94 protein-coding genes and 2 riboswitches (2 of these 96 only partly in view) are annotated in these 115343 nt (G+C 68.3%); of the genes, 39 read left to right on the top strand and 55 right to left on the bottom strand.

Annotated elements, in window-relative coordinates:
- On the top strand, window positions 1–61 hold the 3' portion of the coding sequence (locus BC102111_RS11630; protein WP_009377308.1) for an HIT domain-containing protein. The gene continues 281 nt to the left of window position 1, outside the view; 61 of the gene's 342 nt are visible here — the last part of the coding sequence; its start codon lies beyond the left edge, outside the window; its stop codon occupies window positions 59–61.
- Between the two features lie 151 nt (window positions 62–212).
- Here the strand turns inward: BC102111_RS11630 and BC102111_RS11625 are convergent, their stop codons facing one another.
- Window positions 213–1268, bottom strand: a complete 1056-nt coding sequence (locus BC102111_RS11625) for an LCP family protein (RefSeq protein ID WP_009377310.1) — start codon at window positions 1266–1268, stop codon at window positions 213–215.
- Window positions 1269–1677: 409 nt separating this feature from the next.
- On the opposite strand from BC102111_RS11625, the gene BC102111_RS11620 reads away from it, so the two are divergent.
- Window positions 1678–2916: an MFS transporter gene (locus BC102111_RS11620; protein WP_101624399.1), complete on the top strand. Its 1239-nt coding sequence runs from the start codon at window positions 1678–1680 to the stop codon at window positions 2914–2916.
- A 181-nt stretch (window positions 2917–3097) separates the two neighbouring features.
- On the opposite strand, the gene BC102111_RS11615 is transcribed toward BC102111_RS11620, so the two are convergent.
- From BC102111_RS11615 to mhpA, 8 genes are all read right to left on the bottom strand, one after another.
- Complete coding sequence (locus tag BC102111_RS11615) at window positions 3098–3778, bottom strand: response regulator (protein ID WP_101624398.1); 681 nt, start codon at window positions 3776–3778, stop codon at window positions 3098–3100.
- On the bottom strand, window positions 3775–6693 hold the full coding sequence (locus BC102111_RS11610; protein ID WP_101624397.1) for a DUF4118 domain-containing protein: 2919 nt from the start codon (window positions 6691–6693) through the stop codon (window positions 3775–3777). The genes BC102111_RS11615 and BC102111_RS11610 overlap by 4 nt, the downstream gene beginning before the upstream one ends.
- Window positions 6693–7286, bottom strand: a complete 594-nt coding sequence (gene kdpC / locus BC102111_RS11605; protein WP_101624396.1) for a potassium-transporting ATPase subunit KdpC — start codon at window positions 7284–7286, stop codon at window positions 6693–6695. Before kdpC ends, BC102111_RS11610 begins: the two co-directional genes overlap by 1 nt.
- 121 nt (window positions 7287–7407) lie before the next feature.
- Window positions 7408–9570 (bottom strand): potassium-transporting ATPase subunit KdpB, encoded by a 2163-nt coding sequence (gene kdpB, locus BC102111_RS11600; protein ID WP_009377319.1) that lies wholly within the window; start codon window positions 9568–9570, stop codon window positions 7408–7410.
- 1 nt (window position 9571) lies between these two features.
- Entirely contained in the window at window positions 9572–11242 is a 1671-nt protein-coding gene (gene kdpA, locus BC102111_RS11595) for a potassium-transporting ATPase subunit KdpA (RefSeq protein ID WP_009377321.1), read from the bottom strand.
- On the bottom strand, window positions 11239–11460 hold the full coding sequence (locus BC102111_RS11590; protein ID WP_009377323.1) for a hypothetical protein: 222 nt from the start codon (window positions 11458–11460) through the stop codon (window positions 11239–11241). The genes kdpA and BC102111_RS11590 overlap by 4 nt, the downstream gene beginning before the upstream one ends.
- 294 nt (window positions 11461–11754) lie before the next feature.
- A complete protein-coding gene (locus BC102111_RS11585) occupies window positions 11755–12885 on the bottom strand; it encodes an alpha/beta hydrolase (protein WP_131248592.1) in 1131 nt (376 codons plus the stop codon).
- Window positions 12882–14651: a bifunctional 3-(3-hydroxy-phenyl)propionate/3-hydroxycinnamic acid hydroxylase MhpA gene (mhpA, locus tag BC102111_RS11580; RefSeq protein WP_082834973.1), complete on the bottom strand. Its 1770-nt coding sequence runs from the start codon at window positions 14649–14651 to the stop codon at window positions 12882–12884. The genes BC102111_RS11585 and mhpA overlap by 4 nt, the downstream gene beginning before the upstream one ends.
- A 151-nt stretch (window positions 14652–14802) precedes the next feature.
- Here mhpA and BC102111_RS11575 point away from each other — a divergent pair, with 151 nt between their 5' ends.
- Window positions 14803–15744, top strand: coding sequence for an AraC family transcriptional regulator (locus BC102111_RS11575; protein ID WP_082834972.1), 942 nt, complete (start codon window positions 14803–14805; stop codon window positions 15742–15744).
- 36 nt (window positions 15745–15780) lie between these two features.
- On the opposite strand, the gene BC102111_RS11570 is transcribed toward BC102111_RS11575, so the two are convergent.
- On the bottom strand, window positions 15781–17538 hold the full coding sequence (locus BC102111_RS11570; protein WP_063250407.1) for an FAD-binding protein: 1758 nt from the start codon (window positions 17536–17538) through the stop codon (window positions 15781–15783).
- 77 nt (window positions 17539–17615) lie between these two features.
- Between BC102111_RS11570 and BC102111_RS11565 the strand changes: the two genes are divergently transcribed.
- The 4 genes from BC102111_RS11565 (at window position 17616) to BC102111_RS11550 (ending at window position 21350) form a co-directional block, all read left to right on the top strand.
- Window positions 17616–18602, top strand: a complete 987-nt coding sequence (locus BC102111_RS11565; protein WP_063250406.1) for a LysR family transcriptional regulator — start codon at window positions 17616–17618, stop codon at window positions 18600–18602.
- A 129-nt stretch (window positions 18603–18731) separates the two neighbouring features.
- Window positions 18732–19268 carry a hypothetical protein gene (locus BC102111_RS11560; protein WP_063250405.1) on the top strand — a complete coding sequence of 179 codons (537 nt, stop codon included), beginning with the start codon at window positions 18732–18734 and terminating at the stop codon, window positions 19266–19268.
- 70 nt (window positions 19269–19338) lie between these two features.
- Window positions 19339–20703 (top strand): sensor histidine kinase, encoded by a 1365-nt coding sequence (locus BC102111_RS11555; protein WP_180960629.1) that lies wholly within the window; start codon window positions 19339–19341, stop codon window positions 20701–20703.
- Window positions 20700–21350 carry a response regulator gene (locus BC102111_RS11550; protein ID WP_063250403.1) on the top strand — a complete coding sequence of 217 codons (651 nt, stop codon included), beginning with the start codon at window positions 20700–20702 and terminating at the stop codon, window positions 21348–21350. Before BC102111_RS11555 ends, BC102111_RS11550 begins: the two co-directional genes overlap by 4 nt.
- A 30-nt stretch (window positions 21351–21380) precedes the next feature.
- On the opposite strand, the gene BC102111_RS11545 is transcribed toward BC102111_RS11550, so the two are convergent.
- The 4 genes from BC102111_RS11545 to BC102111_RS11530 are packed head-to-tail and all read right to left on the bottom strand — an operon-like array spanning window position 21381 to window position 25873.
- Complete coding sequence (locus BC102111_RS11545) at window positions 21381–22316, bottom strand: galactosyltransferase-related protein (protein WP_095375105.1); 936 nt, start codon at window positions 22314–22316, stop codon at window positions 21381–21383.
- Window positions 22306–23406, bottom strand: a complete 1101-nt coding sequence (locus tag BC102111_RS11540; protein ID WP_063250401.1) for a glycosyltransferase — start codon at window positions 23404–23406, stop codon at window positions 22306–22308. Before BC102111_RS11540 ends, BC102111_RS11545 begins: the two co-directional genes overlap by 11 nt.
- Window positions 23403–24611: a glycosyltransferase gene (locus BC102111_RS11535; RefSeq protein ID WP_063250400.1), complete on the bottom strand. Its 1209-nt coding sequence runs from the start codon at window positions 24609–24611 to the stop codon at window positions 23403–23405. Before BC102111_RS11535 ends, BC102111_RS11540 begins: the two co-directional genes overlap by 4 nt.
- Window positions 24608–25873 (bottom strand): glycosyltransferase, encoded by a 1266-nt coding sequence (locus BC102111_RS11530; protein WP_063250399.1) that lies wholly within the window; start codon window positions 25871–25873, stop codon window positions 24608–24610. Before BC102111_RS11530 ends, BC102111_RS11535 begins: the two co-directional genes overlap by 4 nt.
- A 326-nt stretch (window positions 25874–26199) precedes the next feature.
- Between BC102111_RS11530 and BC102111_RS11525 the strand changes: the two genes are divergently transcribed.
- Window positions 26200–26925 carry a GOLPH3/VPS74 family protein gene (locus BC102111_RS11525; RefSeq protein ID WP_101624394.1) on the top strand — a complete coding sequence of 242 codons (726 nt, stop codon included), beginning with the start codon at window positions 26200–26202 and terminating at the stop codon, window positions 26923–26925.
- A 342-nt stretch (window positions 26926–27267) separates the two neighbouring features.
- Here BC102111_RS11525 and BC102111_RS11520 read toward each other — a convergent pair whose 3' ends face one another.
- Window positions 27268–27909, bottom strand: a complete 642-nt coding sequence (locus tag BC102111_RS11520) for a copper resistance CopC family protein (RefSeq protein WP_009377337.1) — start codon at window positions 27907–27909, stop codon at window positions 27268–27270.
- An 85-nt stretch (window positions 27910–27994) separates the two neighbouring features.
- Window positions 27995–28567, bottom strand: coding sequence for a low molecular weight protein-tyrosine-phosphatase (locus BC102111_RS11515; RefSeq protein ID WP_101624393.1), 573 nt, complete (start codon window positions 28565–28567; stop codon window positions 27995–27997).
- A 52-nt stretch (window positions 28568–28619) separates the two neighbouring features.
- On the opposite strand from BC102111_RS11515, the gene BC102111_RS11510 reads away from it, so the two are divergent.
- Complete coding sequence (locus tag BC102111_RS11510; protein WP_180960628.1) at window positions 28620–30617, top strand: M13 family metallopeptidase; 1998 nt, start codon at window positions 28620–28622, stop codon at window positions 30615–30617.
- A 91-nt stretch (window positions 30618–30708) separates the two neighbouring features.
- On the opposite strand, the gene BC102111_RS11505 is transcribed toward BC102111_RS11510, so the two are convergent.
- Window positions 30709–32187: a DUF1684 domain-containing protein gene (locus BC102111_RS11505; RefSeq protein WP_232252550.1), complete on the bottom strand. Its 1479-nt coding sequence runs from the start codon at window positions 32185–32187 to the stop codon at window positions 30709–30711.
- A 104-nt stretch (window positions 32188–32291) separates the two neighbouring features.
- Here BC102111_RS11505 and BC102111_RS11500 point away from each other — a divergent pair, with 104 nt between their 5' ends.
- Together BC102111_RS11500 and thiC are read left to right on the top strand one after the other, a co-directional pair.
- Complete coding sequence (locus BC102111_RS11500) at window positions 32292–33599, top strand: M18 family aminopeptidase (protein ID WP_101624390.1); 1308 nt, start codon at window positions 32292–32294, stop codon at window positions 33597–33599.
- Between the two features lie 291 nt (window positions 33600–33890).
- A riboswitch (TPP riboswitch) is annotated at window positions 33891–34001 on the top strand.
- On the top strand, window positions 33998–35788 hold the full coding sequence (thiC, locus tag BC102111_RS11495) for a phosphomethylpyrimidine synthase ThiC (RefSeq protein ID WP_101624389.1): 1791 nt from the start codon (window positions 33998–34000) through the stop codon (window positions 35786–35788). It overlaps the preceding riboswitch by 4 nt.
- A gap of 40 nt (window positions 35789–35828) precedes the next feature.
- On the opposite strand, the gene BC102111_RS11490 is transcribed toward thiC, so the two are convergent.
- Complete coding sequence (locus tag BC102111_RS11490; protein ID WP_009377359.1) at window positions 35829–36821, bottom strand: TAXI family TRAP transporter solute-binding subunit; 993 nt, start codon at window positions 36819–36821, stop codon at window positions 35829–35831.
- A 145-nt stretch (window positions 36822–36966) separates the two neighbouring features.
- Window positions 36967–39105 (bottom strand): TRAP transporter permease, encoded by a 2139-nt coding sequence (locus BC102111_RS11485; protein WP_101624388.1) that lies wholly within the window; start codon window positions 39103–39105, stop codon window positions 36967–36969.
- Window positions 39106–39526: 421 nt separating this feature from the next.
- On the opposite strand from BC102111_RS11485, the gene BC102111_RS11480 reads away from it, so the two are divergent.
- Both BC102111_RS11480 and BC102111_RS11475 read left to right on the top strand, forming a co-directional pair.
- On the top strand, window positions 39527–41173 hold the full coding sequence (locus tag BC102111_RS11480; protein ID WP_101624387.1) for an NAD-dependent epimerase/dehydratase family protein: 1647 nt from the start codon (window positions 39527–39529) through the stop codon (window positions 41171–41173).
- Window positions 41174–41267: 94 nt separating this feature from the next.
- Window positions 41268–42092, top strand: coding sequence for an amidohydrolase family protein (locus BC102111_RS11475; protein WP_101624386.1), 825 nt, complete (start codon window positions 41268–41270; stop codon window positions 42090–42092).
- 195 nt (window positions 42093–42287) lie between these two features.
- Here BC102111_RS11475 and BC102111_RS11470 read toward each other — a convergent pair whose 3' ends face one another.
- The 4 genes from BC102111_RS11470 to BC102111_RS11455 all read right to left on the bottom strand — a co-directional run bounded on the left by BC102111_RS11470 (window position 42288) and on the right by BC102111_RS11455 (window position 45864).
- Window positions 42288–43106, bottom strand: coding sequence for an ABC transporter permease (locus BC102111_RS11470; RefSeq protein ID WP_232252549.1), 819 nt, complete (start codon window positions 43104–43106; stop codon window positions 42288–42290).
- 2 nt (window positions 43107–43108) lie between these two features.
- Window positions 43109–44137 carry an ATP-binding cassette domain-containing protein gene (locus BC102111_RS11465; RefSeq protein ID WP_101624384.1) on the bottom strand — a complete coding sequence of 343 codons (1029 nt, stop codon included), beginning with the start codon at window positions 44135–44137 and terminating at the stop codon, window positions 43109–43111.
- Window positions 44138–44521: 384 nt separating this feature from the next.
- Window positions 44522–45364: a DUF4097 family beta strand repeat-containing protein gene (locus BC102111_RS11460; protein ID WP_180960627.1), complete on the bottom strand. Its 843-nt coding sequence runs from the start codon at window positions 45362–45364 to the stop codon at window positions 44522–44524.
- Complete coding sequence (locus BC102111_RS11455) at window positions 45361–45864, bottom strand: toxin-antitoxin system HicB family antitoxin (RefSeq protein ID WP_101624382.1); 504 nt, start codon at window positions 45862–45864, stop codon at window positions 45361–45363. Before BC102111_RS11455 ends, BC102111_RS11460 begins: the two co-directional genes overlap by 4 nt.
- A gap of 109 nt (window positions 45865–45973) precedes the next feature.
- On the opposite strand from BC102111_RS11455, the gene BC102111_RS11450 reads away from it, so the two are divergent.
- The 6 genes from BC102111_RS11450 to BC102111_RS11425 all read left to right on the top strand — a co-directional run bounded on the left by BC102111_RS11450 (window position 45974) and on the right by BC102111_RS11425 (window position 53082).
- Entirely contained in the window at window positions 45974–47671 is a 1698-nt protein-coding gene (locus BC102111_RS11450) for an ABC-ATPase domain-containing protein (RefSeq protein ID WP_101624381.1), read from the top strand.
- Window positions 47672–47843: 172 nt separating this feature from the next.
- Window positions 47844–49016, top strand: coding sequence for a PheS-related mystery ligase SrmL (gene srmL, locus BC102111_RS11445; RefSeq protein WP_101624380.1), 1173 nt, complete (start codon window positions 47844–47846; stop codon window positions 49014–49016).
- Window positions 49017–49650: 634 nt separating this feature from the next.
- Complete coding sequence (locus tag BC102111_RS17555; protein ID WP_146001419.1) at window positions 49651–50211, top strand: hypothetical protein; 561 nt, start codon at window positions 49651–49653, stop codon at window positions 50209–50211.
- Window positions 50208–51137 carry a hypothetical protein gene (locus BC102111_RS11435; protein ID WP_101624378.1) on the top strand — a complete coding sequence of 310 codons (930 nt, stop codon included), beginning with the start codon at window positions 50208–50210 and terminating at the stop codon, window positions 51135–51137. Before BC102111_RS17555 ends, BC102111_RS11435 begins: the two co-directional genes overlap by 4 nt.
- A complete protein-coding gene (locus BC102111_RS11430) occupies window positions 51128–52411 on the top strand; it encodes a hypothetical protein (RefSeq protein ID WP_101624377.1) in 1284 nt (427 codons plus the stop codon). Before BC102111_RS11435 ends, BC102111_RS11430 begins: the two co-directional genes overlap by 10 nt.
- On the top strand, window positions 52408–53082 hold the full coding sequence (locus tag BC102111_RS11425; protein ID WP_101624376.1) for an ABC transporter ATP-binding protein: 675 nt from the start codon (window positions 52408–52410) through the stop codon (window positions 53080–53082). Before BC102111_RS11430 ends, BC102111_RS11425 begins: the two co-directional genes overlap by 4 nt.
- Window positions 53083–53276: 194 nt before the next feature.
- Here the strand turns inward: BC102111_RS11425 and BC102111_RS11420 are convergent, their stop codons facing one another.
- Window positions 53277–55664: a thioredoxin domain-containing protein gene (locus BC102111_RS11420; protein ID WP_101624375.1), complete on the bottom strand. Its 2388-nt coding sequence runs from the start codon at window positions 55662–55664 to the stop codon at window positions 53277–53279.
- A 190-nt stretch (window positions 55665–55854) separates the two neighbouring features.
- Between BC102111_RS11420 and BC102111_RS11415 the strand changes: the two genes are divergently transcribed.
- Entirely contained in the window at window positions 55855–56325 is a 471-nt protein-coding gene (locus tag BC102111_RS11415) for a pyridoxamine 5'-phosphate oxidase family protein (RefSeq protein ID WP_101624374.1), read from the top strand.
- Between the two features lie 7 nt (window positions 56326–56332).
- Here BC102111_RS11415 and BC102111_RS11410 read toward each other — a convergent pair whose 3' ends face one another.
- Window positions 56333–57148: a glycerophosphodiester phosphodiesterase gene (locus BC102111_RS11410; protein WP_101624373.1), complete on the bottom strand. Its 816-nt coding sequence runs from the start codon at window positions 57146–57148 to the stop codon at window positions 56333–56335.
- A 199-nt stretch (window positions 57149–57347) separates the two neighbouring features.
- Complete coding sequence (locus BC102111_RS11405) at window positions 57348–58055, bottom strand: hypothetical protein (RefSeq protein WP_101624372.1); 708 nt, start codon at window positions 58053–58055, stop codon at window positions 57348–57350.
- Window positions 58056–58347: 292 nt separating this feature from the next.
- Here BC102111_RS11405 and BC102111_RS11400 point away from each other — a divergent pair, with 292 nt between their 5' ends.
- Window positions 58348–59835, top strand: a complete 1488-nt coding sequence (locus tag BC102111_RS11400; RefSeq protein WP_101624485.1) for an alanine/glycine:cation symporter family protein — start codon at window positions 58348–58350, stop codon at window positions 59833–59835.
- A 192-nt stretch (window positions 59836–60027) separates the two neighbouring features.
- On the opposite strand, the gene BC102111_RS11395 is transcribed toward BC102111_RS11400, so the two are convergent.
- The 12 genes from BC102111_RS11395 to BC102111_RS11340 form a co-directional block, all read right to left on the bottom strand.
- Window positions 60028–60429, bottom strand: a complete 402-nt coding sequence (locus tag BC102111_RS11395; protein ID WP_101624371.1) for an ectoine synthase — start codon at window positions 60427–60429, stop codon at window positions 60028–60030.
- A gap of 51 nt (window positions 60430–60480) precedes the next feature.
- Window positions 60481–61794 carry a diaminobutyrate--2-oxoglutarate transaminase gene (gene ectB, locus BC102111_RS11390; protein ID WP_101624370.1) on the bottom strand — a complete coding sequence of 438 codons (1314 nt, stop codon included), beginning with the start codon at window positions 61792–61794 and terminating at the stop codon, window positions 60481–60483.
- Between the two features lie 155 nt (window positions 61795–61949).
- Entirely contained in the window at window positions 61950–62444 is a 495-nt protein-coding gene (gene ectA / locus BC102111_RS11385; protein WP_308297886.1) for a diaminobutyrate acetyltransferase, read from the bottom strand.
- A gap of 427 nt (window positions 62445–62871) precedes the next feature.
- Window positions 62872–64410, bottom strand: a complete 1539-nt coding sequence (locus BC102111_RS11380) for an L-serine ammonia-lyase (RefSeq protein ID WP_095375119.1) — start codon at window positions 64408–64410, stop codon at window positions 62872–62874.
- A 183-nt stretch (window positions 64411–64593) separates the two neighbouring features.
- On the bottom strand, window positions 64594–64992 hold the full coding sequence (gcvH, locus tag BC102111_RS11375; RefSeq protein ID WP_009377400.1) for a glycine cleavage system protein GcvH: 399 nt from the start codon (window positions 64990–64992) through the stop codon (window positions 64594–64596).
- A gap of 92 nt (window positions 64993–65084) precedes the next feature.
- Complete coding sequence (gcvT, locus tag BC102111_RS11370) at window positions 65085–66290, bottom strand: glycine cleavage system aminomethyltransferase GcvT (RefSeq protein ID WP_101624368.1); 1206 nt, start codon at window positions 66288–66290, stop codon at window positions 65085–65087.
- Window positions 66290–69244: an aminomethyl-transferring glycine dehydrogenase gene (gene gcvP, locus BC102111_RS11365; RefSeq protein ID WP_101624367.1), complete on the bottom strand. Its 2955-nt coding sequence runs from the start codon at window positions 69242–69244 to the stop codon at window positions 66290–66292. Before gcvP ends, gcvT begins: the two co-directional genes overlap by 1 nt.
- Window positions 69245–69370: 126 nt before the next feature.
- Window positions 69371–69510: riboswitch (glycine riboswitch) on the bottom strand.
- Window positions 69511–69662: 152 nt separating this feature from the next.
- The gene (locus BC102111_RS11360; RefSeq protein ID WP_232252548.1) at window positions 69663–70985 is read right to left on the bottom strand and encodes an MFS transporter; all 1323 of its coding nucleotides are present in this window, start codon (window positions 70983–70985) and stop codon (window positions 69663–69665) included.
- A 262-nt stretch (window positions 70986–71247) separates the two neighbouring features.
- The gene (locus tag BC102111_RS11355; protein ID WP_063250454.1) at window positions 71248–72330 is read right to left on the bottom strand and encodes a phosphotransferase family protein; all 1083 of its coding nucleotides are present in this window, start codon (window positions 72328–72330) and stop codon (window positions 71248–71250) included.
- Window positions 72327–73640 carry an acyl-CoA dehydrogenase family protein gene (locus BC102111_RS11350; protein ID WP_063250453.1) on the bottom strand — a complete coding sequence of 438 codons (1314 nt, stop codon included), beginning with the start codon at window positions 73638–73640 and terminating at the stop codon, window positions 72327–72329. The genes BC102111_RS11355 and BC102111_RS11350 overlap by 4 nt, the downstream gene beginning before the upstream one ends.
- On the bottom strand, window positions 73637–74416 hold the full coding sequence (locus BC102111_RS11345; protein ID WP_095375121.1) for an SDR family oxidoreductase: 780 nt from the start codon (window positions 74414–74416) through the stop codon (window positions 73637–73639). The genes BC102111_RS11350 and BC102111_RS11345 overlap by 4 nt, the downstream gene beginning before the upstream one ends.
- Window positions 74413–76251, bottom strand: a complete 1839-nt coding sequence (locus BC102111_RS11340) for a class I adenylate-forming enzyme family protein (RefSeq protein ID WP_223289981.1) — start codon at window positions 76249–76251, stop codon at window positions 74413–74415. The genes BC102111_RS11345 and BC102111_RS11340 overlap by 4 nt, the downstream gene beginning before the upstream one ends.
- Before the next feature lie 439 nt (window positions 76252–76690).
- Between BC102111_RS11340 and BC102111_RS11335 the strand changes: the two genes are divergently transcribed.
- Window positions 76691–77338, top strand: coding sequence for a TetR/AcrR family transcriptional regulator (locus tag BC102111_RS11335; RefSeq protein WP_063250450.1), 648 nt, complete (start codon window positions 76691–76693; stop codon window positions 77336–77338).
- Window positions 77335–77820, top strand: a complete 486-nt coding sequence (locus BC102111_RS11330) for a DUF1990 domain-containing protein (protein WP_063250449.1) — start codon at window positions 77335–77337, stop codon at window positions 77818–77820. The genes BC102111_RS11335 and BC102111_RS11330 overlap by 4 nt, the downstream gene beginning before the upstream one ends.
- 295 nt (window positions 77821–78115) lie before the next feature.
- Here the strand turns inward: BC102111_RS11330 and BC102111_RS11325 are convergent, their stop codons facing one another.
- Window positions 78116–79975, bottom strand: coding sequence for an amidohydrolase (locus BC102111_RS11325; RefSeq protein WP_101624365.1), 1860 nt, complete (start codon window positions 79973–79975; stop codon window positions 78116–78118).
- Window positions 79976–80161: 186 nt separating this feature from the next.
- Here BC102111_RS11325 and BC102111_RS11320 point away from each other — a divergent pair, with 186 nt between their 5' ends.
- Window positions 80162–81094 carry a CPBP family intramembrane glutamic endopeptidase gene (locus BC102111_RS11320; protein WP_180960626.1) on the top strand — a complete coding sequence of 311 codons (933 nt, stop codon included), beginning with the start codon at window positions 80162–80164 and terminating at the stop codon, window positions 81092–81094.
- Window positions 81095–81103: 9 nt separating this feature from the next.
- Window positions 81104–81604 (top strand): hypothetical protein, encoded by a 501-nt coding sequence (locus BC102111_RS11315; protein ID WP_101624363.1) that lies wholly within the window; start codon window positions 81104–81106, stop codon window positions 81602–81604.
- 362 nt (window positions 81605–81966) lie between these two features.
- On the opposite strand, the gene BC102111_RS11310 is transcribed toward BC102111_RS11315, so the two are convergent.
- The 6 genes from BC102111_RS11310 to BC102111_RS11285 all read right to left on the bottom strand — a co-directional run bounded on the left by BC102111_RS11310 (window position 81967) and on the right by BC102111_RS11285 (window position 87710).
- Window positions 81967–82722, bottom strand: coding sequence for an iron ABC transporter ATP-binding protein (locus BC102111_RS11310; RefSeq protein ID WP_063250445.1), 756 nt, complete (start codon window positions 82720–82722; stop codon window positions 81967–81969).
- Window positions 82719–83804 (bottom strand): iron chelate uptake ABC transporter family permease subunit, encoded by a 1086-nt coding sequence (locus BC102111_RS11305; protein ID WP_180960625.1) that lies wholly within the window; start codon window positions 83802–83804, stop codon window positions 82719–82721. Before BC102111_RS11305 ends, BC102111_RS11310 begins: the two co-directional genes overlap by 4 nt.
- A 1-nt stretch (window position 83805) precedes the next feature.
- Window positions 83806–84888, bottom strand: coding sequence for an ABC transporter permease (locus BC102111_RS11300; RefSeq protein WP_197907829.1), 1083 nt, complete (start codon window positions 84886–84888; stop codon window positions 83806–83808).
- Window positions 84889–84972: 84 nt separating this feature from the next.
- Entirely contained in the window at window positions 84973–85962 is a 990-nt protein-coding gene (locus BC102111_RS11295) for a siderophore ABC transporter substrate-binding protein (RefSeq protein WP_095375126.1), read from the bottom strand.
- Between the two features lie 172 nt (window positions 85963–86134).
- Window positions 86135–87121, bottom strand: coding sequence for an inositol monophosphatase family protein (locus BC102111_RS11290; protein WP_095375127.1), 987 nt, complete (start codon window positions 87119–87121; stop codon window positions 86135–86137).
- Between the two features lie 394 nt (window positions 87122–87515).
- Window positions 87516–87710, bottom strand: coding sequence for a hypothetical protein (locus tag BC102111_RS11285; RefSeq protein WP_009377453.1), 195 nt, complete (start codon window positions 87708–87710; stop codon window positions 87516–87518).
- Window positions 87711–88063: 353 nt separating this feature from the next.
- Between BC102111_RS11285 and BC102111_RS11280 the strand changes: the two genes are divergently transcribed.
- Entirely contained in the window at window positions 88064–90958 is a 2895-nt protein-coding gene (locus BC102111_RS11280; RefSeq protein ID WP_101624362.1) for an FAD-binding and (Fe-S)-binding domain-containing protein, read from the top strand.
- Window positions 90959–90961: 3 nt separating this feature from the next.
- On the opposite strand, the gene BC102111_RS11275 is transcribed toward BC102111_RS11280, so the two are convergent.
- Window positions 90962–91351, bottom strand: a complete 390-nt coding sequence (locus tag BC102111_RS11275; RefSeq protein ID WP_009377457.1) for a universal stress protein — start codon at window positions 91349–91351, stop codon at window positions 90962–90964.
- A gap of 43 nt (window positions 91352–91394) precedes the next feature.
- Window positions 91395–92363 (bottom strand): helix-turn-helix transcriptional regulator, encoded by a 969-nt coding sequence (locus tag BC102111_RS11270; RefSeq protein WP_101624361.1) that lies wholly within the window; start codon window positions 92361–92363, stop codon window positions 91395–91397.
- A gap of 134 nt (window positions 92364–92497) precedes the next feature.
- Here BC102111_RS11270 and BC102111_RS11265 point away from each other — a divergent pair, with 134 nt between their 5' ends.
- A complete protein-coding gene (locus tag BC102111_RS11265) occupies window positions 92498–93085 on the top strand; it encodes a DinB family protein (RefSeq protein ID WP_101624360.1) in 588 nt (195 codons plus the stop codon).
- 172 nt (window positions 93086–93257) lie between these two features.
- On the opposite strand, the gene BC102111_RS11260 is transcribed toward BC102111_RS11265, so the two are convergent.
- Together BC102111_RS11260 and aceA are read right to left on the bottom strand one after the other, a co-directional pair.
- Window positions 93258–94862 (bottom strand): malate synthase, encoded by a 1605-nt coding sequence (locus tag BC102111_RS11260; RefSeq protein WP_082834980.1) that lies wholly within the window; start codon window positions 94860–94862, stop codon window positions 93258–93260.
- A 203-nt stretch (window positions 94863–95065) separates the two neighbouring features.
- Window positions 95066–96355, bottom strand: a complete 1290-nt coding sequence (aceA, locus tag BC102111_RS11255) for an isocitrate lyase (protein ID WP_009377464.1) — start codon at window positions 96353–96355, stop codon at window positions 95066–95068.
- Between the two features lie 177 nt (window positions 96356–96532).
- Between aceA and BC102111_RS11250 the strand changes: the two genes are divergently transcribed.
- Entirely contained in the window at window positions 96533–97984 is a 1452-nt protein-coding gene (locus tag BC102111_RS11250) for a helix-turn-helix transcriptional regulator (protein ID WP_040341569.1), read from the top strand.
- 438 nt (window positions 97985–98422) lie between these two features.
- Here BC102111_RS11250 and BC102111_RS11240 read toward each other — a convergent pair whose 3' ends face one another.
- The gene (locus BC102111_RS11240; protein ID WP_227007181.1) at window positions 98423–99913 is read right to left on the bottom strand and encodes an FAD-dependent oxidoreductase; all 1491 of its coding nucleotides are present in this window, start codon (window positions 99911–99913) and stop codon (window positions 98423–98425) included.
- Between the two features lie 36 nt (window positions 99914–99949).
- On the opposite strand from BC102111_RS11240, the gene BC102111_RS11235 reads away from it, so the two are divergent.
- The 4 genes from BC102111_RS11235 to BC102111_RS11215 all read left to right on the top strand — a co-directional run bounded on the left by BC102111_RS11235 (window position 99950) and on the right by BC102111_RS11215 (window position 103878).
- On the top strand, window positions 99950–101317 hold the full coding sequence (locus BC102111_RS11235) for a site-specific DNA-methyltransferase (protein ID WP_063250436.1): 1368 nt from the start codon (window positions 99950–99952) through the stop codon (window positions 101315–101317).
- A 238-nt stretch (window positions 101318–101555) separates the two neighbouring features.
- A complete protein-coding gene (locus tag BC102111_RS18215) occupies window positions 101556–101840 on the top strand; it encodes an FmdB family zinc ribbon protein (protein WP_063250435.1) in 285 nt (94 codons plus the stop codon).
- A 155-nt stretch (window positions 101841–101995) separates the two neighbouring features.
- Complete coding sequence (fmdA, locus tag BC102111_RS11220; RefSeq protein WP_009377480.1) at window positions 101996–103246, top strand: formamidase; 1251 nt, start codon at window positions 101996–101998, stop codon at window positions 103244–103246.
- Between the two features lie 335 nt (window positions 103247–103581).
- On the top strand, window positions 103582–103878 hold the full coding sequence (locus tag BC102111_RS11215) for an antibiotic biosynthesis monooxygenase family protein (protein ID WP_009377486.1): 297 nt from the start codon (window positions 103582–103584) through the stop codon (window positions 103876–103878).
- 114 nt (window positions 103879–103992) lie between these two features.
- On the opposite strand, the gene BC102111_RS11210 is transcribed toward BC102111_RS11215, so the two are convergent.
- The gene (locus BC102111_RS11210) at window positions 103993–104568 is read right to left on the bottom strand and encodes a TetR/AcrR family transcriptional regulator (RefSeq protein ID WP_095375133.1); all 576 of its coding nucleotides are present in this window, start codon (window positions 104566–104568) and stop codon (window positions 103993–103995) included.
- Window positions 104569–104680: 112 nt separating this feature from the next.
- Here BC102111_RS11210 and BC102111_RS11205 point away from each other — a divergent pair, with 112 nt between their 5' ends.
- Window positions 104681–105655 carry an ABC transporter ATP-binding protein gene (locus tag BC102111_RS11205; protein WP_232252547.1) on the top strand — a complete coding sequence of 325 codons (975 nt, stop codon included), beginning with the start codon at window positions 104681–104683 and terminating at the stop codon, window positions 105653–105655.
- The gene (locus tag BC102111_RS11200; protein ID WP_101624358.1) at window positions 105656–106489 is read left to right on the top strand and encodes a hypothetical protein; all 834 of its coding nucleotides are present in this window, start codon (window positions 105656–105658) and stop codon (window positions 106487–106489) included.
- Window positions 106490–106546: 57 nt separating this feature from the next.
- On the opposite strand, the gene BC102111_RS11195 is transcribed toward BC102111_RS11200, so the two are convergent.
- Window positions 106547–107281 (bottom strand): potassium channel family protein, encoded by a 735-nt coding sequence (locus BC102111_RS11195; protein ID WP_009377494.1) that lies wholly within the window; start codon window positions 107279–107281, stop codon window positions 106547–106549.
- A gap of 46 nt (window positions 107282–107327) precedes the next feature.
- Entirely contained in the window at window positions 107328–108629 is a 1302-nt protein-coding gene (locus BC102111_RS11190; protein ID WP_232252546.1) for a TrkH family potassium uptake protein, read from the bottom strand.
- Window positions 108630–108822: 193 nt separating this feature from the next.
- Here BC102111_RS11190 and BC102111_RS11185 point away from each other — a divergent pair, with 193 nt between their 5' ends.
- Together BC102111_RS11185 and BC102111_RS11180 are read left to right on the top strand one after the other, a co-directional pair.
- Window positions 108823–110280 (top strand): APC family permease, encoded by a 1458-nt coding sequence (locus BC102111_RS11185; RefSeq protein ID WP_095375137.1) that lies wholly within the window; start codon window positions 108823–108825, stop codon window positions 110278–110280.
- Window positions 110281–110410: 130 nt separating this feature from the next.
- Window positions 110411–111130 (top strand): class I SAM-dependent methyltransferase, encoded by a 720-nt coding sequence (locus BC102111_RS11180; protein ID WP_232252545.1) that lies wholly within the window; start codon window positions 110411–110413, stop codon window positions 111128–111130.
- A gap of 225 nt (window positions 111131–111355) precedes the next feature.
- Here the strand turns inward: BC102111_RS11180 and BC102111_RS11175 are convergent, their stop codons facing one another.
- A complete protein-coding gene (locus BC102111_RS11175) occupies window positions 111356–112576 on the bottom strand; it encodes a glycine cleavage T C-terminal barrel domain-containing protein (RefSeq protein ID WP_101624356.1) in 1221 nt (406 codons plus the stop codon).
- 256 nt (window positions 112577–112832) lie between these two features.
- On the opposite strand from BC102111_RS11175, the gene BC102111_RS11170 reads away from it, so the two are divergent.
- The 3 genes from BC102111_RS11170 to BC102111_RS11160 all read left to right on the top strand — a co-directional run bounded on the left by BC102111_RS11170 (window position 112833) and on the right by BC102111_RS11160 (window position 115242).
- Window positions 112833–113693 carry a methylenetetrahydrofolate reductase gene (locus BC102111_RS11170; protein ID WP_095375140.1) on the top strand — a complete coding sequence of 287 codons (861 nt, stop codon included), beginning with the start codon at window positions 112833–112835 and terminating at the stop codon, window positions 113691–113693.
- A gap of 165 nt (window positions 113694–113858) precedes the next feature.
- The gene (locus BC102111_RS11165; protein WP_095375141.1) at window positions 113859–114320 is read left to right on the top strand and encodes a carboxymuconolactone decarboxylase family protein; all 462 of its coding nucleotides are present in this window, start codon (window positions 113859–113861) and stop codon (window positions 114318–114320) included.
- Window positions 114321–114351: 31 nt separating this feature from the next.
- Window positions 114352–115242, top strand: coding sequence for a sigma-70 family RNA polymerase sigma factor (locus BC102111_RS11160; protein ID WP_373270482.1), 891 nt, complete (start codon window positions 114352–114354; stop codon window positions 115240–115242).
- Between the two features lie 7 nt (window positions 115243–115249).
- Here BC102111_RS11160 and BC102111_RS11155 read toward each other — a convergent pair whose 3' ends face one another.
- Window positions 115250–115343, bottom strand: partial view of an IclR family transcriptional regulator gene (locus tag BC102111_RS11155; RefSeq protein ID WP_101624355.1) — the 3' portion only. Its footprint extends 656 nt past the window's final position; only the last 94 of its 750 coding nucleotides appear in the window; the start codon falls outside the window, past its right edge; its stop codon occupies window positions 115250–115252.

Genomic DNA, 115343 nt, shown 5'->3' with positions numbered 1-115343 from the left:
GATCACGCACCCGCACCTTCATCTCCTCGGTGGACGGTCGCTGTCCGATCAGCTCGGCTGAAGGTTGTTGCGGCACCGGGAAGCTGAGCGGAGGCCTGCGGCACACAGCAGAACCCCGCTGCCAGGATCACCCGGAACGGGGTTCAGCTGTCACTGCGCGTCGACGGCCAGGACGGGACCGCCTCGGCGAGGGGCCGTCGGAACCGAAATGATCAGAGGTGCGCTTCGGGCGCAGACTTGACGTACTCGTCGACGGTGTCGTTCTTGAACGCGTCCTGGAGCTTCTTCAGCTCGTCCTGGTCGACGTTGACGATCGACTGACCGTCGGCCGAACGGCCGACGCCGGCGGTCGGGGACGTGAAGAACTCGATGTCGCCGGGGCGGACGTCGCGCATCGCGAACGCGGTCGAGGAGATGTACTGGGCGTTGAGACCGGAGTCGACGTACATGTACGGGGCGAACTCGGTGACCATCTCCTGGATCTTCGCCGGATTCGACAGGGTGTCGGCGGAGATGAGCTCATTGATAAGGCCCTTGATGAACGCCTGCTGATTGCGGGCGCGCTGGAAGTCGCCGTCCTTGAAGCTCTTGCGCTCGCGCACGAAGGTGAGCGCCTCGTCGCCGTTGAGGAGGTTCTCGCCCTTCTCGAACGTGTACCCGTTCTGGGTGAACGCCTGTTCGGAGTTGACCCGGACCCCGCCGAGGCTGTCGGTGAGTCCCTTGAAGCCCTCGAAGTCGATGATGGCGACGTGGTCGATGGGGGTGCCGATGAAGTCAGAGACCGTCTTCACGGCCAACGGCAGTCCGCCGTAGGACAGTGCCGCGTTGATCTTCGCCTTGCCCTGGCCTTCGATGTCGACCCAGCTGTCGCGCGGGATCGACATGATCTGGACGTTCGACCCGTTCTCAGGCAGGTGCATGACGAGGATCGAGTCCGAGCGCAGGCCGCGCGAGGAGTTGACGTCGACGTCCTTCATCGGCTCGTCGGAGCCGAGGAGGAGGATGTTCGTTCCGCCCTCCTCATTCTTCGCCTCGGGGCGCTGCGAACCGAAGACCTGCTCATCGCTGAGCTGATTGGCATTGTCGTCGAAGGACCGACCGACGTTCCACAGGTAGACACCGACACCGAGGACGCCGAGGACGACGACGACGAGGACGCCGACGAGGACCTTGCGCCACACGCGCTTCTTCTTCCGTCGCGGTCGCCGGGATTCCTCACTGTCGTTGTCGTTGGTGAAGATGTCATCGAACGGGTTGTTGTCCGTCATCGGCGCTCCGGATCTGGGTTCGGGGCGGCGCAGGGGCCGGCAGAGGAGAGTGGGCAATCCCGCTCATTGTATAGGGGTCCGATGACGTCCCGATGACCCACTCTGCCGATTCGCGTGGCCTGTCGAACCCCTGATGGCAGGGCTGCTTGCCGGGTCGGGAGCCGGTTGCGGCGGGGGCCGTCAGGCGTCCTGGAGGGACGGGTCGGCAAGGGGCGATGCCGGTCGGAGGACCACCTCGGCGAGGGGATGACCACCCACGACGACGGACACGGATTCCGCATCGAGAACAGGAGGATCCAACGGAAGAGGACGGAACGGCGACGGATCCCGGTCAGATCACAGGGTGAGATGCCACTCAACCTGCGGGATCCGCGGTTGCGAGCCGTAAGGGCGGAGATAGACTCGTCTGATGTTCACAAACTATCGGGAAATTCTGTCGCTTCCCGGTGCTCTCAAGTTCTCCTTGGCAGGTCTTGTCGCACGGATGCCGATCGCCGTCCTCGGACTCGGGATCGTCCTCTTCATCCAAGGCGTCACCGGTTCGTACGGCCTGGCAGGCATCGTCGCCGCCGTGTACATGATCGTCCAAGCCCTTGCAGGTCCCGGGATTGCGCGCCTCGTCGACCGTCGCGGCCAGGCGAAGGTCATGGTGCCCATCGTCATCACGCACCTCATCGCGCTCACCCTCCTCATCGTCTCCGTCTACCTCGACTGGTGGGTCGGTCTCACCTTCGTCTTCGCCGGCATCGGCGGCGCCACCGTCGGCTCCGTCGGATCGCTCGTGCGGTCTCGCTGGTCGCACCTCGTGAACTCGCCGAACCAGCTGCAGACGGCGTTCTCCTGGGAATCCGTCGCCGACGAGCTGCTCTTCGTCTCCGGACCGGTGCTCGCCACGGTGCTCGCGACCGCCGTGTGGCCGCCCGCGGGCATCATCCTCTCGATGATCTCCGCCGGTGTGGGATCCGCACTGCTCTACATCCAGAAGTCGACCGAACCGCCGCCGATCGAACGGTCCACCGAGGCGAAGGGCCACGTCTTCTCCAACCCGGGGATCTTCACGATCATCATCGTCAACGTCTTCCTCGGCGTGAACTTCGGCGCCATCGACGTCATCGCCGTCGCGTTCTCCGACGAGCAGGGCGTGAAGTCGCTCGCCGGCTTCCTCCTCAGCGCGTTCGCGCTCGGATCCCTCATCTCCGGTGCCATCTACGGGGCGAGGAACTGGAACTCCGCGACCCACCACCGTTTCGGGGTGACGGTCTCGCTGCTCGCGATCGGCACGTGCACGATGCTGCTCGCCCGCGACATGTTCACCTTCGGCCTCATCCTCTTCATCGTCGGCTTCACGATCGCCCCGAGCCTCGTCGGCGCGAACTCCGTCATCCAGCAGCTCGCCCCGCCGAGGCGGCTGACCGAAGCCTTCGCGTGGCTGGGCACCTCGCTCGGCTTCGGCGTCGCGTTCGGGTCGGCGATCGCCGGCAACCTCATCGACCACTACGGGGCGCACACTGCGATGCTCCTGCCCGCAGGCTGTGCGGTGCTCGGGGCGATCCTCGCGCTCTCGCTGCTCAAGCTGCTCAACCCGTCGCGGTCGAGCCACGAAGTCCGCATCGAGAAGGACCGCCGCAGGGCCCGCGTCGAGGAGTGAGGGGCGCCGGGCGGGTTGGGAGACCGGCCTGGCGATTTGCTGGTCACTGCGCCGAGGTGGCGTGACAATCACTGGTCACTGCGCCGAGGTGGCGCGGCCGAAATCAGCCCAGCCGCCTCGGCGGAGTGACCAGCAAATCAAGGGGTGCCTAGGTGGAGCGACCAGCAAATCGCTTCGTGCCCTACGGGGTGAAGCGGTAGCCGATGCCCATCTGCGTGTGGAGGTACTGCGGGCGCGCCGGATCGGCCTCGAGCTTCGAGCGCAGCTGCGACATGTAGACGCGCAGATAGTTCCGCTCCTTGCCGAACTCCGAGCCCCACACTTCGGTGAGGAGGGTCTGCGCCTCGACGAGCGCGCCCTTGTGCTTGACGAAGACCTCGAGCATCTTCCACTCGATCGGCGTGAGATGGACCGGCGCGCCCTCGACCTCGAGCAGGTGCGCGGCGAGGTCGACGACGACGCGCCCGTCCGCGGTGCGCACGACCCCTGATTCCCCCGTCCGGCCCGTCCGCCTCTCGATCGCCCGCAGCCTCGCGAGCACTTCGCCGAGCGAGAACGGCTTCGTCACATAGTCGTCCGCCCCGGCGTCGAGGGCGGCGATCTTCCCGTGCGAATCGTGCCGGGCCGAGACGACGACGATCGGCACCTCGCTCCACCGCCGCACCTGGGAGATGAGCTCGATCCCGTCGACATCGGGCAGTCCGAGATCGAGGAGGATGACATCGACCTCGGACTCGCTGAGCACCTCGTTCATCCGCCGTCCGCTGCCGGCGACGACGACATCGTGCCCCTTCGCCTGGAGGCCGATGCCCACAGCCGTGGCGATATCGGCATCGTCTTCGACGATGAGCACCCGCTTCATCGGCGGCCCTCCCCTGCCTGCAGTCGGTCATCCTCGGTCGTCGTCGCCACGTCGTCGGTCGCTTTCTCGCCGACGTCTGCCCTCACCGAGTCATCGTCGCCCGCCGAGGCGGTTCCCGCGGCGGCGCCGATGAGTTCGTCGTCCTCGCCGCCGGGCTCGTCCGCCGAGGCGGTTCCCGCGGCGGCGCCGATGAATTCGTCGTCCTCGCCGCCGGGTTCGTCCGCCGAGGTTGCGTCATCGTCCTTCCTGCAGCGCGGGAACGTGAGCACCGCGGTGAAGCCGCCTCCCGGCGTGTGCTCGGCGGACAGGTCGATGCCCATCGCCCGGCACAGGCCGAGCGCGACGGCCATGCCGAGTCCCAGGCCCTTCGCGTTCGACTCATCGAGCCGGGTGAACGGGGTGAAGATCGTCTCGAGTGCATCATCGCTCACGCCCGGTCCGGAATCGGCGATGCGGAGGTAGACGGCCTCGGCACCGGTCGAGGCGTCGATCGTCAGCGGTGCCCCGTCGCCGTACTTGAGTGAGTTCTCGACGATGTTGACGAGCACCCGCTCGAGGAGCCCGAAGTCGACGTCGACCCACGCGTCGGGGTCGATGTCGACGGTGATCTCGGGACCATAACCGTCTGCGGCACCCCGGCCCGACACAGTGCGCGAACTCGACCGGTCCGCGTTCCCGACCGACGCGGCCGCGCCACCAGCAGGCCCGACCACAGCCTCGGCCGCAGCACCCTCGGCGTCCCCACCGTCACCCCGCTCGCCCGCAGTCACGGTGCGGACGTTCTCGGCCCCCACCTCGGCGAGGGCGGAGACAACGAGATCGGACACGGGGACCGGGGACGTCGAGATCGTCACCGCACCGGACTGGATCCGGCTCATGTCGAGGAGGTTGTCGATGAGCTTCTCGAGCCGCAGGGCGCCGTTCTCGATGGTCGTGAGCATGAGGCGCTCATCGGCGTCCGAGAGCTCGATCCCGTCGAGCATGAGCGTCGACGTCGCCGCCTTGATCGCCCCGAGCGGGGTCCGCAGGTCGTGCGAGACCGCGGTGAGCAGAGCCGTGCGCACGGCGTTGCCGGCGCTGAGCTCGCGGGCCTGCGACCGGGTCGCGGCGAGCTCGGACTCCGTGAGCACCCGCAGCAGACGCCCCGCGTAGGCGTCGAGGATCCGCTGTTCGCCGGCGCTGAGCGGCTGACCCTTGAGGAGCAGGGCGGTGTCGTCGTCGAGGTCGAAGGTCTCGGTCGCCTCGGCCCGGGTGGTCACCGGCTCCCCCGCCGAGGCGGTCACCGCCCACTCCCCTGCCTCGTCCTTGCTCAGCACGGCGACACCGTCGAGGACGAAGGTCGTGAGGATGCTCTCGACCATCGACTCGGGGCTGTCGCCTTCGGCGATCATCGACCGGGCGAGCTCGCTGAGCACCGACCCCTCGTGTTCGGCGGCCTGGGCCTGCCGGCTGCGGCGCGCGGCAAGATCGACGACGGTGGCGACTGCGACGGCCACGGCGATGAAGATCGCGAGCGCGAGGATGTTCTCGAACTCGGCGATCGTGAATGACCCGACGGGATGGGTGAAGAACCAGTTGATGAGGGCGGTGCCGAGCACGGCTGTCATCACCGCCGGCCACAGCCCGCCGATGAGGGCGACGATGACGACGACGGTGATGTAGCTGAGGAAGTTGATGCTCAGCGACACCGCTCCCGGTCCGAGGGCGATGAAGAGGACGGTGAGTGCGAGTGGGGCGAGCGCGCCGATGACCCAGCCCAGTATCCGGCGCAGCTTCGAAATCGCACTGCCCGGCCGGGTCTCCCGGCGGGGCCGCCACACGCGCGCGGCTTGGGAGTGGGTGACCATGTGGACGTCGATGTCCGCGGCGGAGGCGATGACGCGGTTCGCGACCCCGGGGCTGAAGATCCGGCCGTACCAGGGGGTGCGGGAGACGCCGAGGACGATCTGGGAGGCGTTGACGGTGCGGGCGAATTCGACGAGCGCAGTGGCGACGTCGTCGCCGACGACGGTGTGCCACGTCGCGTTGTTCGCCTCGGCGAGCTCGCGGGCGCGCATGAGGTCAGGGGCGGTGGCCGAGCGGGTGCCGTCGGGTTCGACGACGTGGACGACGAGGAGTTCCCGGCCGGCCACCCGTCCGGCGATGCGCAGGCCGCGGCGGATGAGCGTGATCGACTCGGCGCCCCCGGTGACGGCGACGATGATCCGGTCGCGGGCGGCCCACGTGTCGCGGATCCCCTTGGCATCCCGGTACTCCTCGAGGCCTTCGTCGACCCGGTCCGCGAGCCAGAGGAGGGCGAGTTCGCGCAGGGCGGTGAGGTTGCCGAGCCGGAAGTAGTTCGACATCGCCGCATCGACCTTCGCCGCGGCGTAGATGTTGCCCTCGGACAGGCGGGCGCGCAGGGCGACCGGGGAGATGTCGACGAGTTCGACCTCGTCGGCGGTGCGGAGGAACGGGTCGGGGACGCGTTCGTGCTGGACGCGGCCGATGATCGAGCCGACGACGTCGCCCAAGGATTCGAGGTGCTGGATATTGATCGTCGTGAACACGTCGATCCCGGCAGTGAGGATCGCCGCGACGTCCTCCCACCGCTTCTCCCGGTCCCCGGAGCCGGGCACGTTCGTGTGGGCGAGTTCGTCGATGACGACGAGCTCGGGCGCTCGGGTGAGCACCGCCTCGGCGTCGAGTTCCTCGAAGGTCCGCCCCTGGTAGGGCACCTGGGCGCGCGGCAGGGTCTCGAACCCCTGCGCGAGTGCCGCGGTGTGGGCGCGGCCGTGGTCCTCGACGATGCCGACGACGACGTCGCGGCCGGCGCTCTTGGCCCCAGCGGCGGCTTCGAGCATCGCCACGGTCTTGCCGACTCCGGGTGCGTACCCGAGGAAGACCGTGAGCTTCCCCCGCCGAGGTGAGCCCATCAGTTCTCGGGATCCGCGACGTCGACGGCGGTGCCGGGGGTGTTCTGCAGGTCGTTGTTGAGCGTGACGACGTTGACCCGAGGTTCGCCGATGAAGCCGAGGATCGGCTGCTTCGTGTTCCTCTCGACCATCGTCGTCACTTCCTCCCTGCTCAGTCCCGTCTCCCGGGCGACCCGATCGATCTGCAGTCGAGCATACTCAGGACTGATTTCCGGATCGAGACCCGACGCCGAGGCGGTCACCGCATCCGCGGGAATCCTCGCCGGATCGACGTCCTCCCGCTCGGCGATCTCGGTGCGGCGGGCGGTGATCGCCGCGACGAGTTCGGGGTTGGTCGCGGCAAGGTTCGACGCGCCCGAGGCGAGTCCGTCGTAGTCGCCGGCCGAGGGGCGCGGGTAGAACCAGTCGTCGCCGGTGACCGGCTGCGCCATGAGGGCGGAGCCGACGACCTTGCCGTCGGCGTTGCGGATCGTCGAGTCCTGGGTGGGCACGACCCGGGCGATGAGGACCATCGTCAGCGGGTAGGCGAGGCCGAGGAGGAGGGTGAAGACGAGGAGGGCTTTGAGCCCGGTGAGGGCCTGGCGGATGAGCATGGTCTGTCCTGTCTGAGTGAGGTGGGCGGAGGGCCGAGGGGCCCGGAGTGGGTGATGGGCCCGGGAGGGGCGCCGCGGCGACGTGAGACCCGGCCGCCGCGGACGGGGTTGTGGTGGCCGGTCAGAGGAACGGGCTGATGACGAGGTCGATGAGTTTGATCCCGATGAAGGGGACGATGAGCCCGCCGAGTCCGAAGATGAGCAGGTTGCGCCGCAGCAGGCTCGCCGCGCTCGTCGTGGCGAACCGCACCCCGCGCAGGGCGACGGGGATGAGGGCGACGATGATGAGGGCGTTGAAGATCACCGCGGAGAGGATCGCCGACTCCGGACTGTGCAGGCCCATGATGTTGAGCGCGCCGAGTCCGGGGAACGCGAGGAGGAACATCGCGGGCACGATCGCGAAGTACTTCGCGACGTCGTTGGCGATCGAGAACGTCGTCAGCGCCCCTCGGGTGATGAGCAGCTGCTTGCCGATGGCGACGATGTCGATGAGCTTCGTCGGATCCGAATCGAGGTCGACGAGGTTGCCGGCCTCCTTCGCCGCCGAGGTGCCGGTGTTCATCGCGACCCCGACGTCGGCCTGCGCGAGCGCGGGCGCATCGTTCGTCCCGTCACCGGTCATCGCGACCATCCGGCCCCCGGCCTGCTCGGACTTGATGAGGGCGAGCTTGTCCTCCGGGGTCGCCTCGGCGAGGTAATCATCGACCCCGGCCTCCCGGGCGATCGAGCGGGCCGTGAGCTCGTTGTCGCCGGTGATCATCACCGTGCGGATGCCCATCTCCCGCAGCTGGGCGAAGCGATCGGCCATGCCCGGCTTGACGATGTCGCGGAGGTCGATGACCCCAAGCACCCGGGCGGAGGAGTCCTCGATCGCCTCGGCGACGAGGAGGGCGGTGCCTCCACCGGTGTTGATGCGCTCGACCTCGGCGCTCGCCTCGGCGGGGATGTCGGCACCCCGGTCGATCGCCCACGCGATGACCTCACGGGCCGCCCCCTTGACGATCATGCGCGACCCGACTCCCTTCTCACCGGGAAGGATGATGCCGGAGAGGCGGGTGCGGGCGGAGAACGGGATGAACTCGGCGGTCGGGAAGGCCTCGAGACCTGCGGCGTCGATGCGGAAGTCGCCTTCGGCCAGGGCGACGACGGACCGGCCCTCCGGGGTCTCGTCGGCGAGTGAGGACAGGCGGGCCGCCTCGGCGATCTCCTCATCGGTCGTCCCACCGAGGGCGACGAAGTCGGTGGCCTGGCGGTCGCCCATCGTGATCGTCCCGGTCTTGTCGAGCAGGAGCGTCGAGACGTCGCCGGCGGCCTCGACGGCGCGCCCGGACTTCGCAAGGACGTTCGCGGCGACGAGCCGGTCCATGCCGGCGATGCCGATCGCCGAGAGCAGCGCGCCGATCGTCGTCGGGATGAGGCAGACGAGGAGGGCGATGAGGACGGTGAGGGACTGCGGGGCGCCGGAGAACGCCGCGATCGGGGCGAGGGTGGCGACGACGAGGATGAAGATGAGGGTGAGGACGGAGAGGAAGACGCCGAGGGCGACCTCGTTCGGGGTCTTCTGGCGGCTCGCGCCTTCGACCATCGCGATCATCTTGTCGAGGAAGGATTCGCCGGGGCTCGCGGTGATCGAGACCGTGATCTCGTCGGAGAGGACCTTCGTCCCTCCGGTCACGGCACACCGGTCGCCGCCGGCCTCGCGGATGACCGGGGCGGACTCACCGGTGATCGCCGATTCGTCGACGGTGGCTGCGCCCTCGATGACGTCGCCGTCGCCGGGGATGACCTCACCGGCGGTGACGAGGACGCGGTCCCCGGCGCGCAGCTGGGAGGCGGGGACGGTCTCCCGCTGCCCCTTGTCGAGGATCCGGGTCGCGTTCGCCGTCACCCGGGTCGCCCGCAGGGAGTCGGCCTGCGCTTTGCCGCGGCCCTCGGCGAGCGCCTCGGCGGTGTTGGCGAAGACGCAGGTGAGGAACAGCCAGATGCTGATCGCCCACGTGAACGGGGTGGGGCCGGTGATCGCGAGGACGAGGGTGACGACCGCGCCGATCTCGACGAGGAACATCACCGGGTTGCGCCACGCGACCCTGGGGTCGAACTTCTTCAGCCCGAGGAGCACGGCCTGGGTGAGCGCCGTAACCGTGATCGAGTGGCCGGTGCTCGTCGGCCGGTCGGTGGGTTCGGGTCGGTGTCCTGTGCCGGACGGCGTCGTCGGAGTGTCCTCGACGAGGCGGGAGGGCGTCGGGCTGCTGGTGAGCTTGGAGGCCTTGGTGTCGGTGCGCATATCAGAGGAGTCCTTCGTTGATCGGGCCGAGGGCGAGGACGGGCAGGAACGTCAGGGCGCTGACGATGAGTCCGGTGCCGACGGTGACCCCGACGAACAGGGGTCGGTGGGTGGGCAGGGTGCCTGGGGTCGCCTCGGTGGAGGGTTGGGCGGCGAACGCACCGGCGAGCGCAAGGACCGCACAGATCGGACCGAACCGGCCGATGAGCATCGCGAGTCCCAGGGCAGTGTTGAAGAACGGGGTGTTCGCGTTGAGTCCGGCGAACGCGGATCCGTTGTTGTTCGCCGCCGAGGTGAACGCGTAGAGGATCTCGGACAGACCGTGGGGGCTGTCGGCATTGAGGATCGAGTCCGCGGCGTTCGGCCACATCGTCGCGACCGCGGTGCCGGTGAGCACGAGGGTCGGGGTGATGAGGATGACGGCGGAGGCGAGCGTGATCTCCGTGCGTCCGATCTTCTTGCCGAGGAACTCCGGTGTCCGGCCGACCATGAGGCCGCAGATGAAGACGGCGAGGACGGCGACGACGAGCATGCCGTAGAGGCCGGAGCCGACGCCGCCGGGGGCGATCTCGCCGAGCATCATATTGAGCATGAGGACGCCGCCGCCGAGGCCGGAGTAGTTCGAGTGGAACGAGTCGACAGCACCCGTCGAGGTCAGGGTCGTCGAGACGGCGAAGAACGCGGAGGTGATGACGCCGAAGCGGGTCTCCCTGCCTTCCATCGCGGCTCCGGCCGCATCGGTGGCCGGCGTGGACAGCGTCGTCTCGGTGAGGATGACGGCGACGAGGGAGAGGACGAAGAACGAGGCCATCGCGCCGAGGATCGCCCATCCGTGCCTGCGGCTGCCGACCATGACGCCGAAGGTGCGCGGCAGGGCGGAGGGGATGAGGAGGATGAGGAAGATGTTGGCGAGGTTGATGAGCGGGCTCGGTGCCGAGAGCGGGTGGGCGGAGTTCGCGTTGAAGAAGCCGCCGCCGTTCGTGCCGAGGTGCTTGATGACCTCCTGGCTCGCGTTCGGTCCGCCCGGGATCGTCTGCGTCACCTGTGATCCGCCGGCCACGGTCTGGACGACCTGGTCCGGGGTGAGATTCTCGATGACGCCGAAGCCGATGTAGATGAGTGCGAAGACCACCGAGACCGGCAGGAGGATGCGGAGGACGGTGCGGGTGAGGTCGACCCAGAAGTTGCCGATGAAGAGCGAGCGCTGCCGCATGACCCCGCGGATGAGGGCGACGGCGACGGCGATGCCGACGGCGGCGGAGACGAAGTTCTGCACGGCGAGGCCGGCCATCTGGACGAGGTAGCCCATCGTCGCCTCACCGGAGTACGACTGCCAGTTCGTGTTCGTGACGAACGAGACCGCCGTGTTGAACGCCTGATCGGCGGTGACGGCGGGCTTGCCGTTGGACAGGGGCAGGAACTCCTGGAGCCGCATGAGGCCGTAGAGGAGAAGGATCGAGACGAGGGAGAACCCGAGGACGGAGAGGAAGTAGGTCTTCCACCGCTGCTCGGATGAGGAATCGACGCCGGTGAGACGGTAGAAGAGCCGCTCGGCCTTCGTGTCCTTCGTCGAGAGGAAGACGCCTGCCATGTAGTTGCCGAAGGGCACATGGACGGCGGCGAGGACGGCGAGGACGAGGAGGATCTGCGTGATGCCGGTGAACCAGGTCATGCGCGTGCCTCCCCGCTCGAATCGGGGGTGGTGGGGGTGCCGGGGGTGCTGCCGGTGGTTCCGGGCGTCGTGCCGGGGGTGCTGCTCGGGTCGGTGATGCGCGCGGTCGTCGCGCTCTCAGCGGTGACCTTCTCGAAAACCTTCGCCAGGGCGGCAAGCCCGGCGACTGTCGCAACAGCGAGCAGCAGGTAGAGGAGATCGGCGAAAGGAGCGTCCATACGGTGTGGCCTCGTTCTTCTCGTGCGGGTGGGTCAGTGCACGACGGCGCGGTGCGCCGCTGTGCGGTACTCCCCCATCACACACGTCTCCCGAGGTCACGGACCCGGATCCTAACGCGGTCTTAACACCTCCTAACGCACTTTTGACACCCCGCCGAGGCGGTCGCCCCCACAGCAGCCCATTCAGTGGTCACTCCCCCGAGGCGGTCGGATTCGGTGGTCACTCCCCCGAGGTCGGGGACGCGATTTCGGCCCGTTCGCCTCGGCGCAGTGACCACCGAATCGGGGCCAAGCTCACTCGTCACCGGAAACGGGCTGGACGAGGCGGTCGGCCAGCCAGTCGGCGACGACGTCGGTGCGTTCGTCGCTGTCGTTGTAGATCGTGTGATCGCCACCGGGCCACTCGACGAGCAGCGCATCGTCGCAGGCGTCGAGGAAAGGCGTCTGGTCATCCTTCTCGACAATGGGGTCAGCCCCGCCGTGGACGACGAGGAGAGACCCGGCGATCGTCTGCGACCTGGGGTCGACCGCGAGACGGGCGAAATTCGCCTCGAGGGCAGCTTCATCGTCGCTGCCGAGCATCGCCGCCGCCTGCTCCCGGAAGGTTCGGAACGGCAGGAGGCGCGGCATCGCAAATCCCCCGTTGACGACGGTCGCCGTGATTCGATGGTCGGCTGCTGCGGTGAGTGCGGCGAAGGTCCCGCCGAGGCTGTTGCCCCAGATCCCGATGGGTGCACCCGCGAGGTCGGGGTGGGTGTCGAGGACGTCGACGAAGCGGCTGAACGCGGCCGGGACATCGCCGTCGAGGTGGATGCCGGAGACGAGACGGCTCTCCCCCTGCCCCGGGCCCTCGGCCATGAGGGTGGCGATGCCGCGGGCGGCGAGCGCGTCGCTCATCCGGTAGTACGTCGCACCCCAGCCGCTCTGCCCGCCGAAGACGATGACGCTCGCCAGCGGGTCGACGGGCGTGCGCAGCCACCCGACGAGCGCCCCATCGCCGAAGCTCGCTTCGACGCGGCTGAGTCCCGATCCGGGGATCTCCGTGATCGCGGTGAGCGCGGCACGGGCCTGGGCATAGAGTCCGCGCTTGCGGCGGCCGTCGGGCACCGGCATCTGCGCGAAGAGGAAGTCCGCCGCGGCAGCCCGGTAGGCACGGATCGCGGTGAGGTCGTTCCCCCGTGCCGACGCTTCGCGACCTCGGTCGAGCTGCACCTCGCCGAGGTGCTCGAGAGTCTCGTCCCACCCGGCCCCCTCATCGGTGGCCGCCCGCAGTCGGAGGACATCGCCGTAGAGGACGCCGCCGTCGAGGAGTCTCTGGACCGGCATCGCCCTCCAGTGGGCGTCGAGCTCCGCGTGCGGATCGGTCTGCGCGTCAGGCTCGGCGACAACGTACGGCTTCCTGCCCTTCAACAGTTCTCCCGTCATGCCGACACCACTGTCGCCTCTGCCCCGGCGGTCTCAGAGTTCTGAGCACGTGGGGTTGGCACGCGCGGAGTCTGCGCACCCAGGGCCTGTTCACGCCAGGCCCGCGCGCCCCGCAGCTGACCGAGCAGTTCATCGACGAGGCCGGGCACCTCGGCCATCGACCCCGTGCCGAACACGACGAAGTCGGGCCGGGCGACATACGCCTCGGCGCCGATCGCGGCGAAATAGTCGCGGTACGTGCCGTTGTCATCGGTGACGGACCACGGATTTCCCGGCCGTGTCGAGACGATGTCCACGCCTACCTCGGCGAGGCGATCGAACTGCGCCTGCGACAGCACGGATGCGGGATCACCCGAGGTGACAAGGTTGATCCGGTTGCCGATGATGTCGTCGAAGAGCCCTGTCCGCCGGTCCTTCGTGATGACTCCCTGAGGGGAAAGCGTGCCGGCGAACGGCTGCTCACCGGGCGCGAGATACCCGGCGTCGATCGTCGGGAACGGCGGCGGTGGGGGCGCGGTTCCAGTGCGGAACGCCTCGTCGCGGGCCTTCGCCGCATCGACGTCGCGGAGGTTGGCGATCTCACCGAGGGCGACACTGGTGGCCTGGATGACGGCGACGTGGGGGCGGCGTTCGGCTTCGTACGTGTCAAGGAAGGCGTCGTCGGCGAAACCGCGGAGGACAAGGTCGAGCTTCCACGCGAGGGTGAGTCCGTCGCGCATGCCCGAGCACGCGCCCTGCCCCATGTAGGGCGGCATGGTGTGGGCGGCGTCGCCGATGAGGAACGCCCGCCCCTCGCGCCACCGCTGCGCGGTCCGGGCGGAGAAGACGTAGACGATCTGGCGGAGGATGCGCACGTCGTCGGGACCGAGGCCGTGACGCTCGCGGAACCACCGCCACGCGTACTCCTCCGTCGCCGCCTCCTCCAGGCTCTCACCTGGGAGGACGGCGACCTCGAAGCGGTGGCGACGAGCCCCGATGGGCATGAACATGTTCGGCCGGACTGGGTCGCAGAACTGGGTGCTCACGGCGAAGCGCTCGGGCAGCTCGCGCAGCTTCTCCGTGTCGAGGTTGAGCCACACATCGTTCGATTCGAGGTCGTCGCGCTCGATGCCGAGGCTCGTGCGCACGAAGCTGTTGGCGCCGTCAGCGCCGACGATGTACCTCGCCGTGACGGTGCGGTCATCCGGGTGCGTGCCATCGGATCCGTCTCCGGGCTGACCGGTCTGTCCCTGTCGGTCCTTCGACCACGGACGGATGCGCAGGGTCACTTCGTCCGAGTCCTGGCTCAGGTGCACCGCCTGCCAGCCCTGGAGGACGTCGACGGTGTCCTGGCCACGGATGTCGGCGTCGATCGCATCCTCGATGTCGGGCTGGTACATCGTGTAGTGCGCCGCGTAGCCCGAGGACTCCCCCGACCAGTCGACCGTGAGCAGCGTCTCGCCTTCCCCGTTGCGCCAGATGTACTCGCTCGCCGGTTCGCTGCCCTGGAGGGCCCGATCGACGTCGCCGACGTTCTGGATGATGCGGGCGACTTCGCCGTCGATATGAGTGAGCCGGGGCAGGCCGTAGAGGGACGCCCACCGTTCGACGGCGAGGACGCGGTGGCCGCGTCGGCCCAGCGCCGAGGCGAGGACGAGCCCCGATGGTCCGTATCCGACGACGATGACGTCGTAGGTGTCGGATGAGGCAAGGTCGCCGCATGGGCGGGGGATGCTCTCTGCGGGGAGGGAACTGCGTTCCGTGGGGTCAGGGGTGGCGGCGATCATGGGCACTCCTTCGTGACTGAGATCGAGATCGGTCCCATCACGGTAGGAGGCAGACCCGCGCGCGGCGACGCGATTCGCGACACGAGCATCCGATAAGCGACATGACTTCTTGCCCGTTCCGCAGTCCGCGGTCGGCGGCTATCGTGGGGGCATGACCGGGGTGATGAGGCCAGGAAGCGTCGACGAGTTCGAACGCTTCGTCGGTCGATCGCTCAGCCCACACCGGCTGTTCGAGATCGACCATCGATGCTTCGTGCCCGATGTCTGGTCGATGCGTCTCGGACGACTCAGCCTCGTCCAGTTCTCCCTGGGCACCGACGCGGAGGTCGACATCCCCGAACACGCCGACTACATCGACGTCGTCGTCGCTCGCCGAGGCGGGGCCGAGATCGCGATCGGAGCGGAGACCGTCCCGGTCACCGCTTCCGGCACGGCCGCGATCCTCGTTCCGCAGGCCAGAGTCCGCATGGCCCTGCAGCCCGACTACGACCAGATCCACCTGCGCATAGACGAGTCGGTGCTCCGGGCCCACAGCGAGACCCTGCGACCAGCGGCTGGTCGCTCTCCGATGCGCTTCCGCTCCCACGCCCTGCCGCTGAGTGCAGGGTTCGGCACGTGGCTCGGGGTGCTCGAGGGCCTCGTCGCCGACGGCCGTGCCGGTCAGGCCGTGGCTCCGCTGCTCACGCCTACGATCGAGGATCTTCTCCTCACCCAGCTCGTCGTCGGCCACCCGGACCTTGCCGGAGAGTCCACGAAGGAATCGGACTGGTCGACGACGCCGAAGCGGGTGCGCAGGGCGCTCGACTTCATCGCCGACCACCTCGGCGAACCAGTGACGGTGACCGAGATCGCCGAGGCGGCGGGACTGAGCGTGCGCACCCTCCAACGCGCGTTCCGAGAGGAGCTGGGCACCTCACCCGTCGAGCACCTGCAGCGTCAGCGACTCCACGCGGCCCGATCCGACATCCTCAGCGGAGACGAGACGATGAGCGACATCGCCTTCCGGTGGGGCTTCTCTCACCCGTCACGGTTCGCCGCTGCCTACCGCCGTCTCTTCGGTGAGCTGCCCTCACAGACGCGCGCGCAACGCTAGGGCGCCCGGACGACAGAACGCCCGGACGCGTCCGCCTCACTCGACGAGTTTGCCCTCGACGCTGATCTCCCCGGAGTGCATGAGCGCTGCGACCTCGGGGTCGACGGCCGGGATCGTCTCGCGGACGACTCCGGTCGCAGGCGACCACACGAGGTTGACGGTGAGCTCAGGGTCGAGCTCGGGGTAGTCGCTGCGGTTGTGGCAGCCGCGGGTCTCCCGCCGCTCGAGCGCGGACTCAAGGGTCGCGCGGGCCGCGAGCACCGAGGATCTGAGGTCGAAGGCGTGCGCGAGATCGGAGTAGCCGGCGATGTCGGGGTGGATGCCGACGTCTGCCATCCGCGCTTCGATCGCCGCGAGCTTCTCGAGTCCCGCGAGCAGTCCGGCCTCGTCGCGGACGACGCCGGCGTGCTCGGTCATGAGGTTGCGGACCTCGCGCTGCAGGGCCCGGACGTTCTCCGCCCCATCGGAGGCGAGCAGGTCATCGATCTCGGCCCGCGCCTCGGCGAGGGACTCCTGCGAGCGCACCTGAGCCTCGAGCTCATCGGAGTAGGCGATCGCCGACTGTCCGACGATCCGGCCGAAGACGAGGAGTTCGATGAGGGAATTGCCGCCGAGGCGGTTGGCCCCGTGGAGGCCGGACGAGGCCTCGCCGATCGCCCACAGTCCCTCGACGTCGGTGCTGTGGTCGACGGGATCGACCCACACTCCGCCCATCGAATAGTGCGCGGTCGGAGCGATCTCGATCGGGTCCTTCGTGATGTCGAGCATCTGAGTCTCCATGAGCGTCTGGTAGACGCGCGGGAGCCGGGACATGATCGTCTCGCGCGGCAGGTGGGAGACGTCGAGCCAGACGCCGCCGTTCTCCGTGCCCCGGCCCTCGGCGATCTCCGTGTACGCGGCGAGCGCGACCCGGTCGCGGGTGGACAGTTCCATCCGCTCGGGATCGTAGCGCTCCATGAACCGCTCGCCGAGGGCGTTGCGGAGGATGCCGCCCTCACCGCGGGCGGCTTCGGAGACGAGCGTGCCCGCTGCGTTCTCGGGTTCGAGGATGCCCGAGGGGTGGAACTGGACGAGTTCGGCGTCGCGGAGCCGGCCGCCGGCTTCGACGGCGAGGCGGAAGGAATCGCCCGTGTTCTCATCGCGGCGTGAGGACGTGCGGCGCCAGATCCGGTTGTGACCGCCGGCGGCGAGGATGACGGCGTCGGCGTGGATGCGATAGCGGGTGCCGTCGACGAGGTCGAAGCCGTAGGCGCCGAAGATCCGGCCGTCGGCGGTGAGCAGCTTGGTGATGTAGACGGTGTCGAGGATCGGGATGTCGAGCTCGGCGGAGCGGTGGATGAGGGCGCGCTGGATCTCCAGGCCCGTGTAGTCGCCGGCGAAGGCGGTCCGCCGCCATGTGTGAGCGCCGAAGAAGCGCTGCGAAATCCGGCCGTCGTCCTCCTTCGCGAAGTCCATCCCGTAGCGCTCGAGGTCGGCGATGCCCTGCTCGGCACCCTGGGTGACGATCTCGACGGTGCGCGGGTTGGCGAGGTCGTAGGATTCCTTGATCGTGTCCGCGGCGTGCTGCTGCCACGAGTCCTCGGGGTCCATCGTCGCGAGAGCGGCGTTGATGCCGCCGGCGGCGAGGGAGGTGTGGGCGTCGTCCTTCGAACGCTTGCCCACGGCGATGACGTCGACGCCGGATTCGGCGACCTCGATGGCCGCCCGGAGACCGGAGCCGCCGGTGCCGATGACGAGGACGGAGGTCGAGAGAGCGTGTTCTCTGATGCGGGCGTTGCCCTGTGTTCTGCTCATGCCTTCCACGTTAGGATCGCCTACACGATACGTCCAATGCATTGTTCGACTCAACACGATAGCAATAGACTATTGCCATGAATCTCGAACAGCTCGCGAGCTTCGTCGAGGTCGCCGACACCGGGCACTTCACGAAGGCCGCCGCGACCCTCCATCTCGCGCAGCCCTCCCTGTCCCGGCAGATCTCGACCCTGGAGAAGGAGCTCGGGGCCGAGCTCTTCCATCGCGCCCGCGGCCACATCACCCTCACCGCGGCCGGTGAGGCGCTGCTGCCGACCGCGCGGAGGATGCTCGCCGACGCCGAGGCGATCCGCCTCGACATGGACGAACTCGCCGGTCTGCGGCAGGGTCGAGTCCGTCTCGGGGCGACTCCGACCCTGTGCGTGAGCCTCGTCGCCGAGGCGCTCAGCCGCTTCCACGCCGAGCATCCCGGAATCGAACTCGAGGTCATGGAGAAGGGCTCGCGCGAACTCGTCGAGGCCCTCGGTGCCGGGCAGCTCGACCTCGCGCTCATCACCCGGACCTTCGACCTCGGGGCGATCGCCCCGCGCCTGCACATGCAAGAGGTGCTGCGCGAAGACCTCGTCGTCATCGCAGCCGCCGACGCACCGGAGGCGGCCGACGCACCCGGAACCGCGGATACGGGCTCGGCATCCGCGCCGGCCCTCGGGGACACGATCACCCTCGCCGAGGTGGCCCGCCGCCCCCAGGTCGTCTTCCACCACGGCTACGACCTCCGGGAAGCCACCTCGGCGGCGTTCGAGGCGGCGGGACTCACCCCCGACGTCGTCGTCGCAGGGGTCGAGATGGATGCGGCGATCCGCTTCGTCGAACGCGGACTCGGGATCGCCATCGTCCCCGCGATGGTCCTCGTCGACCGGCCGCGGCTGCGCTCGGTCCGCCTCGTCGACCCCGGCCTCTCGCGCGCCGTCAGCCTCGCCCAGCGCGCGGACGTACGGCCGACCACGGCCGCCTCGGCGATGGAGAGGACGGTGCTGAGCACGGCCCGGGCACTCGCCTCGGCGGAGTCGGAGCTCTCCCGGTACGTACGGCTCGAGGGATAGGGCGACGGGGTCGGGTGAGCGGTCTCCACCCGGATCTCCACCCGCGGGTGGTTCGCGTCGGCTCGACCTCGACGAAGGATGGGGGCAGCGGATCGCACCCGGCGATCCCCCTCACTCTGGAGACCAACCGTGACTCTCGATGCCCCGTGGATCCCGATCGCCAACGTGCTGCTCGCCCTCGTCGTCCTCGCACTCATCCTCTACCGTCAGCTCAGTTGGCGGCGCCTGTCCCGGATGGTGCGCGTCGCCGTCATCGTCATCGTCCTCGGCACGATGACCCTGCCCCTCCAGCTCGGAGACGCCGACCTCACCTGGGCATCGGCCGTGACCGCCATCGTCCTCATCGTCGCCGTCTCGCTCGCCGGCGGATGGGTGATGGGCCGGTTCGCGGAGGTCTCGACCGGCCCGGACGGTGAAGTCCGCATGCGCGGGGGATGGCTCGGTGTCGCCCTCTGGCTCGGCTTCATCGCCGTGCGCATCGGCATGGATCTCGGGCTGGCGGCCGTGATCTCCCCGGAGATGGCCACCGCCACCGGACTGCTCCTCATCTCGATCGGCCTCGCCCGGCTGACGAGCACCCGCATCGCCGCCCGGTGGGCCGCTCACCAACTGAGCGGCGGAGTCGATGCCGGGGCGCCGGTCCGCCGCGACCCTCCTCGCCCGTGAGCCGACCAAGGTCCGGACCGCATTCGCGTACGCCGTCTCGCCCGTTCGGTGGTGGGGTAGGATCGCGGCCATGAGGCCGGATCCGTCCCGCCGCACCGACGAACGCGGGAATCTGAGCAGTCGATGGCGACCCGCGGATGTCCTCACCCTCATCCTCGGCGTCGTCTTCGGCGGGTTCTTCACACTCTTCGCATGGGAGGTGTCCGTACCCGAACTGCGAGCAGTGGCGCTGGCGGCAGTGGCGCTCTGGGTCGCGGAGATGATGCTCGGGGCGACGACGAACGACTACCGCCGGGCCTCACCCGGACAGCACGCGGTGGGCACGGTGCTGCTCGTCGTCTCCCAGATCATCGCGTGCGCCCTCGCCTTCGCCCCGGGGTCGACGATGATCCCGCTCGCCGTCGCCGGCCTCGCCCGACTGGTCCGCCGCTCCGACCGCTCGGTCCTCGTCGTCACGCTCACCATCGTCGCCGATGCCTGCGCCCTTCTCGCAGCGGCGATCGCCGTCGGCGCCCCGACCGAACTCCTCATCATCTACCTGCTCGTCGGCGCCGGCGTGGGACTGCTCACCCGACTCCGGGCCGGCCGCCTCCTCGCCGAGACCCAGGAACGCGCGCTCCTCGAAGAGCAGCTGATCTCCCAGCGCGAGCGGGCGACGACCGCGGCGCTCGCCGAACGTGCCCGCATCGCCCGCGACCTCCACGACGTGCTCGCGCACTCCCTGGGGGCGCTGACGCTCCAGCTCGACGCGGCCGCCGCGCTCGCCCAGGCCCGCCGCTGGGAGGGACTCGACGCCCGCATCGACCGGGCGCGAGGGCTCGCCGCCGACGGTCTCGCCGAATCCCGCCGGGCGGTGGCAGCCCTGAGGGAGCAGCCGCGCCAGGACCTGCTCGACGGCGTCGCCGAGCTGCTGCGCGCTCATCGTGACAGCGGCGCCGACGTGCTCACGATCCTTCCGAACCGACCGCAGGCGGTGCTCGCCCGGCTCAGCCCGGAAGGGGTCGAGGCCCTGCTCCGCGCCGTCCAGGAGATGCTCACCAATGTCCGCCGCCATGCGCCCGGGCAGGCGGTGACCCTCGAGATGAGGTTCGCGGACGCCTCTCTCGATTCGGGCGCGGGCCACGGACCCGGCCCTGCCGGCGCCGAGGTGCCTCCCGTTCCCATCGTGCGCATCAGCGCCCGCAACCTCGTCGGGGACACTTCGGAGATGCGTGAGGCGATGTCACGCTCCTCCACTCCCGCGGCGGGAACAGGCACCGGCGGGTTCGGACTGCTCGGCATGCGCGAACGCTGCGAGGCTCTCGGCGGCGGCGCGGAGGGGCGCCTCGTCGGCGGGCGAACCTTCGTCGCCGAGGCATGGGTGCCGGTGGTGCCCCCGACCGATGCGGATCACTCCACGACCTCACCCGTCACACCATCGAGGGCCGACCGATGAGCATCACGGTGCTCGTCGCCGACGACCAGGCCCTCGTCCGCGACGGCATCGTCGTCGTCCTCTCCCTCACCGACGGCATCGAGGTCATCGGCGAAGCCCGCAACGGAACCGAGGCCATCGCCCTCGCCGCGGAACTCGAGCCGGACGTCGTCCTCATGGACCTGCGCATGCCCGGCCTCAGCGGGGCCGAGGCGACCGCACAGTTGACGCAGAGCCGTCCCGACATCCGAGTCCTCGTGCTCACAACCTTCGCCGACGACGCGAGCATCGACTCGGCGCTGCGGGCCGGTGCCGCAGGCTATCTGACGAAGGACGCCGGTCGTGAGGAGATGGTCGCCGCCATCCGTGCGACGGCCGTGGGCGGCACTCCGTTGGACACCCGCATCGCCGGACGGGTCGTCGCCGGCCTCCCGGAGGCGCGCCCGGCCTCGGTGCGCGACCGGTTCCCCGAGCTCACCGCGAGGGAGGCCGAGGTCCTCAACCTCATGGCCGAAGGCGCATCGAACCCCGAGATCGCCGAGCGCCTCTTCCTCGGCGTCTCGACTGTGAAGTCCCACATCAACGCCCTCTTCGCGAAGCTCGGGGTGAGCCGGCGACAGGACGCGATCGCCCTCGCCCACGGGGAGGATCGCCCGCCCGAGAGCTGATCGAGGTCGAGGCCCTGCGATGGAGTGTGCTCAGCCCTCTGCCGTCAGACGCCATCCGGAACGGGCATCGAAGGTGACGAGGCCGAGGTCGCGGAAGGCGTGCAGCCACCCCTCCATCGGCCATATCCTCCACCGGTCGAAGAAGATCCGCGCATTGGCGACGATGTCGGCGACGTGTTCGACGGGTGGGGAGCTCACCGGGTGGTACCGGTGGAAGGCGTGCGCGCCGCCGACCCAGCGCAGTCCCACCCCGGCCCTCCTGGCAGCGAACGCGAAGTCGGTGTCCTCGCCCCCGTATCCGGCGTAGGTCTCGTCGAATCCGCCGATCCGGGCGAAGACCTCGGGACGGCACGCGAACGACAGCGACCAGAAGAGGGCGAACGGATCGGGAGCGCCCGGTCCGTCTGCCGTCGCGTCCGGGTCGACGTCGACGACCTCGCCATCGTTCGGATCGGGTCGAGCGGGGTGAGGGTGTGGGATGACCGGCGCCGAGGCGGCCAGCCCTTCCGTCTCCTCCTCCGTGAGGTAGGTGACCGGCCCGAGGAGGAGCCGACGGGTCGCAGTGCCGTCGCGCCCGGCCGCAGCGCGCTCGACAGTCCCGGCAGCTTCCTCGTAGCGTTCGAGGAGGCGCTCTGCCGGCAGGCAGTCGGCGTCGAGGAAGACGAGCAGCGTGGCGCCGAGCTCGACTGCGGCGGCGGCTCCGGCGTTCCGTGCCGCTCCGAGTCTGACCTTCCCGCCCGTCGCGTCGGCGGCGGTGGTGTCGATCGTCGCCGGCAGCGCGCCTGCATGATCGGCGAGGACGGATTCCGCGGAGGCTCCGGGGGAGAGCAGGCACACGACATGGCGGAGACTGCCGTCGTCGATGCGGTCGGGGTGGAGGCGCCGGAGTTCCGCGTGCTGACTCCGGATCCGGTCGAAGCGGTCGGGTGAGGCGAGGCTGATGACCACGGTCCGCTCAGACGACATGGGTCAGACCTCCGGAACTCGCGCACACCCGATGGATGACGTCGGCGGCCCGGCCGGGTGCCCCCTCGGTCTGCCAGGCCTCCCATGGGAAGTCACACCGGGAGACGGCGTCGACCTCCGCGTCGAAAGGCTCCCCGATCTCGAGTCGGTCGCGCACGGGGAACCCGAGCGCCTGCAGGAGGAGGCCGTTGGCGACCTGCTCGTCGAAGGGCCTGGTCTGAGGGACGAAGATCGCGGGGCTGCGCGCGGCCATGATGTCAGCGATCGCACCGAGACCGGCATTGCTGAGCACGAGCGCCGAGGACCTCAGCGCGGCATGGACGTCAGAGGTCCACGACTGCACATCGAGTCCGATCGCGCTCCAGTCATGGCGACTCCTCTCCCGCAGCCGCTCGAACGTCGAGGCTCCGAGGCTCGTTCCGCCGCGCGATCCGAGGAGGAGGAAGCGTCGACCTTCACCCGCCTCGGCGCTGCCATCGGTCGGAGTGGTGCTGTCATCGGTCGGAGCGGTGCTGCCGCCGGCCGCTTCGGTGCTGTCGTCGGTGGGCGCGGATGCGGAGATCCCGCCGACGAACGTCGTCTTCGCCGCATGCCTGACCGTGTGCGGCAGAGCCCGGGCATAGACCGCGTCATCGGCGGCCTGCGGTGCCGGCAGGGGGACGAGGAGTGCGTCGGCGAGCGCGTAGGCCTGCCGGTGCGCGGCGTCGGTGCGCTCTCCAGCCTGCGCGATGACCGTCACCGGCACGCCGAGGAGACGGGAGAGGAGGACGACCTCAGCCGAGACGTCGACGACCATGCCCGAGAGACGCGGTGCCGCCTCGGCGATCCTGACCATCCTTCGCCGGTGACCGGGAGCGTTCGTCGGCACCCAATGGAGGTGCCCACCGGCGGTCGGGTCGGCGGGCTCCCCGTGCGGGGGCGTGTCCGCCTCGAGCTCGATCCACTCCACGTCACTCGTGCGCGAGCGCGGCAGCCGCTGCGGCCGGGGCAGGCTCGAGAAGACGACGACGTCGTCGTCGAGGTGGGGGACGACCGCGGTCATCCGCCGCAGATGCCCGTGCCCGTGGTGGTGGACGTACCAGCCGATCACCCGGCGCCTCCGGTCCGCGCCAGCCGGGAGGCGCCGAGGCGGGAGCCCTCGCGATCGGGCCCGACGGTTCCGAGGTCAGGGGTGCGCGCGGCCACGGCGGCGGTGAACCGGTCGAGGAGGACCTCGGCGCACGCCCCGACGCTGAACCGGGACACGGCGTGGTCTCGGATCCTCGCGCGAGCGGTGCCGACCGCGCCGGAACTGCTCGCGGTGAGCACACGGCGGGTCGCCTCGGCGAGGTCGTCGAGGACCTCGTCGTCGGCGCGGGCCGCGGGGACGAGGGTGACGCCGTCGACGTCGGAGTAGAGGTCGGCGAAGGCACCACGCTCGAGTGCGACGACGGGGGTGCCGCAGAACAGGGATTCGATGACGACCTGGCCGAACGGCTCGTTCCACATCGGGGTGACGACGGTGGCAGCGGAGGCGCCGACGACCTCGGCGGTCTCCCGCTGGCTGAGGCACCCGAGGTAGTCGACGAGTCCATGGGAGCGCGCGATCGCGGGGGCGACGTAGGCGTCGAAGTAGTCGGGGTCGCCGATCGGACCGATGATCCGCAGCGGCACCCCGATGCGGGTGGCGACGTCGACAGCGAGGTGCGGGTACTTCTCGGGCACGATCCGCCCGAACCAGCACAGGCCGGGACCGCCCGCGCCCAGCGGCCAGACGGTCGCGTCCGCACCGTTGGTGACGACGTCGGTGGCGACTCCGGCGTTCGCCCACGAGGACTGGGCGTACCGGGAGACGGTGAAGACCCGCTCCGCTCCGGCGGAGTCGATGACGTCGACGAGGTCCATCCGCGGCGGGGTGTGGAGGGTTGTGAACAGCGGCACCGGGATCTCGGCCGCTCGGGTGAGGGGGACGGTGCTCACGGCGTGGTTGTGGACGACGTCGAACCCTCGCCCTTCGACCGCGAGGTGGTCCATGACGGTGTGGAGGCACGCGGCCTGGTGAGCGGCGACCTCGTCGGGCAGGTGCGCATCCGATCGGGGAGCGCTCAGCGGCCATGGCAGCTCGGGGTAGACGAGGGCCGGCGGCGAGTTCTCGAGGAAGTCGGAGCCCTCCTTCGCTGCGAGGGTGACGTCGTGGCCGCGCCGCCGCAGCTCCCGCACGAGGTTCCACTCGTGCGTCTCGAGCCCGCCGCGCAGCGGTTCGCGCAACGGGTAGCGGTAGTCGGCGATGACGAGGATGCGCAGCGGCCGGTTCACCGGGCACCTGCCGTGTCAGCGGGTGAGGGCGTTGCCGGTGTCGTTGCAGTTGCCGCAGTGGCTGGCGGTGTCGCAGTTGGCGGCGTCACTGCCGGAGCCGCGGCTGGCGTCTTCGCCCGTCTCGCCGCGACCGACCGGTAGAGCCGTGTGTGCGCGTCACGGACCTCGGCGAGCAGGCGGAGTCCGTCCTCACGGGAGCGGGGTGGCAGCGGCGGCGCCTCGGCGATCGCGTGCAGGCCAGCGCGCAGCGAGTCGGCATCATGGAAGTCCACGCCGAGGTTCGTCCCGGGCCGCTGATCGGCGAGATGGCCGACCTCGGCGTAGAGGACCCGCGTGCCGAGGTCGTTGGCCAGATCGAGCAGCCCTGAGTGAGTTCCGTGCCGGTAGGGCAGGACGAGGACATCGAGACGGGCGAGCCAGTCCTCGAGTTCGCGATCCGACATCGACGCCCAGACCTCGACGTCGGCGGATTCGGACCGGTCGAGCAGGCGCTTGAGCTCGGCGACCTCGGATTCCCGACCGGCGCGCACGGTCGGTCGCCGGATCACGGTGAGCCGCCAGTCATCATTGCGGAGAGGATCGGTCCCGAGGGCCCGGGCGAGGGCGGCGATCGCCGCGAGATCAAGCGACGGGCGGGCATCCTTGAGGAGGATTCCGGCAGTGTACGGTCGCCGCGCGGTGAACGGTCGCCGTGCGGCGAACGGTTGCCGCGCCGCGACGGGCGCGCCGGGCGACGACGGACGGTTCGCGACGGGCGCGCCGGGCGGTTGAGTGCTCGCCACCACAGCCTCGGCGACGTCGGAGCCCAGCGGCGGGTGCGGCACAACGGACACCTCGCGTGACCACCGCCGGATGATCTCCGCACGTGCGCCCTCGGTGAGGGTGATGACACGGACGGCATGCCGGAGGAGGACCTCGAGTCGGCGAGCGAAGTCGTCCTGGGCATGCTCGGGCAGCTGCGGATTCTCGAGGTCGTGGACCGTGAGGACGAGCGGCAGTCCGAGCCTGTCGAGGGCTGCGACGAATCGCTCGAGTGCGGACAGAGGAACGAGTTCGAAGCCGAAGTGAACGTGGACGAGATCGGCGTCCGCTGCCTGGTCCTCGTCCCACGCCTCGATGAGGAACTGTTCGACGACGGCGTCGGCACCGGAGGATCCGTCACCCGGCGCGGGCAGGATCTCGACCGCCGTCGGGTCCGTGATCGCGAGAACGTAGGGGTGATCGGCGGGAAGGGAGATCGCTCTGATCCTCTCCGCTGTCACCCTGTCACCTCCGTCGAATCGTCATGGTCGGAACGCTGAGAACGGCCGGTCCCGTCTCCTCGGCGCTCACAGTCTTCTCAGTGCTCAGGCCGTCGTCCCCGCATGCAGAAGCGGCAATGCACGTACTTGCGGCAGCGCACGGACGAGCAGCAACACACCCTGCCGATCGAACATTACCTTACGATGTAAACAAGTGATAGGGGCTATTTGATCGGATGCCGTCATCGCGGCCGGCTGACCTGTCGCGCCCTGGCGGCTAGACTGCGTGGCACAGGTCACCGCACCATCCGTTCGAATGGTTGCCCGCCCCGAGGAAGGACCCGACCATGACCGCAGGCCCCGATCGCCGCGACCTCCTCATCAGCGAGGACCTCATGCTCCTGCTCCTGCCCGAATCCGGGAAGATCCCCGAGATCACCCCCGGACTCGAGTCCGCACTCACCGGGGCACTCCTCGTCGACCTCGCCGAGGCGGGGTTCATCGACATCCTCCCCGGCTCCGACCCGGCCTCGCCGTTCGTCCGTCCCGCCGAGGTGCCGCGCCCGACCGATCCGATGTTCGTCAACGCGATCGCGCTCCTCGGGCAGAAGGAGCGACCGCTGTCGTCGGCGCTGCCGATCCTCCTCCCCCGCCTCGACGACGTCCTCCTCGTCCGGCTCGGCAACCACGGCGTTCTCCACCACCGCAGTTCCCGCTTCCTCGGACTCTTCCCCACCTCGTCGTGGCAGGTGCTCGACCCGGCACCCGAGGAACGGCTGCGCGCGGAGATCGGCGCCGTCCTCGACGGCGGTGAGTCGGTCGACGTCCGCACGGGCACGATCATCGCGCTCCTCCACGGCGCCGAGGCGGCCCGGCAGATCTCCCCGCCGCTGACCTGGGATGACAAGGTCGCCCAGCAGGTGGCGATGGCCGCATGGGCGAGCGCACCGATCCGGGACATCCTCGAGGCGGCGACCGCCTCGGCGAAGCACACGACCGAGACCGCGAGCGCGACAAGCGACTCCGCGACCGGGGCACGGGTGGCCCGCGCCTCGACCTGGCCCGACACCTGAGCCTGGCCGCCAACCGCCAACGGCGAGCTCATCGAGCCACGCTCGCAACCCCCGATCAGCGCTCGCAACCCCCGATCCACGCGACACTCGAAATCCGCGCCGCGGGCGACGCGGATTTCCGGCCCCGCGTGGAACGAGAGAACCGGGATTCGCCGGAGCGTCGATATTCGAGCCCCGCGTGGATCGAGAGCCGAGCCCCACCGCCGACCGATCTCCACCCCACCACCCGTGAATGCGACCGGCCGCCACCCATGAATAGAGCAGGTCCCCGGACGCCTCCGTCCGGGGACCTGCTGTGCTGAGTCGAGGCTCAGCGCGGGATGCGACCCGCGGTGACGAGTCTCAGCTGTTCGTGCCGCCCTTGCCCTCGTCCTTGGTCCCGGGCAGGCCCTGGGCCTTGCGGCGCATGAGGAGGACGACGATGACGATGATGGCGAGCGCTCCGACGCCGAGGAGGATGATCATCGGCATCGACATGCCGGTGTCGCTGCCGGTCGATTCGCCGATCTGACCGCGCTCTTCGGTGTTCTTGCCGGGTTCGTCGACGACGGCTCCGCCGAGACCGGCCTTCGTGGACTGCTCGACCGAACCGCCGGCGCCCTCGGCGTCGCCGATGGTGAAGGCGAAGTCGCCGGAGATCGGGTGGCCGTCGGAGGAGACGACGCGCCACACCACGGTGTACGCGCCGGGCTTGAGGTTGTCGGGCAGCGCGACGGAGAGCGTCGTGCCTTCCGCGGTGAGCTCACCTGCGGAGACGTCGGTGCCGTCGACCTTGACCATGACCTCGGAGCCCACGGCCTGGATCTCGCCGGAGAACTTCATCTCGAGCCACTCCGGCTGCTTGTCGAGCTGTGCCCCGTTCTCGGGGTTCGTCGAGATCAGCTGATCATGGGCGCTGGCCGGTGCCGCCGCGACGACGCTGAGCGCGGCGACGATGAGGGCGGCGAACACGAGCCTGAGAGCGGACCACTGTGTTCGAGTCATTTGCGATTCTCCTTCAACGATTGTCACGGCAAGGGGACTTCGCCATCGGCGAGTCCCGCCCCCTCCAGTATCCCAGATCCCGACCTCACCGAGGGTGCGCTGCGACGGCGCGCAGGTGATCTGTGAGGCCGGTCACAGACCTCTCCATTGTCTCAAGGGTTTCTTCGAAATCGGTCAATCGGCCGCCGTACCACGGGTCGGGGACGTCGGGAGCGGGTGCGTCATCGTCTCCCCCGCCGAGGCGACCCCCGCTCCCGTACGGATCCGCCGTCCCGCCTCGGCGGGGGTCGGCCGACGCCTCGGGGTCGAACTCCCGCAGCATCCGCAGCTCCGGGCGCGCCTCGGCGGGAAGGTCGGCGATGAGTCGCTCGAGGGCGCGGTAGTGGCGGGCGGTCATCGCGACGGCGAGGTCCCGGTCGGCGAGCCATTCGGCGGTGATCTGCCGGGCGGCATGGTCGTCGGTGCGGTAGCCGGCAGCGGCGAGCACCCGCGCCTGCCGGGGGTCGATGGGGTTGCCCTCCTCCTCGTCGCTGATGCCGGCGGAGTCGACGACCGCCTCGGCGCCGATGGTCTCCAAGTGACGTTCGAGGACGCGTTCGGCGGTGACGGACCGGCAGATGTTGCCGGTGCACACGAACACGACGGACGGCAGAGCCATACTCTCACTCCTCACTCAGGGACAAGGCCACCGTCCACGATACTGTTGCACCATGACTTCTCACACCTCGACGTCACCGGTGAATCCCGAGTCCGCGGGAGCCTCTGCCGACATCGCTCCCCTCGAGTCGGTGCGCCCGCAGGACGACCTCTTCCGCCACATCAACGGGCGGTGGATCGACGCGTTCACGATCCCCGACGACCGCGCCGGCGACGGAGCCATGCGCGAGCTCTTCGACACCGCGGAGACGAAGGTGCGCTCGATCATCCGCTCCGTCGTCGACGACCCGCAGGAGGCCGGCGGCGAGGGTCAGAAGGTCGCCGACCTCTTCTCCTCGTTCATGGACCTCGAGCGGATCAACGAGCTCGGCATCACCCCGCTCGAGGCGACGTTCGCCGCCATCGACTCAGCCGAGTCGAAGACGGAGCTCGCGAACCTCCTCGGGCGGCTGGAGACCGAGGGCATCGGGGGGCTGCTCGGCGGGTACGTCACCGCCGACGCCAAGGACTCCGACATCTACGCCCTCTACCTCGTCCAGGCCGGAATCTCCCTGCCCGACGAGGACTACTACTTCAACGACGACTTCGCCGAGGTGCGTGAGAAGTTCCTCGCGCACGTGCAGAGGATGTCCGGATTCGCCGGCCTCGGTGAGGCTGCAGGGATCACCGACGCCGAGGTGGCCGCGAAGGTCATGGCGTTCGAGACCGCACTCGCCCGCCACCACTGGGACCGCGTGGCCACCCGTGATGCCGAGAAGACGTACAACAAGCACACGATCGCGCAGCTGCGCGAGCTCGGCCCCGGGTTCGACTTCGATGCGTGGTTCGCCGCGGTCGCCGCCGACATCGACGGCGAACTCGAGACCGTCGTCGTCGGCCAGCCCTCGTACGTTGCCGGCATGGCCCAGGTCTGGGAGGACACCGACCTCGAGACGCTCAAGGTGTGGCTGCGGTGGTCGGTGCTCACCTCGACGGCGTCCCTGCTCACCGACGACATCGTCGAAGAGGACTTCGACTTCAACTCCCGCACGCTCTCGGGCACTCCGGCGCTGCGGGACCGCTGGAAGCGCGGGGTCGGGCTCGTCGAGTCCCTCCTCGGCGAGGCGGTCGGCAAGCTCTACGTCGAGGCCGAGTTCCCGCCTGCCGCGAAGGACGCGATCGACCACCTCGTCGACATGCTCATCAAGGCGTACGAGAAGTCGATCACCGAACTCGACTGGATGAGTGAGGAGACGAAGCAGCGGGCGCTCGTCAAGCTCTCGAAGTTCACGCCGAAGGTCGGCTATCCGGTCAAGTGGCGCGAGTACCCGGCCGAGATGGCCGCCGACGACCTCGTCGGCAACGTCCGCCGCGCCGCCCGAGCCGAGCACGCCCGCCAGATCACGCGCATCGGCGGTGAGATCGACCGCACCGAGTGGCTGATGACCCCGCAGACGGTCAACGCCTACTACCACCCGGTGATGAACGAGATCGTCTTCCCCGCCGCGATCCTCCAGCCCCCGTTCTTCGACGCCGAGGGCTCGGTGGCGGCGAACTTCGGGGCGATCGGCGCGGTCATCGGCCACGAGATCGGACACGGCTTCGACGATCAGGGCTCGCGCTACGACGGCGACGGCAACCTCGTCGACTGGTGGACGGCCGAGGATCGGGAGCGCTTCGAGGAGCGCACGAAGGCCCTCATCGACCAGTACGACGCGCTCGTTCCCGCCGGTCTCGAGGCCGGTCAGCACGTCAACGGGGCGCTCACCGTGGGAGAGAACATCGGCGACCTCGGCGGACTGTCGATCGGGTGGAAGGCGCTCGAACTCGAACTCGGCCGCACCCCCACCGAAGCGGAGGCCGCGGAGTTCTTCGCCGCATGGGCGAAGGCGTGGCGGACGAAGATGCGCACCGAGGAGCGCGTCCGCAGGCTGAGCATCGACCCGCATTCGCCGGAGGAGTTCCGGTGCAACCAGGTCGTGAAGAACATGACGGCGTTCCACGACACCTTCGGCGTGAGCGAGTCCGATGCCATGTACCTCGCGCCCGAGGCCCGTGTGACGATCTGGTAGATCTCGTCCCGGCAGCCCTCCGGGCGCTGAGCAACCCTGCGCGGGTTTGCCGAGCGCCCGGAGGGATGCCGGAATCGGGGTCGCCGCGCCTCTAGCGGTGCCGGCGGACCATCGTGACGACGCGGAAGTCGAACTCCTCCCAGCTGCCGATCGGCGCCTTCGCCGCCAGCGCCGCCTCGAATTCGCCGATCTCGCGGTACGTCGATTCGAGCGGCAGCGTCATGTCCGCCTCCGCGTAGATGAGTCCGGTCGCGTCGGTGCCGACGACGTCGAGTCCCACCGAGGCCGGGTCGAGTTCGTTGTTCATGACGATCGGCACCCGACCGGGTGTCGTCGCGCGCGGTTCGGGGGTCGCCTCGGTGTGGCCCTGCTGGTCGCGCAGCTCCCGTTGGGCGGTGATGACGAACTCCGCGAACGCCCCGATCCCGATGACCGGCAGCCGTGAGGTGAGCGCATCGGTGGCGACCCTGACGAGCCGCGAGCGCGCCTTGCGCGTGAGCGGGGCGAGGTCGCCGCCGGACATCGCGACTCCGTCGAAGCCGACGAGCGACTGGTCGATCTCATCCTCGTTGGGGTTGAGGACGGTCATGTCGAGGCCGAACCGGGCGTACCACGGTCGGGTCGCCTCGGCGCTCGCCTCGTCCCACCAGCGGTAGAAGAGGAAGGGGACATTGATGCCGGCCTCCGAGTAGAAGAACGGGGGCCGCCGTTCTCCGGCGGTGACGGCGAAGGGCACGACGTTGCCCGGCACCGGGGCGGGGCACGTGGCGAACGCGGAGAACGCGAACGGGTAGTTCACCGCGCGGTTGAAGTCGACGACGAGCGATCCGTCGGCGTTGGGGATGCCCAGATCGAGCGTCCGCCACGCCGAGGTGGTCCTCCCGTTCGTGGCATCGTGGAAGTCGAGCTGGAGTCCGGTCGCCGGGCACCCGGAGGCGATGAGCGTGACCTCGCCGTCGGGGCCGGTGAACGTGACCTCGCCGACGACCGTCGTCGTCAGCTCGAGACCCTCCTGCGCGGTGGAGACCGGTTGTGCCTGCGGCTGCTCATAGGGGGTGAAGCGACCGAGGAAGACGAACTCACGGTTGGGGTCGTAGACGGGGACCTCGACGAATTTGCTCAGCAGCGGCGACTTCGCGTCGCGGATCCTCACACCGATCCGCCCACCGCGGTCGATGAGCTCGTAGAGCACGTGCCCGACGGTGAACCAGCCGAGCGAACCGCCCGTCGGCAGCTTCGCACTGAAACCGGTGTCGTCGACCCTGACCTGGGGCGAGTCGTCGGCGGGGGCCTCCCCGGCGGTAGCTCCGTCCTCGGCGTTAGCTCCGTCCTCGGCGGGGCGGGAGAGGAGGTCCAAGGTCTGTGCGGCGGGGCCGGCCTTCGTGCTCGGGTCGAGCGCGAGGCGCACCCAGCCGTCGTCGTCGACGGTGAAGGTTCCAGGGGCGTCGGGCCAGGTCGACTCCCCATCGAGCCAGTGCAGGCCGACGACGCTGAGCCAGCCGAAGGGTGTCGCCAACGACGAGTTCCGCGAGTCCCGCCAGGTGTTCCATTCGGCCACGAATTGGTTCACGTCGAAGTCCCCTCGCAATCTCATTCGTCGTCCCGGGTCTGCCGCTTCGGAGCTGTGATCAAAGCACCTGTGATCAAAGCTACCGCAAAGGATAGGCTGAGAAAATGAGCACTCCTCCCACCGACCAGACAGCAAACGCGCAGGTCGCAGCCGATCTCTCGGAATTCGTCTCTGCCTCTCCCAGTTCCTATCATGCCACCGCTGCCGCCGCCGACCGTCTCGGCGCCGCCGGCTTCCACCGGCTCGACGAACGCGACTCCTGGGCGCTCGAACCCGGCCGCGGATACTTCGTCGTCCGCGACGGTGCGATCATCGCGTGGATGACCCCGACAGAGACCACCTCGGTGATCCCGCCGTTCCGCGTCCTCGGGTCGCACACCGACTCCCCCGCCTTCAAGCTCAAGCCCGGTGAGGAGTTCGCGACCGCCGGGGTGCGCCAGGTCGGCGTCGAGATCTACGGCGGGCCGCTGCTCAACTCGTGGCTCGACCGGGAGCTCGCGTTCGCCGGGCGCCTCAGCCTCGCCGACGGCACCGTCGTTCTCGCGCGCACCGGGGCGATCGCGCGCATCCCGCAGCTGGCCATCCACCTCGACCGGCAGGTCAACGAGGGCCTCACCCTCGACAAGCAGCGGCACACGACCCCGATCGTCGGTCTCGCCGACCTCGCCGAGGCCGACGTCCTCGAGCTCCTCGCCGCCTCCGCCGAGGTGGATCCCGAGCTCATCGTCGGCCACGACGTCTACACGATCCCCGTCCAGGAGCCTGCGCTCTTCGGTGCCGCAGACGAGTTCTTCGCCTCGCCGAGGCTGGACAACCTCCTCTCCGTCCACGCCGGGGTCACCGCGATGGTCGGGCTCGACGCCGAGGCGCTCGACCACCTCGCCCTCTTCGCCGGGTTCGACCACGAGGAGATCGGGTCGAACTCTCGGTCCGGGGCGAGCGGACCGTTCCTCGCCGACGTCGCCGAGCGCATCGTCGCCTCCCTCTACCCCGACGCGACGCGCAGCGACCACCTCGCCGCGCTGGCCGGGTCGGTGTGCGTGTCCTCGGACGCCGGTCATGCCGTCCACCCGAACTATCAGGAGCGGCACGACCCGCAGGTGCGGCCCCGCCTCGGCGGCGGACCCCTGCTCAAGCACAATGCCCAGCAGCGGTATGCAACCGACGCCGTGGGCACCGCGGTGTGGGCGCAGGCGTGCGCTGCGGCCGGGGTCGAATACCAGGACTTCGTGTCGAACAACGCCGTGCCGTGCGGGTCGACGATCGGACCGCTGACGGCGACGCGGATGGGGATGACGACCGTCGACGTGGGACCGGCGCTCTATTCGATGCACTCGGCGCGGGAGATGTGCGCGATCAGCGACGTCGTCGCCCTCGGTGCCGCCGCGAAGGCCTTCCTCCAGGGGGCGTAGGGGCCGGCGCCGGCACTCCGCACGCCGATCCACGCGCAGCCGACACCTCCAGCCCCGATCCACGCGGGGCCCGAATTCCGCGTCGCCCAAGACGCGGAATTCCGGCTGCGCGTTGATCGAGAGCGACCGACTTCGCGGGAGCATCGATTTTCTCCCGCCGCGTTGATCGAGCGCGACCGGGTACGCGTGGATCGAGGACGTTCAGCGGTCGACGAGGTGGTCGCCGAACGGTCGACGGGCGGTCGACGAGACGCGCTGTTTTGTGGCGACGCGCACACTGTGATAGTCGTTGTGTGACCCCACGGGGGCCTCCGGCAGGAGGCTGAGATCGGGCTAGGGCCGCTCGAGACCGTTGAACCTGATCCGGTTGATACCGGCGGAGGAAGAGAGGATCGCAGATGACTGCGCCTACCCCTGACACACCCGAAAACAACACGCCCGCCGAGGACTTCTCCCTCGAGCAGTACCCCTCGCATTCGCTCGCCTGGGTCGAGGACAGCGAGCACGGCATCCGCGTCCCGGTCACCCGCATCGACCTCGAGGACACGAACGGCCGCCCCAACGAACCCGTCCACGTCTACCGCACCGTCGGCCCCGGCGCCGTTCCCGAACACGGGCTTCCGCCGCACCGCGCGCCCTGGATCGCCGACCGCGACGACACGGAGACCTACGAGGCGCGCGGACACCTCATCGAAGACGACGGCCGAGCCGCCGTCCGCCGCGGGGCGCCCTCTCAGCAGTGGCAGGGTCCGGAACGGTCACCTCGGCGAGCGAAGAACGGACGCACCGTCACGCAGATGCACTACGCCAGGAAGGGCATCATCACCCCGGAGATGCGCTACGTCGCGATCCGCGAGCAGTGCGACGTCGAACTCGTGCGCTCCGAGGTCGCCGCAGGCCGGGCGATCATCCCGTCGAACATCAACCATCCCGAGTCCGAACCGATGATCATCGGCAAGGCGTTCCTCGTCAAGATCAACGCGAACATCGGCAATTCCGCGGTGACGAGCTCGATCGCCGAGGAGGTGGAGAAGCTCCAGTGGGCCGCGAAGTGGGGTGCCGACACCCTCATGGACCTCTCGACGGGCAACGACATCCACACCACCCGCGAATGGATCATCCGCAACTCCCCGATACCCATCGGCACCGTCCCCATCTACCAGGCGCTTGAGAAGGTCGACGGTGACGCCGAGGCGCTCACCTGGGAGATCTACCGCGACACCGTCATCGAACAGTGCGAGCAGGGCGTCGACTACATGACCGTGCACGCGGGCGTACTGCTCCGCTACGTCCCGCTCACCGCGGACCGGGTCACCGGCATGGTCTCTCGCGGGGGCTCGATCATGGCCGGCTGGTGTCTGGCCCACCACGAGGAGAACTTCCTCTACACCCACTTCGACGAGCTCTGCGAGATCTTCGCCCAGTACGACCTCGCCTTCTCCCTCGGCGACGGGCTGCGTCCCGGATCGATCGCCGACGCCAACGACGCCGCGCAGTTCGCCGAACTCGACACCCTCGCCGAGCTGACGAAGCGCGCGTGGGCCCACGACGTCCAGGTCATGGTCGAAGGCCCCGGCCACATTCCGCTCCACCTCGTGCGGGAGAACGTCGAGAGGCAACAGGAGCTCTGCGACGGCGCGCCCTTCTACACCTTGGGTCCGCTGGTCACGGACATCGCTCCCGGCTACGACCACATCACCTCGGCGATCGGGGCCACGGAGATCGCCCGCTACGGCACCGCGATGCTCTGCTACGTCACCCCGAAGGAGCACCTGGGCCTGCCCGACCTCGAGGACGTCAAGACGGGCGTCATCACGTACAAGATCGCCGCGCACGCCGCCGACGTCGCGAAGGGACATCCCGGGGCGAGCGCCCGTGACGACGCACTGTCGAAGGCGCGGTTCGAGTTCCGCTGGCGCGATCAGTTCGCCCTCGGCCTCGACCCGGAGACAGCGGAGGCATTCCACGACGAGACCCTGCCCGCCGAACCGGCGAAGACCGCGCACTTCTGCTCGATGTGCGGGCCGAAGTTCTGCTCGATGCGCATCTCCCAGGACATCCGCGACACCTACGGAAGCGCCGAGGCGCAGGCCGCGATCGCGGGCATGCAGGCCAAGAGCCGGGAGTTCCTCGAGCGCGGGGCCCAGGTGTACCTTCCCGAGCCGACGGTCGGCCCCCGCCGAGGCTGAGGGGCCGGGGGCGCTGCCAGCGTCGGGTGAACTCAGTCCCTCACTTCTGCAGCTCGTCGAGGGCCTTCTGCGAGCCGGGGGCGAGTGTGATCGGCTCCGGCGGCACCGCGGTGTCGAGTGTGATGTCCTTCGCGGCCGCATGGACCTTCTCGAGGTCGGCCTTCTTGTCATAGATGAGCTTCGTCAGCGCGCACTGCGTGCCCTCATCCATGTCGTTGCGGACCATGAGGACGTTCGGGGTGACGATCGTCTTCACCGTGCCCGCGCCCTTGTAGGTGTCGGCGGGGATCTCGGCCACCTCGTAGACGGGGTTGAGCTCCTTCATCTTGCTCTCGAGCCCGGAGATGTCGACGAACTCGACGTCCCCGCCGTTCGAGGTGAAGAGGTCGGTGACGCCTGCGGTGGGCAGACCGCCCGACCACACCATGCCGTCGATCGTCCCGTCCTTCATCCCGTCGACCGTCTTGGCCAGGTCGAGCCGCTGCTTCGTCACATCACCGTCGGCGAGGCCCGCGGATTCGATGAGACGGTTGGCGATGACCTCGGTGCCGGACTTCGGCGACCCGGTCGAGATCGTCTTGCCCTTGAAGTCCTCGACGGACTTGATGTTCGCATCCTTGCGGACGATGACGTGTGTGTAGTTGTCGTAGATGCGCGTGAGCGCCGAGATCTCCTCGGGCTTGTCGAAGTCGGCGTTGCCGGTGACGGCATCGGCTGCGGTGTCGGCGAGCGAGAACGCGATGTCGTAGTCGCCCTTCGCCAGCTGCTGGAGGTTCTGCACCGAGGCGCCGGTCTCGGCGGCGGTGGCCTTGAGCTCGGTGTTGTCGGAGATCAGCTGCGCGAGACCGCCGCCGAGGACGTAGTACACGCCCGTTGAGTTGCCGGTGGCGATCGTGATCTGGCCCGACGCCGCCGTGCAGCCGTCACCGCCTTCGGCGGCCGGGGTGTTCTCGCGCTTGCCGCCGCACGAACTCAGGGCCAGGACTGCGGCGATCGCGGCCGCGGTGACGGTGAACATCTTCGTTCTCTTCATGGGCTCTTCCCTTTCTTTGTGGGTGTCTCAGTGGAGGTCCGGTGACAGCGGCTTCAATGGACGATCGGGTGCCAGCAGTTGGCGTCGGCGGTTGGGCGGCTGGGCCGTCCGGTCCCCGCACCGGGCTGGGAGGTCAAGTGCGAGGTCATGGGTGGGCCGCCTCGGCGGGGGTGGCCCGCGGACTCCGAGGACGACGTCGGAGCACGAGGTGGACGATGACGGCGAGGGCGAGGGCGGCGAAGCCGATGGTCATCGACAGCGGCTGGAGGTAGAGGAGCGCGCCGGCGGCGATGAAGCAGAGGACGCGTTCGGGCCAGCCGGCTCGGCGGATGATCCAGCCGCCGGCCCCGGCGGCGAGCGCGGCGACGGCGCACGCGGACACGGCACCGGTCCACAGGGCCCCGAGGAATCCGCCCTGCGCGACGAGGGAGGCGCCTTCGGGGGTGAAGGTGAAGGCGAGCGGGACGAGGAAGGCGGGGATCGCATACTTGCACGCTTGCCACATCGTCGCGATGACCCGGCCCCCGGTGATCGCCGAGGAGGCGACGGCGGCGAGCGCGGTCGGCGGGGACACCTCGGAGAGGACGGCGTAGTAGAAGATGAACATCGCGGCCGCCGCCTCGGGGACGCCGAGGGTGATGAGGGCCGGACCGACGATGACCCAGCTGATGATGAACGAGGCGGTCACGGGCACCGCGAGACCGAGTACGGTCACGGCGATCGCGGCGAAGATGCACGTGAAGACGAGGACGGCGGTCGGGTTCGTCGAGATCGCCTGCGCGCCCTTGACGAGGATGTCGGAGATGACCTGGCCGAGCCCGGTCTTCGTGATCGTCGAGACGATGATGCCGGCGGCCGCGCACACGCTCGTCACCGGCAGGACCGAGCGGATGCCCGTCGAGAGGGCACCGAAGATGACGTCCCAGATCGCCCGGAGGATCGCGGTCGGCTGCCCGCGGTGGGTGAGGACGATCTCGATGATGCCGAAGCCGATGCCGACGAGCGTCGCGTAGACGACGGCCTTGAACGGGGCCATGCCGAGGGCGAGGAAGACGACGATGATGCCGAGCGAGATGAAGTGGTAGAAGCCCTTCTTGAGGATCGGCCACGAGCGCAGGCCCGGCGGCGGGCGGTAGTCGACGTCGATCTTGCGCGAGTCGATCTCGATGGCGAGGAAGATGCCCAAGTAGTAGAGCAGGGTCGGGACGACCGCCCAGAGGAGGACGAGTCCGTAGGAGACGTTGAGGAGCTCGGCGATGATGAAGGCCGCGGCGCCGAGAGTCGGCGGAGAGAGGATCGCGCCGATGCCCGAGGCCGCGAGCATGCCGCCGGCATTCTCCTTCGGGTAGCCGGCCTTCTTGAGCACCGGCCAGGTCACCGCGCCGAGCGAGACGGCCGTGGCCGTGCCCGACCCCGACACCGTGCCGAGGAGGAAGCCCGAGAGCGCGACCGTGCGTCCCGGCGCGGCCTTCGACTTCTTGAAGAGTGAGAATGAGAGGTCGATGAAGAAGTTCGCCGCGCCCGTCTTGTCGAGCACCGCGCCGTAGATCGTGAAGAGGACGATGTAGGTCGCGGCGACGTCGAGCGGGATGCCGTAGAAGCCCGACGCGTCGTTGTAGAGCGCGTTGATGATCTGGTCGAAGTTCTGTCCCGCGTGCGCGCCGGGCCAGCCGACGGGGATGTAGGCCCCGTAATAGCTGTAGAGGAAGAAGACGACGCAGAAGATCGGGAGGATGAGGCCCGTCGTCCGCCGCGTCGCTTCGAGGATGAGGAGCAGGAGTATCCCGCCCATCGTCACGTCGAGGGTCGAGAGCGAGCCCTGCCGGTTGAGGAATTCGTTGAAGCCGCCGGAGAAGAACGGCAGCACCGGATAGGCGCAGGTGAGGAAGGTGACGACGACGAGGATCCAGTCGATGACCGAGGGATTGTCCGTGGAGCGCTGGGGCTTCGACGATCTCGTCGAGGCGGCGACCTCCTCGGCGGCGTCCGAGGCCCGCTCCCCCACCTCCTTCTTCCGGCCGAAGCCGGGCCGGTAGCAGATGAAGACGAGCGGGAGGACGAAGGCGAGGAACCACATGAGGTAGTACTGGTTGCCCTGCCTGAGCGGGAAGAACACCTGGTTGAGCACGTAGAGCGAGATGAGGAAGCAGACGATGGAGACACCGAGGTCGAGCCGGCGCGTGAGCGTGCGCTGCGGCAGCTCTTCGTCGTACTGCGCGATGAGTTCGTCGACGTTCGCTTGGGGAAGCGGACTCGTGGCGGTCCCGGACGGACGCTCGGACATCGGTGTCCTCTCGCTCTCTCTGGTGTCTGCGGTGCGGGGGCGGTCAGTGGTTTCGGATTCGGCGATGACGGTTGCGGTGGTGCTGGGTGGGCTGGTGCGGGAGGCTCGGGTGCGCGGGGCGATCGAACGTCATTGCCCTCTGCCCTCACACGCGATTGTGAGCTGATTCACAATATACTCAGTCGCCCGCCGGCTCTCCGCAGATCGACGCGAACCGGCCGCGGTTTGGCGAGATCGTTATCCGCAGTGCCGTTATTCGGGACTTCGGCCGCAGACACCTCGCGGATCGTCGACGGTCGTCACCGGCCACACTCCCGCTGTCATCTCCGTCCGCCCGGCGGCGCTCGACCCTGGACACCGACCAGCCCGCCGAGTAGCGTGAATGGCAAGGCACTTTGTGATTTCGAGGAGAGGTGGGTCCATGCGCGTCGCAGTCGTCGGGGCAACGGGCAACGTCGGAACGGCGGTTCTCGATGAGCTTGCGCACACGCCCGAGGTCAGCTCGGTGCTCGGCATCGCCCGACGCCTTCCCGACACCGACGCCGCCCCCTACTCCGAAAGCGAGTGGGCATCGATCGACATCGGTGCAGCGGTCACTGAAGACGTCGCGATCGCCCGCCTCGCCGACGCCTTCACAGGCGCCGATGCCGTCATCCATCTCGCGTGGCTGATCCAGCCCAACAGCGATCGCACCCTGCTCAGACGCGTCAACGTCGACGGCACGGCGAGGGTGGCGGCCGCCGTCGCCGAGGCGCAGGTCCCGCATCTCGTCGTCGCGTCATCGGTCGGCGCCTACTCTCCCGACGACACTCGCCAGCTGCGCGACGAGGACTGGCCCACCGGCGGCATTCCCTCCTCGCACTACAGCGTGGACAAGGCCGCGCAGGAGCGTGTCCTCGACGATTTCTCCTCCCAGCATCCGAACGTGCGAGTGACTCGGATGCGTCCCGCTCTCATCTTCGCCGCCCACGCCGCCTCCGAGATCCAGCGCTACTTCCTCGGCGAGTGGATGCCCCTGCAGATGCTGCGAACCGGATCGCTTCCCTTCCTTCCGGTGCCCAGCGGACTGCGCGGCGTACAGGCAGTGCATTCCAGCGATGCCGCTCGCGCCTATGTCGCCGCCGTGCTCCGCGGCGGACACTGGGCGTACAACATCTGCGCCGACGACGTCCTCGGCCCTCCCGATCTCGCGACCCTGCTCGACCACGGGCGCGCCGTACGCGTACCCACACCGCTGGTGCGGGCGGCGCTCGGAATCGGTCACGATGCCCGCCTCGTCGCAGCCGACGAGGGCTGGCTCGACATGGGGGTGAGCGTTCCTCTCATGGACAACGCCAAGGCGAAGCAGGACCTCGGCTGGCGTCCCGAGCACAGCGCGTCCGACGCAGCCCGAGACCTCCTCGACGGTCTCCGTGAGGGCACCGGTGCGGCATCGGTGCCACTGCGCGATCGAGACGTCGCAGACCAGGTGTCGCGAACAGGACCAACCGCAGAATCCGCGCTGGCGGCCCGCGAGACCCGCTCGCGCTCCGACTCCGTCGATTGGGACCTCATCGGTCTCTACGTCAGCGACCACCTCTCGGGAGCAACTGCCGGAGCCGCGAGGATAGCGCGGATGGCCGAAGCCTTCATCGACACTCCTGTCTATGCTCCGCTCTCTGAACTGGCGGATGAGATCCGGCGGGAGCGCGGGTTCGTCGCTGAGCTCGTCACCGACCTCGATCTGCGGCGTCGCCGCCTCGTCGATGCCGCGACGTGGACGCTCGAACGATTGGGACGGCTCAAACCCAACGGTCGGCTCCTGCGCCGCTCGCCGATGACGCTGGTGCTCGAGACCGAGCTGATGCGCAGTGCGATCATGGGCAAACTCGGGATGTGGCAGACGCTGCGTGACAACGCCGACGCTCTCGGGCTCGCAGCAGAGGTGTTCGACGACCTGGCCGAGAACTCCCGCAGGCAGCTGCGCACCCTTGACGCCGTCCATGACTATGCCCGTACACGAGCGTTCCGTTCCGACAGCGAGGTCCACGACCAGGACTCCCCGCAGTCACCGGTCCGCCCGGAGTGAACGGGCCGGTCCCGATCGGCCGTTCATCAGTCGGCGGCGATCAGCACAGGCGGCACTACGGGTACAGGCTGCGACCTCTGTGTACGTTGGAGTCATGACCGACCCTCGGCGCGTGTTCGACGCGCACTTTCACATCATCGATCCCGCACACCCGCTCGTCGAGAACGACGGCTTCCTGCCGGACCCGTTCACCGTCGCCGACTATCGCGCCCGCGTCGCCCACCTCGGGGCAACGCCCGACCGCGAGTCACCGACGACCGAGGAGTCGGCCTTCGCTGTCCGCGGCGGGGCCGTCGTGTCCGGGTCGTTCCAGGCCTTCGATCAGGGCTACCTCGTCGAGGCTCTGCGCGCGCTGGGTCCGAGCTTCGTCGGGGTCACCCAGCTGCCGGCGGACACCCCTGATGCGCGGATCCTGGAGCTCGCCGAGGCGGGCGTGCGCGCCGTGCGGTTCAACGTCGCCCGCGGCGGCTCAGCTCAGCTCGACGACCTCGACCGCTTCGCCCGCCGGGTCCACGATCTCGCCGGGTGGCACACCGAGCTCTACATCGACGCCCGGACGATCGACTCCGAACTGGCCGGTCGCATCGTCGCGCTGCCGGCGGTGAGCATCGACCATCTCGGCATGCACTCTGATGGCCTGCCGACGCTGCTCCGACTCGTCGAGCGCGGAGTCAAGGTCAAGGCCACCGGGTTCGGTCGCGTCGACCTCGACCCCGCCGAGGCGGCCCGCCGTATCGTCGACACCGACCCGAGGGCGCTCATGGTCGGCACCGACCTGCCTTCGACGCGGGCCCGGCGCCCGTTCGCCGACGACGATCTGCGACTCATCGAGAGTGTGCTCACCCCCGCCGAGGCTGACGCCGTGTTCTGGGACAATGCCGCCGCCTTCTACCTCGGGGAGGTCGGGACGCGGGAGTGAACACCGGGGTGACAGGACATCAGCCAGGGCTGAACACCGGCCCTGAGCGGAACACCGGTGGGGCAACCTTTCGGCCAGGGAGCGTGCGGACCTCGGACCGGCGCAGCCTCCGACATCGCACGACCGCCGGGCCCCGGCGCCGTCGATGACTCGACGATGACGGGGACCCGGCGGCCGCCTCGGCGAGGGAAGGCCCTACTGCGCAGCCCGACGTTCGTACGCGACGCGGGCGAGGACGTAGCCGAGGATGCCGATGCCGCCCAGCCACAGCAGTGCGATCCACCAGTCGGCGCCGATCGGGGTGCCCATGAGCAGGCCGCGGACGGTTTCGATGATGGGCGTGAACGGCTGCCAGTCGGCGAAGGCCTGGATCCACCCGGGCATCGTGTCGGTGGGCACGAATCCGGAGCCGATCATCGGCAGGAGCATGAAGATCATCGGGAGGTTGCTCGCGGATTCGACGGACTTCGCGGTGACGCCGAGGGCGACGGAGAGCCAGCCGAGGGCGAGAATGATCGCCGCGGCGAACCCGGCGAAACCGAGCCAGCCGACGGCGTCGGCGTGGGGGCGGAAGCCGATGGCCACTCCGACGAGGATGACGAGGACGATGGCGACGCACTGCTGGAGGCCGTTGCCGATGACGTGGCCGGCCATGACGGCGCCGCGCGAGATCGACATCGACCGGAACCGGGTGACGATGCCCTCGTTCATGTCCTGGGAGACCGAGAGCGCGGTCAGCTGCATGCCGCCGGCGATCGTCAGCACGATCATCCCCGGCATGATGTAGTCGAGATAGTCCCCGGCGTCGCCGCCGAGCCCGCGCCCGAGCGTCCCGCCGAAGACGAAGACGGCGAGGAGGAGGATCGCGACCGGGGCGACGACGAGGAAGATCCAGACGGGGTAGCGGGCGGCGTGGACGAACTGCCGCCGCACCATCGTCGCCGTGTCCGACCAGGCATGTCGAAGCGGGCGGGAGTGCGTCTGCGGGGCGGGGGTAGAAAGTGTCGTGGCCATCATCATCGGTCCTTCGGCTCGGTGGGTGCGGGGTCTTGTGTGGCGGGGGCGGTGGCGTGGCCGGTGCGGGCGGTCCCGGAGGGCGCCGTATCGGGCTGCGCGGGGACGGCACCGTGGCCGGTGAGGGCGAAGAAGACGTCGTCGAGGCTCGGCGTCTCGACCGTGATTCCGAGCGGTTCGATCCCCGCCGTTTCGAGGCCGGTGAGGATCTGCCGCAGGTGTCCGGCTCCCCCGTCGCCGGCCACGGACAGGGACAGCGCCTCGGATCGTGCGCTCGCCTCAGGCCAGAGGCTGCGGGCCCGGTCGAAATCCGTCGCCGAGGCGAAGGCGAGGTCGACGTGCCCGCCGGGGATGAGCCGCTTGAGCCCGGCCGCGGTGTCGTTCGCGACGATGCGTCCGCCGTCGAGGACGGCGATCCTGTCGGCGAGCGCGTCGGCCTCGTCGAGGTACTGGGTGGTGAGGAAGATCGTCACCCCGGAGGCGACGAGCTCGGAGACGATGTCCCACATCGTGCGGCGACTGCGCGGGTCGAGACCGGTCGTCGGCTCGTCGAGGAAGACGAGTCGGGGTCGGGCGATGAGCGTCATCGCCAGATCGAGGCGCCTGCGCATGCCGCCGGAGTACGTCGACGCCCGCTTCGATGCGGCATCGCCGAGGTCGAAGCGCTCGAGCATCTCGTCCACGCGCTGGCGCTGCTGCGACTTCGGCAGGTGGGCGAGGGCGGCGACGAGGGCGAGGTTCTCGCGACCGGTGAGGAGGCCGTCGATCGCAGAGAACTGCCCGGTCAGGCCGATGAGGGGCCTCACCTGCGAGCCTTGGCGGACGACGTCGAGGCCGAACACCTCGGCGCGACCGCCGTCAGGTCGCTGCAGGGTGGAGAGGATGTTCACCGTCGTCGTCTTGCCGGCGCCGTTGGGGCCGAGGAGGGCGAACACCTCCCCCGCGGCGACCTCGAGGTCGATGCCGTCGAGGACGCTCTTGTCCCCGTAGGACTTCATCAGCCGTGTGGTGCTGATCGCGAGATCCGACATGGGATCCTCCTGGTTCCCGGCTCGATGAGCCGTCGATGGGTGGGTTGGGTGTCGATGAATGTGTGGGGTGTGGGGTGTCACGGGTGATGCTTGGTTTCTGACCCTGTTTTCGGGCGCGCTCGACCGCGGTCGGCGGTCCGGGCCGGTTTTCGGGTGCGTTCGTCCAGGGCAGGTGGTCGATGAAGGGTGAGAGTGGCGGTCGGATGGGCCGCGTGCCCTGGTCGATGATCCGCCAGGCGGCCTGGGGAGTCGCCCCGAGGTCTGTGCGCGATGTCAGCCCGCTGAGTCAGTGCGCTGCGTCAGTCCGTTGAGTCGGCGCGCGGCGTCAGTCCGTTGAGTCAGCGCGCGCGGTCAGCGCAGCGTCAGCGCGGGGTCAGCGCCGCATCAGCGCGCGCGGTCGATGGCGATGTCGCCGAACTTCGTGTGCGCATGCACCTCCACGGGCTTCTCATCGCCGAGCGGGCCGGCGTCGGATTCGAGGTCGGTGCGCACGACACCCCGCTTCGAGTCGGCGTCGATCCACACCAGTGCTCCCGGTGCCACGGCGACGTCGATGCCGCCGAAGTTCGAGCCGAGCTCGAGACGGCCGCCGCGGGCACGGCTGACCCGCACGGTGCCGTGCCCCGAGGTCGCCGAGACGTCGCCGTCGACCTCGCCGAGGGCGATGCCGCCGGTCGCGGTGATGAGTTCGGCGGAACCGGCGAAGTCGTCGATGCGGATCGAACCGTGTCCCGACTTGATCCTGGTCTCGCCGCCCACGATGCGACCGATCTCGGCCTCACCGCTGGAGAGCTGGAGATCGGCACCGTCGGCCACCTCGGCGAGGGCGATGCTTCCGTGGCTGACCTTGGCACGGATCGACACCATGGTGTCACCTGTGACGTCACCGGCGGAGATCTTCAGTCGAACAGCGCCGAGGTGACCCCGCAGCCGCACCGCCCCCGCAGAGATGGTCGCCTCGAAGTCGGTGCCGGCGGGCACCGCGAGCCGGACGTCGGCCGATCCGTTCGCGCCGAGGAGCAGCCGCTTCTCGCCGGTGACGGCGATGCCGTTCTCGGTCTCGGTGACGGTGATCCGTTCGGCGGCCTCGCGGTCGGCGCTGCGGTCGGGGTTGGAGGGTTCGATCGTCACGTCGACGTCGGCCCGGTCGCTCGCGGTGACGAGCAGTGCGGCCGCGGGAACGTCGATCGTCACGGCCTGGTGGACTGTGGCAGTGGTGTCGGTCATCGCATCCATCCTGAGATTCGGCTGGTTCGGGTCCGGGCGGAGCCGCTGGTGTCGAGGCCGGCGGCGATGGCTCGCACGAGCCAGGCATTGAGCGACAGGCCTTCGGCCTTCGCCGCCTTCTCGGCGCGGGCTTTGATGGTGTCGGGCAGGCGCAGGGTCGTGCGGGAGGTGCTCGCCTCGTCGAGGTCGGGAGCCTCGCCGGCATCGTCGGACGGGGGCGGCTGACTCGCCGAGGCGGGTGCCGGCTCCGTCGCGTCGGGCAGCCCGTCGACGACGAAGTCGATGTCGCGGCCGCGGAGTCGGACGTCGATCGAGGCCGGTGCGATCGCCGTCGTCAGTTCGGCGCTGGCGTCGGTGAGGGCGTCGAGGATCGTCACCCGTGCGGCGGGTTCGAGGGCCGAAGCGAGACGACCGGCGACTTCGCGCGTGGTGTCATCGCCGGCCGCGGCAGCCGTCGCGAGCTGATTCTGCAGCTGTTCGACATGTCGTGTGATGTTCATGCATCCATGATGACACCATTCTGGTGTCATATGCAAGAGTCAATGACACCAGATTTTTCCAGCGGCTGAGCGAGCCCCACAGCGGCGCGTCGTCACGTAGCATTCACAGATGAGTCCTCAACGGTCCCCGCTCGCTGAGACGCTCCACGGTCTCGACGGCAGAAGCTACGGCAACTACAAGCAGATCACCGGGCAGTACCGGTTCGGACCGGTCACGCTCATCGTCGATCGGGTCCAGGTCGATCCCTTCGCCTCCCCCTCGAAGGTGCGGGTGCGCGTCGACCGCGCCGACGCCGGGTTCCCGGCCGACCTCACGACCGATCGCCTCGACCGGATCGGAGTCTCCGACTTCCTCCTGCGGGCCGGCAATGCCGTGCTGCGGAAGCAGCATGGGCGCGCGATCAACCTCGGCCATCCCGGCCAGGAGGTCCTCGAGCGGACGAACGTCATCATCGACGACGCCGGGTTCGAGGCGCGTCTGCTCGTCAACCTGCCCGCCCGCGGGCGGCGCATCCTCGGGCACCAGGCCGCCGACACCGTCACCCGCGACGTCGTCGAACTCGCCCGGCAGATGTTCCTCTTCGCCAACGTCGACGGCGAGGCGCTGGCCGACCACGTGCAGCTGCTGCGCGATCAGACTGAGCTGCAGGGCCGCCTCGGCGAGGAGGATCTGCTCGGATTCGTCGGCAACGGTGCGATCCTGCCCCGCCGGTCGGGCGACTCGGATCGTCCGATGGACGCCGAGGTGGCCGTGCCCTTCCGCAGTCCCGAGAGCCTCGAGCGGACCTTCGACCTCTCCAGCGGTCGCAGGGTCACAGGCATGGCGATCCCCCGCGGTGTCACCGTCATCGTCGGCGGCGGCTACCACGGCAAGTCGACGATCCTGCGCGCGCTCGAACGCGGCGTCTACCCGCACGTGGCCGGCGACGGGCGCGAATGGGTCATCACCGAGCCGACCGCGACGGCGATCCGGGCCGAAGACGGCCGCGCGGTGACCGGTGACGACATCTCGCCGTTCATCAACAATCTGCCATCCGGCACTGACACGAGATTCTTCTCGACGACGAACGCGAGCGGCTCGACCTCGCAGGCGGCCAACCTCGTCGAGGCCGTCGAGGCGTCTGCGCAGACGCTGCTCATCGACGAGGACACCTCGGCGACGAACTTCATGATCCGCGACGAGCGGATGCGTGCCCTCATTCCTGCGAACCGGGAGCCGATCACACCCTTCGTCGAACGCGTCCGCCCGCTGCTCGCCGAACGGGGCGTCTCGACGGTGCTCGTCGCCGGTGGGTCGAGCGCATTCTTCGAGGTCGCCGACCTCGTCATTGCGATGGACGCCTATGTGCCGAGCAACGTCACGGAGAAGGCGCACGAGCTCGTAGGGGTCGATGCCGCCGATCTCGTCGCTGACGCCGAGTCCGGTGACGACGTCTTCGGCGATCCGCCTGCCAGGATCCCCACCGCCGATGCGCTCAAACCGGCGGCGAAGACCAAGGGAGCGAAGGCGAAGGGCCTCGACCTCATCCAGTTCGGCAAGTCCTTCATCGATCTCGCCGCGGTCTCCCAGCTCGTCGATCCCGAGCAGACGAACGGCGTGGCCGAGGCCCTGGAGTACATGGCGAAGATCTTCGACGGTCGCACCTCGGTCGTCGAGGCGCTGGCGGAGATCGAGGAGATGCTCGACGCGCAGGGCATCGACGGGCTCACCGGCCATCGCAGGCATCCCGGGCACGTGGCGAGGCCGCGCCCGCAGGAGATGGCGGCCGCCCTCAACCGCTACCGGGGTCTGCGCCTGGTCGAGTGAAGCTGCGGGCGGGTAGTCTGTGATCATGAGGTGGCACCAGCGATTTCCACACCCCCGGCCGGGCAACGGCGGCGGGGTCATCGTCGTGCCCATGTAGCACGGAGTCTCCGCAGGCACGGTCGGGGGCACAGCATCCTCACCGACCAGCCTGCACCGAATCGGAGACTCCCTCATGTCACACCTGACCGCACATGCCATCCGCGATTCCTACCTCAGCACTGATCAGCTTTCCCGCGCACTGAGCCTGCGTGACCTCACCGATCCGGACCAAGGTCCGCACGCGATGCAGACACTCCTCAATGAGATCGTCGAAGCACTTCACACGGTCTGGCAATCGACAACGAACCTCGTCCGCGCTTCACCCCTCGTGCCGGTTGCCGAGAACTACGACCGCCTGGGCTATCGAGCAGACGATGTCACCCGTGCCCGCCGCTACACCCGGTATGTCAGCTCCACCGTGATGCTGCGCAGCCACACAAGCGCCATGATCCCCACCGCACTGGATCGATATTCGCGTCCCGACAGCGACGAGACCACTGCTCGCACACTCCCACCCACAGTCGACGAACTCATCGTTGCCCCCGGCATGGTCTACCGCCGAGACGCGGTCGACCGCTCGCACGTCGGCGAGCCGCATCAGGTCGATCTGTGGCGCGTGCGCAACTCACCGTCGACAAGCCACGACGACTTACTCACCATGGTCAGCACCCTCGTCGAAGTGGTGCTCCCGGGAGCCCAATGGCGGGTCACCGACGCAGCCCATCCATATACGACTGGCGGCCTGCAGATCGACGTCCTCCATGACGGCACGTGGCTTGAACTCGCCGAATGCGGCCGGATCCACCCGGACGTCCTCCACGGTTCGGGACTCGATCCCACAGGATGGTCAGGTCTCGCGCTCGGCCTGGGGCTCGAGCGCGCCCTCATGCTCCGCAAAGGAATCCCGGACATCCGCTGCCTGCGCGCGAGCGAACCGCGGATCGCGGAGCAGATGCGCAATCTCCACCCCTGGAAGCACGTCTCAACGCTCCCGCCCGCCCGACGAGATCTCTCGGTGGTCGTGGCCGAGGACGAGGATGAAGAGACTCTCGGCGATCGCGTTCGCGACCGCCTCGGCGAGGATGCTGAAGTCGTCGAATCCGTCACGGTTCTCTCCCGCACCCTCCACCATGACCTGCCTCAGTCGGCCCGTGACCGGCTGCGCACTCGCGATGGGCAGGCCAACGTACTGGTGCGACTCATCCTGCGCCCCCTCGACCGCACACTGACCTCGGACGAGGCCAACGCCATCCGCAATCGGATCTACACCGCAATCCACGAAGGGCCGGTGATGGAGCTGATCTGACAGAGGAACCGCGACCTCGACCCGGTTCCTCTGGATTGTGCAGGTGTCGCGCCCCATCCATGATTCGATCAACGACGCGTGCGAATCGTTCGTGCGAGGCTCTGCATTCTTCGGCTGCACAGTGGTCGATACTCGAGACACGGCAGAGTTGAGCCGCACACAGCAAAGGGCCGAATCCTGCCACGTCGTCGCGGACGAATTGGAGCAATGTCGTGTCGCTGTAGCGACCGGGCTCCCTACTGGCGTCGCGATCGAGGACGTCGCATACCACGGCGCGCCAATTCACTGCGAAGTCGACAACCAGACGTCGATCATCTGCGAGGGAACGAACGCTTAGCCTCGTGAAGCTCATCGTTCAGCGCGCGAACGGTCCGACGTAGATGAGCAAGGTATTCGCCGCGGCGACCGCACCGAAGACGAGACCCAGGCCACCGAGGCGATCGTTGCTCGAAGCCGACGGCTTCCGACCCCAATTGCAGCTTCGATCGCGCAGCGCCGCTTTCGGGTGCACGTGACAGGCAGTTCAATCGCGGCGTCGGGGTGTTCTCAAATTGGTCACGCGACTCCAGAGATGAACGACACGTACACATAATTTCCTCTGCGAAGATCGGCGTGATAAATGCGTCCATAAATCTTGACCAAGCATCGCAGAGCTATCATCACCGCCGCCAAGAATCAAACCGAAAATCTACCTCTGAAGCATGAAGACGAAACTCGTCATCCCCGCTATCGTGGCTCTCGCTGCTGTGCGCCTCACTTGCTTCGCGGCGAGGAAGAAGTGCTCTACTACACATGCATATCAGTTGACAATAGTAGAAGAATCAATCAAAAGGATGAAATGAGTTTCCTCATGAAACCTGCCAATGGCGTTGCGATTGCCGTAGTGGTCTCTGTCGCATCCGCAACGGCTGTGTCTGCAAGTGAACAACAGCCTCAAGTGTATGGAGGCTGGTCCGAAGAGAAGACAATCAAGGGCACGACCAATAAGCGGTCGCATGGATGGACGACGTGGAAGGGCGTGAAACACTATACGACTGCCCGTCTGGAACACTACTGGCCGAACAAGGGTGTCATTACAAGCTCGGGCAGGAAATACGGGACAGGAAAATCACAAGCGGTGACTAAGTGGGTTCCGTTCAATCCAAATGCCAAGAGCAACGGCTACGGCAAGGCTCGCACCTACTACGGACGATGAGGTCCTACCAGTATCTGATTGTGGGACTGTTGTTCGTCGTCATGTCGGTGGCTCTCCTGGGGGTCCGGATCTATGACACCCGGCAGTCCGAAATCACCCGAGAGGGCAACCATCTGCTCACGCAGCACATGGTTGCCTTCTCGGGCACGGCCCAAGAGGCACGTACCCTCCTTGACGAATCCTTGGGGCACTATTCCATCTTCCGCGACCTCGACGATGGCGGAGCAATTCGCGCCGTCGACAGCGATCGCCTCGATCTTCTCGAGCTTCCTATCCACGAGGGGCGCAGCTTTCGCCGTGGTGAGCAGCACGTGGCACTGGTCGGCGATCAGGTGCCTGTGACACGCGAGAACGGGGTGTCCGTCTACGAACTCGACGGAGTCGGATACGAGGTGATCGGTCGACTGGGTCGAGACAGTCGCAGTCTCCTGGCCGATGACGTCATCGTCGCCGATCGCGACATCGTGGACTCTCCGGATCTTCAGAGTGGAGTCATTCTCGACGGGCCTGCAATGGAGGAACAGGCAGCAGCGCTGCCGGCTGACAAGGTGACGAGGAGTGATGCCAGTGTCAATCGCCGAGCCAGGGTTGACCTCGTCTCGCCGGTCGTCGACTTCGTCGTTGTCGCTGTTGTGGGAATCTGCGCGGTGTTCACCGGGATCCTCGCCAGTCAGCTCTCGCGGCGGACCTTTCGGGTCGGGTTCCTGGTCGGGCGCAGCCCGCTGCGGATGTTCACGGTTGCTCTCATGGCACTCCTGTTGACCGCGGCCGTGGGAGCCGGACTCAGCCTCACCGCCGGACAGCACTTGTTCACTGAACTCCGAAGCAGCTCGGGAATCACAGTGGTTATGCCCGTGGTCATTGCGGTTCTGGCGTTCACTGGCGGGTCGTCCATCGAATACCTAAGGATGCGGAAATGGAGATAGTTCGCGATCTCAGACAGAACTGGGTCTTCGTTGTGATGAAGATGATCATTCTCGGGCTCGTGCTGACGTTGATCTACCAAGTGGTGGCGTTCGCCGGAATCAGCAAGAGCGAGATCTCGCGAAGCTTCTCAAGCGATGCCGAAGTCGACACGTACGGGGTCACCGATACTCTGGCCGACCCTGATGCGTTCTCCTCGTTCCGCGAATCAGGGGAGCGGCTTGATACTGTCGCTCGTTTCTACAACGAGCTCAACGGCAGTACCGAGATGCCGTTCCTCTCAGTGTTCGATCAGCCCGTTTCAATCCCTGACTTCCGAGGAGGACCCGAATTCGACGCCTCGCTCGAGGGTGGCTTGGACGCTGGCGGCGAGTATGTCGATGACGAGACCGGACAGCTCCTGACTGACGTCAGATCATTTCAGATGAATGAGCGGGCTTTCGACTTCTATTCACTCGAGGCGGTGGACGGTCCAGGAATCGACTGGTCGGAGGTCGACTATTCGACGCGGACGATTCCCGTGATTCTCGGCGCGGACTACTCGGGGATCTACGCCGTCGGCGACGTCGTGGAGGCCAGCTACTACTTCGAGGACTTCTCACTCGTCGTCAGTGGTTTCCTTCCCCCCGATTCGTCGATCTACTACCAGGGGGAACTCAATACGTTCCTCGATGATGCAGTCATCGTTCCGTATCCGCCAGTGATGGAGCGGACGACCGAAGCAAGTCAGTACTTCTTCGGGATACTCGCATTCGCGATGATCGCCGGTGACCTTGCAGTCGACACCGAGGCCGATTCGGACGAGGTGCTGCGTCATCTTGGAGAGGTCTCCACGCGTGCAGGATTCGACGACTTCACCGTTCTCAACGCACCGACGTACCTGGTGCAGTTCCAGTTGACGAGGCAACTCATCCAGGACAACACGGCCCTGCTCACCGGTATCGCGGTGCTGCTGATGATCTGCGTGGGACTGTCGAACGGAATCATCGGCGCACACGTCGCCAGGCGACGTTGGCGCATCCAGAAGATCGAGCATCTGCTCGGCGTCAGCAGCCGCGTGACACTGACCCGGATCATCACGGTGACTGCGGTCGAATACGCATGTCTGCTGATCGCGTTCGCGCTTCTTCTTCTGTCCGTTCCGCAGATGAATCTCGCCGCATTGGCACCGGTCGCGCTCATCGCGGTGGCCTGTCTCGTCATTGACAGTGCACTACAGGCTCTGCTGCGCACAAACAACATACGCAGGCATCTTCTGGAAGGAGAGGAATCATGACCGTGGAACTGCTGTCAGTGGGCAAGCGCATCAAAGAACCGAACGGGGAGACTCGAGTACTCTTCGACGATCTCGACTTCCGTCTCGGCCGGCCTCCGAGCGCCGTCGCGATCATGGGCAGAAGCGGCTCCGGCAAGACGTCGCTGCTGCGCATCATCGCGGGTCTCGACACGGGGTATACGGGAACATACACGTTCGAGGGTGAAACCGTCGACCGGGATGCGATTCGTCTGTCGCGCCTTCGCTGGTCATCGATCGGCTATGTGACACAGAGGTTCGATCTCCTCGACGATCGCAGTGCTCTGCGCAATGTGATGTTCGGCTGCCCGGACCGACGAACGGCGAAGGAACGATCTCAGGAGTGCCTCGAACGCCTGGGGATCGGCTCACTTGCACGCAAGCGGGTCAAGCAGCTCTCCGGCGGCGAAGCTCAGCGAGTCGCCATCGCACGGGCCATGGTGAAACGGCCCAGAGTCATCCTTGCCGACGAGCCCACCGGCTCGCTGGACCCAGAATCCGAAGATCGCATCCTCGGGGTCTTCGAGATCGTGAAGAGCATGGGCACGAGCCTGATCATCGCCACCCACAGTGAACGGGTCGCCGAGCGCTGCGACAGGATTCTGCATCTGAGCGACAGCCACCTGTGCGATTCGGCAGACAACACGTTGTGATCGACGCCAGCAGGCCAGTCTGAGTCACTTTTCGCCCGATCAGTCGGTTCTTGAACCGAGCGATCGGGCGAAAAGCGAATCACATGGATGAGGGGTCTTCACTAAGGGTTTCAGCGACCGGGGACCGCCCTCTGCTGGGTGGGATCCCCCGGCCACCGAGGCGACTGACCCTGGCGCCGAAGCGATTCCCGATCTCATCCGTCCAGCAGCTTGGCCAGCTCCTCGGCCGTCCTCACCGGCAGCGAGCATGCCGATCCCCGGCAGACGATCGCCGCGCCCTCGGGGACGGCGACCTCTTCCCCGTTCTCATCCGGCACCCCCGTCGAATCGGTGAGCACCGTGACCGCGGGATGCTTCGACGCGAGAGTGCGCAGAGCATCGTCGCGACTCGCGACGCGGACCGGGGCGAGCGCCCGTTCGGCCTGCCAGAGCGCGTGCCCGCACCCGCGCGGTGCCCGCTGGGCGAGCGCCCGATAGACCCCGAGCAGGCGGTCGCGCACCTCGAGGATCGTCCCCGTCGTCAGAGACTGGTGCCCGTCGGTCCGCCCGGTGACCGCATCGTCTCGATCACCGTCGCCGAGGCGCCCCTCCGACCCAGCACTGCCCTCGACTCCGAGTTCGCCGAGGAGGAGCATCGCCTCGGCGGCCGCTGCCCGCGCTGAGGGCAGGGCGTTGTCGACCGGATCGGAGCCGCGGACGCCGATGAGGTCATCGGGGGCCGAGTCGACGACTGTGAGAGTGCCGTCCTCGTTCCGCGAGGTGAACCTCTCGAGCATGACCGCGGCCATCTCGGTCAGCCCCGCCGGCGAGAGCGCGCCATCGTCGAAGCTCACCTGCGGCCGCGTATGCTCGCCCGCACCATCGGCCAGCCCGGCGTTGCGCAACTGGAGAACGGTGAGGCCGGCGACGAGCATTTGCGCCCAGTCGGCCAAGCCAGCGGCACCGGGCCCGGGATCGTTGCCGGTGAAGCTGCGCCGGACGTCGAGGTCGCGAACGGCCGGAACTTCGACCTCGTCTGGGGCCGCGTCGATGTCTCCGACTCCGGTGACGAACCGATTGTGCATCTCCTCCCAGAAGAACGCAGCGGCACTCCCCCACACGGAGGCGCGTTGATCCGGGTGACGGTAGAGGGCCGCCTCGGAGAGGGCCGTGATGGCCAGGGCATTCCATTCGGTGATCGTCTTCTCATCCCGCGCCGGACGAGGCCGCTCATCGAGGAGGTCCCGCAGCGCCAACCGCTGCCTCTCAGTGCCCTCGGTCGCCCACGGCGCGGGGTGATCGGCGTCGAAGGGCACGTCGTCTATTCCGAGCCAGTCGACGATCCGCGGTGCCCCGATGACCTGGCCCGGCAGCTCGGCGGCGGCCGGAGAATCGACGAGCTGGAGCACCCCGACACCGTCGACCGGTGCGAACTCCTCCGGCGTGACGACGTAGGCGGCCCCCTCCTCGAGCGTCCCGTCGGCGCCCAACGAGTCCGCGTCAAGGGCGGCGATGAAGCGGTCGCCGTCGGAGAGGTCGGCGAGCATGAACTCGGCGGTGTCGTCGATCTCGCGTTCGGCGAGGGCGAGCCACTTCGAGGTCGGGTCGAGGCTGCGCTCGACCTTGGCCCACGCGACGGCAGCGCGCAGGTAAAGGGCGTTGTCGTAGAGCATCTTCTCGAAGTGCGGGACGAACCACTGCCGGTCGACGCTGTAGCGGGCGATGCCGCCGCGGATCTGGTCGCGCATTCCGCCCGCGGCGATGTGGGCGAACGTCGACCGGACGGCGACGAGGCAGTCGAGGACGAGCTCACCGGTGAGGTGGCCGTCCGCGCCGAGGACGTTCAGCCGTCCTGTCCGCTTCGCCTCAGCGACGGGGTCTCCGTCATCGGATCCCTCCCCCGCCGAGGTGGTCCCGCCCAAGCGGACGAAAGTGGAGAGGAGTTGGAGGAGGTTCATCGACGGCGGGAACTTCGGGGCGCTGCCGAAGCCACCCCACGCGGGGTCGTAGGAGTCGAGGAGCGCAGCGGCGGCCGCGTCGAGCTCATCGGCCGTCAGGGACTCGGCGACCGCCTCGGCGGGGAGGGCGTCGGTGACGGCGGTGGCCATCTCGGCAAGCCCCCGGTCCATGCGCTGGGACATCTCGGTCACCTCGGCGCGGCGGTCCGTCCAGGTCTGGGACACGGCGTCGAGGACCTGGGTGAAGGAGGGAAGGTTGCCGCGCGGGGTCGGCGGGAAGTACGTGCCGGCGTAGAAGGGGCTGCCGGTCGGGGTCGCGAAGATCGTCATCGGCCAGCCGCCCTGCCCGCGCATCGCCTGGAGGGCGTTCATGTAGTGGGCGTCGATGTCGGGCAGCTCCTCCCGGTCGATCTTGATCGGGACGAAGCGGTCGTTGATGAGGGCGGCGACCTGGGGATCCTCGAAGGATTCGTGGGCCATGACGTGGCACCAGTGGCACGTGGAGTAGCCGATGGAGATGAGGAGGGGGAGGTCGCGGTCGGCCGCCTCGGCGAGGGACTCCTTCGTCCACATCCGCCAGTCGACGGGGTTCTCGGCGTGCGCGCGGAGGTAGGGGCTCGTCGATGCTGCGAGTTCGTTGGCCATGTCTCCAGCGTCTCATCTCCGCGCGGGGACCGCGAGGGCGGCAATCGCACCTGTGCCCGCGATGAGACGTCGGGTGCCGCATCGCGGCGGACTGCGCCTCACCGCCGACAGCTTTTCTACACTGTGTAGAAGAACCCGGGACGGCAGTCGCATCCGGCGACGGCCGCCGGGCCAGACAGGAGGCAGCGCGATGAATGCAGACCCGACCATGGTCCTCGGTGTCAACGAGTGCTGGGATCGACTGCGGAGCACGTCGATCGGATGCCTGGCCGTCATCGTCGGCGACGACGCTGATCTCCACCCGGAGATCTTCCCCGTCAACTACGCCGTCGATCACGCCTCGGTCGTCTTCCGCTCCGGGGAAGGCACGAAGGTCGAGGCGATCCACGACCATCCGCAGGTCGCCTTCGAGGTCGACGGATTCGATCCGGAGACCGGCACCGCGTGGAGCGTCGTCGTCAAGGGCACGGCGAAGCCGATCAACCGCACCGATGAGCTGCTCGACACGATCTCCCTCGACGTCACCCCGTGGCAGGGCGGCAGGAAGAACCGGTTCGTCCGCATCCACACCGGCGAGATCACCGGCCTGAGCTTTCCCGTCGCCGAGCCGGCGGAGTGGGACACCCCGCTGAGCGGAAAGCTTCGCGCTCCGCGGGAGTGAGCGGCGCCTACAGCTCCTCGACGACCTCGACGAGGACGTCGGGGACGTTGGTGATGATCCCGTCGGCGCCGTACTCGATCGACTTCTCCATGTCGGTGACGGCGTCGACTGTCCACACGAGGCTCGACATACCGAGCTCATGGACGGTCGTCAGGTACTCGGCATCAGCATCGATGTGCTCGGGATTGATCTGGTCGACCCACGCGGCGAACTCGCGCAGCTGCTCGAGCGTCGGGCGGCCGAGGAGACCGACGGGCACCTCGGGCGCGAGCTCGTGGAACTCGCGGACGAAGTCCCAGTCGGCGGACTGGACGACGAGGAGGCCGGCGGCAAGAGAGCGGTCGAGGTAGTCGGGCAGCTCATCGCAGGCACGGACGATCGCCTCGCCGATGCCGGGATAGAGGTTCGGGTGCTTGACCTCGAGGAGCAGACCGGTGCGGGTCGTGTGGACGAGTGCGAGCACCTCGGCGAGGGTGGGGACCTGCAGACCGACGAACGACTCGTCCTTCCAGCTGCCCGCGTCGAGTTCGGCGATCTCGGCCGCGGTCAGGGACTTCACTCTCGTGTCGGTGCGCTCGGGGTGGAGGGTGCGGATGTTCGTCGTCCGATCGAGGGTGACATCGTGGACGACGACGAGTTCGCCGTCCGCACTCAGGTGCACGTCGACCTCGATCATGTCCGCCCCCTGATCGATCCCGGCGACGAACGCCGGGATCGTGTTCTCAGGCCAGCCCGCGGACGCACCTCGATGTGCGATGACGAGCGGCGGCACCGGGGTGCGCACACCGCCCTTCGGCGGATGGGTGAGGACGGTGATGGGCATGGGGAGACTCCTTCGGGGATGATCGCCGAGGCGGTGCCGGTGGTGCCGTCATCGTGGTACCTCAAGGGCGATTGCGGATCAGCCTAGTCTCGGGAGGCGATGTGCGAGTGATGTTTGGGTTGCGCGCACGTGAATCCTGGATCGGAGCGAGCTGACTTCCGGGAGAATCGACGCTGGACGGATCTCGCGAACGGCCGCGTCAGCGTTTCGCGGTCTTCGACGTCGCCCCGGTCGCCCAGCTGACCTGATCGAACGTGACGCGGTAGGTCTTCTTGCCCTTCGACGTCACCTTGAGCGTCGTCTTTCCCTTCTTGGCGGAGACGGTCTTGATGGTCTTCCACGTGCTGCCGGACTTGACCTGGAACTTCACCTTCGGGTTGTAGTTGACCTTGCCGTAGTCCTCCGGGCTGTAGACCTTGGTCGTCGACGTCAGGGTAACCGTCTTCCCGCTGCGCTTGGCGGACAGTGAGGCGTAGGCCTTGCCGCGGACATAGAAGCTGCCCTTGGTGTGGTCGGCGCGTTCGATCTCCTGGTAGTCGCTGTAGTCGCCGTAGGAGTAGGCGCGGACCTCCGACGGCCCCAGCGTGTACTTGCCCGGGCCGTCGCTCGACGGGCAGATCTGCACCCGATCCTTCGTCCCTCCGCTGTAGGAGGCGAAGCTCGCCCATGTGCTCAGGCCGTTCCTGCCGTGTACATCTGTGTCGACCGACCAGTCATCGATGCCGGACTTCTTGTGCGTCATACGGACATCGGTGTTGATGCAGTCCCAGCTCGACACCACGACGTTGTCCGCGGACAGCTTGGTGACGTCGAACGAGACATTCGCGGCGTCCGCCGAGGCGGCGGGGGCGATGACGAGGGCAACGGCGACGAGCGCGGACATGGCGGCGCGACGGATGAGTTTCACGGAGACTCCATCAAGGGGAACTGAACAGGGTGGGTGCCGGAGTAGGAGTCTCAGAGGTATGCGTCGGCAGGTTGCGTCACGATGTCTTCGGGTCGAATCCATCGAAGCGTACCACGCCTGAAGTGCACGGCCGTGATCTCAGTCACCGACCGCCTCGGCGGGGGTGCCCTGACCTCGGCACGGAAGGATCACCGCACCTTCGGAACTCTCCCCAGGTGCGGCACGGCTCACAGCGGAGTGGCACAATGAGGTGAGGAAACTCTCAAGAACTCCTGACGAATTGGACCATCGCATGCAAACCCTCCAGGACCTCATCGCACTCGTCAATGACAGGCTCGGCTGGGTGCTCATCGTCGTCCTCATTGCCGTCGCCCTCTACCTGACCATCCGCACCGGCGTCGTCCAGCTGCGGATGCTGCCGGAGATGTTCCGCGTCATCGGCGAGAGCCCCGGGGAGAACAAGGACGGCACGAAGTCGATCTCCTCGTTCAAGGCCTTCTGGATCTCCGCGGCCTCGCGCGTGGGCACCGGCAACATCGCCGGCATCGCGCTCGCGATCTCGATCGGCGGTCCGGGCGCGATCTTCTGGATGTGGCTGATGGCGATCTTCGGCGCGGCCACCGCGTTCGTCGAATCCACTCTCGGTCAGCTCTACAAGGTCAAGGACAAGGACTCCTACCGCGGCGGTCCTGCCTACTACATGAGCGTCGGGCTCAAGCAGCCGTGGATGGGCGCGTTCTTCGCCGTCATCATCACCGTCACCTACGGCCTCGTGTTCAACTCGCTTCAGGCGAACTCGATCGTCGACGCCACCGCGACGAGCCTCAACGTCGACACGACGCAGAGCTTCTGGCTGCCGGTCGGCCTCGGCATCTTCCTCGCCCTCGTCACCGGCGCGGTCTTCCTCGGCGGAGTGCAGCGGATCTCAGCATGGTCCTCGGTCATCGTCCCGGTCATGGCCGGGGCCTACCTGCTGCTCGGCCTCCTCGTCGTCGCGATGAACATCACCGAGGTCCCCGCGATGATCGCGCTCATCTTCGAGAACGCGTTCGGCATCCAGTCCGTCGTCGGCGGCGGCATCGGCATCGTCATCCTCCAGGGCATCCGCCGCGGCCTCTTCTCCAACGAGGCCGGCATGGGTTCGGTCCCCAACGCCGCAGCCACCTCGTCGGTGTCGCACCCGGCCAAGCAGGGTCTCGTGCAGAGCCTCGGCGTCTACTTCGACACCATCCTCGTCTGCTCGATCACCGCGTTCATCGTCCTCCTGTCCAACCCCGTCTACGACGAGGCCCAGGGCGCCTCCCTCACCCAGACCGCACTGGCCTCGCAGCTGGGCACGTGGGCGGTGCACTTCCTCACCGTGGCGATCTTCCTCTTCGCGTTCTCCTCGATCCTCGGCAACTACTACTACGGCGAGGCGAACATCTCCTACCTGTTCAAGAAGAACGCGCGCCCGGCGATCATGACGTACCGTCTCATCGTCATGGCGGCCGTGTTCACCGGCTCAGTCATCGCCCTGCCGCTGGCCTGGTCGGCAGCCGACGTGTTCATGTCGATCATGGCGCTGACGAACCTCGTCGCCGTCTTCCTCCTCGGACGCATCGCGCTCAAGGTGCTCAAGAACTACACCGCTCAGCGCAAGCAGGGACTCGAGCCGGTCTTCAACCGCGATGACCTGCCCGGTGTCACCGGCATCGACGCGTGGGACGGTTCTGACGAAGTGACGACCCGCGCGTACTGGGAGAAGAAGGACGCTGCGAAGGGCGCGAAGACCCGCTGAGAGGGTTCCGGCCGGTCGCGGGTGCGGGCCGGCGGCGCGCTGGCGTGCAGCCCGACGGTGTTGCAAACAGAAGTGACCAGTTTCCGCCGAGATGGTCAGGTTGCGACCTGACCGATCCGGCGAAAACTGGTCACTTCTGCGCGTGAGGATTTCGGCAGAGAGCCCCCGAGCGCCTCAGAGTCCCTCAGCGCCTCACACTGCGGCGGTCTCCTCGACGATGAGCGGGTAGACGCCGTTCTCGTCGTGGACCTCGCGGCCGGTGACCGGCGGGTTGAACACGCACGCCATGCGCAACTCGGTGTTGGCGACGACGGTGTGCTTCTCGTGCCCGTCGAGGAGATACATCGTTCCGTCCGAGAGCGGGTAGGTCTTGCCCGTCTCCTCGTCGGTGAGCGTCCCCTCGCCTTGCACGCAGTACACGGCTTCGATGTGGTTCTGGTAGTGGAACGTCGAGCGTGTGCCGGCGTAGATGACGGTGTCGTGGAAGGAGAAGCCGACGCCCTCACGTCCGAGCACCATCCGGCGGCTGCGCCACGTCTCGGACTGGACGTCGCGGTCGGTGTCGTTGAGGTCGTCACGGTTGATCACGTACATGGAGAGTCCTTTCGAAGTGGTAAGTCTGCGGTCCTGCCCAGCGTTCTGGCCTCAGGCCATCGCCGGCGCAGCCTCAGCTCCAGCCGGAGCGACCTTGAGCACCGAGGCTTCGAGGATGTCGAGTCCGGCGGTGAGGTCGGCCTCCGAGATCGTCAGCGGCGGCATGATCTTGACGACCTCGTCGCGCGGACCGGAGGTCTCGATGAGCAGGCCGCCTGCAAAGGCATCGGCCGCGACCTGGCCGGCGACCTCGGGGTCGTCGAAGAGCAGACCGGCGAGCATGCCGCGCCCGCGGACCGTCGCCCCCTCGGCCTTCTCAGCGATCTGGTCGAGGCGCTGGTGGAGGTGGGCGATCGTGTCGGCGAGCTGATTCTGGAAGCCGTTGTCGGCCCAGAAGGTCTTCAGCGCAGCGGTCGCGGTGACGAAGGCGGGGTTGTTGCCGCGGAACGTCCCGTTGTGCTCACCGGGCTCCCAGGCGTCGAGCTCGGGGCGGAAGAGGGTGAGCGCCATCGGCAGGCCTGAGCCGGAGATCGACTTCGACAGGCACACGATGTCGGGTTCGATGCCGGCGTCCTCGAAGCTGAAGAACGTGCCCGTGCGACCGCAGCCGGCCTGGACGTCGTCGACGATGAGGAGGATGTCGTGCTTCCTGCACAGCGCCGAGAGCTCACGCAGCCACTCGGCCCGGGCAGCGCGCACGCCGCCTTCGCCCTGGACGGTCTCGACGATGATCGCCGCGGGCTTGTCGACACCGGAGCCCGAGTCCTCAAGCACCCGCTCGAGCCAGAGGAAGTCCGGGGTCTCCCCGTCGAGGTAGTCGTCATAGGGGATCTTCGAACTGTTCGTCAGCGGGATGCCCGCACCCTCGCGCTTCATCGAGTTCCCGGTCACCGACAGCGACCCGAGCGTCATCCCGTGGAACGCGTTCGTGAACGAGAGCAGGTGCTGGCGCCCGGTGACCTTGCGGGCGAGCTTGAGCGCCGCCTCGACGGTGTTCGTGCCCGTCGGGCCGGGGAACATCACCGTGTAGTCGAGTCCCCGCGGCTTGAGGATGAGCTCTTCGAAGGTCTCGAGGAACTCCCGTTTGGCCGGAGTCTTCATGTCGAGCGAGTGGAGCACGGCGCCCGACTGCAGGTACTCGACGAGCGGGGCCATCACGGCCGGGTTGTTGTGCCCGTAGTTGAGCGCGCCGGCGCCGGAGAAGAAGTCGAGGTACTCGTTGCCGTCCTCGTCCCACTGCTTGGGGCCCTCGGCGCGGGCGAAGGTCGCCGGCCACGAGCGCGAGTATCCGCGCACCGCCGATTCGCGCGTCTCGAAGATGTCAGGGGTGGTCTCGGTCGTCGTATCAGTGCTGGTCGTCGTCATCGTGTGATTCCTTTCGACTGCTGATGCAGGCCGACGGGTCGCCGGTCGTCTGCGGGTGCGGGCGTCGGGCCCGGCAATGGTGCGTGGATGGTCGCCGAGGCGGTCGGAGCGTTCCAGACCACCGCCTCGGCGAGGTGTGCGCCACCCCTCCGCGGTCAGAGCGGGGCGATCTCGTAGAGGTATTCGGTGTCGTGGCCGTCCGGATAGAGGTCCGGGGTGAAGAGCGGCCGCCGGTCGAAGCCGGCTCCGCGCTGCTCGGCGAAGGCCTGGAACAGGCGGTTCGAGGCCGCGTTGTCGTCGGTGATCGTCGTCTCCAGGCGCAGGGCACCGGTCCGGTCGGCGAGTGCGTGGAGCATCGTCGAGGCCAGCCCGCGGCCGCGGAAGCGCTCGGAGACGGCGACCTGCCAGATCATCAGGGTGTCCAGTGACTCGGGTCGCGTGTACCCGGTGACGAACCCTGCGGGTTCGTTCTCGATCCACGCGATCGCCGAGGTGTCCGCGAAGTCCCGGCACCACAGCAGGTACGAGTACGAGGAGTTGAGATCGAGGACGGCCGAATCCTTCGCCAGCCGCCACAGATGCTGTCCGTCCTCCAGCGAGGGAGTCCGAACGTCGGTTTCCGTCTTCGGTTGAGCGAGTGCGTTTCTCACGCCCACCAACCTAACGAGATGACTTCCAGCGTCAATCTCGCCTCGGCGATTTCACCCCCGATTCGCCCCGTCGTAGTCGGGGATGTCACGACGATCGCGCCGCGAGCGCAGCGGAGCTTCCCCAGAGCATCTCTGGGGATCGCCGGATCGAGTCGTCGAGGCCGCCTCGGCGGACGTCTTCGTTATCGGTTCGTTACATTTATCGTGACATGGAACTCGAGTTCCAGGCGCTGGGAGCGGCCGGCGGCGTCACCGAGACGCCCGCCCGATCCCCGGACGGGCCGCTCTCCTCAGGGGCGGCCCCTCCCGAGGAGGATCCGATGCGAAAATCGACCCGTTCTCGAACTCGATCCTCCTCCGGACAGTCGTCGAACTTGGCCGGACGGTCGTCGACGGCCGCGGACGGTCGCCGAGGTGCCCGCGCGGATCAGCACTCGACGACGTTGACGGCGAGTCCGCCGAGCGCTGTCTCCTTGTACTTCGAACTCATGTCCGCACCGGTCTGGCGCATCGTCTCGATGACCTCGTCGAGGCTGACCCGGTGCTGTCCGTCGCCCCAGAGCGCCATCCGGGAGGCGTTGATCGCCTTGCCCGCGGCGATCGCGTTGCGTTCGATGCAGGGGACCTGGACGAGCCCGGCGATCGGATCGCACGTGAGTCCGAGGTTGTGCTCCATCGCGATCTCGGCGGCGTTCTCGACCTGCTCGGGGGTGCCGCCCATGACGGCGGCCAGTCCTCCGGCGGCCATCGACGAGGCGGATCCGACCTCGCCCTGGCAGCCCACCTCGGCGCCGGAGATCGAAGCCCGCTCCTTATAGAGGACGCCGATCGCGGCGGCGGTGAGGAGGAAGGTCATGATCGCCTCGTGCTTCGCGCGTTCTCCCCCGTCGACGACGGAGTCGACGTAGTTGAGCGCGTAGTGGAGGACGGCGGGGATGATGCCGGCCGCACCGTTGGTCGGGGCGGTGACGACCCGGCCGCCCGAGGCGTTCTCCTCGTTGACGGCCATCGCGACGAGGTTGACCCACTCGAGGTAGTAGCGGGGATCCCGGTCGGGGTCCTCGGCCTTGAGCTTGAGGTACCAGTCGTGCGCGCGCCGGCGCACCTTGAGGCCCCCTGGCAGATGCCCGGAGCGGTCGAGCGAATTCGCCGCGCACTCCTCCATCACCGAGTAGATGTGGAGGAGCCCGTGACGGATCTCGTCGTCGTCGCGCATCGTCAGCTCGTTGCCGAGCATCACCTCTGCGACCGAGAGTTCGTTCTTCCGGCACTGCTCGAGGAGGTCGGCGGCGGAGTGGAACGGGTAGGGCAGCTCTTCGCTGGCGGCTTCGAGTTCGGCGTCGATGACTGCCTCGGCGACGGCGAACTCCTGGTCCTCGTCGGCGTTCGACGGGTCGTCGACCTCGTCGTCGAACCCTTCGTCGGCGTCCTCGACGAGGGCGGCCTCGGTGGTCACGACCGCCTCGGCGGCCCTCTCCTTCTCGACGAACTCGGTCTCCGAGGTGACGAATCCGCCGCCGACGGAGTAGTACGTCTCCTCCGCCAGGGTCTCCCCCGCCTCGTCGAAGGCGGCGAGGGTGAGCGCATTCGTGTGCCGGGGAAGGACGGTGAGGGGGCGTTTGACCATGTCAGCCTCGGTGAAGGGGAGCTCGACGCCGTGGCCGGTGGAGTCGCCGAGGATGATCTCGCCGGTCTCGGCCATCCGGGTGCGGCGGGCGGTGAGCTCGTTGCCCTCGACCGTGTCGGGACGGCACCCCTCGAGGCCGAGGAGGATCGCGTCGAAGGTCCCGTGACCGGCACCGGTGGCAGCCAGGGAACCGAAGACGTCGACGCGGATGCTCGCGACGGACTCGAGCTTCTCGCCGAGGAGGTCGAGGAAGCTCGCGGCCGCGCGCATCGGACCCACGGTGTGGGAGCTCGACGGGCCGATGCCGACGGTGAAGAGGTCGAAGACGCTCAGAGGCATGGTGTCCTTCCCTGGAACGGTCATGTGCGGGAACGACAAGGTCGGCCGCATCCGGACGCTTGCGGATATGACCGACCCTGTCGTTTTCGGTTCGCAGAACCCGCTTCCGACGGCGCTGGGGCCGCCTGGCACGGGTTCCGCACGGTGGGGTGGGCGCTGCGGCGTCCCACCCACCCTGCTGGTCTACAGCGAGTTGTTCTTCGCGTAGCTGTCGGCGTCCATGACGACACCGACCTCGTCGACGTTGACCTCGAAGAGCCAGCCCTCGCCGTAGGGATCGGAGTTGACGAGCCCGGGAGAGTCGAGGACCTTCTGGTTGATCGAGGTGACCTCGCCGCCGACGGGCGAGTAGAGGTCGGAGACCGACTTCGTCGACTCGACCTCGCCGCAGGTCTCGCCGGCCTTGACGCCGTCGCCGACGCTCGGCAGATCGAGGTAGACGACTTCGCCGAGGGCATCGGCGGCGACGGCGGTGATGCCGATCTTCACGGTCTGTCCGGCGATCGTGTCGGGGCCCTGGTTGACCCATTCGTGCTCAGCGGAGTACGAGAAGTCCTTCGGAAGTGCAGGCAGATCAGCCATGATCTTCCCTTTCTGCTGTCGAACAGCGGTTGTGGCGAGCAGGTGTGACCAGTGTACGAGCCGCGCGGGCAAGTCTCACCGGTTCCGACAGGTCAGTTTTCCGAACGCCGGTAGAACGGCAGCTCGACCACGGTGAACTCGTGGGCCTTGCCGCGGATGTCGACTTCGACCTCGGTGCCCGGCACCGCCAGGCCACGGTCGAGGTACGCGAGCGCGATGGGATGGCCGAGCGTCGGGGAGGGCTGTCCCGAGGTGACGACACCCACCTCGGCGCCGTCGGAGAGGATCACCGAACCCGACCGGGCAGCGCGACGTCCCGTCGCGGTGAGGCCGACGAGGATGCGCTCGGGTTCGGTCTCCCCGAGGGCGGCCAGCGCGTCCCGGGCGACGAACTCACCCTTGGTCTTGAACCCGATCATCCGGCCGAGGCCCGCGTCGTACGGGGTCGTCGAGAGGGTGAGCTCGTTGCCGTAGAGCGGCATGCCCGCCTCGAGGCGCAGCGAGTCCCTCGCCGCGAGACCGCAGGGCACGAGCCCGTGGTCGGCACCGGCGGTGACGAGCGTGTCCCACAGGCGCTCGGCCCCGATGTTGGGCACGTAGAGTTCGAACCCGTCCTCACCGGTGTAGCCGGTGCGGGCGAGGATGAGGTCGATGCCGGCGATCGTCAGCGGCATCCACGCGTAGTAGCCGAGCTGGTCGACGGCCTCGCCGACGGTGATCGTCCCGGAGGGATCCTCGTCGCTCGTCGTCGTCCGCGGCCCGAACTCCCCCTTGGCACCCTCGTCGAGGGCGGCGAGGATGATGGCCTGCGAGTGCGGTCCCTGCACCGCGATGAGCGCGGTGTCCCCGGACTCGTCGAACATGCGGACGTCGGCGCCGGGTTCGACCTCGGTGAGGAAGGTCTGCAGACGGTCCTGCAGGGCCTCGACGACGGCAGGCGTGTTCGAGGCGTTGGGGACGATGAGGAACTCCTCCTCGCCGAGGCGGTACGTGATGAGATCGTCGAGCAGATACCCCTGCTCGTTGACGATGACTCCGTACTTCGCCTTCCCGACCTTCATCGACGAGTACTTCGCGACGAGCGCGTAGTCGAGGAAGGCTGCGGCACCGGCACCGGTGATGCGGACCTCGCCCATGTGGGAGAGGTCGAAGATGCCGGCGGCCTCGCGCACGGCGCGGTGTTCGGCGAGTTCGGAGCCGTACTTGAGCGGCATGTCCCAGCCGCCGAAGTCGGTGAACGTCGCGCCGAGCTTCGCGTGGGTGTCGTGGAGCGGGGTCTCTTTGATCTCAGCGGTCATCAGGCGGCCTCGGTCTCGGTGGTCTCAGTGGTCTCGGTCATCTCGAAGGCCTCGGGCGGCGGGCACGAGCACACGAGGTTGCGGTCGCCGTAGGCGCCGTCGATGCGGCTCACCGGCGGGAAGTACTTCGACAGGGTGAGGCCGGGAACCGGGAAGACCGCGGTCTCGCGGGTGTACTTGCCGTCCCAGTCGTCCATGACGACGGTCGCCGGGTGCGGAGCGGCCTTGAGCGGGGACTCCTCGTAGCTGTAGTCGGTGCCGATCGCGTCGATCTCCGCGCGGATGCTGCGCATCGCCTCGATGAACCGGTCGAGTTCGGCTTTGTCCTCGGATTCGGTCGGTTCGACCATGAGGGTGCCGGGCACGGGGAAGGCGAGCGTCGGCGCGTGGAAGCCGTAGTCGATGAGGCGCTTGGCGACGTCCTCGGCGGTCACCCCGGTCTTCGCCGTGATCTCGCGGAGGTCGAGGATCGTCTCGTGGCCGACGAGCCCGTTCTCTCCCGAGTAGAGGACCGGATAGCAGTCACCCAGCTTCTTCGCGATGTAGTTCGCACCGAGCAGGGCCGCCCGGGTCGCTTCGCGCAGTCCCTCGCCGCCCATGAGCTCGAGGTACGCGTAGCTGATCGGCAGGACGCCGGCAGAACCGTAGAGCGAGCCGGAGACCGGCAGGTCGACCGTCGACATGTCGCCGGAGACGAGGTCGGGATTGACCGGGTTGCCGGGCAGGTGCGGGGCGAGGTGCTCGCGGACCGCGACCGGTCCGACGCCGGGGCCGCCGCCGCCGTGCGGGATGCAGAAGGTCTTGTGGAGGTTGAGGTGGGAGACGTCGCCGCCGAAGTCGCCGGGCTTGGCGAGTCCCACGAGCGCGTTGAGGTTGGCACCGTCGACGTAGACCTGACCGCCGGCGGCGTGGACCTTGTCGCAGACGATGCGGACATCGGACTCGAAGACGCCGTGCGTCGACGGGTAGGTGATCATGATCGCGGCGAGCCGATCACCGTGCTTGGCGATCTTCTCATCGAGGTCGTCGAGGTCGATCGAACCGTCGCCGTCGGTCGTCTTGACGACCTGGACGTCGAGTCCGGCGAGGACGGCGGAGGCGGCGTTCGTCCCGTGCGCCGACTGCGGGATGAGGCAGACGGTGCGCTGCGGGTCGCCGTTCTCCCGGTGGTAGAGGCGGATCGCGAGCAGGCCCGCGAACTCGCCCTGCGAACCGGCGTTGGGCTGCAGGGAGACGCGATCGTAACCGGTGACCTCGACGAGGGAGTCCTCGAGGCGGCCGATGAGGGTGCGCCATCCCTGGGTCTGCTCGATGGGGGCGAAGGGGTGGATGGTCGCGAACTCGGGCCACGTGATCGGTTCCATCTCGATGGCCGAGTTGAGCTTCATCGTGCACGAGCCCAGCGGGATCATCGTCCGGTCGAGTGCGAGGTCGCGGTCGGCCAGCGTGCGCAGGTAGCGCATCATCGACGTCTCGGAGCCGTGCGTGTTGAACACCGGGTGGGTGAGGAACTCGGTGTCGCGGTGGAGGTCGGAGGCGAACTGCGGTTCCGGCACCTGGTTGGGTCCGAAGGTCCCCGCCGAGGCGGCTGCGAAGTCGTCCTCGCCGATCCGGGCGATGATGCCGAGGGCTTCGAGGAGTCCGTTGGCGTCGGAGACGGTGTGGGATTCGCCGAAGGAGACGCCGATCGTCGTCTCGTCGATGACGCGGATGTTGTATCCGGCGGCCTCGGCGACGACGCGGGCCGCTTCGGCGTCGGCCACGCGCAGGGCGACGGTGTCGAAGAAGTCGTAGCTTTTCACCTCGGCGCCGGGGGCCGTGTCAGCGGCAGCGGCGAACGCCTCAGCGAGGCGGTGGATGCGGGAGGCGATGCGGGTAAGCCCGATGGGGCCGTGGAAGACGGCGTACATCGAGGCGACGTTGGCGAGCAGGGCCTGGGCGGTGCAGATGTTGCTCGTCGCCTTCTGACGGCGGATGTGCTGCTCGCGGGTCTGCAGGGCCAGCCGGTAGCCGGGCTTGCCCTGAGCGTCCTTCGAGACGCCGACGAGGCGGCCGGGGAGCTGGCGCTGCAGGGAGTCCTTGACGGCCATGAACGCCGCGTGGGGTCCGCCGAAGAACAGCGGCACGCCGAAGCGCTGAGCCGAGCCGACGGCGATGTCCGCACCCTGCGAGCCCGGATCCTTGAGCAGGGTGAGGGCGAGGAGGTCGGTGTCGAAGGTGACGAGGGCACCGCGCTCGTGGGCGCCCTCGACGGCTGCCGAGAGGTCGCGGATGACGCCGGTGGTGCCGGGCTGGGCGCAGACGATGCCGAAGATGTCCTCGCCGACGAGTCCCTGCGAGAGGTCGGCGACGACGACGTCGAATTCGAGTGCCCGGGCGCGGACGTGGACGTTGGCGATGACCTGCGGATGGAGCTCGGAGTCGAGGACGACCGTCGACCCCTTCTTCACGGACCGACGCATGAGGAGGACCGCCTCGGCGACGGCGGTGGCCTCATCGAGGAGGGAGGCGTTGGCGATGTCGAGGCCGGTGAGGTCCTGGACGACCTGCTGGAAGTTGAGCAGGGCCTCGAGGCGTCCCTGCGAGATCTCCGGCTGGTAGGGCGTGTACGCGGTGTACCAGGCGGGGTTCTCGACGAGGTTGCGGCGGATGACGGCGGGGGCGACGGTGTCGTAGTAGCCCTGGCCGATCATCTGCGTGCGCATGACGTTCTGGGAGGCGAGATTGCGGAGGTCGGCGAGCACCTCGGACTCGGACTTGCCGGTGGGCAGGTCGAGGCCGTCGATCTGGATGGTGGCCGGGACGGCGGCGGTCGAGAGCGCTTCGAGGGACTCGTAGCCGAGTTCGGCGAGCATCGCCTCGGTGTCGTCGGCACGGGGACCGATGTGGCGGTCGGAGAACGGCCGCGCCGTGTCCCCGGTGGCCTGCGTGGTGTGGGCGAGTGAACTGGTCATGGCCGTCCTTGATCGGTGTCGCGCCCACCTGTGGAGGACGCACTGAACAGTGAGGGTCCTCCCCGATCTGTCGGATCACGAGCTCGCGGCACGGGATGCTGCGAGGAAGCGGTCCTCCAGATATGCCTGCAATCGGTGGTACTGGGCCTGAGAGTTTCCCGGGGAGGGAATTGCACCTACGGCGCTGCACTGCGGTCCGGGTCGCAGGCTCGGAGGGTGTCCGAGGAGCGATCGCGGAGACCGGGCAGCTCTCCCACGTCATGTCTTAACGGCGTATGAAATTGTCCGCATTCATTCTAGTGGCATGGCGCACTCGGCGACAACCGGCGAGGTGGCGGGGGCGACCGCTGCCGGCAACCCTCCGGGCGCTCAGCAACCCTGCGCCGGGTTGCCGAGCGCCCGGAGGGTTGCTCGGGACTCACACCTCGGCGAGGTCCGTGCCCTTCGTCTCCGGCAGGAGCGCGACGGCGGCGATCGTGCAGCCGCACAGGAGAATGACCCACCCGCTCGAGAGCCACGGCAGTCCGAACGAATTGAACAGTCCGTTGAGGTAGGGCGCGGTCCCGCCGAAGACCGCGACGGAGATCGAGTAGGCGAAGCCGATGCCCTGCGTGCGGACGGTCGTCGGAAACGCCTCGGACAGGACCGCGGAGAGCAGGGCTCCGGCCATCGCGACGACGAGGAGAGCGATCGACGAGGCGAGGAAGAGCGTCCATCCTGCCGAGGTGATCATCCCCATGAGCGGGTACTGGAGGGCCGCCATGAGCACCCCGAATCCGATGAGGACGGGGCGCCGACCGATCCGATCCGACAGGGCTCCCCAGAACGGCAGCGAGACGAGTGCGATGACCTGCGCACCGACCGTCGCCCAGTAGGCGGCCTGCGGATCCATCCCGCGTTCGGTGATGGCGAGCGTCGAGGCGTACGACGACCACGTGTAGTGGGCGGCGGTGATGCCGGCGGTCATGAGGACGACGAGGACGATCGACCGGGCGACCCGGCGGCGGTCGAGGGCGGGAGGAAGCGCCGGGGTCGGGTCGGCGGTGTCGGCGGCCGCCTCGGCGAGGGTGGCGTCCTCGGCCGCGAAGACCTCGCTTTCGATCATGCCCCGCCGCATCCACAGTGCGACGAGGGCGAGGAGGGCACCGAGGGCGAACGGGATTCGCCAGGCCCAGTCGGTGACCGCGGATTCGGGGAAGAGGTTCGTCACGGCACCGCCGACGGTGTAGGCGAGGACCGAACCGCCGAAGATCGCGGCGAAGACGATGCTGCCCCAGAGGCCGCGGCGGTGGGCGGGGGCGATCTCGGCGATGTACGAGTTCGCCGTCGCCGACTCCCCGCCGTGGGCGAAGCCCTGGGCCACGCGGACGATGAGGAGGACGAACGACGCTGCCGCCCCGATCTGCGCGTACCCAGGCATGACCGCGATGAGGAAGGAGCCTGCCGCCATGATGAGCATCGTCGTGATGAGGACGAACTTGCGTCCCCTGCGGTCGGCGATGCGTCCGAAGACGATGCCGCCGAGCGGGCGCATGAGGAAGCCGACGGCGAAGACGCCGAGGGTCGCGAGCACCGCTGAGACCGGATCGTCGCTGTCGAACATCGCAGCGGCGATGAAAGGGGTGAAGACCGCGTATGCGCTCCACTCGTACCATTCGAGGATGTTGCCGACGGTGCTCGCGACGACCGATCGCCGCTTCTCGCGCAGGGTCACCATCGTCCCTGTCGTCTGTGCAGTCATGTCTGCCTTTCCCGTGCTGGGTGGTGGTGGGTAGGTGGGTTCGCCGTGACCGAGGGAGGCGGCCCAGCGGGTGGTTCGGGTTCGGATTCGGGTGCGGAATCGGGCGGAGTCGACCCCGGAATCGGGTCGGGATCGGGGGCGGAATCGGGTCGAAATCGGGCGCACTCGAGGAGGGAACCTCGCCCCGGGGTCGCGTGGCCGCGGGGCGGGGGCGGTTGCCCCCAGAGGCGCAGGGCGGCCGGGTCGTCAGCGGCTCGGCCGCCTATTTGAGAGTCGCCGCCACCTCCCCTGCGACGTCGAGGAGGGCCGGCACTCCCTGCTCGAGCGCCCCGGTGAAACCCCCTGCAGCGGGAGCCTCCCCGGCGAGCCACCGGGTGTAGATCGCCTCGGAGAAGATCGCGGCCTTCCACAGCGCCAGCGCCTGGTACCAGGGCAGACTCGTCAGATCGAGTCCCGTCCGGTCCCGGTAGCGCGCGGTGAGCTCGGCACGATCGGGGAATCCCGGCCCGGAGGTCACCGGGGTGAGGTCCATGACCGTGCGCGGATGCCGCCCATCGGTGTAGGTCGCGAGGAAGTATCCGAGGTCGGCGAGCGGATCCCCGAGCGTCGACATCTCCCAGTCGAGGATCGCCGTGACCCGCACCGGCGCGGTCGGCGCGAGCATCGCGTTCCCCGCCCGATAGTCGCCGTGGACGACGGAATGACGCTGAGTCTCCGGCCGGTTGACCTCGAGCCACTCGCCGAGGCGGCCGACCGCGGGCAGCGCACGCCGGGTGTTCTTCTCCCAGAGTGTGGAGAAGAGCGCGACCTGGCGTTCGAGGTAACCCTCGGGGCGCCCGAGGGCGGCGACCTCGGCAGCGGTGGTGTCGACGTCGTGGAGGGAGGCGAGCTGGTCGACGAGCTCCTCCCCGAACGCCTGCCGCGCCTCGGCGGGGGCGAGGATCTCCGGCAAAGTGTCGGTGACGACGGTTCCGGGCACGAAGTCCATGAGGTAGAAGGGGACGCCGAGGACGGTCTCGTCCTCGCAGACGTCGATGATCTGCGGCACCGCGACTCCCTGGCCGCGCAGCACGTTCTGGATGCGTGCCTCGCGGACCATGTCGTGGGTCGACCGGGGAAGGGGCGGTCGGGGTCCGCGCCGGAGCACGACGTCGGCGCCGTCGCGGCGGATCCGGTAGGTGACGTTCGACTGGCCCTCACCGATCCGCTCCCAGCGGATGGGACCGGTGCCGATTCCGCGATCGTCGAGGTGGCGCGCGAGCGCGTCGAGGACGAGCAGCGGCGGGATGTCGAGGGCCGCGGCTTCGGCTGAGGTCTCGACGACGTCGACGAGCTGGGCGGTCATCGCGCGTCCTCCTCGGTTTCCGTCCGCGGGCCGGCGACGACGTCGAGGCGCGGGGCGCCGGCGGCGACCTCCTTGCGGCGGCGCGAGGACGCTCGGCGCGAGATCGCGAACTTGTGGGTCTCGGTCGATCCGTCGTAGATCCGGAAGGGCCGCACTTCGTTGAGGTACTGGATGAGCGGCAGCTCGTCGGAGATCCCGTCGCCGCCGGTGAGCTGGACGGCCCGATCGATGACACGATAGATGGCCTCCGAGCAGTGGACCTTCGCGATCGACGACAGCGAGTTCGCCTCGTGTTGGTCGCCGTCGAGGACGAGGGAGGTCTTCGCGATGATCGCATCAGAGGTCTCGATGTCGATGACCGAGGCGGCGATGAGCTCCTGGGCGAGTCCCTGTCGGGCGAGGACGTCGCCGAAGACGGAGCGGTGCTCAGCCCGGTCGAGGGCGATGTCGAGTGCCCGCCTGGCCAGACCGAGCCAGCGCATGCAGTGCGTGAGGCGGGCGGGAGCGAGTCGCACCTGGGCGTAGGCGAACCCCTTGCCCGGTTCGCCGAGCACAGCAGACTCGGGCACGCGGACGCCCTCGAAACGGACATAGGGGTGACCGCCGGCGATCGTCGTGTCGACCGTGTGGATCGACCGTCCGACCTCGACGCCCGGGGCACTGCGGTCGACGAGGAACATCGTCGCCTCCTGACCGCGGCGCTTCCCGGCCCCAGCCGAACTCCCGTTGTCAGCGGGACTCCCGGCCGCCTCGGCGCCGGACTCCTCCGGATCACCGTCACCGGTGGCGGCCATGACGATGAAGAAGTCGCAGAGCTCGGCCCCGGAGATGAAGCGCTTGTCGCCGGTGATCACCCAGTCCTCGCCGTCGCGGACGGCGCGGGTCGACAGAGCTGCCGGATCGGATCCGGCTCCGGGGTGGGGTTCGGTCATCGCGAAGCTCGACCGGACCTCGCCGGCCGCGAGCGGTCGCAGGTACCGCTCCTTCTGGGCTGCGGTGCCGATGCGGGCGAGCATGTGCATGTTGCCCTCGTCGGGAGCCATGCAGCCCAGCACCGCCGGCCCGATCGGCGAGTACCCCGCCTCCTGGAAGATCGGCGACCAGTGCTCGATGGGCACCCCGAGGCCGCCCCACTCCGTGGGCACGTGCGGGGCGAAGACGCCGGCGGTCTTCGCTCTGGCCTGCAGGTCGGCGAGGACCGCCTCGTCGAGTGTCGCTCCCGGCCTCGGCTCGGACGGGACGACGACCTCGCGGATGAAGGTCCGGGTCCGCTGCCGGATGTCCTCGACCTCGGGCGGCAGCGCGCTCATGCCGTGCCTCCTGCCGTGATGAGTCCCCCGTCGGCGGTGAGCACCTGGGCGGTGATCCAGTCGGCGTCGGCCGAGGCGAGGTAGGCGACGGCAGCCCCGATGTCCTCAGGGGTGCCGAGGCGGCCCACCGGGTAGGCCTGGGCGACCTCGTCCTCCCGGCCTTCGTAGAGAGCGGTCGCGAACTGCGTTTTGACGACGGCGGGCGCGACGGCGTTGACCCTGATGTCGGGTCCGAGTTCGACGGCGAGCGTGCGCGTGAGGTGCGAGACCGCGGCCTTCGAGACGCCGTAGAAGCCGATGCCTGGGCTCGGCACCTCCCCGGCGACCGAGGAGACTGAGACGATCCGGCCACGGTTCTCGCGGAAGTGCAGGCCGGCGTGTCCGACGGCGCCCTGCACCCACGCGAGCGTGCCGATGACGTTGACGTCGAGGATCTTCCGTGCGGCGTCGAGGTCGATGTCGATCGTCGGGCCGTAGACGGGGTTGATCCCGACGTTGGTGATGAGGACGTCGAGGCGGCCGAACCGCTCGGCGATGGTGTCGAAGACTTCGGCTCGGTGCGCGGGGTCATCGGACTTTCCGGCGATGCCGAGGGCGGTACCCGCGGGGAAGGAGGTGACCGCCTCGGCGAGGGGGTCGGGTCTGCGTGCGGTGAGGACGACGCTCGCCCCCTCGGCGGCGAGGCGCTCGGCGATGCCGAGCCCGATGCCGCGGCTGGCTCCGGTGACGAGGGCGACCTGCCCCTCGAACCTGCGACCGGTGATGGGTGCACTCATGATGTCTCCTCTGTCGGGGCTGGGGCTGTCGGGGCTGAGGTGGGCGGGTTCGCCTCCGGCGGGTTCGCGTCCGGTCGGTTTGCGTCCGGCGCGGTCGGCGGTCTCTGGTCCCGCAGCAGTCGCCGTTGGATCTTGCCGGTGTGGGTCTTCGGGAGGTCGGCGATGATGTGGACGATACGCGGGGACTTGTATGCGGCCAAGCGTTCGCGGGCGAAGGCGATGAGGTCCGGCGCGCTGACGGTCTGTCCGGCGCGGAGGGAGACGTAGGCGACGACGGTCTCGCCCCGGTAGTCGTGGGGCTGGCCGACGACGGCCGCCTCGAGCACGGCCGGGTGTTCGTAGAGGGCGTCCTCGACTTCGCGTGGCCAGACCTTGTACCCGGAGACGTTGATCTGGTCCTTGATCCGGTCGACGAGGTAGATCCATCCCGCGGAGTCCATGACCCCGACGTCGCCGGTGCGCAGCCAGCCGTCATCGAAGGCGCGCTCGTTCGCGTCGGGACGGCCGAGGTAACCGGGAGTGACCTGCGGGCCGCGGAGCTGGAGTTCCCCTGCGGTCCCGTCGGTGACGACCTCACCTGTGGCGATGTCGACGATGCGCGCGTCGAGTCCGGGGAATGGCACCCCGATCGCGAGCGTGTCGGTCGCCTGGTCGACCGGTGCCTCGATCCCCGCCGGCACGCCGATGACCGCCGAGGCCGTCTCCGTCATCCCGTAGATGTTGTGGACGTAGTGGCCGAAGCGGTCCCGGAACTTCGCGACCGTCGCCGGGGGCACCGGTGCGCCACCGGAGTAGAGGAGGCGGATGCTTCCGAAGTCCGCCGAGGTGGCCCCCGGATGTTCGAGGAGGGCGTTGAAGACCGTGATCGACCCGATCGTCACGGTCACACCGTCCTCGCGGATTGCGGTGACGATCTTCTCCGCATCGGGGCGTCCGACGAAGTCGAGGACGATCGGATGGATGAGCGAGGTCGTCGCACACGCGACGGCGCCGGTGATGTGGAAGAGCGGGGCGACGGCGAGCATGACATCACCGCTGCCCAGACCGAACCACTGTCCGCAGGTCTGCGCGACGCTGAGCAGATTCCAGTGCGTGGCGACCGCACCCTTCGCCGGTCCCGTCGTCCCCGAAGTGTAGGTGAGCAGCGCCGGATCGTCGAGGCCGGGGAGCAGGTCGTCGCGGAGTTCAGCATCCCTCGCCGAGGTGGGACGACGAGTCCCGAGCACCTCGGCCCACCCGGTCGTGGGGATCTCGGTCCAGTGAGGCGTTCGGGTCGTCCGTGCCGACGGGGAGTCGGACGAGACGGCGTCGACCGCCTCGCCGCCGGGGCCCGCCGCCTCGCCGCCGGGGTCAGGGCATGCAGCGGCGTACTCGTCGTCGGTCGTCGTGATGATCCACGACACCGAGCTCCCGGACAGGGACTGGGCGACCGCCTCGGCGTCGGAGGCATCGCAGATGAACCCGAGGGCACGGGAGTCGTCGATGAGGGCGCGGAGCTCGCGGCCGCGGTACATGGGGTTGAGGACGAGCGGGACGGCGCCGATCTTCCACGCCGCGAGGAGGGCGACGGCGAACTGGGGGACGTTCTGGAGGCAGATGCCCACGATCCCGCCCCGGTCGAGTCCGTGGTCGAGGAAGCCGGTGGCGAGCGCCTCGGCGTCGCGGTCGACTTCGCCCACGGTCAGGCGTCGGCCGCGGTAGAGGATCGCTGTGGCCTCCGGGTGTGCGGCGACCCGGTCGTGCCAGGCGTGGGCGACCGAGTCCCACGGCAGATCGGTCTGCGGATCGACCGTCTCGGGGTAGAGCGCCGTCCACACGGGTGCAGTTGCCGTCATCGGCTGGTCCGTCGTCATCGTTGTCCACTCCGTTGTCTCGGGCACCTCGGCACATCGCCGCTGCGCCCGACCGAGCGCTCGCTCGGTTTTCATGTAGCTTAGGTCACATCCTCGAGAGGCACAAGGGCACGACTGGTACTCGTCGCAGGGTTTGGGGCTCGTGGCAGGGTGTGGCACACGTCTTAGGGTTTGGCGCACGTCGTCGCGTGAGCCGCGGCTGCAGGCAGCAGTGAATTCTCTCCGGGTGAGTCCTCTCCGGGCGCCCACACGAAACTCGGCCCCGGGAAATCGGACGGAACTCGGCTCCGGGACTTCGGACGGAACACGGCCTCAGCACACTAGATTGGTACCCGGGGCAGCGTTCGGGTCGGACTTCGGCGACTGCCCAAGCACGCCCGTCGGCGGAATCCCCCTGCCGGCACGAGACAAGGATGACGCCGTGGCACCGTGGAGAACGTACGACACTCCCCTCCTCCCCCCGCTGCTGCGGGCTGCTCTCGACTGCTTCGTCCGCGGCGGGTTCCACGGCACGTCGATCCGCCAGGTCGCCCAGGCGGCCGGACTCTCGGTTCCCGGCCTCTACCACCACTTCGCGTCGAAGCAGGCGATCCTCACCGAGATCGACCGGTTGGCCATGGCCGATCTCTGGGAGCGGAGCACCGCGGCGCTCGCGGACGGCCCGCAGGAGCCGCTGCCGCGGTTCGACCGCCTCGTCGAGTGCCTCCTCCTCTTCCACGCGCACCAGGCCGACATCGCCTTCATCGCGTTCAGCGAGATCCGCAGCCTCCCCACAGAGGCACGCGACTCGCACATCGCGGCCCGGGACCGGCAGCAGATGCTTCTCGATGACTGCGTCGTCGCATGCGTCGACGCCGACGTGTTCTCAACGCCGTACCCGCGGGACGCCGCGCGAGCGATCACGACGATCTGCACGGGAGTGGCGCAGTGGTATCGGCCCGACGGTGAGCTCGATCCCGAAGGCGTTGCGTCACGGTATGGCGAGATCTGCCGTCACGCCGCCGGACAGGGTGCCGGTTCTGCCGGCGGCGGCACCTGGCCGCGCACTGCTTCGAAGGGATCGCAATGAACCACCTCGAGCACGTCCGCGACATCGGGCCGGCCGAGCTGTTCCCGCTGGCCAGCGAAGCGATTCTCACGTGGCAGTTGCAGGAGGGCGCCGGCGTCATCGCCCGCCCGCAGCGTCGGGTGCGGCCGGGAATGGTCGTCGACCTCTGGCTCAATCCGCGGTGGCCGGCTCCGCCGCTGCGGCAGCGCGGTGAGGACCTCGTCATCCCGGTCGGTTCGTGCATCGTCGTCGATGTCATCGACACCGAACGGCAGGCGGGCTTCGTCTACCGCACGCGGCCTGGGCATCTGGAGTCGGGCGTGCAGACGTTCCTCGTCTCCATCGACGATGACGATCGGCTCGTCGTCTCGATCACCTCTCGCTCGCTGCCGGGACATCCCCTGCTCAAAGCGGCCGCTCCCCTGTCCGTTGCGGCGCAGAAGATGATGGCCGCCCGCTACGCTGCCGGTCTCGAACGCCTGCTCGCGCAGCACGGGGACTGAGCGTTACCAGGGTTCGCACTGGACGAGTTCCGTCGCGTGGCAGCTACTGAGACCTCCACCGATCGCGATCCCGCTGTGCTCACTGCCTTGCGATGTCGCGTCGAGGTCGACGAAACGCCTGCGTCTGAGTCACTTTCCGCCCGATCAGTCGGTTCTTTTTCCGACTGATCGGGCGGAATGTGACTCGTCGCGGCCGGCAGGTGTCGGAAACCGATCGGTCGGGCGGAATGTGACTCGTTGCGGCAGTCAGACGGGCTGCCTGCCCGAGCAACGAACAGGACATCGCCTCCCGCCACTACACCGAGTGCTTGATCTCGCCGCCGACGACCGTGAGGAACACCCGCGCCTCGCGGATCGCCTCGGCGTGGGCGAAGAGCGCCTCCTCGGACTCGTAGCCGAGCAGACCCTCCGGCCCGGCCTCCGCCTCATCGTCGATGAGGCCCTTAGCGACGAACGGGTCGACGTCGACGACGATGAAGTCCGCGTCCATGCCCGGCGCCAGATACCCGCGTCGATCACCGAGACCGGCGGCCACCGAAGGGGCGTGCGTGTGCAGTCGCAGCGCCTCGACCGCCGAGAGCCGACGCCACGGCTGGAAGCTCGTGCTCGCATCCCCGGAGATGTCGGCCCTCGTCATCGCCGCGTAGATCGCCGCGAACGGGTTCGCATGCTCGACCGGCCCGTCCGAGCCGAAGATCACCTGCGCACCCGAGTGCACGAGATCCGGCCACGCGTACGCGGCGAGCTGAGCGGACTCGTCGACGAGGTGGAGGAGATGGAGGTCGGAGATGCAGTGCCGCGGCTGCATCGAGGCGGTGACGTCGAGTTCGGCGAAGCGCGCAACGTCCTCGGGCTGGATGAACTGGGCGTGCTCGATGCGGTGGCGCAGACGCCGCCCGGTCTTCTCCTCGACGGCGAGAGTGATCGGCCGCAGCCGCTCGAAGACGTTGAGCACGTGGTGGTTGGCCTGGTCGCCGATCGCGTGGATCGCCACGGAGATACCCACCTCGGTCGCGATCCGCGCCTGCTCGAAGAGCTCGTCCTCGCTCATCTGTGCTATCCCGTAGTTGAGGTGGGACTCGGCAACCGGCAGCGCAGGGCCGCCGTCTTCGGTTCCGACCGACGCCTCGGCCGCGGCCTCGCGCACCTCGGCCCCGTGGACGCCGACGCCCGCCGGCTCCGGTTCGGGATAGGGCGAGGACATGTGGCTCGTGTGCGAGCCGAGCGCACCGTCGGCGAAGAGCTTGACCCCACCGCGTTGCAGCCAGTCGTCCCCGCCGCCGGTCACCCACCCGGTCTCGATCGCCCACGGCACCTCGGGCTGGCGGAGGAACTTCGTCACCCGCAGATCCTGCCGACCGGCCTCCCGCAGATCGTTCCACCCCAGCGTCGAGGCGATTCCGTCGAAGTCGTGGATGCCGGTGAGTCCGAGCGAGAGGAAGAGCCGCTGGGTCGCCTCGAGCCGTTCGGCCTGCTCCTCCCGCGTCGGTTCCGGGATGTAGCGCATGAGCAGATCCGCGGCATCCTCCCTGATCAGACCAGTGGCCACGCCGTCGGGTCCGCGGACGATCTCACCGCCGGACGGGTCAGGGGCGTCGTCGTCGATGCCGGCGATCTCGAGCGCGCTGCCGTTCGCCCACACCGTGTGCAGGTCGATCGACCACATCGCGACCGGGTGGTCGGGGACCTCGCGGTCGAGCAGCTGCCGGTCGGGGTAGCGCGGGTCGTCCCAGCGGTTGAGGTCCCAGCCGGCGCCGACGACCCAGCTGCCCACCGGCAGCGTCTGGGCACGTTCGCGGATGGCGGCGACCGCCTCGGCGAGGGAGCGGGAACCGGAGAGATCGAGGTTCGTCAGCGAATCCGCGTACGCGACCGAATGCATGTGGGCGTCGATGAGGCCGGGGAGGATGACCCGGCCCCCGCAGTCGATCTCCTCGACGGCGGCTCCCGGGATGACCGCGGTCGCCCCGACCCCGCCCGCCGAGGCGAGCGCCGCCGTCGACGACGTCTGCGCGGCGGCGATGTCGAGGAGGTCATCGCGGGTGCCTACGGCGACGATCGTCTCCCCGTCGACGAGGATCGCGTCGGGCGGGGTCGCGGAGGGGTCGTCGTCGGGCGCGAATGAACGCACGACGGCATGGGAGAACAGGCGCATTCGCCCAGTCTAAGGCGCGATTCCACCGCTCTGTCGACCCCGCCGCGAGCCGCGTTCCGACTGCCTCGTCGGCACGGTACAGAGGCCCGGTCCGACCGCACCACCGGCCCGACCCAGATACGCGTTCCGACCTCCCGGCCGACCCGTCAGTTGTGGTTGCAAACGATGACTCAGGACAATGGTGGCATGCCCGCTTCCCAGCACCCCTCCCCCGCAGATTCCCCTGGCCACGGCCTCCCCGTCCCCACCGGAGCCCGCGATGCCCGCCCGACCCGCCGAGTCATCGGAGTCGTCGAGATCCTCGTCATCGCCGGCCTCCTCTCGGTGTTCGGCTTCGCGTTCAACGCCATCGGCATCCTCCCGCTCCTCGCGCTCGGCATCACCGACACCCAGCCGTGGACCCTCCCAGACGGATCGGGTCGCGCCCTCGGCTACCTCGTCGCGATCGTCGCCACCGTCGGGATCATCGCGATCTACCTCCGGCGGCGGCTCGGAGTCGGTTTGAAGGCGATCGGGGTCACCCGCCCGCGCTGGGGATCCGCGGTCATCGGCCTGCTCGTCGGTGCGGCTGTGAGCGCCGGCGGCACAGCGATCGCCTGGAGCGGCGGATGGGTGCGCCCGGCCGAGCCGGCCACCCTCCCCTCCGGGATCGTCCTCGCCGTCGTCGCCGTGCTCTACCTCGTCACCTACATCGCCCAGGGCGCCGGCGAGGAGGTCGTCGCCCGCGGCCTGCTCCTGCGCGGGACTTCGTGGTGGATCGGACTCGGCCCCGCCGTCGTCCTCCAGGCGCTCTTCTTCCTCGCAATTCACGTCGGCAACCCCGGCTTCACCCCGCTCTACGGCGCCTTCGTCCTCTCCTATGCGATCTTCGCGGGCCTGCTCGTCGTCTGGCAGCGCCATCTGTGGGGTGCGATCGGCGTCCACGGCGGGTACAACGTCGTCTTCTTCGCCGTCGACCAGCGCGGGCTCGGCCTCCGCGATGTCGGCGACACCGCGAACCTCTCGGTTCCCGACATCGCCTCGACCCCGTTCTTCGCCCTCGGAGCGATCGTGCTCGGCATCCTCCTCTACCGTCGCCGAGGCGGTGCCGGCCGAGGACGCGACTTCTACGAGGCGTAGAATTCAGGCATGGTCAATGCTCTCGGTTCCCAGGACTCCCGGCTCGCCGCCTCGGCGCGTCTCATCCTCCCGGCGGTGTGGCTCGGTCTCATCATCGGCATCTCGCTCATCGAGGCGCCGCTGAAGTTCCAGGCTCCGGGCATCACGATCCCGCTGGGACTGGGCATCGGCCGCCTCGTGTTCACGGCGATGAACTGGGTCGAGATCGTCATCGCCGTCATCCTCCTCTGGGCGATCCTCAAGGACGGAGTCGGACCGCTCTTCCGCGGTCTCACCAGCGGAATCATCGGCGTGCTCATCCTCAAGGTCGCATTCGTCCGACCCCTGCTCAACCAGCGCACGGACGCCGTGCTCGCCGGCATCGACGACGGCGGATCGGCCATGCATCTCGTCTACATCGCCGCCGACGGGCTGCTCATCCTCGGCCTCATCACCCTCATCGTCGTCGGAGCACGCAAGTGGATCCGCGTCCCCGCCGAGGCGGCCGCCCCCGGTTCCATTGACCGCTGAGGGGCTCTTGGGCCGGGTCGCGGCGAGTTTGTGGTCGAAGAACCGAGGGAAAATCGCCGATTCGGCCTGAAACCCTCGGTTTATTGACCACAAACGCGGGCGGGGAACCCTCCAGCCACGAGCGCGGGCTGCGGTGAACTTCAGCAGCAGGAGAGCGGCAGCATCCCCAAGCAGCGGGCGGGCTGCAACGTTCTTCAGAAGCACTGCGGCGCTGCAGCGAGTTGTGGTCGAAGAACCGAGGGAAAATCGCCGATTCGGCCTGAAACCCTCGGTTCTTCGACCACAAACGCGGGCGGCGCCAGCCATCACGGCGGTGGCGCCGCTCAGCAGCGGACGATCACCACCGCTCAGGCCACCATCTCTCAGTAGTAGACGGCGAGGCGGCCGCGGGGGCCGTCGACGACGTCGACGGGGGTGTCGAAGACCCGGGTGAGCACCTCGGCGGTCATGATCTCCTCGGGGGTGCCGAACTCGGCGACCTTCCCGTTCTTCACCGCGCAGATGTGGTCGGCGTAGTGGCCGGCGAAGTTGATGTCGTGGATGACGATGACGATCGTGCGCCCCATCTCGGTCGCGGCTCGGCGCAGGTGCTGCATCATCTGCACGGAGTGCTTCATGTCGAGGTTGTTGAGCGGCTCGTCGAGGAGGACGTAGTCGGTGTCCTGGGCGAGCACCATCGCGACGTAGGCGCGCTGCCGCTGTCCGCCGGAGAGCTCGTCGATGAAGCGGTTCTCGAGCTCGCCGAGTTCGAGGAAGTCGATCGCCCGGGAGATGATCTCCTCATCCGCCGTGGTCAGACGCCCCTTCGAGTAGGGGAAGCGGCCGAAGCCGACGAGCTGGCGGATCGTCAGCCGGGTGATGAAGTGGTTCTCCTGGCGGAGGATGGAGACGATCTTCGCGAGGTCCTTCGACTTCGTCGAGGCGACGTCGTATCCGGCGATCTCGATCGCCCCGGAATCGATGTCGAGCAGGCGCCCGATCATCGTCAGCAGCGTCGACTTCCCCGCCCCGTTGGGTCCGACGAGCGCGGTCACCCCGCCGGCGGGGATCGTCACGTCGACGGGACCGATCTGCACGGTCTCGCTGTAGTTCTTGGCCACGTCGCCGAGTGTGATCACAGTCGACCCTTCCGCATGATGACGAAGAGGAACACGCCTCCGCCGATGACTTCGATGATGATGGAGACCACGCCTTCGGCGTAGAAGATGTTCTTGAGGATGAAGTACGCCCCGCCGAGGATGACGAACCCGAGCAGGCCCGCCATCGGCAGCACGTACCGATGGTCGTAGGTGTCGGAGAACTGGTAGGAGAGCATCGCGACGAGGAAGCCGAGGAAGATCATCGGCCCGATCATCGACACCGACACCGCCATGAGGATCGAGACGAAGAAGAGGATTGTGATCGTCGCGGCCCTGTGGCTGAGCCCGAGGTTGCCGGTCACGTCCTTGCCCAGCGCGAGCACGTTGAGCCGCGGCGCGGACAGGTAGATGGCCGCACATGCGATGAGGCAGAGGGGGATCGCCACCGGCAGGTAGGTCGCATCGGAGTTCGCGATCGAGCCGAAGAGGCGGGCGGAGAGGACGTCGAACTCGCTCGGGGTGAGCGTGCGCTGCATGAACGTCGCCACCGCTCCGAGTCCGCCGCCGATGACGATGCCGACGAGGAGCATGACCTCGACGTTCGCGTACTTCCCCGAGAGCAGCCAGCCGTAGAGGGCGAGCGAGAGCCCGATCATCGCGACCAGCTGCATCGTGAAGGGCAGCACCCCGCGCAGCTCGACGAGTGCGGTCACCCCGAAGAAGTACATCGTCGCCGTCTGGATCGCAACGTAGAGCGACTCGAAGCCCATGATCGAGGGCGTGATGATCCGGTTGTTCGTCACCGTCTGGAACGCGACCGTCGCGAACGCCTGGCACAGGGCGACGATGATGAGGACGACGAGGCTGCGTCCGCGCAGGCCCGCGATGAGCCAGAAGCCTTCGTCCGTGATCGGCAGCGGGTTGTCCCACGCGAGGAGTCCGAAGGCGATCCCGAGCGCGGCCGCCGCGAGCACGCCCATGATCGTCCAGTACCGTCGACGGGCCGCAGCCGTCGTCAGTGCCCCCGAATGGCGTCCGGTCGTCCTCGCCGAGGCGGCTGCCGGGGTGGTCTCGGAAGTGCGCGGTTCCGCACCGCGGTCGTCGGCGTCCATGCTGCGCATGTCAGCTCCTCCTCCGCTGCCGCAGCAGCAGGACGATGAAGACGGCGGCCCCGACGATGCCGAGGATGAGGGAGACGGGGATCTCGAAGGGGGCGATGATGAGCCGGCCGATGAGGTCGCAGACGGTGACGATCGCGATCCCGAGCAGGCACACCCACGGCAGGTTCGAGCGCAGGTCGTCGCCGCGCATCATCGAGACGATGTTGGGCACGATGAGCCCGAGGAAGGGGAGGTTGCCGACGACGACGGTGACGACGCCGGTGGCAATGGCCACGAGGACGGTGCCGATGAGGATGATCTGGTTGTACTTGAGTCCGACGCTCGTCGAGATCTCCTTGCCCAGGCCCGCGACGGTGAATCGGTCGGCGGTGATGAACACGGCGACGACGACGATCGCGACGATCCAGAGGACCTCGTACTGTCCGCGCAGGATCGAGGTGAAGCTGCCGGCGAACCAGATCCCGAGGCTCTGGAGCATGTCCGTGGACACAGCGATGAAGGTCGAGACCGCTCCGACGACGGCGCCGAGCATGATCCCGACGATGGGGACGATGAGCGAGGACTTCAGGGAGACGCGGCGGAGGAAGAGGAAGAAGACGAGGGTGCCGATGAAGGCGGCGAGGATCGCGCCGATCATCCGCTGCACGATCGTCGCCTCGGGGTAGATGATGACGGTGAGCATGAGCCCGAGGCCCGCCCATTCCGTCGTGCCCGTCGTCGTCGGCTCGACGAATCGGTTCTGCGTGAGCAGCTGCATGACGAGCCCGCACATCGCCATCGCCGCGCCGGCGAGGACGAGCGCGACGGTCCGCGGGACCCGGGTGATCTGGAACATCTCCGCCCCGTCGGCGGCGCCGAAGATGTCGTAGACCCCGGTGAGCAGGGAGGCGACAAGGAGGCCCGCCACCGCGAGGGTCGCGAGTCCCAGCTGCCAGCTGAAGAGCGGTCCCCGACTCGTCGCCGGGCGACCGGTCCTGCCGGTCCTGCCGGTGCCGTCCGTGTCCTGGGGCTCGTTCGTGTCCTCGCCGAGGCGGTCGTTCGCCGAGGCGGCCGTCCGGTCGTCCGTGGTCCCTGAGTTCGTCATGCTGCCGTTCCCGCTCGCACCGCGGCGGCGCGTGGGCGCCGCCGCGGTGGTTCCGGTGCGGGTCTCACCCGCACCCGGTTCTGCTTACTTCTGCGCTTCGAGCTTGTCGGCGAAGCCGTTGAAGAACTCGGTGTACGTCTGGATGCTCTCGTTGAGGTAGGTGTCCTCGGGGAAGTAGACGATCTTGTCGTTCTTCACCGCGGGAACGTCCTTGAGGGCTTCGGACTTCTCGAGCACCTCGGCGGCCGGAGCCGATCCCTTCTCCCGCCGGTCGGCGGTGAAGGAGGCGTCGCGGTCCATGACGATCATGAGGTCAGGCTGGGACTCGGCGATCGCCTCGACGGAGATGTCGTCGCCCTTGTCGCCTTCGCTGCCGCCTTCGACCTCGAGGGCCGGATCGAGGTCGAGGATGTCGAAGACCGGTCCGACGGTGCGGCCGACCGACGGGGCGACGTAGCCGATGTCGCCGGCGGTGGTGATGACGCCCATCGCCTTGTCGCTGCCGTTGTAGGCGGCCTTGGCGCGGTCGATCGAGGCGTCGAAGTCCTCGACGAGCTTCTTCGCCTCGTCCTGCTTGCCGAAGACCTCACCGAGGACGGTGGTCTGACGACGCAGCTCCTCGTCGAAGGCTTCGCCGTCGCGCGGGTCGAGCTCGAGGACAACGGCCTCGGGGGCGAGCTTCTGCAGATCGTCGTGGAACTGGGCGAAGCGCTGCCCGTTGACGATGAGGTCGGGCTTGGCGGCGGCGACCTGCTCGAGGTCCGGCTCACGGTGGGTGCCGAGGTCGGGGATCGACTCGTCGCTCGTGTAGGAGAGCCCCTGCGGCATGAGGCCGCGGGCGCCCGCGCTCAGCTTGATGCCCCACGCGTCGAGTGTCTCGAAGGTGCGGTTGTCCGTGGCGACGACGGAGGTCGGAGGGGTCGTCACGGTCTGCGTGCCGTTGTTGTCCTCGACCTTGATCGTGCTCGAGGCGGCGGTGTCGGCCTGGGCTTCGGACTCCGCGGAGGAGCAGCCGGACAGGGCCAGGGCCAGGACACCGAGGGCGGCGCCGAGGCGGAGGCGGGTCGAGATCATCGTGTTCTACTTCCTTGAGGCGATCGGTACGCAGATGTGAGCCATCTGTGAGTTAGCTTAGCCTAATCTCTCAGAAATAGACGACGCCTGTCTTGCGTTATCCCTGTCACAGTTCCCGCGCCGAGGCTCTCGAACGAGTATCGGCGCAGGTCGACCGGGTCGAGTCCCGGCCTCAGATGGTGTCGATGAGGCGCGCGAGCTCTGCGGCCGAATCGGCCGCGGCCGTCGGACCGCCACTGCCCCCGCGATGAACGAAGGCTCCAGCCTCCTCGGCGACGAGGGCGCCGCCGGCGTAGTCGTAGATGCCGAGCCCGCGCTCGGCGTAGCACGTGACCCGCCCCTCGGCGACCATGCAGAGATCGAGCGCGGCCGACCCGCAGCGGCGGATGTCGTCATAGCCGTCCATGAGAGCGGGCAGCTTGGCCAGCTGTCGGCCGCGGTTGTCACCGCGGTAGGCGAACCCGGTCGCGAGCAGCCGTCCCGAGAGACCGACGGGCGCCCCCGAGAGCCGAGTCGCGGACGTGGCCGCCGCGGGCACGCCGGCGGCGGGGGCACCGGCGGCGCTGAGATCCGGCTCCGGCATCCGGTCGAAGAGCCGACCCTCGACGCGGTAGGCACCCCGAGACCGTCCGGCCACCCATGTGGCTCCGAGCCCGGGAGAGGCGACGAGTCCGACTGCCCAGGCGTCGGTCGCAGTGTCGAGGACGCCGACGGAGAAGGCGAAGTGCTCGATGCCGCGGACGAAGTTGACGGTGCCGTCGATCGGGTCGACGTGCCATTCGAACCGGCCCTCGGCGTCACCCGCGGTCACCTCGGCGAGGGTCCCGGCGACAGGATCGAACGCGGCGAGGCGGCGCAGCAGATCGCGGTCGAAGAACTCCACCGGGTCGATCGCCTCGGCGCCCTCCTCGCCGACCATGAGGTCACCGGGACGCACAGCGCTGAGGTACCCGCGCACGAGTGCTTCGATCTGCGCGTCGGCGAGGGTGACGAGGTCGTTCGGCGAGGTCTTCGTGTCGACGACCGACTCGTCGAGATCGGCACCGAGCGATGCCCGCCATGCCGTCATCCGCTCCCAGGCGATGACGGCCAGGTCAGCGGCGATGCGGACGAGAGGGTCCGCGGCGAGGTCGGCGGGCAGGTGCGTGGATGCGCTCATGCCGCCACTCTAACGCGCACGATCCGCGAGTCCGGTTCGCGTCCCACCGAGGGTCCGGCCGATGCCCCGGCCGGGGTCGGGCTGAGGTTTCAGCATGGGCTCGACTCCCACCCCGGCAGGGGTGCGGATTCCGCACGGGGCGGGCCCGCTGCGACCGCAGTGAAATGAGGGATCCCTGCCAGCGGGAAAAGACAAGATGACCAGCCGAATTGTTCATTGAAGAATTCGACAACTTACCGTGTAAACACCGGTCGAATTGTCCGATAAACCGGAATGGCTACAATTTGCCTTACCCTATAAAAATTCACGATCTCGGGGCACTACGCCCATCTCGCATCAACGCACACGGGGAGGCCGACGGCGGGTCGTCCCGCCGTCACCCTGCCCGACTGCGTCACTCGGCGGCTGCTGCCGGCGCTTCGGCGCCGACCGATTCGGGCTGCTTCCGAGCAGCGTCGCCCGATCCCTCGGAGCGCTGCACACGCCCGTGCCTGCGCACGATCTCCTGCACTGCCTGGGAGGAGGTGCCTGCGGCCTCGGCGATGGCACCGAAGGTGGCTCCCTCCTCGCGTGCGCGGAGGATGGACATGACGTAGTTCGTGTTGATCTTGGTTCGCTGCCGTGAAATTCTGCGCACAGCCGCAACCAGGGCTGTCTGATCCACTGTTAATTCGCGAGCGCGACGTGACATTGTTTCTTTCCTTGCCTGCACATGTGGCACACCGCCACAGGAAAATGTACTTCTATTAAATACCACGACGCCTATGTCACGCCAATTTTTCCCGAATACTGGAAGGTTCGGCCCTAATCTGAGTACGAGGTGTGCGAATTCCGCACATCAGCACAATATCCGACCGTGACAATGCCGATTGCGAAAAGGGCATTGCTCGTTCCGCACGGACACGGGCGCCGCCGCCTCCGCACCGGTGGCACAATGCTCCCATGAGCGCTCCATCCGCCGCCTCGGCCGAGGCACTCGTCGCCGAGCTCTCCGCCGCCGGTGTCGGCGATGTCACCGGAGAAACCGCCGACCGCGCCGCCTACTCTTCGGATGCCTCCCTCTTCCGTCTCGTGCCCCAGGCAGTCGTCTTCCCCTGCGGCGAGGACGACGTCGCGGCTGCGCTCTCGGTCGCCCGCCGCCTCGGCGTGCCGATCACCTGCCGTGGTGCGGGGACGTCGATCGCAGGCAACGCAGTCGGCACCGGGATCGTCCTCGACTTCTCTCGGCACATGAACACGGTGCTCGACCTCGACCCCGTCGAGCAGAGCGCGTGGGTCGAAGCCGGGTGCGTCCATGCGAGCCTGCAGGCACGAGCGCGGGAGCACGGTCTGCGCTTCGGTCCCGACCCGTCGACGCACACCCGGTGCACGATCGGAGGGATGATCGGCAACAACGCATGCGGTCCGCGTGCGCTCGGCTACGGACGCACGGGGGAGAACATCCTCGCGCTGCGGATCATGCTCGTCGACGGTACGGTCGTCGACCTCGATGATGCGGATCCCCGGGAGCTGTTCCCGCGCCTTCATGCACTCATCGGTGAGCACCTGGGCACGATCCGCACCCATCTCGGCACGTTCTCCCGTCAGGTCTCCGGCTACGGTCTCGAGGCGCTGCTGCCGGAGAACGGGTTCGATCTCCGTCGTGCCTTCGCCGGGTCCGAGGGAACGTGGGGCATCGTGCTCGCCGCGAAGATGCGGCTCGTACCCGAACCCGCCCATACGGCCGCGGTCGTCCTCGGGTATCCGGACATGGTCGCCGCCGCCCACGACGCTCCGCTGCTGCGCGATTTCCCCGTCGCGGCGTGCGAAGGTCTCGATTCGCGGATGCTCGACCGGGTCATCGCGGCCAAGGGCGGGAACGCCGTTCCCGCTCTGCCTGAGGGCGCCGGTTGGCTCGTCGTCGAACTCACCGGCGACGATGCCGAGATCCTCGCCGAGGAGGCGCAGCGTCTCATCGATGAGTCCCGTGCTCTCGACTCCGCCGTCGTCGACGCGGAGACCGCAGCGGCGGTGTGGGCGATCCGCGCCGACGGTGCGGGGCTCGTCTCACGCACCCCGGACGGGCGCGACGCCCACGCCGGGTGGGAGGATTCCGCGGTTCCGGTCGAGCACCTCGGCGACTATCTGCGGGATCTCATGGACCTCCTCGACGAGCACGGGCTGTGGGGGATCCCGTACGGGCACTTCGGTGACGGATGCCTGCACATGCGCGTCGACTTCCCCCTCGAGGAGCCCGACGGCCCGGCAGTGCTGCGGCGATTCCTCGTCGCGGCGACCGAGCTCGTCGCCGGCTACGGCGGGTCGGTCTCGGGAGAGCACGGCGACGGTCGCGCACGCTCCGAGCTGCTGCCGCTGCTCTACCCGCCCGAGGTCATCGACCTCAACCGAGCGGTCAAGGAGCTCTTCGATCCCCGCCACCTTCTCGGGCCCGGGGTCATCGTCAACCCCGACCCCCTCGACGCCTCGATCCGGCTGACCGAGCTGCCCAAGCGCGATCGGCTGCCCGGTCAGCTCGCAATGGCGTACCCGGACGAATCCGACGGGTTCGCCTCAGCCGTCCACCGGTGCACGGGGGTCGGCAAATGCCGCGCGGATTCCGCGGCGAACGGTGGGATCATGTGCCCGTCGTTCCAGGCCACGAGGGATGAGCTGCACTCGACGAGGGGGCGCGCCCGGGTGCTCCAGGAGATGGTCTCCGGTGACCTGGTCACGACCGCATGGGACTCCCCCGCCGTCGCCGAGGCGCTCGACCTCTGTCTGTCCTGCAAGGCGTGCGGCAGCGAGTGCCCGACGGGCACGGATATGGCCACATACAAGGCCGAAGTCCTCCACCAGTCCTATCGGGGTCGGATGCGGCCTCCCTCGCACTATGCGCTCGGCTTCCTCCCGCAGCTGGCGAACGCTCTCACCCCGGTCGCGCACCTGGTCAACCGGGTCGCCCGGGTGCCGGGGGTCGGTGCGCTGGGAAAGCGGGTGGCGGGGATCGATCCCCGCCGGTCGATTCCGACGTTCGCGACGACGACGTTCCGGAGCTGGTGGCGATCCCGCGCCGAGGCGGGAGCTGGGGCCTCCGACCGCCTCGGCGAGGTCATCCTCTTCGCGGATTCGTGGTCGAACCACTTCGCGCCGAGGATCCTTGCGGCCGCGGTCGCCGTCCTCGAGCATGCGGGCGTGCGGGTACGGGTGGTCGAGCAGACGGTGTGCTGCGGTCTGCCCCTCATCTCGACCGGCCAGCTCGATGCCGCACGCAACCACCTCGGCGAGACGGTCGCCGCCCTCGATGCGACCGGGGATGCGCCGATCGTCGGGGTCGAGCCCTCGTGCCTGGCCACACTGGCCGACGATGCGCAGAAGCTGCTCGCGAGCGATGCGGCCGAGCGGGTCGGGTCGCGGGTGCAGACGCTCGCGGACTATCTCCTCGGGATCGGTGCCGAACTGCCCGACCTCGCCGGCGTCGACGCGGTCGTCCAACCGCACTGCCATCAGTCGGCGGTGCTCGGGACAGCCCCAGACCGAGAGCTCCTCTCCCGGGCGGGAGCGAGCGCCGACTTCCTCGGCGGGTGCTGCGGGCTGGCGGGGAACTTCGGGGTCGAGGCCGGTCACTTCGAGACCTCGGTCGCCGTGGCCGAACTCGCGCTGCTGCCCGCACTGCGCGTCGAGCGCGAACGCGCCGACCGCGAACGCGCCGAACGAGAGCGGGACGACGACGAACGGATGCGCGTCGTCCTCGCCGACGGCTATTCGTGCAGGACGCAGATCGCCGATCTCAGCGACTCTGCCGGGGTCTCCTTGGCCGAGCTCCTCGCGTGGGGGCACGGTCTCGAGGTGGGGCGCTGAGTCTCAGGCCTTTGCGGTGAGGACGGGGACTTCGGCTTCGAGGAGGATGCGCTGGGCCTGGGATCCGAGGATGAACTTTCCGATCGCCGAGCGCTTCCGCAGGCCGATGACGATGAGCTGGGCATCGTGCTCGGCGGCGAGGTCGTTGAGGGTTCCCGGGACGTCGTCCTCATGGTCGGGCTGGAGCACGGTGACCGCGACTCCCGCCTCCTCACCGAGGGCGACGATGCGATCGATGTCGTCCTTGTCGATCTCGGTCGGGGTGCCGCTGGCACCGCGTCGCTGTGAGTTGACCACGACGGCGTCGCACGTGCGCAGCGCGGCCTCTGCGAATCCCGCGCGCAGCGCCGCCTCGCCTTCCGGGGCAGGGAGATAGCCGATGAGAATCGTCATGGCATCAGTATATGGACGACTCCCGTTGTCGTTCACCGTCCGGTCACTTCCCGGACACCTCGGTGTCGCTTGCGGCCATGATCGCGCCGATCCGCCCGCGCATCACCGACAACTCCGCGACGAACTCCGGCGGATCGACGACGCGGCACGGGAACGGGATGGTTGCGGTGTAGATCGCCGCCGCGCCGAGGTCTGGCACTCCGAACGTCACGCGCACACCCCCGCTGACCTCGGCGATCGTCGCGGCACGGGTGGAGAACCATGGCTCGATCTCGGCCGGGGTGGCCTCGAGGTCGAGGACGATCGTGTGCTCGTACGCGGCGACGGTGACCGCGCGACGCACCGCCGCCTCGGCGTCGGGGGCAGGTCGCAGCGGGAATCCGAACGTCGTCACATGGACCTCGCTCAGCCGGTCGAGGCGGAAGACCCGCCAGTCGCTGCGGTCGAGGTCCCACCCGTAGAGGTACCAGTGGGAGCCGAGCACGACGAGCTGGGCGGGTTCGACCCGTCGGACGGCCGGCGCGGCGTCGGTCCACGGCTTCGCGTAGGCGAAGGTGATGCGACGGCGGGCGGCGATCGCCGAGGCGATGGCTCCGACCGCGGCATGGTCGACGTCGGGCTCGTTGCCGGGGGCGACGGTGACCGCGGTCCCGATCTCCCTCACCGCGGAGGCGGCCGCGGCCGGGAGCATCGCCTCGAGTTTCCCGCTCGCCGAGGCGGTGTCCGCACTTCCGAGGCCCGCACCGGCGAGGAGTGAGAGACCGAGCGCGGTCGCGAAGGCCTCCCCAGATTCGAGTTGAAGGGGCGGCAGCACGGTCCGGCTGCCGGCCCGGTACCCGCCGTCGACTCCGGGGGCGGCATCGACGGTGTAGCCGAGCTCGCGCAGGGTCGCGATGTCGCGTCGGATCGTCCGTTCGGTGACGCCGAACTCCGCGGCGAGGTCGGTCGCGGTGAATGACCGACCGGTCCCGAGCCGCGCGAGGAGGGAGAGGAGGCGGGATTCGGAGCTCATGGACACCTGGCCGGATCATCGTGCATGCGGACATCATATGTCCGCAATCGGTCGGATGATGGTTTCAAGCGCATCGCCGATCGCGCCGAGCCGTTCACCCCACACCAGGCCAGACCCGACCATCAGGAGTCGTCATGCCCTTCTTCGCCCCGCCCGTGACCACCGAGACCGACGCCCAGCTGAGCTTCCTCGAACAGCAGTGCCAGCAGCTGCGACTGACCGCCGCAGGCCTCACCGACGAGCAGGCCCGCAGCACCCCGACAGTGAGTTCGCTGAGCATCTCTGGGCTGCTCGCCCACTCAGCCCACGTCGTCTACGGCTGGCTGCAGCAGGTCCGCGACCCGTCGCTCGTCGCCACCGAGGAGGACTACGCCGCGTTCGGTGAGGAACTCGGGCTCTTAGGATCCTTCGAGGGCGCGACCCTGCCGGATCTGACCCTGGCCGAGGTGCTCGCCGCCTTCGACCGCGCCGTCGCCGAGATCACCGCCACCCGCACCCAGGCCGCGGCGGACGGGATCGACCTCGACGCGAAGGTCCCGGTGAACAACCCGTGGATGCCGAAGGACTTCGACATGTCGGTGCGCTGGATCCTCGCCCACCTCAACACGGAGATCGCGCGGCACGCCGGCCACGCCGACATCATCCGCGAATCGATCGACGGCGTGGTCTCGTACCAGCTCAACGCCCAGGCCGAGGGGCTGCCGTGGCCGCCCGAGGGCTGAGCCGAACCCACACATCGGCACCCCGGTCCTGCCGTGACTCGCTGTGCAGTGCGAGTCCGAACAGGTCCAGGGTGCCGATGCGGATCGATGGTCCCCGCCGAGGCGGTTCGATGGTGCCGTCCCCTCCGCCGAGGCGGACCGCCGTCTGACGTCTCCCGCCGAGGCGGACCGCTCAGGCTGCGCTGACCGCGGCCTTGGCGACGCGGTCGACGAGGTGCTCGGTGTAGGCGGGCACCGTGAGGAACTCGGGGAAGTCGTCGGTCAGCGCCGAGGCCCGGAAGATCTCGACCGCCTCGGTGACGTGGTCAGCGGGGGTGCGCTCCATGAGCGCGAGCTCCTCGCCGAGGTAGCGCTCGACGAGCTGCCGGGTCACCGGCTGGCCGTTGTCGAGGGTGACCTCGTGGTGGATCCACTGCCAGATCTGCGACCGGGAGATCTCCGCGGTCGAGACGTCCTCGAGCAGGTTCTCCAGCGCCACGTTGCCGTTGCCGCCGAGCCACTCGTTGAGGTAGCCGATGGCGACGCGGATATTGACCCGCACGCCCTCCTCGGTGACGACCGGTTCGAGTCCGGTGATGTCGAGGAGGTTCTCGGCGCACACCCGGACGTCGGGACGCATGTTCTCCAGCTGGTGCGCCTTCTCACCGAGGGCTGCGTCGTAGACGGCGAGTGCGGCCGGGACGAGGCCGGGATCGGCGACCCACGTGCCGTCGAAGCCCTGCCAGGCCTCGCGCGCCTTGTCCTCACGCATCCGCGCGAACTCGGCGGCGACGAAGCCCTCGTCGGGGTGGCTGGTCATGAGGTTCGTCATCGTCCCGATCGCGTGGGCACCGCGGCGGTGGCAGGTCCACACGAGACGGTCGGTGAAGGCCTTCATCAGGGGCAGCGAGTTCGTCAGACGGTCGCGGTCGGGGAGGATGAACTCCGTCGAGTGACGGAGGTTCTTCACCACCGAGAACAGGTAGTCCCAGCCAGCGGCCTGGAGACCGGCGCAGTGGTCGCGCAGCTCCCAGAGGATCTCCTCCATGTGGAACGCGGCGGCGATCGTCTCGATGTGGACGGTCGCGCGGATCGTGCCCTGCGGGATGCCGAGCTCATCCTGCGCCCAGACGAAGATCTGGTTCCACAGCCGGGCCTCGAGCGAGGACTCGAGCTTGGGGAGGTAGAAGTACGGTCCCGAACCGGAATCGATGAGCGTCTTCGCGTTGTGGAAGAAGTAGAGGCCGAAGTCGACGAGCGCGCCGATCGCCGGGGTCTGCTCACCGTCGTCGCCGGTCACCATGAGGTGCTTCTCCGGCAGGTGCCAGCCGCGGGGGCGCATGCCGATGGTCGGCTGGTTGCGGTTGCTCACGCCGGGCAGCTGGTCGCGCACGGCCAGGTAGAGGGCGTGCTGTCCGCCGAGGATGTTCGCCCACGTCGGGCTCGTCGAGTCCTCGAAGTCGGCGATCCAGACCTTGGCCTGGGAGTTGAGCGCCCGGACGACCTCGGGTTCGGTGACGGGGCCGGCGAGTTCGACCCGGCGGTCCTCGAGTCCCGGAGCGTCCTGAGAGCCGGCGACCTGCCAGGTGCGGTCGGCGCGGACGGCGGCGTAGTCGGGGGTGAAGCGGGGCAGGGTGCCGTCGTTCATCTCCGCCGAACGGCTGCCGCGCTTGGCCATGAGCCCGCCGAGGCGGTCGGCGAAGTTCTCGTGGAGGCCCGCGACGAAGTCGAGCGCCTGTGCCGAGAGAACGGTGTCGTGTCCGGGTGCCTCAGGTGCGTTGATCGTGATGCGGGACATTGTCTTCTCCTCACTCATTCGAGTGCTGTGTGGGACCGTGCTGGTGGGAACTGGAGTGGTGCGGTTGGTCGGGGTGGGTGCTGGACGGAGGTGCCGGCGCGGATCGACGATGCAAACCCCGTGAAAACATCGCCGAACCGCGCCGAGTCTGGTGGGTCCTCACCTGCCGGGCCGTCTGGGCCCGGCAGGTGCGGGGCGGGTGCTCAGTGGAACTGGGCTTCCTCGGTCGAGCCGGACAGCGCGAGGGTCGATCCGTCCGGGTTGACCGCGGTCGAGACGAGGTCGAAGTATCCGGTGCCGACCTCGCGCTGGTGCTTGGTCGCGGTGTAGCCGCGATCCTCGGCGGCGAACTCGCGCTCCTGCAGGTCGACGTAGGCCTTCATCTGCTCGCGGGCGTAGCCGTGGGCGAGGTCGAACATCGAGTAGTTGAGGGCGTGGAAGCCGGCCAGCGTGATGAACTGGAACTTGTAGCCCATCGCTCCGAGCTCGCGCTGGAACTTCGCGATCGTGTCGTCGTCGAGGTGCTTCTTCCAGTTGAACGACGGCGAGCAGTTGTAGGCGAGCAGCTGGTCCGGGTGTTCGGCGTGGATCGCCTCGGCGAACTGCTTGGCGACCTCGAGGTCGGGCAGTGAGGTCTCCATCCACAGCAGGTCCGAGTACGGAGCGTACGCGTTGCCGCGGGCGATGCAGGCCTCGAGTCCGTTGCGGACCTTGTAGTAGCCCTCAGCGGTGCGCTCGCCGGTGATGAACGGCTGGTCGCGTTCGTCGACGTCGGTGGTGATGAGCGTCGCGGCATCGGCGTCGGTGCGGGCGATGATGACCGAGGGGACGTTCTCGACGTCGGCGGCCAGACGGGCCGACTGGAGGGTGCGGATGTGCTGCGAGGTCGGGATGAGGACCTTGCCGCCGAGGTGACCGCACTTCTTCTCGCTCGCGAGCTGATCCTCCCAGTGGACACCGGCGGCGCCGGAGTTGATCATGCCCTTCATGAGCTCGAAGGCGTTGAGCGGACCACCGAAGCCGGCCTCCGCGTCGGCGACGATCGGGACCATCCAGTCCTCGACGGTCTTGACGCCTTCGGCATGCTCGATCTGGTCGGCGCGCATGAGTGCGTTGTTGATCCGGCGGACGACCGCGGGAACCGAGTTCGCCGGGTAGATCGACTGGTCCGGGTAGGTGTGGCCGGAGAGGTTCGCGTCGGCGGCGACCTGCCAGCCGGAGAGGTAGATGGCCTTGAGGCCGGCCTTGACCTGCTGGACGGCCTGGTTGCCGGTCAGCGCGCCGAGGGCGTTGACGAAGTCGAGGTCGTGGATCTCCTCCCAGAGCTTCTCGGCTCCGCGGCGGGCCAGCGTGTGCTCCTCGATCACCGAGCCGCGCAGCTTGACGACGTCTTCCGGCGAGTACTCGCGGGCGACTCCCTGCCAGCGGGGGTTGGTGGCCCAGTCGCGGCGGATCGCTTCGACGTCGTGCAGTTCGTTCGGCGTGGTGTTCATGGTTCTCTCCTGTGTCGTTCCGAGGTTCGTGTGATCCATCTTGCTGGGCGCGCAAGCCCTCCGACAGAGAAAAGTGAGGAGAAAATTCTGCGTTCTTCCCATTGGTGAAATTTCCCGGTTCTGTCATACTGGTCACATTCGCAATACACCATCCGGATCGACGCCTCGGAGGCGGTTGTGACCAGTGTTCAAGCTTCAAAGTCGGAGTCGAAGCAGTCCGTCGACAGCCTCAGCATCGGCAGAAGAATCCGATTCTTTCGCAAACAGGCGGGGATGACGCTCGCCGAGCTCGGGGAGAAGGTGGGCCGTGCGGCCTCGCAGATCTCGACGATCGAGAACGGCAAGCGAGAAACTTCTGTCACCCTGCTCACCGCGATCGCCGAGGCCCTGGGAACCGAGGTCGCGGACCTTCTCGACCCGACTCCCGTCGACGGTCGGCAGGGCCTCGAACTCGAGGCCGAACGGAATCAGGCCTCCCCGATGTACTCGTCCCTCGGACTGCCGCAGGTGCGCATCAAGTCGCTGCCGCAGGATGCGCTCGAGGCGATCGTCGGCCTCCAGCGCCAGCTCGCCGAGGTGCTGACCAGGCGGGCGGCGACCCCGGAGGAGGCACGGCGAGCCAACCGTGAGCTGCGGGAGACGATGCGCGAGAAGCACAACTACTTCGCCGACCTCGAGGAGCAGGCGGCCGAGCTGCTCAGCCTCGCCGGCTACGAGTCGGGGACCGTGTCCCAGCGCGAGACGGCGACGATCGCGGAGAAGCTCGGCTTCAGCCTCCACTACGTCTCCGACCTGCCGAGCTCGACCCGGTCGATCTCCGACACCGCGAATCGACGCATCTACCTGCCCAACGCCGATGCCGCGTTCGACCCGCGCACGCACCTGCTCACGAGCCTTGCCCCGCACGTCCTCGGGCACGGGGCGCCGAAGGACTTCCGCGAGTTCCTCCAGCAGCGCGTCGATGCGAACTACCTCGCCGCCGCCGTCCTCCTGCCTGAGAGCGCGGCGGTGCCCGTCCTCACCGAGGCGAAGCGGAAGCGCGAGCTGTCGGTGGAGTACCTGCGCGACATGTTCGGCGTCGGCTACGAGATGGCCGCGCACCGGTTCACCAACCTCGCCACCGAGCACCTCGGTCTGCCCGTCCACTTCATGAAGGTCCACGCCTCGGGCACGATCCACAAGGCGTACTCGAACGACGGGCTCCCCTTCCCCACGGACCCGCTCGGGGCCATCGAGGGGCAGTTCGCGTGCAAGCGGTTCACCTCGCGCACGGTCTTCCGGGTCGCCGACCGGTTCAGCCCGTACTACCAGTACACCGACACCCCGCAGGGGTCGTACTGGTGCACGGCCAGGGTGCTGCCGGGAGGCGACTACGCGATCAGCGTCGGCGTGCCGTTCGCCCACGTCAAATGGTTCGAAGGCCGGGAATCCTCGATCCGTTCGCAGTCACGCTGTCCCGACCCCTCGTGCTGCCGCACCGCCCCGGAGGAGCTCGCCGCGAAGTGGGAGGACAACTCCCTGCCCTCGGCGAAGATGCACGCCTCCCTCCTCGCTGCCGTCCCGCCCGGCGCCGTCCCCGGCGTCGACGACACCGAGGTCTACGAGTTCCTCGAGCGCCACTCCGGCTGAGGTCGCGCCCCGTGGACGATCCTTGAATGGCCTCCCACCAGCCACTACCGTGAGGTTGAGAAACGTGGGAGGTTGAGCAGTGCCGTCGTCGGAGAAGAGCGCGATCCGCAGATTCTTCACAGAGCGTCCGCAGACTCGCACGGACTTCGTCCTCACATGGGTCGGCATCTCCGCCGTGCCCATCGTGATGTGGCCGATCCTCGGATTCCTCACCGGCGAGATGAGCGAGGCCTTGACCCGAATCCTGCCAAGCCTCATCGTCGTTCCGATCGTATCCGGGCTTGTCCTCACCTATGTCTATTCGACCCAGAAGCAGGACTCGTCGCTGAGGAAGCGTTCCGCCGGAGATCCTGAGCGATAGTCCGCTCGATTCGGGCGACCTCAGCGACGGACCACTGACTCACGGTCCTGTCCGCCGACCTCAGCGAACCCCAAGCCTCACCGTCGTCCCGCGGACTTCAGGGCTGCGGTGACGACGTGCTCGGCGATTGCCAGCGCCGAGGTGGCTCCGGCCCGCGGGGTGTTCCGCACCTGAGTGAGCCGTCCGCGGGCGGTGACGACGAGCCCGGTGACGAGCTCGCCCTTGCCATCGATCGTCTGGCCGCTGACCCCCTTGGGTCCGGCAGCCATCCCCGCAGTGTCGAGGCCGGGGGCATATCTCCTGATCCGCTCGACGAACGCCGAGGTGCTCGCCGCCGACCGCACGCCCTCTGCGGCCGAGCGGACGTTGCGCTTCGCGAACTTCCAGAACCCGGAGAACCCGAACGAGGCACCGAGGTCGCCGAGGTCGATGTCGCCGACCGAACCGTCGCTGCGACCGAGCGCGATGTGCGTGTTCGGCCCGAGCAGCAGCCCACCGGTGACGGTCCGGGCGAGCACGGTCTCCTCGAACGGCTCCTCCGGGTCGGGCACGGACGAGATGATGCCGTGGACCGCCTCGGCGGCGGGAGCATCGAGTCGCGAATACGTCGTCGAGAACGGAACGATGCGCGGATCGGCGGAGAGCCCGGACGCCGCGGCGAGTCGATCGGACTGGAGTCCCACGGCGACGAGGACGAGGTCGAAGGTGCCGGCATCCACCTCGGCGCCGGTGGGACGGTTCCGATCGGACCACCCGTCGATCCGGTCCTCGGCCTGCTTGAACCAGTCCTTGTCGCCGAACCGGGTGCGCAGCTCATCGCCGAGGCGACCGCGCAGACCGCCCCGTGCCGACACATCGGCGACGGCCTCGTCCTCACCGCCGCGGTAGGTGCGGGGACGGTCGTGGACCTCCCCGTCGGGGTCGGAGTCCGATTCGACGACGAGGTCGGTCGAATAGCCGGACTCGCTGGACACTCCCGAGTCGTCTTTGGGGCTGACGGCGCGGGTGCGGATGCGCACCTCGTTGCTCAGCGCGTCGATGCCGGTGACCTCGGTGAGGAAGCGGAAGCGGCCGCCTGCGTCGCGGATCTCGGAGGCGAGCGCCTCGGTGACGGCCTCGAAGTCGGTGATCGCGGTGTGCGGAGAGTAGAGAGCCTGGACTCCCCTGGCGGCCGGTTCGATCTCGCGCATCTCGGCCCGATCGACCATGCGCACCCCGGGCACGTCGTTCGCTTTCGCCCTGGTGAGCAGGTCGTCGAGGCGGTCGACCTCGTCGGTGTCCTGCGCGACGACGAGCTGCCCGCACTCTCGGTAGGCGAGTCCCTGCCCGACGAGGTAGGGGATGAGGAGTTCGAGCCCGCGGCGGGCGAGCGTCGCGTCGAGGGATCCGGGCTCGGCGTCGAGACCGGCATGGACGATGCCCGCGGTGTGACCGCTCTGCGCCGAGGCGATTCCCGGCCCGCGGTCGAAGACCGTGACCTCGGCGTCGGGGAGCTGACGGGTGATCTCGCGGGCGAGCGCCACACCGATGATGCCTGCGCCGACGACTGCCACTCGTGAAATACTCATACAGCAATCTTGGCATCGTCGAGGGAGTTGGAGAAGATGGCGACCGCTCTGAGCTGGCCCGGCAAGGAGAAGTCGCTCACCCTCGGACGCGAACTCAGCGCCACGGCAGGTCCGGGATTCACGGCTGCCGGCGGCCGCCTCGGCGAGGGGATGGATCCGAGTGCGAAGACAGCCGGGCCACGGTCGGTCGTGCCGGATCCGGACGAGAACCTCCTCATCGTCGGGGACAATCTGCCCGGCCTGCAGAGCCTGCTCGCCACGCATCGGGGGCGGGTCAAGGTCGTCTACATCGATCCGCCGTACAACACGGGCAATGCGCACGCGTACCGCGACCGCGGGCACGACCACGACAGCTGGCTCGACTTCATGGCGCCGCGGCTCATGCTCGCGCGCGAGCTCATGCGCGATGACGGGGTGCTCTACCTCCACCTCGACGACGGGGAGAGCGCGTGGGCGCAGCTGCTCGGGCACGAGGTCTTCGGGGAGGCGAATTCGCTCGGCACCCTCATCCACCAGCGCGCGAAAGGCGGGGGCAATTCGCCGTCGTTCGTCCGCGGGCACGACTACATCCACGTGTGGGGCAAGGACGCCCGGTCCGCGGGGACGTTCCTCACCGAGAAGAAGGCACCGGCGAAGGTCGAGGTCATCGACGGGCGCAAGATGCTCGTCGAGACCGACGTCCTGCGCGCGAGCTTCGGCCGTTATGCGCGGGGGTCGGAGCGGCGGCTCATGTACGAGGACATCCTCGCGGTCAAAGGGGAGAAGAAGCTCGCCGAGGTGGACGCGAAGCTGGCCTCGGGCGAGTTCGTCCTCCGCCCGTGGGGGCCGGGCAAGCACGCGGTCGTGCGGGTGACGCCGTACGAACTTGCGAGTTCGAAGCTCTACTCGATCATCAAGGCGCTCGGCGGGCAGAACGACCTCGAGGACCTCGGGCTCGGCGGTGTGTTCGGATATCCGAAGCCCGTCGAACTCGTCAAGACGCTCATCACCGCGCAGACCTTCTTCGACCCCACGGCGATCGTCCTCGACTTCTTCGCCGGATCCGGGACGACCGCGCAGGCGGTGATGGAGGCCAACCGCCGCGACGACGGGCAGCGGTCCTTCATCCTCATCCAGACGCCGGAGGAGCTGCGCGGCGGGCGCGGGGCCAGTGGCGGGCGCGGGGCCAGTGGCGGGCGCGGGGCTCGGGGAGGTGCGGGTGCTGGGGTCAACGGGAACGGGGGTCGTCAGGGTGAGGCAGACGTGCGCGCTGCGAGCGGAAGCGACGCAGACAGTGCCCGCCCCGAGTTCGCGACGATCAGCGAGCTCACCGCCGAACGCATCCGCCGCGCCGCCGATGCCTCGGCACCCGGCCTCACCTTCACCGAGGTGGCCGTCGCGGACCCGCCCGCCGCAGAGGCCTGAGCCGCGGGGGCGGGCACTCAGTGAGTTCAGGTCGCGGAGTGTCGATTCACGGCGCCGGAATCGACACTGAGCGTCCACCTTCCCGGCGCGGCCGACTCTCCGCAGCCCAGAAGCGCACGAGGGCAGGCGCGACCGCGACTGCCCACGATCGCGCAGGGATTTGCCCCACACCTCTTCCGTGATGGCGATCACACTGACAGAATGAGATTCCTCCGACGCTGATGACAGGGGTGGTGCAGTGCCCACGTATCTCTTCCGCTGCGACGCGTGCGGTGACTCCGAGCGTGTCTATCCGATGGCCGACAAACCCGGTTCCATCCCCTGCCCCGGCTGCAGCGGACGTGCACGGTCGATCGTCGGGTCGCCCCACCTCGGCGCCGGATCATCTCAGGCGAAGCAACTCATCGAATCCACGGAACGCTCCGCCGAATCCCCCGCCGTCGTCTCTCGCCTTCCCGGGTCGAGCCGTCGGCGCCAGAAGGTCAGCCGCGATCCTCGGCACGCAAAGCTTCCGCGCGCCTAGCCGAACCGCACCTCCACCTGCACGACCCGCACCGCCAGCTCCGCCCGCACGACCGGCACCACTCACATCGCCAGCTCCACCCGCCCCATGCGTACTGCCCGCACCATCCCCGCGGTCGACCGCGACCGCGGACACCCCAGAGGAAAGGAAGTGCCATGCCCGACGTCGTCTTCCCGCTCGATTCGACCAAGCCCTTCACCGACCAGAAGATCGTCGGCCACAACCGGTGGCACCCCGACATCCCCGCCGCCGTCCACGTCAAGCCGGGACAGTCCTTCCGCGTCGACTGCCGCGAATGGTTCGACGGCTTCATCAAGAACGACGACAGCGCCGACGACGTCCGCGATGCCCCGGTCGACATCGTCCATGCGCTCTCGGGTCCGATCGCCGTCGAGGGCGCGAAGCCGGGCGACCTCCTCATCGTCGACATCCTCGACGTCGGGCCGATCCCGCAGGAGGAGGGCCCGCTCGCCGGTCAGGGGTGGGGCTACACGGGCATCTTCGCAAAGCAGAACGGCGGCTCGTTCCTCGTCGACCAGTTCCCCGACGCGTACAAGGCGATCTGGGACTTCAGCGGCGGGACCGCGACCTCCCGCCACGTCCCGCACGTCTCGTTCACCGGAATCATCCACCCCGGCCTCATGGGGACCGCGCCGAGTGCGGACCTGCTCGGAACGTGGAACACCCGCGAGGCCGCGCTCATCGCCACCGACCCCGACCGCGAACCCCCGCTCGCGCTGCCGCCGGAGCCCAACGGTGCGATCCTCGGATCGCTCACCGGTGAGGATTTCGACCGGGTCGCCGAGGAGGGCGCGCGCACCGCTCCCCCACGCGAGAACGGCGGCAACCAGGACATCAAGAACCTCACGAAGGGCACTCGGGTGTTCTATCCGGTGTTCGTCGACGGGGCGAACTTCTCCGTCGGCGACCTCCACTTCAGCCAGGGCGACGGCGAGATCACGTTCTGCGGGGCGATCGAGATGGGCGGGTTCATCGACTTCCGCGTCGAGATCATCAAGGGCGGCATGGACACGTACGGGGTGAGCGAGAACGCGATCTTCCAGCCGGGCAACACCGATCCGCAGTATTCGGAGTGGCTCGCGTTCTCCGGCACCTCGGTCACCCTCGACGGTGAGCAGCGCTACCTCGACTCTCAGCTCGCCTACCAGCGCGCCTGCCTCCACGCCATCGACTACCTGACGAAGTTCGGCTACAGCGCGGCACAGGCGTACCTGCTCCTCGGCGCGGCGCCGATCGAGGGACGGTTCTCCGGCGTCGTCGACATCCCGAACTCGTGCGCAACGGTCTACCTGCCGACGGCGATGTTCGACTTCGACGTCACCCCCGGCGCCGGCGGCCCCGTGCAGATCGATCCCGGGCAGGGGGCGCCGCACTCGACGTTCTGAGCGGGTCGCGGGTGCTGCGCGCGGCAGGGTGCTGGCGGGGGCGGCGGGCGCGGCCGGCGGAGGCGGTGGGCGCGGCCCCGACCACCCGCCGAGTCGAGGACGCGGAGTGTCGATTCGGCGCGCCGATATCGACACTGAGCGTCCTCGATTTCGCTCGAGCGGCGCGTCAGCGGCCCGGTTTCGCGCCGCCCCCGGCGAGTCAGCGCACTCCGCCCTGTACCCTACGGCGGCGAGACGCACCGCGATCGCATGCGGACAGCCCAGCTCCGGCCCAGGGTGCGGTCGTAGTGTCGGAGGCGACAGCAGCCACACCGTCGATCACCCAAGGAGAAGACATGTCGGTCGTCGCCATCAACACCCTCACCGTCCCCGAGAACGCGGGACCCGAGCTCGAGAAGCGCTTCGCCGCGCGCAAGCACTCGGTCGACAACGCCCCGGGCTTCGAAGGCTTCCAGCTGCTACGACCCACGGCCGGCGGCGACCGCTACTTCGTCTACACCCAGTGGGCGACGAAGGAGGACTTCGAGAACTGGAAGGCCAACCGCAAGTCCTCGCACGAGTCGACCGGCAAGGAGCCCGTGTCGACGGGTGCCGAACTCCTCGAGTTCGAGGTCGTCGACCTCGGCGACTGAACGGTCAACGACTGTGCAGCCTCGCAACGACCCCTCCCGCAACGGGACGCTTCCTTTCTCATCTCATGCGACCGGGTTTCCACCCGGTCGCCTGAGTCGTCACTGCCGAGCCGCTTACGACACGACCCGTTCGACTTCGTCATCGAGGATCCGATAGGCCGAGGCCGGCGAGCGGACGTCGAGCATGACGTCCTGGGCCAGCCCCTTGGCGAGTGCGACAAGACGCACTGCGACATCGGCAGCCGACAGCACCGACCCGTCGCCCTTCACACCTGCTCGCTCCACCTTCGCCGTCGCCGCCTCCTCCGTCCTGCGATCGTTGGCGACGACGATCTCGGCGATGTCCGGGTCGCCGACCGCTTTGGCGACGTAGGTGAACCAGACGGACGCACCCATCCTCCTCGCCTCACTGCCCGGAATGAAGGCATGGAGGAACTCCGTGAGCTCAGCGACCCGATCCCCCGCATCGTCTCCGTCGCCGAGCTCGGCACTTGCCACCAGCTGCCGGCATCCCTCGAGGATGAGCCCTTCGCGTGAGGGGAAATAGTGCTGGACTCGACCGATGGAGATCCCAGCGGCATCGGCGACGGACCTGAAGGTCACGGCGTCGATGCCGCGGGTGTAGATGACCTGCCACAGCCCATGGACGATCTCTGTGCGTCGGGCGGCGTGATCGACGATCTTCGGCATGCCGCCATTTTACAATATGCCCAACTTGCATCTTTACAATATGTATAAATTGCATCAATATTACAGTATGCATATACCGCAAAAACAGCCTCCACCCCCGGATACGGCGGACGTGTCCGACTTGCTCCGCACACCCCTCCGGGTTCCCCCGCGACCACCCCTGACAGACGGCATCAGTGTCCGGGGCCTGACGAAAAGCTTCGGTCGCTCGCGCGTCGTCGACGGACTCGACTTCGATGTCACTCCCGGACACGTCACCGGATTCCTCGGGCCGAACGGGGCCGGGAAGTCGACGACACTGCAGATGATCCTCGGTCTGACGACTCCGGACTCCGGGACGGCTCTCATCGGAGGTCGACCCCTTGCCAAGCACTCGGCCCCTGCGTCTGCTGCCGGTTCCCTGCTGACGACCGAGAGGATGCTGCCCGGGCTCACCGCTGAGGCTCATCTCGACGCGATCGCCAGACTCTCAGGCATCCCCGCCGCACGCCGGAGCCGACGAATCACCGAACTCTTCGACCGTGTGGGACTGTCCTCCGCGCGGAAGAGGCGCATCGTCCACCTCTCTCTCGGCATGCGGCAGCGCCTCGGTCTCGCGGCCGCCGTGCTCGCCGACCCCGAGGTGCTCATCCTCGATGAGCCGCTCAACGGCCTCGACCCCGAAGGCATCACCTGGCTGCGAACGTTCCTTCAGGACTTCGCCGCCACCGGACGCACCGTCTTCTTCTCCAGCCACCTCCTCTCGGAGATGGAACTCACCGCCGACCACGTCATCATCATCGGCAGAGGCCGGCTCGTCGCCGACGTCTCCTTAGCCGAACTGCGGTCGCTCACCCACCGGGGCGTCTCGGTCACTGGACCCGAGCTCGATCCGCTCATCGCGAGCCAGCGTGCCGCCGGGCGCACGGTCACCGTCACCGACGGCGGCACCACAGCACTCGTCGCCGGCGCGAGGCCGCGAGACGTCCACCGCGACAGCATCCGTCTCGAGGTCGAGCTCGACGAGCTGCGCACCGTCGATCCCGGCCTCGAGGACATCTTCCTCCAGCTGACGAACCGTACCGAGCCCGCGACCGAGGAGAGCTGAATGACGTCCCTGACCCTGCCAGCCACCGAACCCGCATCCGCAGGACGACTGCGTGACGTCCTCGGCTCCGAATGGGTGAAGTTCCGCAGTCTGCCCACCGCACGACGACTCACCGCAGCCGCCGTCATCCTCGGCACCGTGGCCGCAGCCGTGCTCATCCTCAGCTTTCCCGTCACCCGGGGCACCGCGCTCGCCGATGCCGAAGTGGTCGATGTCCTCTCAGCCAGTGTGCTCGGACTTGACGTCGCCGCCATCGTCCTCGTCGTCCTGGCGTCGTGGTTCGTCGGCATCGAGTTCCGCACAGGAGCGATCACCGAGGCGCTCGTCCGTCTGCCTCGCCGCTCCGTGGTGATCACAGCGAAGGCGGTGGTCGCCGCCGGCGTCTCAGCCGGTGCCGCGCTGCTCACCGCCGCCGCGGTCACCCTCGTCGCCGTCGGGTTCGCCACCGCTGTCACGGGAGCGCCATGGTCAGCCGCCCTCGCCGAGGCGACCGCCCCCGATCATGTCCGTCTCCTTCTCGGCAGCATCCTCATGCCGGTCGAGTTCGCGGTGCTCGCGGTCTTCATCGCCGCAGCCGCCGGTTCTCTGGCCGCCGGGCTGCTGGGAGCCCTCGGGCTCATCGTGGCATCGACGCTGGCGTCGTGGCTGCCATCCGCGCTCGCTGTGCTCGTTCAACCCCTGCTGCCGCTGGCGGCAGTTCACACGATCAGCGGTGCCGCCGAGGTGGGATCGGCCGAGAACCTCGGCGTCGTCCCAGCGGTCGTCGTCCTCGCCGCGTGGGTGGCCGTCGGATGGGCGGCGGCAGCCTGGCGACTGCATCGGTGGGATCTCTGAGGCTCGCATCGCGGGCCGCGCAGTTGCCCCCGTGGGCTCGTTCTCAGGCCTGCCTGCTCACCCGTCGCTGTCCTTGTCGAGTTCGCTGAAGGCCTCGACTTCGCGGGGATGGCCGGCGATGAGGATCTCGTCGTCGGCGTAGACCGTCATGTCCCGGTCGGCGATGTCCCACGTCGACCCGCCGGCGCGCTTGACGGCGACGATCGTCACGCCGTACGCGGCACGCACGCCGAGGGAGGCCAGCGGCACGTCGGAGACCCGGACGGGCGGGGTCGTGCGGGCGAGGACGAAGTCCTCGTCGATGGGCAGGAAGTCGGAGATGTGCCCGCGGATGAGGTGGGCCAACCTCCGACCCATGTCGTTCTCAGGGCGGACGACGTTGCGGATGCCGAGCTGGTGGAGGATCTCCGCATGGGTCTCGCTGATCGCCTTCGCCCAGATGTGCCGGTTGCCGAGCTTGAGGATGCGCGAAGCGGCGAGGATGCTCGCCTCGAGGTCGCTGCCGATGGCGATGACGACGCGGCTGACGTCATCGATGCCGAGCTGACGCAGCACCTCCTCGTCGGTGGCATCGGCCCGGGAGACGTGCGCGAGCTTGTCGGCGTACTCGGCGACGACGGCTTCGTCGCTGTCGATGCCGATGACGTCGACGCCGTGCTTGGCGAGCTCGACCGCAAGCGAGCCGCCGAACCGGCCCAGGCCGATGACGGCGACGGCACCGGCTTCGGCCATCGGCTTGGCATCCCCGGCGAAGAAGGCCGCCGGACGGGCGAGCCAGGACTTCTCGTTCATGTCAGTGTCCTTTCACGTGGTCACAGTTCACGGTTGACAGCGCCGGTCAGCCGATGAGCGGGCGCTCCTTGGGCAGTTCGTAGCGGATCGGCCGGGAGCGCAGAGCCAGCGCCGAGGCGACGGTGACAGGTCCGAGGCGACCGAAGATCATCGTGACGATGAGGACGGCCTGGCTGAAGGCGGGCAGCTGCGCGGTGATGCCGGTCGACAGGCCCACGGTGCCGAACGCGGAGACGACCTCGAAGAGGATCCGGTCGAAGCGCAGGTCCGGGGCGTTGAGCATGATCGCCATCGTCGAGACGACGATGAGTCCGAGGGCGAGGACGATGACCGTCGTCGCCTGACGGTGCACCGAACGGGAGACCCGGCGGCCGAAGAGGTTGACCGCCCGGCCGCCGCTGACCTCGGTCCACGTCATCGCAGCGAGGACGACGAAGGTCGTGATCTTCACGCCGCCGGCGGTGCCGGCGGGACCGCCGCCGATGAACATGAGGATGTCCATGCCGAACCACGATGCCGGGTGCATCTGAGAGATGTCGATCGAGTTGAAGCCGGCGGTGCGGGTGATCGTCGACTGGAACGACGCCGCCTGGATCTTCCCCCACCAGTCGAGGGCACCGAGCGTGGCCGGGTTGGTCCATTCGATCGCGGCGATGAAGACTGTGCCCGTGAGAAGGAGGATCGGGGTGACGACGACGACCGCACGCGTCGTCATGTTCCACGTCAGCGGGAAGCGGTACTTGCGGAAGAGCTCGATGAGCACGGGATAGCCGAGTCCGCCGAGGATGACGGCGAGCGCGATCGGACCGGTGACGAACGGGTCGGCGACGTACGCCATGAGACTGTCGGCGTTGAGACCGAAACCGGCGTTGTTGAACGCGGAGATCGAATGGAAGATCGCACTCCACACCGCCTCGCCGACGGGGTCGCCGTAGAAGAACCGGAACCGCAGGTAGAGGAGGACGGCGACGATCGCCTCGGTGGTGAGGGTGAGCGCGATGATGCGCAGGACCATCGGCTTGATCCCGCCGATCCCCGAGCTCTTCGTCTCCGAGGCCACCGACTGGCGCAGGCGCAGGCCTGCCCGGCCTGCGACGACGAGGGCGAGCAGCGTCGTGAGGAGGAGGACCCCGAGGCCGCCGACCTGGATGAGGCTGAGGATGACGATCTGGCCGAAGAACGTGAAGTCCTGACCGGTATCGAGGACGACGAGTCCGGTGACGCTGAGCGCCGAGGTGGCGGTGAAGAGTCCGGACAGCAGGGAGATCCCGCCCGGCGCCACGGTCGCGGCGGGGGTCATGAGCAGACCGGTCCCGACGACCAACGCCGTCAGGTAACCCAGCACCACGCGGACGATTGCATTTCGATGTGTGCTCTGCACAGAGGAAATCTAGCACCTGCCGCGATCAGGCCCCGAAATCCCTCAACTACCACCGAGTAAACTCCCAGAATCCTGTTACTGTGCATGTACCCACGGGGACGGGCAAGGGCCGCTGTCGGCCACCTCGGCGGGGTCAGCGGCACACGATGAGGGAGACGCCATGAGCACTCAGCAGGCAGAGACGGACGACCGGGGCCACGGCTTCGTCAAGGCGCTCGGCACCGTCGACGCCCTGTTCATCGGCTTCGGCGCGATGATCGGCTTCGGCTGGGTGGTCCTCACCGGGGAATGGCTGACCGGGGCGGGGACCCTGGGGGCGATCCTCGCGTTCGCCGTCGGCGGCATCATCATGTGCTTCGTCGGCACGGTGTACTCCGAACTCGTCGCCGCGATGCCGCACGCCGGCGGCGAGCACAACTACCTCATCCGGGCGATGGGCCCGAAGATCTCCCTCTTCGGGTCGTGGGCGATCACCGGCGGCTACATCAGCGTCGTCATGTTCGAAGCCGTCGCCGTGCCGCGGACCGCGCTCTACCTCTTCCCCGACCTCGAGTACATCAAGCTGTGGACGATCGCCGACACCGACGTCTACCTCACGTGGGCCCTCATCGGCACGGTCACCGCGATCGTCATCGCGTGGATCAACATCCGAGGCGTGCGGCTGGCCTCCCTGGTCCAGACCTTCGTCGTCTCGTTCCTCATCATCGTCGCCCTCCTCCTGCTCACCGGCGGCCTCGTCGGCGGCGACCCGGCGAACACCGAGCCGCTCTTCACCGGCGGTGCTGCCGGGTTCATCGGCGTCGTCGCCGTCGTCCCGTTCCTCTTCGTCGGCTTCGACGTCATTCCGCAGTCGGCGGAGGAGATCAACCTGCCCGCGCGGAAGATCGGCAAGATCGTCGTCATCTCGGTGCTCATGGCGATCGCCTTCTACATCGTCATCATCTGGATGACCTCGCTCGCGATCCCCGCCTCCGAGCTCACCGCCCACGACCTCGTCACCGCCGATGCGCTCTCGGCGATGTTCGGCTCGGACGTCTGGGGCAAGATCGTCATCGCCGGCGGCCTTGCCGGCATCATCACCTCGTGGAACGCGTTCCTCATGGGATCCTCGCGGCTGATGTGGGCGATGGCTGTGGCCGGGATGATCCCCGCATGGTTCGGCAAGCTCCACCCGAAGTACCGCACCCCGGTCAACTCGATCATCTTCATCGGCATCCTCTCCGCGCTCGCTCCGTTCCTCGGCGCCGCGGCGCTGGGCTGGATCGTCGACGCCGGGTCGCCGGCGATCGTCATCGCCTACTTCCTCGTGAGCATCGCCTTCATCGTCCTGCGGAAGAACGAACCTGACATGGCCCGTCCGCTGCGCATCGGCGGGGCCGGGGGCGGCGGTATGGTCATCGGCGTCATCGCGGCCGTCCTCACGCTCGTCCTCTTCATCCTCTACATCCCCATCACTCCGTTCTCAGCGCAGCTGGCCTGGCAGTCGTGGGCGATGTTCGCCGCCTGGCTCCTCGTCGGCATCATCTTCATGCTCCGCCTCCCCGGTGGGGTTAAGGCCGGCCCCAACGCCGAGGCGGAACTCCTCGCCAAGGTCAAGTCCCGGTCCCAGCGGCGGTGAGTCCGACGGGTTCCGGTGAGTCCGGCGAGCTGGGTGCGTCGGGCGCCGAGGCGGCGGGTCGGCCAGACGCCGAGGCGGCGGGTCGGCCGGGCGCCAAGGCGGTGGGTCGGCCGGGCGCCGAGGCGGGCGCATGAGATCGCGGATGGCGGAGCGGGCGATTCGGATCCTCGGTCGGGCAGCCCCCGCCCTCGACCGTCTCAACGACCGGTTCCCGTGGAGCCACAACGACCACTTCCATCCCTGGATCCTCGCGAATCTGCCCGCCCGCAGGCGCGGGGCGCTTGATCTCGGGTGCGGGCAGGGTGAACTCCTCGCCCAACTCGCTGGGGAGTTCCGGCACGTCCACGGCACCGACACCTCGGCGCAGATGCGTGCCGATGCGCGAGCTCGCTGTGCAGGGCTGGACAACGTCGCCGTCGACGATGCCCAGCTTCCCGATCTCGGCCCGGAAACGGAGCCCGAGCCGGTCGACCTGGTGACGATGGTCGCCGCCCTCCACCACGTCGATGTCGACGAGACCCTCGCCGAGGCAGCCCGCCTCCTCTCCCCCGGTGGTCGGCTCCTCGTCGTCGGCCTCGCGCTCTCGGCCACGCCCCGCGACTACCTGTGGGAGGGGATCTCGGCGGTGACGAATCCGGTCATCGGGATCGCGAAGAATCTCCCGCCTCGGCGAGGGGACCTGCGGCGGCCCGGATCCGCTGGGGGCCAACCCGATCCGTTCCCCGTCACCGATCCGACGACGACGTTCGACCAGGTCGCCGAGGCGGCCCGCCGTCACCTGCCCGGCGCGGACTTCCGGCATCGGGTGGGGTTCCGATACACGCTCGCGTGGACGAAGCCCGCCCGGTGAGGCTCCGGCACCCGCAGCAGCAAATCCTCCCCGTGCAACAGGAGGATTCGGCACTAAGGGTGCGGGGTGCCGAGCCGCGGGGGCGATTTAAGCGTCCGGGTGCGGAGTGCCGCTAAGGGTAGGACGTGTCGCTGCGGGTGCGCACTGCCACGAACCCGTCCGGACATGCGAACGCGGCCACCGGCTTCTCGCACAGTGACCGCGCCCGGATCGGAGGGCGGCTTCTCAGATGGCCGCGTCGAGGCCCTTGACCTTGAGTCGCTCCCGCTGGTTGGGGTTGACGCTCGGGCGGAACGGCATCTCCACCACCTCGGCGCGCACGGGCTCACCGGGAGTGTCCGCGTACGGCTCGGGCAGATGCACCCAGAACTCGGTGCCGAGCTCGGCCTGCGCGACGGGGACGTGGGCCATCGCGATGTTCGACTCGAGCTCCGGCGAGTACCACGGCGAGGTCACGTAGCCGACAGCCTCACCGTCCGGAGTGTCGCTGACGAGCCAGAAGTCCGGCGCGTAGTCGGTGATCGGTTTGCCGCGGACGACGAGCCCGACGAGCTGCGTCTTGTACGGCGGCTTGCCTGCTTCGATCTCGGAACGGACCTGTTCGAGCCTCTCCTTGCCGATGTAGTCGGCCTCCTTCTTCCGCGGCACCTGATAGCCGAGGTTGACCTGGAACGGATAGGTCTCGAAGTCCATGTCCTGGCCCCACGAGAGGATGCCTGCGGCGATCCGCCTGTGGTGGCTCGGCGCGACGACCCGGAGGTTGTAGGGCACGCCGGCGGCGAGCACGGCATTCCACATGTCCTCGGCGTACTTCGTCGCATCCTTGAGGTAGATCTCATACCCCTTCTCACCGGTGAACCCGGTCTGGGAGATGATGACGTCGTGACCGCCGACCTGGGCGTCCATGAGCCCGTAGCTCGGCAGCTCACGCGCCTCCTCGCCGACGAGGTCGGCGATGACGTCGACGGACTTCGGTCCCTGCACCTGCACCGGCGCGACATCGATCTCCCGGATCGTCACGTCGAACTTCTTGCCGACGTTGACGCCCTGGAGCCAGAGCATGAGATCGGAGTCGGAGAGGCTGAACCAGAACTCGTCGACCGCCACGCGCAGGAGGATCGGGTCGTTGAGGATCCCTCCCGCCTCGTTGCACAGGATGACGTACCGGGCCCGCATCACCGGGATCTTCGTCGCATCCCGGGTGATGACGTAGTCGACGAACGCTTCGGCGTCGGGTCCCTTGACTTGGATCTGCCGCTCGACGGCGACATTCCACAGGGTGACGTCATTGACGAGGGGCTGGTACTCGGCCATCATTCCGCCCTCTTCACGAGGGATGTAGCCGCGCGGGTGGTACATGCGGTTGTAGATCGAGGCCCTCCAGCAGCCCTGCTGCATGGACAGCTCCCAGTACGGGGACTTGCGCACCCGGGTGTCGATGAGCATTTCCACTGGGGTCGGGCCGGACTGTCTCAGGTTGATCGGGACGGCTCTGTCGCTCTGATCAACGGATGGAACGTTATTGTCCATGGTGTTCCCCCTGCATACACAGTTCTATATTATGGAACTCAATTCCCATATTATGGGTGGTTTGAGTGTAGAATCGACGGCACAGAAGACGCAAGGACATCCGGCCGGAAATTTCAGCCGGGGGATCGCAACCGATCTTCACCACACGTTGCCTTGCTGGAAGGAGACACCGTTGTCTGCCTCTGCACTGCGCTCGCTGCTCACTTCCGCGCGCTACGAGATCCTGCCGACCTCAGGCATCATCGACCGCATCACCGACCACGTCGCCCCAGGTCGGACGATCACCGTCACCGCATCGACCGGGCTCGGCCTCGATGCGACCCTGTCCACGGCCGAGCAGCTCCAGGCCCTCGGCTACGACGCCGTCCCCCACATCGCCGCCCGCATGGTCCAAGGACGGACCGAGCTGACGGAGATCATCGACCGCATCGGACACGCCGGGATCGACACGATCTTCGTCCCCGCCGGCGACGCCACCCCACCGGCCGGCGGATATGCGAGCGCCCTCGACCTCCTCGTCGACCTCACGAGCATGGCGCCCCCGATCTCACGGATCGGGGTGAGCGCGTACCCCGAATCGCACCCGCTCATCCCCGACGACGTCACCGTCCAGGCGATGTGGGACAAACGCGACTACGCAACCCACATCGTCTCCAACCTCTGCTTCGATCCCGGGGTCGTGAGCACGTGGCTCGCCCGCGTCCGCGCCCGCGGCATCGAACTGCCCCTCATCCTCGGCATCCCCGGCAAGGTCGAGCTCGCCAAGCTCGCCAAGGTCGCCGCGAAGATCGGCGTCGGTGAGTCGACGCGCTTCCTCCGCAAGAACACCGGAACCTTCACCCGCATGGCTCGGCCCGGCGGCTACAACCCGCGGAAGTTCCTCGACCGCCTCTCCCCTGTCCTCGCCGACCCGTACATGGACGTCTCCGGCCTCCACATCTACACGTTCAACCAGGTCAAGGACACCGAGGCGTGGCGGCGCAAGCAGCTCGAGCTCCTCGGGGACCCCGACTCCTCGTCGTTCGTCTCCTGACCCGGTTCGCCTCCGCTGCCCCACCTCGCCGAGGGGGTCGTCTCGCACCCGTCCACCGCGGTTCTTCGCTCAGCTGTCACACTTTTCGTGCCCCATCCGACATCTCTGGTGCCGGGTGCGCGAGTGTGCCCGACAGACCGACACCAACGAACCGAAGGGAATCCCATGACCCGCATCAGCCTCGACCAGGTCAACCAGAAGGCGTACGCCGCCGTGGCGCGGATGGACACGTACTGCCGGGAGGCGCTCGGCGCCGAACTCTACGACCTCATCAAACTGCGCGCCTCGATCGTCAACGGCTGCGGCTTCTGCGTCGACATGCACTCGACCGACCTCGCCGCCCTCGGCGTTCCGGCGCGGACCATCAACGCCGTCGCCGCGTGGGAGCACACCGGCGCGATCTTCGACGACCGCCAGCGCAGCGTCTTCGCCCTCACTGATGCGGTGACCAGGATAAGCCCCGACAGCGTCACCGACGAGATCTGGGAGGGCGTCGCCGCGCACTTCGAACCCGAGGCGCTCGGCGACCTCCTCATGGCGATCTCGACGATCAATGTGTGGAACCGGCTGGCGATCTCGACCGAGACGGTCCCCGTCGTCGACGCCGAATCCGCGCAGCCCCGGTGATGTCCCGCCGAGGTGGTCTACATTGATGTCCGTGGACATCACCGACACCCGGTCGCCGGCGACCGTGGCCTGGGAGGAGAGCCGGGGGCGCCTCTTCGGCATCGCCTACCGCATGCTCGGCGACGTCGGCCATGCCGAGGACGTCGTCTCCGAGGTCGGCATGGCAGCGATCGTCGAGGAGCGCGACTCCCCTGAGCGCGTGCGCTCGTGGCCGGCGTGGCTGACGACCGTGGGCGTGCGCAAGTCGATCGACCGCGCCCGGCACCTCGCGAGCATCCGCGAGGACTACCCCGGCCCGTGGCTGCCCGAGCCCATCGCCACCGACCAGCTCCCCGAGGAGGCCGTGGCCAACCGCGAGCTGCTCTCGATCACGCTGCTCCACCTGGCCGAACAGCTCGCCCCGGAGTCCCGCGCGGCCCTCGTCCTCTCCAGGGCCTTCGCGATGCCCGCCGAGGAGGTCGGCCGGATCCTCGGCAAGTCCCCGGCCGCGGTGCGGCAGCTGATCTCCCGTGCCGCACGTCGCCTCGACCTCGACCGCGAGGTCTCGCGGCCGGCGGACCCGGCGGCGCTGCGGCGCCTCGTCGACGCCATCCACAGCGCCGATCTCGAGGCCACGCTGCGGGCACTGCTCGCCGATGACGCGGTGTACTGGAGCGACGGCGGCGGGAAGGTGCCGAGCGCGTTCAACCCGATCTTCGGCGCCGAGAAGATCGTCCGTTTCCTCGCCGGGGTGCTCACCCCCGAACTCCTCGACGGCGACCACTTCTCGAGGTTCCTTGAGGTCAACGGCGGTCTCGGTCTCGCGGTCGTCCACGAGGATCAGGTGCGGGTGCTCGAGATCGAACTCGGGACGGGCGGCCTCATCCGCGGGATGCGCCAGGTGAACAATCCGGACAAGCTCGACCACCTCGGCGAGGGGTGAGGGAGACCTACCGGCTGCTCACCTTGCGTTTGAGGCTGCGGGAGAGCAGACCGGATTCGGCGATGAGGAGTTCGCCGAACCGGTCGTGGTTCTCGGCGATG

This window comes from Brevibacterium casei CIP 102111 (assembly GCF_900169275.1).
GTDB classification, from domain to species: Bacteria; Actinomycetota; Actinomycetes; order Actinomycetales; family Brevibacteriaceae; genus Brevibacterium; species Brevibacterium casei.
Note: the sequence above shows the minus strand (reverse complement) of the source record. Positions and strands in the feature narration are given on the sequence as shown.

Excerpts from the sequence above, each read along its gene's own strand:
- BC102111_RS11625 (WP_009377310.1), bottom strand. The coding sequence starts at position 1,268 with ATGACGGACAACAACCCGTTCGATGACATCTTCACCAACGACAACGAC.
- BC102111_RS11620 (WP_101624399.1), top strand. The coding sequence starts at position 1,678 with ATGTTCACAAACTATCGGGAAATTCTGTCGCTTCCCGGTGCTCTCAAG.
- BC102111_RS11615 (WP_101624398.1), bottom strand. The coding sequence starts at position 3,778 with ATGAAGCGGGTGCTCATCGTCGAAGACGATGCCGATATCGCCACGGCT.
- BC102111_RS11610 (WP_101624397.1), bottom strand. The coding sequence starts at position 6,693 with ATGGGCTCACCTCGGCGGGGGAAGCTCACGGTCTTCCTCGGGTACGCA.
- kdpC (WP_101624396.1), bottom strand. The coding sequence starts at position 7,286 with ATGCTCATCCGCCAGGCCCTCACCGGGCTCAAAGCCCTCCTCGTCTTC.
- kdpB (WP_009377319.1), bottom strand. The coding sequence starts at position 9,570 with ATGCGCACCGACACCAAGGCCTCCAAGCTCACCAGCAGCCCGACGCCC.
- kdpA (WP_009377321.1), bottom strand. The coding sequence starts at position 11,242 with ATGACCTGGTTCACCGGCATCACGCAGATCCTCCTCGTCCTCGCCGTC.
- BC102111_RS11590 (WP_009377323.1), bottom strand. The coding sequence starts at position 11,460 with ATGGACGCTCCTTTCGCCGATCTCCTCTACCTGCTGCTCGCTGTTGCG.
- BC102111_RS11585 (WP_131248592.1), bottom strand. The coding sequence starts at position 12,885 with ATGACGGGAGAACTGTTGAAGGGCAGGAAGCCGTACGTTGTCGCCGAG.
- mhpA (WP_082834973.1), bottom strand. The coding sequence starts at position 14,651 with ATGATCGCCGCCACCCCTGACCCCACGGAACGCAGTTCCCTCCCCGCA.
- BC102111_RS11575 (WP_082834972.1), top strand. The coding sequence starts at position 14,803 with ATGACCGGGGTGATGAGGCCAGGAAGCGTCGACGAGTTCGAACGCTTC.
- BC102111_RS11570 (WP_063250407.1), bottom strand. The coding sequence starts at position 17,538 with ATGAGCAGAACACAGGGCAACGCCCGCATCAGAGAACACGCTCTCTCG.
- BC102111_RS11565 (WP_063250406.1), top strand. The coding sequence starts at position 17,616 with ATGAATCTCGAACAGCTCGCGAGCTTCGTCGAGGTCGCCGACACCGGG.
- BC102111_RS11555 (WP_180960629.1), top strand. The coding sequence starts at position 19,339 with ATGAGGCCGGATCCGTCCCGCCGCACCGACGAACGCGGGAATCTGAGC.
- BC102111_RS11550 (WP_063250403.1), top strand. The coding sequence starts at position 20,700 with ATGAGCATCACGGTGCTCGTCGCCGACGACCAGGCCCTCGTCCGCGAC.
- BC102111_RS11545 (WP_095375105.1), bottom strand. The coding sequence starts at position 22,316 with ATGTCGTCTGAGCGGACCGTGGTCATCAGCCTCGCCTCACCCGACCGC.
- BC102111_RS11525 (WP_101624394.1), top strand. The coding sequence starts at position 26,200 with ATGACCGCAGGCCCCGATCGCCGCGACCTCCTCATCAGCGAGGACCTC.
- BC102111_RS11520 (WP_009377337.1), bottom strand. The coding sequence starts at position 27,909 with ATGACTCGAACACAGTGGTCCGCTCTCAGGCTCGTGTTCGCCGCCCTC.
- BC102111_RS11515 (WP_101624393.1), bottom strand. The coding sequence starts at position 28,567 with ATGGCTCTGCCGTCCGTCGTGTTCGTGTGCACCGGCAACATCTGCCGG.
- BC102111_RS11510 (WP_180960628.1), top strand. The coding sequence starts at position 28,620 with ATGACTTCTCACACCTCGACGTCACCGGTGAATCCCGAGTCCGCGGGA.
- BC102111_RS11500 (WP_101624390.1), top strand. The coding sequence starts at position 32,292 with ATGAGCACTCCTCCCACCGACCAGACAGCAAACGCGCAGGTCGCAGCC.
- thiC (WP_101624389.1), top strand. The coding sequence starts at position 33,998 with ATGACTGCGCCTACCCCTGACACACCCGAAAACAACACGCCCGCCGAG.
- BC102111_RS11490 (WP_009377359.1), bottom strand. The coding sequence starts at position 36,821 with ATGAAGAGAACGAAGATGTTCACCGTCACCGCGGCCGCGATCGCCGCA.
- BC102111_RS11485 (WP_101624388.1), bottom strand. The coding sequence starts at position 39,105 with ATGTCCGAGCGTCCGTCCGGGACCGCCACGAGTCCGCTTCCCCAAGCG.
- BC102111_RS11480 (WP_101624387.1), top strand. The coding sequence starts at position 39,527 with ATGCGCGTCGCAGTCGTCGGGGCAACGGGCAACGTCGGAACGGCGGTT.
- BC102111_RS11475 (WP_101624386.1), top strand. The coding sequence starts at position 41,268 with ATGACCGACCCTCGGCGCGTGTTCGACGCGCACTTTCACATCATCGAT.
- BC102111_RS11470 (WP_232252549.1), bottom strand. The coding sequence starts at position 43,106 with ATGGCCACGACACTTTCTACCCCCGCCCCGCAGACGCACTCCCGCCCG.
- BC102111_RS11465 (WP_101624384.1), bottom strand. The coding sequence starts at position 44,137 with ATGTCGGATCTCGCGATCAGCACCACACGGCTGATGAAGTCCTACGGG.
- BC102111_RS11460 (WP_180960627.1), bottom strand. The coding sequence starts at position 45,364 with ATGACCGACACCACTGCCACAGTCCACCAGGCCGTGACGATCGACGTT.
- BC102111_RS11455 (WP_101624382.1), bottom strand. The coding sequence starts at position 45,864 with ATGAACATCACACGACATGTCGAACAGCTGCAGAATCAGCTCGCGACG.
- BC102111_RS11450 (WP_101624381.1), top strand. The coding sequence starts at position 45,974 with ATGAGTCCTCAACGGTCCCCGCTCGCTGAGACGCTCCACGGTCTCGAC.
- srmL (WP_101624380.1), top strand. The coding sequence starts at position 47,844 with ATGTCACACCTGACCGCACATGCCATCCGCGATTCCTACCTCAGCACT.
- BC102111_RS11435 (WP_101624378.1), top strand. The coding sequence starts at position 50,208 with ATGAGGTCCTACCAGTATCTGATTGTGGGACTGTTGTTCGTCGTCATG.
- BC102111_RS11430 (WP_101624377.1), top strand. The coding sequence starts at position 51,128 with ATGGAGATAGTTCGCGATCTCAGACAGAACTGGGTCTTCGTTGTGATG.
- BC102111_RS11425 (WP_101624376.1), top strand. The coding sequence starts at position 52,408 with ATGACCGTGGAACTGCTGTCAGTGGGCAAGCGCATCAAAGAACCGAAC.
- BC102111_RS11420 (WP_101624375.1), bottom strand. The coding sequence starts at position 55,664 with ATGGCCAACGAACTCGCAGCATCGACGAGCCCCTACCTCCGCGCGCAC.
- BC102111_RS11415 (WP_101624374.1), top strand. The coding sequence starts at position 55,855 with ATGAATGCAGACCCGACCATGGTCCTCGGTGTCAACGAGTGCTGGGAT.
- BC102111_RS11410 (WP_101624373.1), bottom strand. The coding sequence starts at position 57,148 with ATGCCCATCACCGTCCTCACCCATCCGCCGAAGGGCGGTGTGCGCACC.
- BC102111_RS11400 (WP_101624485.1), top strand. The coding sequence starts at position 58,348 with ATGCAAACCCTCCAGGACCTCATCGCACTCGTCAATGACAGGCTCGGC.
- BC102111_RS11395 (WP_101624371.1), bottom strand. The coding sequence starts at position 60,429 with ATGTACGTGATCAACCGTGACGACCTCAACGACACCGACCGCGACGTC.
- ectB (WP_101624370.1), bottom strand. The coding sequence starts at position 61,794 with ATGACGACGACCAGCACTGATACGACGACCGAGACCACCCCTGACATC.
- BC102111_RS11380 (WP_095375119.1), bottom strand. The coding sequence starts at position 64,410 with ATGCCTCTGAGCGTCTTCGACCTCTTCACCGTCGGCATCGGCCCGTCG.
- gcvH (WP_009377400.1), bottom strand. The coding sequence starts at position 64,992 with ATGGCTGATCTGCCTGCACTTCCGAAGGACTTCTCGTACTCCGCTGAG.
- gcvT (WP_101624368.1), bottom strand. The coding sequence starts at position 66,290 with ATGACCGCTGAGATCAAAGAGACCCCGCTCCACGACACCCACGCGAAG.
- gcvP (WP_101624367.1), bottom strand. The coding sequence starts at position 69,244 with ATGACCAGTTCACTCGCCCACACCACGCAGGCCACCGGGGACACGGCG.
- BC102111_RS11360 (WP_232252548.1), bottom strand. The coding sequence starts at position 70,985 with ATGACTGCACAGACGACAGGGACGATGGTGACCCTGCGCGAGAAGCGG.
- BC102111_RS11355 (WP_063250454.1), bottom strand. The coding sequence starts at position 72,330 with ATGACCGCCCAGCTCGTCGACGTCGTCGAGACCTCAGCCGAAGCCGCG.
- BC102111_RS11350 (WP_063250453.1), bottom strand. The coding sequence starts at position 73,640 with ATGAGCGCGCTGCCGCCCGAGGTCGAGGACATCCGGCAGCGGACCCGG.
- BC102111_RS11345 (WP_095375121.1), bottom strand. The coding sequence starts at position 74,416 with ATGAGTGCACCCATCACCGGTCGCAGGTTCGAGGGGCAGGTCGCCCTC.
- BC102111_RS11340 (WP_223289981.1), bottom strand. The coding sequence starts at position 76,251 with ATGACGGCAACTGCACCCGTGTGGACGGCGCTCTACCCCGAGACGGTC.
- BC102111_RS11330 (WP_063250449.1), top strand. The coding sequence starts at position 77,335 with ATGAACCACCTCGAGCACGTCCGCGACATCGGGCCGGCCGAGCTGTTC.
- BC102111_RS11325 (WP_101624365.1), bottom strand. The coding sequence starts at position 79,975 with ATGCGCCTGTTCTCCCATGCCGTCGTGCGTTCATTCGCGCCCGACGAC.
- BC102111_RS11320 (WP_180960626.1), top strand. The coding sequence starts at position 80,162 with ATGCCCGCTTCCCAGCACCCCTCCCCCGCAGATTCCCCTGGCCACGGC.
- BC102111_RS11315 (WP_101624363.1), top strand. The coding sequence starts at position 81,104 with ATGGTCAATGCTCTCGGTTCCCAGGACTCCCGGCTCGCCGCCTCGGCG.
- BC102111_RS11305 (WP_180960625.1), bottom strand. The coding sequence starts at position 83,804 with ATGCGCAGCATGGACGCCGACGACCGCGGTGCGGAACCGCGCACTTCC.
- BC102111_RS11300 (WP_197907829.1), bottom strand. The coding sequence starts at position 84,888 with ATGACGAACTCAGGGACCACGGACGACCGGACGGCCGCCTCGGCGAAC.
- BC102111_RS11295 (WP_095375126.1), bottom strand. The coding sequence starts at position 85,962 with ATGATCTCGACCCGCCTCCGCCTCGGCGCCGCCCTCGGTGTCCTGGCC.
- BC102111_RS11290 (WP_095375127.1), bottom strand. The coding sequence starts at position 87,121 with ATGAGCGCATCCACGCACCTGCCCGCCGACCTCGCCGCGGACCCTCTC.
- BC102111_RS11285 (WP_009377453.1), bottom strand. The coding sequence starts at position 87,710 with ATGTCCATCCTCCGCGCACGCGAGGAGGGAGCCACCTTCGGTGCCATC.
- BC102111_RS11280 (WP_101624362.1), top strand. The coding sequence starts at position 88,064 with ATGAGCGCTCCATCCGCCGCCTCGGCCGAGGCACTCGTCGCCGAGCTC.
- BC102111_RS11275 (WP_009377457.1), bottom strand. The coding sequence starts at position 91,351 with ATGACGATTCTCATCGGCTATCTCCCTGCCCCGGAAGGCGAGGCGGCG.
- BC102111_RS11270 (WP_101624361.1), bottom strand. The coding sequence starts at position 92,363 with ATGAGCTCCGAATCCCGCCTCCTCTCCCTCCTCGCGCGGCTCGGGACC.
- BC102111_RS11265 (WP_101624360.1), top strand. The coding sequence starts at position 92,498 with ATGCCCTTCTTCGCCCCGCCCGTGACCACCGAGACCGACGCCCAGCTG.
- BC102111_RS11260 (WP_082834980.1), bottom strand. The coding sequence starts at position 94,862 with ATGTCCCGCATCACGATCAACGCACCTGAGGCACCCGGACACGACACC.
- aceA (WP_009377464.1), bottom strand. The coding sequence starts at position 96,355 with ATGAACACCACGCCGAACGAACTGCACGACGTCGAAGCGATCCGCCGC.
- BC102111_RS11240 (WP_227007181.1), bottom strand. The coding sequence starts at position 99,913 with ATGAGTATTTCACGAGTGGCAGTCGTCGGCGCAGGCATCATCGGTGTG.
- BC102111_RS11235 (WP_063250436.1), top strand. The coding sequence starts at position 99,950 with ATGGCGACCGCTCTGAGCTGGCCCGGCAAGGAGAAGTCGCTCACCCTC.
- fmdA (WP_009377480.1), top strand. The coding sequence starts at position 101,996 with ATGCCCGACGTCGTCTTCCCGCTCGATTCGACCAAGCCCTTCACCGAC.
- BC102111_RS11215 (WP_009377486.1), top strand. The coding sequence starts at position 103,582 with ATGTCGGTCGTCGCCATCAACACCCTCACCGTCCCCGAGAACGCGGGA.
- BC102111_RS11210 (WP_095375133.1), bottom strand. The coding sequence starts at position 104,568 with ATGCCGAAGATCGTCGATCACGCCGCCCGACGCACAGAGATCGTCCAT.
- BC102111_RS11200 (WP_101624358.1), top strand. The coding sequence starts at position 105,656 with ATGACGTCCCTGACCCTGCCAGCCACCGAACCCGCATCCGCAGGACGA.
- BC102111_RS11195 (WP_009377494.1), bottom strand. The coding sequence starts at position 107,281 with ATGAACGAGAAGTCCTGGCTCGCCCGTCCGGCGGCCTTCTTCGCCGGG.
- BC102111_RS11185 (WP_095375137.1), top strand. The coding sequence starts at position 108,823 with ATGAGCACTCAGCAGGCAGAGACGGACGACCGGGGCCACGGCTTCGTC.
- BC102111_RS11180 (WP_232252545.1), top strand. The coding sequence starts at position 110,411 with ATGAGATCGCGGATGGCGGAGCGGGCGATTCGGATCCTCGGTCGGGCA.
- BC102111_RS11175 (WP_101624356.1), bottom strand. The coding sequence starts at position 112,576 with ATGCTCATCGACACCCGGGTGCGCAAGTCCCCGTACTGGGAGCTGTCC.
- BC102111_RS11165 (WP_095375141.1), top strand. The coding sequence starts at position 113,859 with ATGACCCGCATCAGCCTCGACCAGGTCAACCAGAAGGCGTACGCCGCC.